Here is an 82,512-nt window from a genome sequence, read left to right as displayed (position 1 = left end):
AATGAACACTACGGCCTGCAACCAGTACTTGTCGGCGGGACATCACCGCGCGAGGTCGCGGCTGCCGACTCGATTCGTGAACTCGCCATCCACCCACCGGTTTCGGCGCTCGGCAGCGGGCTGCGCAATCTCGTCGGCATCCTCGAGGCCTCCGCGCTGGTCCTGTCACCCGACACGGGCCCCCTGCACATGGCCGTCGCCCTCGGCCGGCCCGTCATATCTCTGATCGGCTACACCGACCCGCGACGAACCGGCCCCTACCGTGCGTTCCACGACTTGATCGTGGACGGCTACCACGACGAAGGTGCGGCCGGTCCGGTGACGATGAAGACTCGGGCCGGCCGGATGTCGGGTATCAGTGTGACGGACGTGCTCGAAAAGATAGAGACCTGGTCCGAGCGCTACCGCCCAAAATCGTAGGCGACCCCCACCCTGCCCAGAAGCGTAACGAGTCGCAGCAGTGGCAGTCCCATCACGGCGAAGTAGTCGCCCTCGACGCGCCGCACGATCGTTGCGCCAAATCCCTGAATTCCGTATGCGCCCGCCTTGTCCATCGGCTCGCCGGTCGAGATATAACTGGCGATCTCGATACTGTTGAGATCGCGAAATGTGACGCTCACGACTTCCATGTCCGACACAATCTCATCGCCCCGCGCGACAGCAACCGCCGTTATCACGAGATGTGTCCGCCCGCTGAGCATGGCCAGCATACGCGCTGCATCAGTCTGGTCTCGCGGCTTCCCCAGCACCGTGTCGTCCACTACAACAATCGTGTCCGCGCCAATTACAACCGAGTCGCGTTCGAGGCTTGCGACCTTTGCAGCCTTCGCCCGCGCCAGGCGCTCAGCGTGTTCACGCGGCAACTCGCCCTCGAGATATGTCTCGTCGACATTGGCAGGGTACACCGAATGAGGAATGCCGATGAGTGCCAGCAGCTCGCGCCTGCGGGGCGAGGAAGACGCCAGCACCACCGGCGGCATCGTCATCGCTCGAGCCAGAGCGTTACCGGTCCGTCATTCACCAGCTCGACGTCCATCATCGCACCGAACTCTCCGGTCTCGACGGTCAATCGGCGGCGCGTGAGGGCTTCGATGAACGCTTCGTATACAGGAATTGCCGTCTCGGGCCTGGCCGCGTCTATGAAGCTCGGGCGCCGTCCCTTCGTGGCATCGCCGTAGAGCGTGAACTGCGATACGACCAGCACAGCACCGCCGACATCACCGATGGCCAGATTCATTTTCCCTTCGGAGTCCGCAAACAACCGGAGGCCCGTGACCTTCTCCGCCATCCAGTCAGCCTCTTCGCGCGTGTCGCCGTGGGTGATCCCGACGAGCAGCAGAAACCCGTGCGCAATCCCGCCCGTCGCGCGCCCCGCTACGCGGACCTCGGCGCGCGAGACACGCTGCAGCAGAACGCGCAGACGCTACTCCACCGTGACCGACTTCGCGAGGTTGCGCGGCTGGTCGACGTTCGATCCTCGTTTTACGGCGATGTAGTACGCGAGGAGCTGCAGCGGTATGCACGCGAGTACAGGTGTGAGCATATCGATCGTCTCGGGAATTCTGAATTCGTAGTCCACTTTCCCTGCGAGCGCCGGCTCGTCGCGGCTGGTAATTGCGATGACACGGCCCTTGCGCGCCGACACCTCATGCACATTCGAAACGACTTTGTCGAACACCGCATCGTGCGGGGCAATGAAGACCACCGGCATCATTTCGTCGATGAGTGCAATCGGCCCGTGTTTCATCTCAGCGGCAGGATAGCCTTCGGCGTGGATGTAGCTGATCTCCTTGAGCTTGAGCGCGCCCTCGAGGGCGGTTGGAAAATTGTAGCCGCGGCCGAGGTAGAGAAAATTCTGCGCGCGTTTGAATTCCTCGGCAATTGCTTCAATTTCTGCAGCGCGCTCGAGAATCTGACGCACCTGCCCGGGAAGCGCATAAAGCGCCTCGATGATCTCCTTGCCGCGGACGACGGATACATCCTTGAGCCGCCCGATTTTGAGAGTGAGCAGCGCCAGCGCGACTACCTGACTGGTGAACGCTTTCGTGGATGCAACTCCGATTTCAGGGCCAGCGTGCACGTAGATGCCGCCGCCTGATTCACGCGCTATCGTCGAACCAACGACGTTGACGACACCATACGTACGTGCGCCGCGGTTCTTTGCTTCACGCATGGCCGCCAGGGTGTCCGCCGTTTCGCCTGACTGTGAGATCACAATACAGAGAGTGCGATCGTTGACAATCGGATTGCGGTACCGGAACTCGGATGCGTACTCGACCTCGACCGGAATCCGGGTAAGCTCCTCCATCATGTGTTCGCCGATAAGCGCCGAGTGCCAGCTCGTCCCGCAGGCAGTGATCACGACGTTGTCGAATCGCAGAAGTTCTTCGTCCGTCATGTTCAGGCCGCCCAGCTTCGCGGTTCCTTCTTCACCGAGCAGACGACCGCGCATGCAGTTCTCGATCGTCTCCGGCTGCTCGAAGATCTCCTTCAGCATGAAGTGGTCGAACCCTCCACGCTCTATCTGATGCAGGTCCCAGTCGATCTTGCTGACCTTGCGGTCCAGCACTTTCGCTCTCAGGTCAATCACCCGATATCCGTCGCGGCTGAGAACGGCAAGATCGCCATCGTCGAGGTACACGACTTCCCGGGTATGAGCGAGAATGGCTGAAGCATCGCTGGCCACGTAGTACTCGCCATCGCCCAGTCCTACCAGGAGCGGACTTCCCTTTCGCGCCGCGACAATCTTGTCTTTGTCTTCACTCGAGACGACAGCGATGCCGTACGTCCCTTCTACCTGCCACAAGGCTTCGATGACGGCATCCTCGAGGTTGCCATCAAAGGCCTCTTCAATCAGGTGGGCGATGACTTCGGTATCCGTCTCGGATACGAATTTGTGGCCGAGCTCGACAAGCCGCGCCTTGAGAATAGTGGAATTCTCGATGATGCCATTATGAACGACGGCGATTTGACCTTTGCAATCGACGTGCGGATGCGCGTTGCATTCATTCGGCGCACCATGCGTCGCCCAGCGGGTGTGGGCGATGCCCAAGTTGCCGTTTACCGGCGCGGCAATGAGGGCAGCCTCGAGACGCGAGATCTTTCCCGCGGCCTTCCTGGTTTCAACGCCGCTGCCGTTCATCACCGCGACGCCGGCGGAGTCGTATCCCCGGTATTCCAGGCGCTTCAACCCGTCGAGAAGAACCGGGGTCGCACTTCTCTCTCCGATGTAGCCGACAATACCGCACATAGAAAACCGTATCCCCTTAAGGCGCCTGACAACTGCCACTTCACAACATAAGTGGCAAGGACGAGGCCCGGATAGAAGCGGGCGCTAAGCGCTGAGCGCTTCGAGCGGTGCCCTGCTTTCCCGGACCAGTTTTTCCGCGTCTTCCCTTGAAGGTGCCTCGGCTATTACCCTCACTATTGGCTCGGTTCCCGACGGACGCACGTGCACCCACCGGTCATCCCAGGTAAGCCGCAATCCGTCCTGCATGTCGGCATGTGCATCCGGAAATGCTTTTCGTAGTGACGTGTAAACCGACTCCAGGGGCGCCGGGGGCAGATCGAGCTTTTCCTTGACGATGGAGTAGCGCGGATAGCCCGCAACGATTGCCGCCAGCAACCGGCCTTCCTCGTGGAGGAGCTGCAGGATAAGAGCCGCACCAACGGGAGCATCGCGTCCAAGGTGAAGCTCAGGAAGAATGACACCGCCGTTGCCTTCACCCCCTATCGCCGCGCTCTCCGACCGCATGCGGGTGGCGACGTTCACCTCGCCCACCGGCGCACGTATTACAGAGCGGTTGGCTTCCCTCGCGATATCGTCGACAATCCGGCTGGTGGAAAGGTTCGTCACCACCCCTCCCTGTCGATGTCGCAGCACAATCTTGGCGGCGAGAGCCAGAGTGTAATCCTCGCCAATCGCTTTCCCTTCATCGGAAACAAGCGCAAGCCGGTCAACATCGGGATCCACCGCAAACCCGACGTCAGCTTTCGATTCGAGAACAAGCCGCTCCAGATCACCCAGGTTTTCAGCAATAGGTTCCGGGGAGTGCGGGAACCTTCCGGTCGTTTCAAGATTGATCGCTGAAACGCGACAGCCAAGCTGCCTCAGCAGCTCCGGCATGAAAATGCCGCCGGCGCCGCAGACGCAATCGAGTGCGACGTGATAGCCACGCCGCTGAATTCCAGCGACGTCGAGAAAGGGAATTGCGAGCACAGCCTTGATATGACGGGCGATCGCGCTGGTGTCTGTCTCGATGATCCCGATTTCATCCCACGTTGCGCGACGGATATCACCGTCAACGACCGCACGCATCTCCATCGACTCGGCAGGGTCGAGAAAGAGTCCTGAGGAACTGATGAACTTGAGAGCATTCCACTCGATCGGGTTGTGGCTGGCTGTGATGGCAAGTCCGCCTGCAGCGTGGTGATGCTCGACCGCGAGCTGAATCGTGGGTGTCGGCGCCATTCCGACATCGATCACGCCGCAACCAACGGATTGAAGGGCGGAAATTACGACCGGGTGAAACATCGGTCCCGACACCCGGCTGTCCCGTCCCACGACGACCTTTGCGGGCACACCCCCGGCGCGCTGCCTTGCCCAGGCCCCGAACCCGGCCGCGAACTTCGCCATGACCTCGGGCGTGAGTGCCTCGCCGACGCGACCGCGGACACCCGAGACACTCACCATCAGGCCTTCATACGCCATTCAGTATCTCCGCTGCGGTGGACAAGCCGCGAAATCTAGCAACCGCGTATCACCGCTACGTGCCGCAGAAGTCCAGCTCTGTGTTGCGTGCTCATGTCCGGTCGCGTGAACGAGCAACGGTCTCAATCTCGTAGAGCACCGGAAGATGATCGGACGCCTGACTCTCGATGACTCTCGCCGTCCGGCAGCGGACTTCCAGCGGCAGCAGCAGATAATCGATCCGCTTGACAGGCAGTTTCGCCGGGTAGCTAAAACCGTTCCCGTTGCCACACCGCCATCCGTCTTTCCATCCGGATGCAGCAAAAATCGCCATCACTGCACTCTCCGGCTCGGAGTTCAGGTCACCGCCGAGAAGGACGGTACTGCCGTCGGCCTGAAGTGCACGGCCGATGCGCACCAGCTCGCGGGCTTCCTGGAGCCTGTAGAAATCTTCGCGCGATGGATCGATGTGGGTGTTCAGTACGCGCACCTCGCCAAGCGACGTCAGGATGGTTGCCCGAAGCGCGCCGCGGGGTTCGTAGCCCGCGCCGGACCGTTCCTGCGGCGGGTTTACGGGAAGACGCAGCAGAGTATCAGACCGGATACTTCGCCGCGACAATATGGCGATCCCGTATTCCCCGCCCTGGTAATCGAGCGTCTTTCCAAATGCTGCGCGGAACCCGGTCAGCGACGCGAGACGCGCCACCTGATCGACATTTCCGGATCGCCTGGTTCGACGATCCACTTCCTGCAACATCGCCACGTCGGCACCACTCTCGCGGACGACCTCCGCTACCCGCTCGAGATTGTCGACCCCGCTCGCATCCTTTCCGGCGTGGATGTTGTAAACGAGCACGCGGATGGACGGCAAAGCGGCGTTGCTGGCAGGCGGTGCACATCCGGCAAGCAAGAGCAACAACACATGCCACCGGCCCTGCCGCATGACATCCGTCAGTCTCACCTGATTTCGACGTATCTCTCGAGACGCGCAACTTCCGCGGCATCGACGTACTTGCCGATTTCCCGCCTGAACCTGGCCATGTCGGTGTATGGGCGGTACTCCTCGAACTCATGCTCCATCTTCGGGCCGACGCCGGGGATCAATTGCATTTCTTCCCCCGTTGCCTTGTTCAGATCGATCGGCATCCAGAGGCGCGTGTACGCCGAGTCGCGCTGCTTTTCACTCATGGTTTTCGCGAGCACCGCGTTGACCTTCGTCATGCTTGTGTAGGGCCGCCCAGCGATGAGCGCGTCAGCTACCGGCTGCGTCATGCCGGCAATCGTCATCAACTCGGTCGCGGGAGCGGAATTCGGATTGATCCACGCCCCGGTGGCCGCGGCGCCCATCATGGTTGGCGGCGTTTCAGGCGGAGTTGCAATCTGGGCATCAGCCGCCACCGTCGCGGTACCGGTGTCGCTAACGACCGCCGCATCGTCCGTATCTGCACTGCAGGCGGTAAAGCCAACAACGAGGGCCGCGGTTCCGAGGAGCCTGAAGTAGTTCGAGTGCTGGTTCATGTTTTTCCTGGGTCAGGGTGGGGGCGCGTTCTCCCCGCGTTCCGATTGTGCGCCGTGGTGAATCTGACGACAATTTCCGATCACCGCCAATTGCCGGCTCTGCCTGTGTGTGCAGAGCGGCGCCAGGATGCGGCAGGGGGGCTTATCTTTTCACGACCCAATACCCTAACTGTACAGAGCATGACCCGAATTTTCGACGAAGACGCGCTGGCGTCGTTTGGCACCCGCGCCATCCATGCCGGTCAGCGACCGGACCCGCTGTCGGGCGCGATCATGACGCCTATCTACACCACCTCGACCTATGTCCAGGATGCGCTTGGCGAGAACAAGGGCTACGAATACGCCCGGGGCAAGAATCCCACTCGCGAAGCTCTCGAGCGCAACGTCGCGGCGCTTGAAGGCGGTGTGCACGGCTTCGCCTTTAGCAGCGGAATGGGATGTCTCGACTCGCTGATGAAACTTTTTCGATCGGGCGATCACATCGTATGCGGAGAGAATGTTTACGGGGGCACGTTCCGGCTGTTCGACCGGATTCTCGCCAACTTCGGCCTGACGTTCACGTTTGTGGACAGCCGAGACCCGCAGCGCATTGCCGACGCCTGTTCGGCTGACACGCGAGCGGTGCTCATCGAGACGCCGACGAATCCTCTCATGCGCCTTACCGACCTTGGTGCCGCCGGCGAAATAGCCAAACGCGCCGATGCATTGTTCATCGTCGACAACACATTCGCGACTCCATTTTTTCAGCGGCCGTTCGAGCATGGTGCAGATATCGTGTATCATTCCACCACCAAATACCTCAACGGCCACAGCGACATGATCGGCGGGATGGCAGTTGTCCGCGATGACGGAATTGCGGAGAAATTACAGTTTATCCAGAATGCAGCGGGCGCCGTTCCCGGGCCGTTCGATTCGTGGCTTGCCCTGCGCGGCACGAAGACCCTTCACCTGCGAATGCCGCGTCATGACGCAAACGGCCGCCGCATTGCTTCGTGCCTGGTTGACATGCTGGGCGCGGAAAACGTGATCTATCCCGGGCTGGATTCGCATCCCCAGCACGATCTGGCCCGACGGCAGATGACGGGATTCGGAGGCATGATATCGGTCGAGCTGGGGACCAAGGCGCGGGCCGCCGAGGTGCTCGGCAAGGTGCGCGTTTTTGCTCTCGCCGAGTCGCTCGGTGGGGTGGAGAGTCTCATCAGCCATCCGGCGTCGATGACACACGCATCCGTGCCTGCCGAGCGTCGCGCCACGCTGGGGATCACCGAAGGCCTGGTGCGGCTTTCCTGCGGTGTCGAGGATGTCGAGGATCTGCTTGCGGATGTGGAGCACGCATTCGCCTAGGCAGGCGTAACGCGCAATGAAAGTGCTCCTCGTTGGGAGTGGCGCGCGCGAACATGCGATCGCGGCCAAACTCCTGCGGGACGAGCCGTTACTCGACCTCATAGCCGCCCCTGGCAACGCCGGGCTCGCGGAGATCGTCGAGTGTATTCCGGTACAGCCTGGTGATATCCGTGGCCTGCTGGGCTTCGCCGCCCGGGCGCGCGTTGATATGACCGTCGTTGGGCCTGAAGGGCCACTTGCAGACGGCATCGCCGACGTATTTACCGGGGCCAGCGCTCCCATCTTCGGGCCCCTCAGGGCAGCGGCGGAGATCGAGACATCGAAGCGATTTGCGAAACTGCTGATGGCCGAGGCCGGCGTTCCGACAGCGTCGGCCACGTATCATACGGTGGCGCTCGACGCACGTGCGGCAGTACATCGGCTTGGATCACCGGTGGTGATCAAGGCGTCCGGTCTGGCGGCAGGCAAAGGGGTGATTGTTGCGCGGAGCAACGAGGAGGCGGAACGCGCCATCGACATGATGCTGCGCGACCGGGAGTTTGGCGACGCAGGTGCCGAAATTCTCGTGGAGGAGTTCATGGATGGAGAGGAGTTGTCGGTGTTTGGAATCACCGACGGCACTCATGTGATACCGATGCTGCCTGCCCAGGACCACAAACGCCTGCTCGACGGCGATGCCGGGCCCAACACTGGCGGAATGGGGGCCTACGCGCCGGTCTCCGTCGCCACACCGCAGGTGATCGAGGAAATCGTCACCCGCGTCTTCGAGCCGACACTCAGGGCGCTTCGCGGTTGTGGGCGGCCTTTCCATGGCCTGCTTTACGCCGGCCTGATGCTCACGCGCGACGGACCCAGAGTGGTCGAATTCAACTGCCGGTTCGGCGATCCGGAAACGCAGGCAATCCTGCCGCTCATGCGAAGCTCACTGCTGGACCTGATGTACTCAGTCGCGACTGGCGGATCGCTGGCCGAATATGGAAATATTGTATGGGAGCCCATGTATTCGGTGGCAACGGTTCTCGCGGCACATGGTTATCCGGACGCTCCGCGAGTTGGCGATTCAGTTCGGCTTCCGGCAGTTCCGCCTGCGGTAGATGTGTTTCATGCGGGGACTCGCCGTATCATGGAGTCCGGAGAGCTTGTGACTTCCGGCGGCCGGATCCTCACCGTTACGGGAATCGGACCTTCTATTACTGAAGCAGCGGCCTGCTCGCGAACCCACGCCGGCAAGGTCTCTTTTGCCGGGAAACAGTTCAGGCGGGACATCGCATGGCGGGAGCTCGAGCGCAGTGCCCGAGCTTCCTGAGACAGAGACGATCGCGAGGGATCTCGACCGCACGCTGTCGGGCCGAACGATCATGGCGGCCACGGTCACTCGGCCCGATGTCCTGCGGGAGGTCAGCGTCGCAGAGCTTGTAAAACGCGTTTGCGGTGCCACGATCGAGCGGAGCTGGAGACGCGCGAAACTGATCGTTCTCGATCTTTCGACCAGCGACCGGATCGTAGTTCAGCCCCGGTTCACGGGCGCGCTGATCGTGGATGATGGAACGCTCGACGCCGGGCTGCTCGCCTACTCGACCATTCGCCTCGATCTCGATGACGGGCGATCGGTTCACTATCGCGACATTCGACGCCTTGGCACCTTTTCGCTCATGGATGCGGAGAGATTCGCAGTCTGCACCGCTCGCATCGGAAAGGAACCTCTTGACCGGTCGTTCACAGTGCAGCATTTATCGGTGCTTGTTCGGGAATCGATTCAGCCGGTAAAGAAGGTGTTGATGGACCAGCGCAGGATAGCGGGCATCGGGAATATCTACGCCAACGAAGCACTTTGGCGGGCCGGGATTGACCCGTCGCGCCGCGGAAAAACCATTCGAACTGCCGAGTTCGAGCGCCTGCACCATGCGATCGTGTCGGTGCTTGAAGAATCGATTGCTCTTCGCGGCACTACCTTCCGGGACTACGTCGACTCGCGCGGCCAGCGCGGTGGCTTCGCCGCACAGCTTCAGGCTTATGGCAGGGATGGCAAGCCCTGTAACCGCTGCGGTGCAAAGCTTATTGGAACCCACGCGGTAGACGGCCGGGCAACCGTTTTCTGCGCGCGTTGTCAGTCGTGATGCGCGACAGCGGTGCAGCTACTCTGATTGACTGTGCGCCTCTGCAGAAAAAGGCTGTCGCAGCGGGCCGCCGGGAGCGAACCAGCGATGCGCAGCTGGCGACAATGCGCAACCTTGTGACAGCCGGCACTGCCGACCGGCCGGGCATTTACAGAATGCTGTCGTCGACCGGTGAGGTAGTCTATGTCGGCAAGTCAAAGCGCATTCGCAGCCGGCTGCTGAGCTATTTCCGTTGTGCGTACCCTGGAGACAAGGGCGCGCGCATACTGCGTGAAGCCGAGACCATAGACTGGGAGTACACCCCAAGCGAGTTTGCCGCGTTGTTGCAGGAGTTGCGGCTGATAAAGCGTTTTCGCCCGCGTCTCAACGTCGCCATGAAACGCGATGCCCTGCACTATTCGTTCATCAGGATCACACGTGGCGCTGCACCGAAGCTGGCGGTGGTTCGCGGGGCGTCTGCAGACGACGGGTCGATCTACTATGGGCCTTTCGTTGGAGCTCGCCGCATCGGCGACGCCATTCGTGAGTTGAGCGACGCGCTCATGCTGCGGGACTGCAGGGCAGACCTGAAGATGCACTTCAGCGATCAACAGGAGCTTTTTCAGCTGATGCCCCGAACGCCGGGCTGCATCCGCCACGAAATCGCGAAGTGCCTTGGCCCGTGTGTCGGTGGGTGCAGCGTTGGAGAGTATGACGAGCGTGTTTCCCTGGCAAGGGCGTTTCTCGACGGATCGAGCGACGGACCGATCGAGACGCTCCGGGGAAAAATGGAGCAGGCGAGTATGATGCTGGAGTTTGAACGGGCTGGATCCTATCGCGACAAGCTTGCCCGGCTCGATGCGCTGCGGGCGCAATTCAATCGGCTCAGGTTTGCTGTGGAGACCCTTTCGTTTGTGTACACCGTGCCGGGCCACCAGGGAGACGACCGCGTCTATCTTGTCAAGCGCGGAGTCGTGCGGGCGGAATTGGAGAAACCCAGGTCAACGTGGCAGCGGGCAAAAATGAAGCGCCTGGTCGATGACATTTTTTCCACGGTTGAGAAATCGACCACGCGCATCCCCACTCATGAAATCGATGAATTGCTTCTCCTTTCATCCTGGTTCCGGCGCTTCCCCGGTGAAATGGGACACACGCGGCAGGTGATGTAGCTACTCTGCCTTCGCCCCATCCCATCGCTTGCCCAGGCCGTGGGGAACGTCCAGCTGGTCGAGTATGCGAGCAACGATGAAATCGACCATGTCTTCAATCGTCGACGGACGGGTGTAAAAAGCGGGTGCCGCCGGGAGGACAACCGCCCCGGCGCGCGTTACCCGCAGCATGTTGGCCAGATGTATCGCGCTGAGTGGTGTCTCACGGGGCACGAGAACGAGCTTGCGATGTTCCTTGAGCGCGACGTCAGCAGCCCTTTCAATGAGCGATCTTGACGCACCAGCGCTGATCGCCGACAGCGTTCCCATGGAGCAGGGGCAGATCACCATCCCGGAGCTAAGCGCCGAACCCGAGGCTGGAGGCGCGCCCCGGTCATCGTTGCTGTATACCGTGACGAATTCCTTCCAGGGGTCATCACCGACGGCGCGCTGGAGATCGTCAATCGATCGTATCTCCGTCTCCGTTTCGAAAAGCCGCATCCCGTGGGACGATACAATCAGCGACACATGAATTTCTGCCGCTGCGAGTTGTTGCAACAGCCGGACAGCGTACGGTGCACCGGACGCGCCCGTGACTCCAAAAACCAGCGGCGCACGCTGATTCATCCGACCAGCCGCTCGGCGATGACGAAAGCGAAAAAGGTGATGCTGATGATGCCATTCATGGTAAAGAACGCAGCATCGAGGCGCGACAGATCGTTCGGCTTGACGAGTGAATGTTCGTAGAGGAGCATACATGCGGCGATCGCTACACCCGCCGCATACACCCAGCCTGCCTTTGCTGCGACACCCACGGAAGCAAGCATCGCGACTGTCATCACATGCAAGACGCGCGCATACAGGAGTGCCTTTCGTTCACCAACTGCGGCCGGCAGGGAATGAAGTTCATGCGATCGATCGAAGCCGACATCCTGAAGCGCGTAGAGAATGTCGAATCCGCCCACCCAGGTTGCCACCGCCAGTGCCAGTGCGATCAACAGCCACCAGGGTTCGCTCCACTGTCCCGAAATCGCCAGATAGCCGCCTACGGGCGCAATCGACAGTCCAATGCCGAGGACGATGTGACACCAGCCTGTGAACCGCTTGGTGAAGCTGTAGAACAGAACCCACGCGAGCGCAATCGGAGAAAGCAACAGGCAGACCGGGCTGAGCTGCCAGGCAGCGGCGATGAAAACCGCGGAAGCAATCGTCACTGCGGTCGCTGCGGCACCCACACTCAGCGTTCCTGAGGGAATCTCGCGGGATCGTGTGCGTGGATTCAGTGCATCGACGTCTCGATCAACGATCCGGTTGAATCCCATTGCGGCGAACCGGGCGGCGGTAAATGCAATGATCACCCAGACGACCGAGCGAACTGTTACCGGCGCACGGTAGCTTGCGAGTGTCACTCCGACCAGGGCGAACGGAAGGGCGAATACCGTGTGCGGCAGTTTTACCAGATTGACGTAGTGCGCCAACGACGAAGCGCCCGCGACGGTCTGCCCTTCACCCGGGGTCACAGCAGTTTTCACGCTGTGCCCAGCCCGAGCCGTGACCACATTCCGTCGACCGCCTTTTTAGTTGCCGTGTCCATCTCGATGACCTTTGGCCAGTTCCGGGTAAACCCCTCCTCTGGCCACTTGCGCGTGGCATCGATTCCCATCTTCGATCCATAGGTGAACGCGCGGCTCGAATGATCGAGGACGTCCATCGGGCCCATCGAAAATTGCGTATCCCTCTGGGGATCGATGTTGTTCAGGGCAACCCACCACGCTTCCTGGACGTTGCGCACGTTCACTTCCTTATCCACGATCACCAGCACTTTGGCCAGTGCCATCAGCCCCTGGCCCCACATTGCGTGCATGACTTTGTACGCCTGACCGGGATACTGCTTGTCGATTGAAACGAATACGAGGTTGTGAAAGATTCCTTCCGCCGGCATGTGGTAGTCGACGATCTCGGGTATGGTGAGACGGAGCAGCGGCAGAAAAATCCGCTCGGTTGCGTGACCAAGGTAGTAATCCTCCATTGGCGGGCGTCCGACGATTGTCGTTGCATAAACCGGGGAGTTGCGCATGGTCACGGCAGTCACGTGCACCTTCGGATATAGATCGGCCTCGGAGTAAAAACCGGTGTGGTCGCCGAATGGCCCTTCGACCACCAGTTCATCGGCAGGGTCGATGTAGCCCTCGATCACGATTTCGGATTCGACCGGCACTTCGAGGTCGCAGGTGATGGCCCTGGTGAGTGACACCGGACTCTTGCGCAGGAAGCCGGCGAAGATGAACTCGTCAACTGTCGGGGGGAGAGGGGCCGATGCGGAATAGACGGACGCCGGGTCGGCTCCAATCACAATACATACCGGCATCGTCTTTCCAGCCGCGGCCATCTCGCGCCAGTGTGCAGCGCCTACCTTATGACGCTGCCAGTGCATCGCCAGCGTGGTCGGCCCCAGTACCTGTACTCTGTACATGCCAACGTTCCGGATACCACGCTTCGGGTCGCGCGAGATCACCATGGGGAGCGTGATATATGGCCCCCCATCCTCCGGCCAGCAGGTGATGATCGGGAGCTTCCGCAGGTCGATGTCGGTGCCCTGGAGTACAATCTCATGGCAAGCCGCCTTACCCCCCCGCATTCGCGGGGGAAATTTTGCTACCTCCATCAGCCTGGGAAGCATCGACAGCTTGCCCCGGATTCCGTCGGGCACCTTCAGCTCCAGAAGCTGCGCAATCCGCGCTCCGATGTCATCCAGATTCTCAACACCCAGCGAAATACACATCCGGCGCATTGATCCGAAGAGATTAATTGCGACTGGATAAGCGGACCGTGTCCCATCATCGAGAGTGACATTCTCGAAGAGGAGCGCCTTTCCGCCACCTGGTTGTTTCATGATGCGATCGGCGATCTCACACAGCTCAAGCTTTGCGGCCACTGGATGAGTCACGCGTGCCAGTTCACCTGCACCGTCGATTGCCTTGATGAAATCCGAAAGTGTGTCGAGGCTCAATGTGGTTACGTAATGTTGGAGCGCTCGCCGGTGTGGATCGCGGCGATGCCGAAGGTGAGCGAATTCCAGCCGACGTTTTCAAAACCGGCAATGGTCATGCGGTGGGCCAGCTCTTCCTGCCCCGGAAAGTTTGCCACCGACCGGGGAAGATAACGATACGCAGTACGGTGGCCGCTGATCAGACCACCTACGGCAGGCAATATCTCATTGAAATAGAATTGATATCCCGCGTTGACCATTCGTACGCGGGGAGTCGAAAACTCCAGAATCACGAAACGCGCGCCGGGTGCAAGCACACGATGCACCTCGCGAAGCCCGGCATCCAGATCAGCCACGTTTCTGATTCCGAACGCGACCACTGCACCGGCCAGCGACCCAGCCGCGAACGGAAGTGCCAGCGCGTCCGCGGCAATTGGGTCGACAGGCTGCCCCGCGACCTTCCTCCGACCAAAGCGGAGCATTGGCTCGGCGAAATCAGCGGCAACTATCGATCCGCGGAAACCCCGCTTCCGGGAAAGAGCGGCGCTGACATCGAGCGTGCCAGCGCACAGATCCAGATACCGGCCCGATGGATCATTCTCGACGCTCAACATTGCAATTGCCTTCCGGCGCCACACCCGGTCGATGTTCAGACTGAGGATGTGATTCAGCAAATCATAGCGGGGCGCGATGTCGGAGAAGATCTGGCGCACGTACCTGCTTTTTTCGGCGCCACCAGCAGCTGCTTCAAGGGCAGCGGCGTCCTCTGATGCAATCGGCATCCGATGAAGTTGACGGGCGCATACCCGCCCTGCAAGCTAACTTTGTCGCTGCCAATGCCAGTTGTTCGCGCCACCCCGCCACTGTCGAGCCTCACAGATCCCGCCGTTGTCGCGCTTGCGCAGTCGGGATCAGAGGCGGCGTATCGCGAGCTGGTTACGCGCTACGAACGACCCGTGTTTTCGCTCGTTTTCCGTATGGTTCGCGACCGTGAGACTGCCGAGGATCTCTCCCAGGAAACCTTTATCAAGGTTCTGAACAACCTCGATCGGTACAGCCCGGAGTTCAAGTTCTCGAGCTGGTTGTTCAAGATCGCCAACAACCTCACCATCGATCATCTGCGCCGCAGGCGCGTGGACACCATAAGTATAGAAGGCGCGCCCGACGCGGTTACTGTGGAGAGTGCGCGCGCAACGTCGATCGCTGTGGTATCGCAGGATCAGTCGCCGCTCGAGGAGCTCGAGTCGCGAGAGCTCGGTACAGCGATCGAAGCTGCCATTGCCCAGCTACGGCCTGAATATCGCGCGTGCATCCTTCTTCGCCACGTCGAGGACCGGTCGTACGAGGAGATCGCCGAGATCGTGAAGCTGCCCCTTGGAACCGTAAAGACCTATATCCACCGCGCCCGTCACGAGCTTCGGGCCGCGCTGGACGAGGTTCGATGATCGTGGCCGGTGAATTTCATCGCCATTCCCGTGAAACCCTGGGTAGAGGGCTTGCGTAAGCCACTTGTGAGGATCTTTTGACCGACGACCAATCAGACGAAGAATTCGCGCCGATCGCGGCGGCGATGATGGAGCTGCCCAGCTTTGAACCGTCTCCGGGATTTGCGGACATGGTCATGGCCCGCGTCAACATTGCCCAGTCCGTTCGCATTCCGGCCGTCGTCGAGCCGCGGCCTGTTCGGCAGCGGTCGGAACGCTTGCCTAGTCCCGCAATTTACGAAGCACCGCGGCCCGCTCACTACTTTCCCCGTTCCCTTCCCGCGCGGATTGCTGCTGTAGCGTTGCTCGGATCGCTTAGCGTCACAATGTCTGTCGTCGCCTTGATTGCGATGTTTCAGGTCGATTTGCTGGTGTTCGTGGCGCGGCTGTTCGGGGAAGGCACGATCGGATTCCTGGCGTCGCTCGGCGCTGATGCTACCAGCGCGGTGGTGGGCACGGCAGCCAGTTCAGCGACCGCAGTCGGCACGGGTTCCGGGCTGGCTATCGCTGGCTCTTTCGTGGCGGGGGTGGTAGTCGCTGCCGCGGGTCTCAAGGCCGCTGCAACAACCAGCAGGAAGGCAGCGTGAACCGTATTCGTTACATCGCCCTCTGGGTTCTTGTCGTCACAGCCGCGCTGATACCCATTCGCACTCGCGCGCAGGACGGCCGCGTGATCCGTCAGAATGTCACGACACGGGGATCCGTCGTGATAGTCGATGGAAACCTTGACGTCTATGGCACTGTTCGCGGTAACGCCACAGCTATCAAAGGCGACGTGATCGTTCATCGCGGCGGACGTGTCACCGGCGACGCAATTGCCGTTATGGGGCGGGTTCGGCAGCAGGGCGGCACCATTGGTGGTCGAATCCGGACTCATGAGCGGAACGCTTACCGCGGCCGGACCAGTACACGTGCCGGCGGCAGCCATTCGCCGTTGCGGTCGGTGGGGCTCGCCGCAAGCTGGCTGCTTCTTGTGGCTCTCGCCGGTTTTGCGCTGCTTGCCTTCGGCGCCGACAAACTCACCATTGTCATCGATACGATGAGGCAGGGTGTAGGCAAATCCCTGGGTAGTGGCCTGCTCGGGCAGCTGGCAATCGTTCCCGGCGCCGTTGCGGTGGTGGTGCTGCTCACCGCGAGTCTGATCGGAATACTGCTGATTCCGCTGGGGCTGATTGCATTCATGTTTATGGTCGCGGGCATCGCGATGGTGGGATTTGTTGCCGCCGCGACGATGGCTGGCGCCGCCATAACGGGCGGCAAGAGCCGCGACGACACGCCAAACGGAGCAATGCTTCGCGCATTCGTGACAGGCACCGCCGTCTATCTGGCAATGTGGCTCGTGACGGCTGCGCTAAGCGGCATTCCGCTCATTGGTGCGATTGCGGGCTCGTTCTCATCGGCGGTCACCTTCGTCACCATTACGACGGGCTTTGGAGCGGTATTGCTATCATGGTGGCGTGGGCACTTCAAGCAGAACGGTCATACCGGAATGTGATCCCGGTGTTGGGCGACAGGGAATCAGATTTGCGGATGTCCCATGGATGACGATTAAAGGCCGTAGAATCGGCGAACTATTGAAAAAAACGGGGAGCGAGGTCCTGAGTGACAACGTCCCGGGTCTCGCCGCTCAATCGGCGTACAGCTTTTTCTTCTCGCTGTTTCCGATACTGCTCTTCCTCGCGCCCCTTTTCAGTATCGTGGGCGACGAGCAGAAGCTCGTTAACGGGATTCTGACCCGCCTTGCAGCCTCGCTGCCCCCCGAGGCCTACCTCCTTCTGCAAAACGTCGTACGGGATGTAGTCTTCGCCGAGAACGCACCGGGCCTGATGTCGGTTGGCATTTTGCTCGCCCTGTTCTCCGGGTCTGCAGTGGTCGGAACGGTAATGGGCGCGTTGAACGAGGCCTATGACGTGAAGGACGATCGCCCCTGGTGGAAGAAACGCCTCCTGGCAGTAGTGTTCATGCTTGGTGCGGGTTTTGTGATTGGATTCGCCATGATCGTAATGTTCGCAGGAGAAACGGTAATCGGTTTTCTGTCGAATAGCTTTGGCTGGGGCACTGGCACGGCGCGCGTGTGGACCGTCATTCAGTACCCTCTTGCCCTCTCCCTTTTTATCGGCTTCATGTGGCTCACTTATTATTTCCTGCCACATGTCGAACAGGAAAAAAGCCACATTCTCGTCGGTTCGGTTTGCGCCGTTATCCTCTGGGTTCTGATTACCGTCGGGTTCAGGTATTACGTCGTCAATTTCGGGGCGTACAACAAGACCTACGGTACAATTGGCGGCGTCATCATACTGCTCACCTGGATGTATCTGACGATGTTCGTGGTGCTCGTGTGCGGCGAGCTCAACTCTGAGCTCCATTGCGGAACCGGGCGCGTCGATGGTCCAAGCCCGGCGAAATCGTCCGCGCGTCTGGAGCAAGCCGCTATCGCCGAACGCGGCCGGTTTTAGGGCCGAGCAGGTTCGTGAAAGCCCGCGCCGGCACCAACGCGCACCGCGGCCGTAATGAGAGCTTTGGACGCGGGCGATTCAGGGTGTCCGAGCACAATCGGTGTACCTGAATCTCCTCCTTCGAGAACCGGCGCGTATAGCGGGATCTGTCCGAGCAGTGGAACCCCGAGCTCCGTAGCAAGCCGCTCGCCGCCTCCCGATCCGAACAGTGCGACAGGCTTGCCGCAATGGGGGCATTCGTAGAAGCTCATATTCTCGATGACTCCAATAACGGGAACGTCTACCCGCTGAAACATCTTTGCACCGCGCAATGCGTCGCCCGCCGCGACGTCCTGCGGCGTCGTCACTATGACAGCGCCGCTCACCCGCGTTGCCTGCACCAGGGAAAGCTGAGCATCCCCGGTGCCGGGCGGCATATCTACGAGAAGAAAATCGAGCTGCCCCCAGGAGACGTCCCTCAGGAACTGCGTAATTACTTTCATTATGATCGGTCCGCGCCAGATAGCTGGCTGGTCCCGTTCGATGAGAAAGCCGATGCTTACCAGCTTGATGCCATGAGCTTCGAGAGGAATTATGCGCCCCTCCGCATCCACCTGCAGCGGCTCGTTGACTCCCATCATCCGCGGTATGTTCGGGCCATAAATGTCGGCGTCCATGAGGCCTACGCGCGCTCCCTGGCCGGCAAGCGAGACTGCAAGGTTCACAGCGACAGTCGATTTGCCTACACCTCCCTTCCCGCTCGATATCGCGATCACCGTTCCGAGGTTCGGATAAGTGACTGGCGTCGGTGCAGGTACGGCTGCCCGCTGGGATTGCGGGTCCTGGCCCATCACCGGCAGCGCACGTGGCCGCGCCGCCCGGGGGGCAGGAAGCGCATCGTTCGTCGCGGATGATTTCACGTCTCCTCCGCCCGCGGCCTGAGCCGCGTCCTTCACGTCAACCCGAACATCGACGACCCCGGGAATCTGTTGCAACGCCTGACGAACATCACGGACGATGGTTGCATCGTCGGCCGCCGAGATGAGCAGCGTCAGCCGAACTTTGCCATCGAGCGTAGTGGCTACGTCCCGCGCCATACCGCTTTCAAGCACGTTGAGGCCGAGCCGGTTATTGCGCACGCTCGCGAGAGCAGCGTTGACGGTTTCCTGAAGATTGATGGTCATTGCGGCAAGTGAGATGCGGGCGCTAGAGACTGAGGCATGCCTAAAACTAAGCCAACTTGTCGAGGCCGCTCGTGTCGAAGCGCAGCTGGCAGGTGTCGATGCGTGTTGTCGGAGTGATCGTGGATTTGCTTGCTCGGAGGCGGTTTTGATGCGAGCTTGCAGTCAGTCTTACCCTTGCGATGCATACATGAAATACGCTGAAGTTCGCAACTATGTAGGAGGCGATTTCGTCGACACGGATCAGGAGTACATCGACGTCCATGATCCGAGCAACGGAACAGTCATCTCGCGAGTTCCTTTGTCGTCGCGTGATGATCTCGACAAAGCTGTAGCGATAGCTCAGAGAGCGTTCCCCGGTTGGTCGGCGCTTCCAATCAAGGAGCGCGTCCAGATTTTCTACCGGTATCGCGCATTGCTGGAGCGCGACATCGAGGAATTGACGGCGCTCGTGACCGAAGAGAACGGCAAGATCTACAGCGAGGCCAGGGCAGAGATCCTGAAGGCGATGGAGCTGACGGAGTTTGCCTGCTCGTTGCCGCAGCTCACGGGAGGAGAAGTTCTGGAGGTGAGCCGCGGAGTGGAGTGCAGGATCGAGCGATTCCCCCTGGGGGTGGTGGCGTCGATTACTCCATTCAATTTCCCCAGCATGGTGCCGAACTGGACCATACCCAATGCAATCGCGCTCGGAAACTGCCTGATTCTCAAGCCGTCGGAGATGGTACCTCTCAGCGCCAACCGCATTGCGGAACTACTCGCTGAGGCGGGTTTGCCACAGGGCGTGTTTCAGGTGGTTCACGGTGGGAGGGAGGTGGTCGAGGCAATCTGCGACCATTCGGGGATCGAGGCGATCAGTTTCGTAGGCTCGACGAAGATTGCCAAGCTGGTTTATCGCCGGGGAAGCGCAAATCTCAAGCGCGTACTCGCGCTTGGTGGCGCAAAGAATCATCTCATCGTGATGCCGGACGCAAACCAGGAGATGACGGCGTCGAATGTGGTTGCATCGATGTCGGGTTGCGCGGGCCAGCGGTGCATGGCGGCGTCAGTGATGGTCGCGGTTTCGGGCACTGATCATATTATTGACAGCATGGTTGCACTCGCTCGCGCGGTAGTGCCGGGCGCCAACCTTGGACCGGTGATTTCGGCCGAGGCGCGGGACCGCATCGAGCGTTACATCACCGAGGCAGAAGACGCGGGAGCCACGGTGCTGGTCGATGGCCGAAATGCGGTCGTTGCTGGCAGGGAGGGAGGGTTTTTTGTCGGCCCGACCATCATCGACCATGTTACTCCCGACATGCGGATTGCACAGGAGGAGGTTTTCGGGCCGGTGATCGCGATCGTGCGTGCCAGGACTCTCGACCAGGCGCTGGAGGTGGAGAACGCATCGCCGTATGGCAACGCTGCATCGGTGTTCACCGAGAGCGGCGCAACGGCCAGGCATGTCATGGAACGCGCAAACGCGGGGATGATTGGAGTCAATGTGGGCGTGCCTGTTCCACGCGAGCCGTTTTCGTTCGGGGGGTGGAATGAGTCACGGTTCGGGGTTGGCGATATCACCGGACGGGGATCGATCGAGTTCTGGACGAAGTCGAAGAAGCTGACTACCAAGTGGAATAGTGAGCATGGGACGAATTGGATGTCCTGACGTCTGCTGCGGACTGCGGACGAATGTGCGGACTGCGAACTGATTGCGGGCTGCGGACCTATTGCGGACTGCGGACTAATTAAAGGAGGAGCAAAATGGCTGTAAACTGCGGAGTCAATTTCACTGGAATTCAGTTCGAGAATCCGTTCCTGCTCTCGTCGGCGCCGCCGACGGAATCCGAAAGCAACATCATGAGAGCGTTCGAGGCGGGATGGGGGGGCGTCGTCACAAAGACAATCGGACTCCACCCCGTGGTGAATGTCTACGGTGCAAAGGCCAAATTCATGCGGACTTCCCCGGAGACGGCCGCCGTGTCCATGAAGAAGGCGCCGAATTCAGCCCTTCATTCTTCATGGAACTGGGAGTTGATATCAGACAAGCCAATCGACTGGTGGGAGCCCCGCATCCGGCGCATCAAGGATGCATTTCCGAACCGCGTCCTCATCGCGTCGATCATGGCCGGATCGGGCAATGACAAGGAGCTGCACCACTGGCAGCAGCTCGCCGAGGCCTGTCAGAATGCGGGCGCCGATGGTTTGGAGCTCAACTTTTCCTGCCCCCATATGGACCGGAAAGACATGGGGTCGAACATTGGCAAGGACCAGGTCCTTTGCTCGGTGGTAACCGAAGCAGTCAAGGAAGTTTCGCGGATCCCCGTCTGGTGCAAGCTCACCCCTGCGACAGCGAATATCGTGCTCGAGGCAGGCGCCTGCTTCCGCGGTGGCGCGGACGCGATCGTCTCGTCGAACACATTTCCTTCTCTGCCGCTGATCGATCTCGAGACGCTCGATTTCGAGATCAATGTAGACGGATTCGTTTCCAGCGGCGGCCTTGGAGGCCCGGCGATTCTGCCGATGGCACTGGCAAAGATGGCGCAACTCACGCAAGCGTTTCCCGACAATAGTTTCTCCGGCATCGGCGGAATCTCCGACATGTCACAGGCCCTCAGCTACTTCATGCTCGGCTGTGGCACGGTGCAGGTGTGCACGTCGGCGATGCTCGACCAAGCCGTGGGACCGAACGTCATCAAGCGACTGAACGAGCAATACAAGGCTTTCCTCGAAAAACACGAGGCGAGCGGCTGGAATTCGCTCGAAGATTTCCGCGGAAGCAGGCGAGACAGGGTGGTTTTGCAGTCGCAGATCAGACGGCCGGGCACGTCGGACTACAATGCTGGATACGAAATGGTGGAGGGGTACGCGACTCCGGCAGCCGAAGAGGCGGCTCGATAACGATCGTGCAGGAGTCGCACGCTGAGTCCCCATTGGCGTTGGTTGTAGTTTCGTACTACTGAGCACCAGAGGCGATCTTGGAATTCGAAAGTATCGTTCGAGGCGGGAATGTGGTCACGCCATCCGGCACCCGAGTCACAGATATCGGAATCATTGGCGGGTCGATCGCGGCCATTGGGTCAAATCTCGTCCCGTCTGCGACGACCCGCATCATCGACGCCTCTGGCCACCACGTTCTGCCTGGTGCCCTGGACGTCCACGTCCACCTGGAGCTTCCGTTCTGCGGCACAGTGTCCTCGGACGACTACCGCACTGGGACGCGCGCCGCCGCCCGCGGCGGCGTGACAACACTCATCGACTTCGCCATTCCCTATGCGGGCGACTCGCTCAGTCAGGCCGCGGACAACTGGATGGCCAAAGCCGATGGAAAAGCGCTGATCGACTACACGTTCCATATCTGCATCACGCGTTATGACGAGCACAAGGACCAGATAAGGGGAATGGTTGATCGTGGCTTTACCACCTTCAAGGAATTCATGATCTACGAGTCCGAAGGCTGGCAATCGGATGACAGAGCGCTCTTCGGCACGCTCGAGAAAATGAAGGAGTACGGCACGATGCTGCTCGTGCACGCAGAATCGTCCCGAGTGCTCGATGAGCTGATTGCGCGCAATCATACTCCCGAGCTGATGAAGGAGTACGGCGCGCGGCTGCACCGCATGACGAGGCCAAATTTCATCGAGTCGGAAGCAGTCCAGCGGGTCGTCACATGGTGCGAGGCAACTGGTGGCCAGCTTTATATCGTTCACATGTCGACCGGGGAGGGCGCTGATATAGTGAAGGCAGCGCAATCCCGTGGAGTGCCTGTGGTGGCCGAAACCTGCGCACAGTACCTCGTACTTGACGACAGTGTATTCGACAGAGAGGATGGCCATTTGTTCGCGTGCTGCCCTCAGCTGAAGAAACCAGAGGACGTGGCTCGTCTGTGGGAAGGTTTGAAAGACGGCGAGGTTTCCGTGATTTCCACCGACACCTGCACATTTACACGCGAACAGAAATCGATGTGGGCAGGGGACTGGACGAAGATCCCGATGGGGATGCCTGGACTGGAGACGCTGTTACCGGTGACGTATACTCACGGCGTCCTGAAGAACCGGATCTCGCTGGACGAGATGTGCATGAAGCTGAGCACGAACCCCGCGAAGATCATGGGGCTCTATCCGCGCAAGGGCTCAATAGCAGTGGGCAGCGACGCAGACCTGGCGATCATCCATCCGGAGCGGACGATGAAAGTCGATTGCGAGACAATGGAGACCAACGCTGACTGGTCGCCCTTCGAGGGATGGGAGCTGGCTGGATTCGCGCGAACAACTCTGTCGCGCGGAGAGGTAATTGTTGACGACTATGCGGTGGTCGGCACGGAGGGACGCGGTAAGTGGCTGTCGAGAACGAAAGCCGGATTGCGATAGAACCTCCCACGTCAAGCAGCGGCCATAAATTCAGTAAGTTCATCCGTCCAAGGACGGCCATGCATTCAGTTACATCTCTTTGACGGAGCTACCATGCACATGATCCCTCTCATTCGCACGCGAATGAAATTCGCCCTGGCTGCGGTGGCTTTCGCAGTATTCTCAGCGGCATGCAGCGATTCAACGGGGCCAGAGCCCGTTACCGGCACCTACACACTGCGCACAGTTAACGGGATGCCGCTTCCTTTCCTGGTTGCAGGCGGAACATCGAACGGGATTACGTCGAAAATTGAAGTTGCTGGCGGTAACGCAGTGCTGCGTGCCGATAACAGCTTCACGAGCCTGATTACACTGCGGGAGACAACTGGGTCGACGGTAACCGACAGTCCGCTGACCTCTGTCGGCACGTACACCGTTACCGGCTCAATGATTACGTTCGTACCGATCGGTGATGCCCCCACTACCGCTACTATTGCCAACGGCACGATCACGGGTACGACGCTCGGGCTGACCCTGGTATTCTCGAAGTGACCTTCGAGGCATCGCCAAAGATCGATGCCATCGATGACCTGAACAAGGAACTGAACGGCAGTCCATTATGGAATGCCGATCTGGCCCCGACCCCGCTATCCCGCAGAACGTGGTCAACATATAACATCGCGGCGCTGTGGATTGGAATGAGCGTTGTGATCACGACATACACGCTCGCGTCAGGCCTGATGCAACAGGGCATGACCTGGTTTCAGGCGCTATTCACTATTCTGCTGGGCAACGTCATCGTCCTCCTGCCAATGGTGTTGAACGCGCACGCAGGTACCAAATACGGCATCTCCTTTCCTGTTCTGTGCCGGGCAAGCTTCGGAGTGCGTGGCGCGAACGTAGCGGCAATGCTGCGGGCCATTGTCGCTTGCGGCTGGTTCGGGATACAGACCTGGATCGGAGGACTCGCGCTGAACGCACTGATGACCGCGGCGTGGCCCGGCTGGGCAGCGTTGCCGGGTGCCCTCTGGATTGCGTTCGGGTTTTTCTGGGCGATTCAGGTCGTGATCATTCTCAAGGGAACCGAGGGAATCAAGATCCTCGAAAGTTGGTCGGCGCCACTTCTGCTTGGGGGCGGCGCTCTGTTGTTGTGGTGGGGTGTGAGCAATGGCGGCGGGCTGGAGAACGTGCTGCGCGGGTCGGTGAAGCTGCAACAGGGAAGCACTCCATTCTGGACGCTGTTTCCAGCCGCGCTTACCGCCAACGTCGGTTACTGGGCGACGCTCAGCCTGAACATTCCCGACTTCACACGCTATGCGAAAAGCCAGCGGTCGCAGATGCTCGGCCAGGCGATGGGGTTGCCGGCAACGATGACAGCATTCGCTTTCATCGGCGTGGCTGTCACCAGCGCGACGATCGTGATCTACGGGAATGCAATCTGGGATCCGGTCGAGTTGATCAGCCGCATTGGCAGCCCTGGTGTCATAATCCTTGGCGCGCTCGTGATACTCGCGGCCCAGCTCACCACGAACATGGCCGCCAACGTAGTTTCGCCGGCGAATGATTTTTCCAATCTCAGCCCCCGGCGTATCTCGTACGTGACCGGCGGTCTCATCACCGCAGTGATCGGAATTGCAATGATGCCGTGGCGACTTTACTCCGACGCGGCGGCGTACATCTTCACCTGGCTCATCGGCTACTCGAGTCTCATGGGTGCGCTGGGCGGCATTCTCATCGCCGATTACTGGATCGTGAAAAAGCAGGAATTGTCACTGCGCGATCTGTTCCGGATGGACGGTCTGTATACCTACAGCGATGGCGTGAACTGGCGCGCGATCGCTGCGCTGGTACTGGCAGTGCTTCCGGTGATTCCCGGCTTTATAAACGCGGCTACAACGCCCGGCGGTCGAATTGCAGACCCCGGCATCTTCGACCGCATCTACACGTACGCGTGGTTTGTGACGTTCACGCTGAGCTTTTTGTTCTATCTGATTCTGATGAGGGGCACACCGCACGTTTCGCCCGCCGGGGCGCGTGCGCCGAATGACCCAACCACCGAAAGCTGAGAAGGGAACGCCATGGCCAAAGTCGTGAAATGTGGTTTGATCCAGGCTTCGCATGCGTGCGCCACTACCGAGCCGCTCGAGACCATCCGGCAGGCAAATATCGAGAAACACATCCCGCTTATCGATCAGGCCGCGAGCGAAGGCGTCCAGATTCTCTGCATGCAGGAGATCTTTACCGGTCCATACTTTTGCGCCGAACAGACCACCAGATGGTATGACTCCGTCGAAGGAATTCCCGACGGGCCAACGACGAAACTGATGCAGGAGATGGCGAAGCGGCACAGCATGGTGATCGTCGTGCCTATCTACGAAGAAGACTCTCCGGGCGTCTACTACAACACTGCCGCGGTGATTGATGCCGACGGCACGTACCTTGGCAAATACCGCAAGAATCACATTCCACATTGCGCTCCCGGGTTCTGGGAAAAGTTCTACTTCAAGCCGGGGAATCTGGGTTATCCCGTTTTCAAGACAGCGTACGCTGATGTCGGCGTCTACATCTGTTACGACCGACATTTTCCCGAGGGCGCACGCGAGCTTGGTTTGAATGGCGCTGAAATCGTCTTCAATCCGTCGGCTACGGTGGCCGGACTGTCCGAATATTTATGGAAGCTCGAACAGCCGGCGCATGCGGTGGCAAACGCATATTTCGTTGGGGCGATAAACCGCGTTGGCCGCGAGCAGCCATGGGATATTGGCGAGTTTTACGGGCAAAGCTATTTCTGCGATCCGAGGGGACAGATGCTCGCGACTGGTAGCCGCGATCAGACGGAGCTTGTGACTGCCGAGCTCGATCTCGAGCAGGTGCGAGAGGTTCGGAACGTGTGGCAGTTCTACAGGGACCGCCGGCCCGAGACGTACGGGGGGCTCGTCGAGCTATGAAAGTTGCCACTACAATCGTGTTTGCTGCACTTATTGCCGTCGGATGCAGTAAGTCGGAACCGCGGGCCAATCACGGTGGAAGTGAAGTGGAAATCGGAGGGGCTGACTACGCGTTTCAGGTGCCCGCCAGCCTGCCAGCGGGACGAACTGCATTTCGTTTCAACAACAAGGGCAAAGTCCGCCACGAGCTGAACATTGCGCTGCTCAAGCCAGGCGTTCAGGTGGAACGCGTCCTCGAGACACGACGTGCGGGGAAGCCAGTTCAGGCTCTGATCGAAGGTCCCGTCGGAGTGCTCTTTGCCGACGCCGGAGAGCGGTCGTCAGGCACCATCTCAACAGACCTCGTCGCCGGCCGCGAGTACGCGGTCATCTGCATTTTTCGCGACTCGGCTGGCGCAAAGGCCCACTTCGACATGGGGATGTATTCGGTGATCCAGGTCGGGACCGCACTGGCTAAGACAGTGCCTGCGCCACCGCCCACGGATACGATCATCGGCACCGACTATGCTTTCCAGTACCGACGCACGCTCGCGCCGGGCAGACATTCGTTCGTGTTTCGGAATGATGGCAAGATGACGCACCAGGTCACCATCGCGCAGCTCGCGGAAGGTGTCACGCTGGAAAAAGTCCTGGCGGTTGAGAAGGCTGGGGGCAACGTCGACTCCCTGTTCGACGGGGATTTCGGGCTTCTTCAGGTACGCGGGGGCGGGACGCCCCTTGGAGCGCTGGACGTCGACATGAAGCCCGGGCGCGTGTACGTGATAGCGTGCTTCGTCAAGGATGATCCGAAGTCGCCGGAGCATGTTGCGCTCGGCATGTACGGAGAGATTCGTGTCTCGGGTGGCCGACAACAGTCAGGCAGGCGATCGCCTGATAAACCTCCGCCCGCCGGAAGCGGTTAGATGAAGGATTTCGACACATATCAGGACCTTGCGCTTCGAACCGCGTCGGCAGAAAGCACGGCGACGTCACTCTCGCTCTTGAACAGCGCTGCGCTTGGGCTATCCGGTGAATCGGGCGAGATTGCCGATCACGTGAAGAAAGTGATGTTTCACGGGCACCCGCTCGACGACGCAACGCGCGACAAGATTGCGAAAGAGATCGGCGACATTCTCTGGTATTGCGCGATCGGCGCGACGGGAATAGGAATCGGGCTGGGGGACATTGCGCAGATGAATGTCGACAAGCTGCGGAAACGCTATCCTGGGGGGTTCAGCGAGGAGCGCAGTATCAGCCGGCCTGGCGAGGAGTGAGTGCCCCGGTCGCAATTACTTTAGGCTTCAAGCAGTGTTGGGTTGGCGGCGCGGTCTGATGAACCGATGCACACTCCGGATCATGGCGCGCGGACGCCTACTGGCGGTTTCAGTTCTGTACTTGGCTGCAGCTTTGACCTCGGCATGTCGAACGCCTCTAGTAACTGCGGCTACCGCTCACCCGAAACCGGATATCGCGGGCGATACCGCGATGTTTGCGACGGTTGTGCGCGCGGCGGCCCGGGCCGCATCACGGGAGCCGACGCGTGTAGATCCGAGGCCGATGCGGGCGGACACCGCGTTGTATATTCCCGACGTCTGGCAGCCCGCACCTGGGGGAGCCGTGCGCGAACCCGACCCGATGTACCCGACATCGGCGGAGATGCTCGAACAGCGACGCAAGGTGCTCCAGCGTCTGCGGATCGAGGAGACGGATGCTGCGGCAGATATGAAATGCCCAGGAGTATTGACTCCGCCGTCGAGCGTTCGGGACCGGTCGCGCTGTCCGACTGCTGGGGGCTTTAACAGCGTTATCCTCAGCGTACCCCGGCGCCCTGTCGCAGGCGATCAAATTCGAATGGACTCAGTCGGTCTCCGACCTGAAAACACGTGGATCGTAAGAGTGAGCGCCCGCTCGATGGGCGCGGACGGCGCCAGCACTCTGGCCTCCGACTATTTCGTAACCCGCAAGTCGCGGACGGAGCCCTGGTCAGTTGCCAAGGTTATCGGTTTGATGTGGGTCGAGTAGCGGCGAGCGATCACATCGACCTGTCTCCGTAACGTTCAACGCCCCGACGAACTCACGAACGGCGGCAATGACCTTGTAACAACGCACTTCCTTTAGCGTTCCAGTTATGAAAGCTTCAGACGCCTTGGCGTGTCCGCCCCGGCGAACTACCGCGCGAATGCGTTCACATCCACTGCACCCGTACTCCTGAACGACACCTTAATCTTGCCATGGCCCAGATCCCGGAAGAACACAGCCATGCGCGTCCTGAAACTCCCGCGAACCCGTCGTGATACATCGGAACATCCGCCACCTGTCCCCTCCGCCTGGCGCTGCATCATGACATTATTGCGTGGCCGCCCCCCGTCAAGCGCCAGCCAGAGGACTCCGCCAAACAGGCTCGTCAGAAGCCTCACGATGAAATACACGTTGAAATACCCGGCTCCGCCCGCAATGCCCGCGGCGGCAAACAGATACTCGAACGCGAGATGAGCCGTTCCAAAGCCACCCGGCGTGAACGGCAGCGACTCGGCGAGAAATCCAATCGGCGCCACTTCAAAGATCCGCGAAAGTCGCTGGGCATCGGGCACCAATGCATGCCCAATCAGCCATATAGTAACAACCTTCAGGATTAGAGCTACCGCCGTAATCGCGACGCTGGTCGCCGCCACCCACTTCATTGACCTGGCTGCGCTGAATCCGGACCAGACCCGATCGGCCGCGGCCTGTGCAAAGCGATGGTGCCGGAGCCGCCAGAGAAGCAGGCCGGCTCCCAGCAAGCTCAGCGCCGCCCAGATCAAAGCCGATCTCATTGGAGCGTCGAAGACGACGGGAATCATGCGGACGCCGAGAACCACCGCGACCAGCAACGAACCGGCAACCCCGCACAGTCGGTCGACCACAAGCGATTTCGCCGCGACACCGGCCGGGCAACCGTCGCGGCGGAGGTATGCGAAGCGCGTTGCATCCGTTGCCACGGCGGAGGGAGCAACCGTGCCAAAGAACTGCCCAATCCAGTTCCATGCGAGCAGACTGCCGTAGGAATGCTGGTGTCCGAGCGCTGCGAGTATCAACCGCCAGCGATACACACCGACCAACAGAATGAGTATCTGCAAGCCGATCAGGGAGGCGCATGTCACTGGATCGGACAGCACCCGATATGCGGTTTCGAGCGACAGCCGTCCATTGATGGCAAGCATGCCGAAAAGTCCCCCGGCAATTCCGAGCTTTACTATGAACCATCTGCGCCCGGTCACGCCGCAACGGCCGACAAAAACTGGTTGAAGGCCGATCGCATCTCGTTTCCTGCGTGGGCGTCGTCGCTATCCAGATTTACATGCCGGCGAAATTCACAAATCCACTCTGGTGCTCCGTAAAATCGGAGCACGTCGTCGGCACGCATCGAGCCGGCAACGTCAGCCTCGAAGACGAGACCCTCGGCGAGAAGCGAAAGACCTCCGGCGGAATGATCAAGGTCTCTGGAGTACACCGAGTGAACACCCGCGGTCAGCGTATCAATGTGCACCGACGAATTCCCGGCAATCACCAGGTCGCATCGCCGAAGGTCATCGTCTGCCGAAGCGCTGGAGAGGTTGACACGATCGCGGGGGAATTCTCTCATGGCAGCGTCGATGCCCGTCCACAGGTTCGCGGGATGCGGTCTGAGCCGGATGGATTCGACCCCCTCGGTGCAGAGCAGGCCGCGTATCCAGGCGATCACGCATTCCTTGCGAGGCTGCTTCGAAAGAAACAGCCCCACTGTCATATTTCGCTGCGGCAATGCGAGAGGCAACGGCCGGTAGCGCGCACCAGCACTCCTGACGATTACCCGGTCGATTCTGCAGCCCGCCCGGCACAGCAGCTCGTACGACGCCTGGTTGTTTACGATCGCCAGATCGTAGTCGAGCCGTGGAAGCGGCCACACCGGCTCGCCGTGCATGACGTGAACTACCGGGATGCCGCGGCGCCTCGCTGCGAGGTTCATTGCGATTCCCCAGGGGTTCGAGTACGACGACATGACGGCGACGCGGTAGCCACCACGATCGAGTATCTGTCCAATCCGGTCGTAGTAGAACACCAGCTCGAGCGCACGAAGAACGTGGAACATGTCGTGCCTGCGGCGAAGCCCTTTGGCGAGTCGTGCTGCCCGGGTGAGGTGGCGGATGCCTTTCGTCATCGAGCCGAGCGGGACGAGTGCGCCCCTGTAACCGAACTCGATGTCGGTCCATGGCAGATCGCCCAGCGATTCACGCAGATCCTTTACGGCGCGGAGTTCATTCTCCCGTCTTGCGCAGGTCAGAACGCCACCGGCGGTTCCCACCGGCCGCATGCTGGCAAAGCACCTCATGCCATTCGCAACCGCGAAGTAGTCCGGCAGTGGAGTTGCGGCGGTTGATCGCAGGCCGGCGTCGAGCCACCTCACCGCGCGACGTTCCGCCAGCACATACTTCACGATCTCCGAGACCATCGGCGAGCTGTCGTTTCGGATCTGCGTCCTGATGCCACGCCGAAGCGAGCTGGGAGGAGCAGCGTTCATCGGCGGGCCTCGAGCGCCATTATCGCTTCAACGCGCGCGACATCCGACGGCACGTCCACGGCCACCGACGCGCCGGCCACATCGACCATCTGCACGCCGATGCCCATGTCGAGAAACCTCAGGATCTCAATGTCCTCAGGCAGTTCGAGCCAGGACTGGCGGCCAAACGCAGCGAAAGCCTGGAGCTCGACTCGCGAGAAAGCATAGATGCAGACCTGTCGACGGAAACGCTGCTCCGACCCGGCGCGCTTTACGAACGGGACAGGCGACCTCGACATGTAGACAAGACGGCCGTCATCTGTCGCAACGACCTTTGGGACATTCTCACTCTCGATTTCAGCAGGCAACCCGATCGAACACATCGCGTTGATAACCTTGTCCGGATGCCTGCGCTTTGCCCGAATGACAGCGATGATGTCGTCGGCCGCGACCAACGGTTCATCTCCCTGAACGTTGACAATGAGTTCGCATTCGGCTTCGCGAGGGAGGTCGCGCACCGCCTCCCATACACGGTCGGTACCGGTGACACATCCGGAGAAGGTCATGACGACCCGCACGCCAGCCGCTTCGCAAACGCGTCTTATTCGATCGTCATCAGTGGCGACGATGATTTGCCCGCTGGGAACCGCGCGCGCCACGCGCTCATGTACGCGGAGCACGAGCGGCATGCCACAGATCGGGACCAGCGGTTTACCCGGAAAGCGCGAAGAACCGTACCGCGCCGGGATGACCACCATCACGCCCTTCACGTCATCGAGCAGCTCAGCCACGGCGGTCACGCGGATCCAACGCGGCGGCCTGCGGCGCTTCGGTGATTCGTCGCCGCCTCGAGTGTCGCGGCGTTGAACGTCGTCCGATCGGGATTGTGGCTCAGCGATTCCAGGGTTCGGACCGAATCCACCGCTCCTGCTCGTGGATCGCGAAGCAGCGTTTGCGCGTAAGTCGGATGAATGTCGTGGATGCCCGTCACCAGGTACGGCAGCGACGGGCCCCACTCACATTGCGAGTGCAGCGCGGCGAAATCCGTCGCCAGTAGCTCAAACAGCGGGGCAGCGGCGATATCGGAGCGACCCGTCTTCTCGAGATACGCGAGCAGTTGCTCTGTCCGAAGATTCCCCGCTCCCCTGCCCATGCCGAGCACCGACGAGTCGACGATCGTAGCTCCGGCGCCCATTGCCGCAAGAGTGTTCGCGAAAGCGAGGCCCATGTTGTCGTGGGCGTGAAAGCCTACGCGTCCCCGAAATGAGGATGCAAGAGTGGCGATCTTCGTGATCGTGGCATCAGGCGTGAGGCCGCCGAAAGAATCGGCGAGATACACGAAGTCTGCGCCGGACCGATCGAGTGTCGCGGCCGCCTGTCGGATAGACTGTGGCTCGAGCATGCTGGCCTGCATGAGATTGATCGCCACGACGTAACCACGGTCCTTCAGCCACCCGCATATCGTCGACACGGGCCCGGCCATCTCCACAGTCGCCGCGATGCGGACCATGTGGACGGGGCTGTGATCCCGCCGGCAGAATAGCGTCTCGAGGCGGGCCAGATCGGGCATTCCCGAGGCGTTGCACATCGTCTTTCCGTCGATCATCACCGCCACTTTGAGGCGCAGACCCGCGCTATGGCTGCGCAGCAGATGGTCAGGAGAGTATCGATAACGGCCGGCAAGACTGTCAGTGGCGCATGCACGATATCCCATCTCGGCGTACCGGCACCCTGTCTTGTCGAGTGCGCGAAGGTATCGAGTTACCAGTGGTCCGGAAAAATTCCACGCGTTCTGGTATCCTCCGTCGCGAAGCGTGCAGTCGAGAATATCAATGTTCATTTTCGTGCTCCCGTTTCGGCGTATGCATGGAACGCGGAAACGGGAGGGAAATCGGCTCAACCGAAGGAGAAGTATTCGCGGTGCTTGCCGTCATCTGGCCGGCAACGTCTCGTTTTTGAAACGCGCTCGGCGTGAATGCGAAGTACCCATGCCGGATGGCCGAGTCAGCTGAACGGTCGTGATACGAGGTAGAAGGTGGTTAGTTTACCACTTATCTAGCGAGGCGGAGATGGCTCCTAGCATCAAGAACACTGAAACTGACCGGCTCGCCCATGAACTGGCGCGCGCAACGGGAGAGAGCGTGACCAGGGCGGCCACCAACGCGATCAAGCTTCGCCTGGAGATGGTCAAACCCCGCTCCGACGCCACGAGATTGACTCAAGATGTCCGGCAAATCCAGCAACTCGTGGCGTCCCTACCCGATCGGGACCTGCGAAGCGCCGATGAAATCATCGGTTACGATGAGTTCGGAATGCCCGCCTGAAGATGGTCATCGCTCGCGCGCTTGGTGAACCGCTGCTCTTCACGGGCAACGATTTCGCCGGAACTGATGTGGCCAAAGTGGAATACTGAAGGGCCGCGATTCTCCGACATCTGGGGTTGTGCGTCAGCTGCCTCGGAAAGTCTCGGCCGAAATGCGTTCCGCATGGATGCGCAGTGCGAGACCCGAGCGATCAGTCGAAGCGCTATCCATGAAAGCGAAAAACCCCTGACGCACTCGATATTATCGAACTGTCGTAACGGCCTCCTGCGCCCCTACGAATTCACGCGCGGCGGCAATCACTTTGTAGCGCACTTCCTCGAGCGTTCCGGGAATCAACGCCCCTGAAGCCTTCGCATGCCCCCCTCCTCCAAACTGCCGCGCAAATGCATTGACGTCCACCGCACCAGTGCTCCGGAACGATACCTTGATCTTCCCATGCCCGAGATCACGAAAGAAAACAGCCATCCGCGTTCCTCCCACAGAGCGCGGATGCTCGGCGATACCCTCGAGGTCCTCCGACTTCAGCCCATACTCTTCAGCGGCACCAGCCGCAACCGAGATCCACGAAATTCCGTAGGCCGGATCCACTTCCAGCGTTGCCAATGCATCACGCAACAGATGCAGGCGACCAACTGGATGTGATGCGTACAGGCGCCTGTACATCTCCTCCGGCTCCACCCCAGCGGCCAGCAGCTGGCCAGCTACCGACAGACACCGCGCGCTGGTATTGCTGAATCTGAAACCGCCGGTATCAGTCAGCATCGCCACGTAGAGTGCAAGAGCGATCTGCGGAGTTATCTCGACGCCGAGCGTGACGGCCACGTCGTAAATCAGTTCGCCCGTCGCACACGCTGTAGTGTCGGCGAGCATGTTATCGCTCGGCGGTTCGTCACTCGGGATGTGATGGTCGATGACGACTTTGGGAATTCTGAGTGATCTCACGGTGTCCGCGAGAACACCAAGCCGCTTTACGTCACTGATGTCGAGCACGACGAGGAGATCCGCCTTGCTCAGCGCTCCCGCGCCCTGAGACGATGCGTCGACCACCTCGACCCCGAGAAGAAAATCAAAAGTCTCCGGCCAAGGCGTTGGATTGACGATCTGCACGGTCATTCCCAGCGACGTGAGAATTCGCGCCAGTGCCGCTTCCGACCCGCAGCCGTCGCCGTCGGCGTTGATGTGGGTGGAGATTGCAACAGAGCGCCCCGCGCGGAACTCCCGCGCGAGACGCTCGATCGCTTCTTTTCTGCGTTCCGGGACTGTTAGTAGATCAACCACTCGCTTCCGAACGTCCGATGCGCGAGTGCGCCTTTCCATACAGGAAGTAGATCAACAGGCCGATTGCGAGCCACACGCCAAGCCGGATCCAGGTGTCGGCCGGGAGACTCGCCATCATGTAACCGCAGATGAGAATGGCCAGAATCGGAACAATCGGGACGAGCGGGGTGCGGAACGGCCGCGGAATCTCGGGACTCTTGCGTCGCAACACGATGATGCCGGCCGATACGATCACGAAGGCGAGCAGCGTGCCAATCGACACCAGCTCACCGAGGAGACCAATCGGGAACAGTCCGGCGATCACCGCGCAGACCGCACCGGTCATGATCGTGGTGATGTAAGGCGTCTGGAACTTCGGGTGAATTTTTCCGAACACCGGCGGCAACAGACCGTCGCGCGACATCGAATAGAAAATGCGCGGCTGCGCCATCAACATCACAAGCACCACCGACGCGAGACCGGCGATCGCTCCGATGTTGATGATCGGCCGGAGCCACGCCAGTGCCGGGCCAGCGGCCGCGATCGCTACGAACACGGGATGCGGAACGTCGAGGTTCGTGTACTTGGTAAGCCCGGTCATGACGAGCGCCATCAGAATGTAAAGAACCGTACAGATGGCCAGAGAACCGAGAATTCCGATTGGCATGTCCCGCTGTGGATTCTTTGCCTCCTGAGCGGCAGTCGACACAGCATCAAACCCGATGTACGCGAAGAACACCACCGCCGCGCCGCGCACGACACCTGTCCACCCGAACTGACCGAATGTGCCGGTATTCTCGGGCATGAACGGACGCCAGTTGTCCGAGTTCACGTACATGAACCCGAAGCCGATCACGAGAATAACGATGAGCATCTTCACGATCACAATCACGTTGTTGAACCGCGCGGACTCCTTGATGCCGATCACCAGCAGCGCCGTCATCAGGCCGACGAGGATCATCGCGGGGAGATTGATGACGCCCTGTGCAACCGAATACCGACTGGTGTCGCAAACGGTCTCAGCCGCAACCCTGATAGTCTGATTGGTCGCCGGATCGAAGCAAATGCTGTTTCTCACGAAGGAGTGAGTGCCCTCGATTCCCAGGGGGGATGATGTATACGCTATCGGCAGCCGGAATCCCAGCTCGTTCATAAACGCAGTGAAGTACCCCGACCAACCCACGGCAACGGTCGCCGCACCGAAGAGGTATTCGAGGATGAGATCCCACCCGATGATCCAGGCAGTCAACTCGCCAAGCGTCGCGTATCCATAGGTGTACGCGCTGCCGGCAATGGGAATCATCGCCGCAAACTCCGCGTAGCATAGACCGGCGAACAGGCAGCCGAGCCCGGCAAAGATGAACGAGTACACGATTGCCGGACCGGCGTACTGCGCTGCGGCGGTACCTGTCAGCACGAAAATGCCAGCGCCAATGATGGCACCAATGCCAAGCGTCGTCAGATTCAGCGCGCCGAGCGCGCGCTTGAGGGTGTGAGTTCCTTCCTCACCCGCCGCTTCGGTTTGCAGCCCCACAATGCTCTTTTTAGACCAAATACCCATGCGAGTTCTCCGGAAACCGTCGGATATGGTAAGGTGCTACGTCCGACCGGACAGGCGCGCAGACCGGTGGCAGCGATCGATCAGATTGGAAATCCGAATGCGGTGCCAAGTTGCTGCCACACATTAAGCGTTGTCAAGGAAGTTCTGCGTTTTCGTGCCGACACATCCCGCTTACATGTCACCCCGAGTTTGCAATCACACAGAATAATTAGGTGCTTCCCTGGTGATGACGACATCGTGCGGGTGCGATTCGCGAAGGCCGGCCGCCGTGATCCTCAAAAATTCAGCGTCGTGTCTCAGCTGTTCGATGTTGCCGCATCCAACGTACCCCATGCCTGCTCTCAGGCCGCCGACCATCTGATACAGCACGTCGCTGACAGGACCCTTGTACGGCACCCTTCCTTCGATTCCTTCGGGCACGAGCTTGCGTGGTGACATCTCCCCCTCCTGGAAATACCGGTCAGCGCTGCCGTCCTGCATGGCTGACATGCTTCCCATTCCGCGAATCATCTTGAAGCGCCTTCCCTCGAGGAGTATCGATTCGCCGGGACTCTCTTCGGTACCCGCGAGCATGGAACCCATCATCACGCTCGAGGCACCTGCGGCAATGGCTTTCACTATATCACCGTAGTATTTGATGCCTCCGTCAGCAATGACCGGGATGTCGCCCGCACCCTCGACGGCGTCGAACACGGCAGTGAGCTGAGGTACGCCGACTCCGGTGACGACCCGGGTGGTGCAGATCGATCCAGGGCCCACACCGACTTTGACCGCGTCTACACCCCGTTCAACCAGGGCTGCCGCGCCCGCGCGCGTCGCGATATTCCCGGCTATCAGCTGGACGTCCGGGAATGCCTCACGAACCTCGGCGGCCGCTTGGAGCACACCCTCGCTGTGACCGTGCGCGGTGTCGATGACCAGCACATCGACACCCGCATCAACCAGGGCGGCGGCGCGGTCGTGGAAATTCGAGGCACCGATTGCCGCTGCCACTCTGAGACGACCGTGCTCGTCCTTGTTGGCATTCGGGAATTCCCGCCGCTGATGAATATCGCGCACAGTGATCAGACCGCGGAGCACACCGGCCTCGTCCACGACCGGAAGTTTCTCGATGCGATGTTTACCAAGGATGCGCTCGGCTTCGTCCAGCGTCGTGCCCACCGGCGCTGTGACGAGGCCGGTGGATGTCATCGCCTTTTGCAGCGGCTGATCCAGATTGCGCTCGAACTGCAGATCCCGGTTGGTGATGATCCCGAGGAGGTGTCCGTCGCGGTCAACGATCGGGACACCTGAAATCTTGAACCGCGTCATCAGCGCGACAGCCTCGCGCAGAGTCGCATCGGGCGAAAGCGTGATGGGGTTGAGAATTATCCCACTCTCCGAACGCTTGACGCGGTCAACCTCGGCAGCCTGGCGGTCGATCGACATGTTCTTGTGCAGCACGCCGATTCCTCCGGCGCGTGCCATTGCCATCGCCATCTCTGATTCTGTCACCGTGTCCATCGCCGCTGACGCAAATGGCACGTTCAGGGTGATCATTCTGGTGAACCGGGAGCTGGTGTTCACGTCCCGGGGATGAACCAGTGAGTGCCGGGGAGCGAGCAGCACATCGTCGAAAGTCAGCACGACGTTTTCGCGTACCCGGCTGAGCCCGTTCGCCCCATCGGCAGCTGAGCTCCGGAAACGTGAAAGCCCGCCGCCGGTGTCTTCCGGTTGAGCGGGCTTCGTCGACGGACGAGTCGTGGTTGCCATGGATGAATGTATGGCAGGGCGCATTTGCAGTCCAGAGGGAGGCGGACCGCGATCCGCTATCATTTTTTTCTGCGCCTTGGGGGGCCGGGATTTCTGCGGCCTGCGGGATAGAGATGTTTTCTGAGGAAGGCAAGCGACTCGCTCCAGCTTTCCCTGCCCTCCTTCGTATCGACCCGGCTGAATGCATGGCCACCCGGCGGATCCTGCCATTCGCGATATGTGTAGAGTCCCTCTCTGTCCTTGCCCGCTGCAACCATCGAGTCACGCAGGTTGTGATTCTCGATGATGAACACGTCGTCGTCATTGCTGGCGGCATGCACCAGCAGTGGCGTCTTCAGCTTGCGCACATGAGCAATTGGTGATCGGTTGATATACGCCTGCGGTTTTTCCGCGAGCGTGCCACCAAAGCCCGGTTGATCTGAAAAAATCTTCTGATATCCAGCCGAATGGGTGCGTATTCGTGTCGGGAGGTCCGCGACCGGAACATGCGCAACCGCCACGGTGAACAGTTCGGGGCGACGGAAAATCGAGTGCAGTGTTATGAATCCGCCGTGGCTCCAGCCGATCATCGCCAGCCGCCTGACGTCGGCGTTCGGAACGAGATCAGCGAGATACTGGCGAGCGGCAATAGCGTCCTCGACTTCCTTCCCTCCGTAGTCGATGGCATCGTAATGCTCACGTCCGTACCCGGTACTTCCGCGATACTCCGGTGCCACTACGATGTATCCATCACTCACCAGCGAGCGGATGTGGGGCACGTAGAGATCGGAAAGATCTCCATGAACACCGCCGTGGACCAGAATGACGACCGGATGCTTTGTCACGGTGTCGTTCGGTGCGAAGAAGTACGCCGGTATCGTCATCTTGTCAGCGCCGCTGTATTCGATCTTTCGGACGATCATCTCATCGCCGAGCTGGGTCATGAACGACAGGTCCGTGAGCCGCTTGAACAGCTGTTGCTGCGCAAAGCGGTCAAGGCCGGGCGCCGGCGCGGGAACAACTGCCTCAACCGTCGACCTGGATGCCGGAGCTGGTGCAGTGGGCGGGGCCGCCGGGCGGGACGATGCGCATCCGGCGGACAGCGGGATGACAAACAACAGCTGACTGAGAATTTTCAAGATTCTTGCCTCCATGCGTGGTTTCGGGTAACGGCAAACAGCTGAATTCACCGGGCTGGTCCGAGTCTCACAACCCGTCCGGCAACCGGATCGAAGGTACTGCCACCGGGAAGAACGTGCACGCGAAGTCCGGATGCACCAAGCACCGAGCCTGCGGGCGTAATAGCGCTCGAGCGGGCGACCGAGCTGGCCATCGGCAATACAGCGATCCGCGCTCGCCACTTGCCGCCGGCAAGGTCGACGAAGCGCTGCGTGACTTCGTGTGGAGCGGGCCCGCCACCAACGATCATTAAATGGCCTCGCTGTCGATCCCATCGTTGCCGAATGAGTCGCGGGTAGGGGTCCCGCCGCCGCGCCCGGTGACGCACGCAGCTCTACTCAACACCAGCAACGCGCAACACAAAGTGCGCGCCACACGAATAGAGCTGGGAGGGCGTTTCAGCAGCGCGCGCGCTATGTCGAGCCCAGACAGTCCCACCCGTGGGAGCAGTACAAAGAATCTCATAATCCCATCATGCCCGCTCGCGCTGAGTAGCGCAATCGGAGTCGTCGTCCTTCGTCGCTTGACGGTAGCGGTGCGTCCTGACATACTGGAAAAGTGATTGCTGCGTCACCCTTCGGAGGCCCGATGTCAAAGAACCGCTTCGCCGTAACGCTCATGCGTTCCGGTAAAAATTTGCTTGCCCCCGCGCATACCGGGCTTCTCGATGTGCTCCGTCGGTCTGGTGCCATGCTTGCGGCGTGGCTGCTCCTCGCGGCCGCACCGCCTCTAGCCACAGAAGTTGCCGCACAAACTCCGGCGACGGGCCGGATTACCGGCCTCGCCGTAGACTCAGCCAACAATCGCCCCCTGGTCGGTGTCCAGGTCACTGTCGGTGGTACCAGGCTTGGCGCGGTAACCGGCGATGACGGGCGTTACACCATCAACGGGGTCCCTGCGGGCCGGTACGTACTAGGCGCACGACGGCTTGGCTTTCGTGTTTTGTCGGCCGCCGGAATAATCGTCACCGGCGGTGCCACCGCGAGCGCCGATTTTCGGCTCGACGCTGTCGGTCTTACCCTGGAAGCGGTCGTGACCACCGGAGTGGTGGATCCCACGAGCGGCACCCGCGTCCCCTTCACCGTTGGACGCGTGGATGCCGAGAATGCGCCGGTGCCCGCCACGAACGCGGTCGAGACCATCCAGGGCAAAGTTGCCGGGGTGACCGTGGTGCCGAGTGGCCAGCCGGGCAGCGGAACGAACATTCTATTGCGCTCGCCGACCAGCATCAACAAGTCGACATCGCCGCTGATCGTTGTTGACGGCGTGATTCTCAGCCAGTCATTCTCTGGATCGACTGCTGATCTCGAGTCGATGGATATCGAGAGCATGGAAGTGATCAAAGGCGCTGCAGCGGCCTCGCTTTACGGATCGCGCGCTGCGGCCGGCGTCATCCAGATTCGTACCAAGCGGGGTTCCGCGCTGGCTGAGGGAACCACGCGCGTAATCGCCCGTTCCGAAATCGGCAGCAACAGTCTCGCCGGGAAGATAGACTGGGCACAGTATCACTATTACCTGACGAATACCCAGGGGCAGTATGTCAACGCCGCAGGGGCGGTCGTCCCGCGCGCGCAACGCGTTCCCAAGCCGATTACGGCACGCTTCCAGGACGCGGCTTATGCGGACCCTATCTATGATCAGGTTGACCGGTTCTTCGATCCCGGACAGTTCTTCAAGAACTCTGTCAGCATTTCGCAGAACGGTGGCAAGACGAATTGGCTGCTTTCGCTCGTCAACGCCCGTGAAGATGGTGTGGTGCTCAACAGCGGAAAATACGAACAGAACAATGTCAGGCTGAATCTCGATCACCGGCCGATAGAGAATCTGCAGCTTTCGTTCAGCGGATATCACAGTCGATCGGATCGTCAGGAGCTATATGGAGACACTTTCTTAGACCTCATCAATCAAGCCCCCGACATCGACCTCCGTGTGCCCGATCCGGATGGAACCCCATACATTTTTCAGGGCGATCCGAATGAAGGACGCGAGGAAAACCCGCTTTACGTTCTTGCCACTGAAGAAAACAACCGCAAGCGCGCGCGAACCCAGGGGAGCATCTCCGGCCGCTATTCGCCGCTCAGCTGGTTCAATGTCGACGCGAATGTCAGTTACGACCGCTCGGACCGGCGCACGGATTTCTTTCTGGACCAGGGCGTAAAAACCGAGGGATTCGGGACGGGCGGGCCCGGCGAGATCCGGCAGTTCAATGGAACCACGGATGCACTCAACGCCGCCGCGAGCGCGAATCTGCTCGGCCGAGCCGGCCCGTTGACGCTTCGGACCACTTTCCGCGCTCTCATGGAGCGCGAAACTGACCAGACGACGAACGCCGGAGGTAGCTTCTTTTCGGCCGCGGGTGTTCGCAGTCTCAGCAATGCTCAGCAGCGCTCGGTGTCATCTCTGCTTCAGGAGATTCGCTCGAACAGCTTTGCCGTCGCCTCCGGTGCCGATTACCTGGGCCGGTATATCGTCGACGGCCTCGTTCGCCGCGACGGCAGCTCCCTGTTTGGCCCCGAGGAGAGGGAGAACACGTACTACCGTGTGAGCGGTGCCTACCGGATTTCGCAGGAAGACTGGTGGCCCATCAAATCTCTGGACGAATTCAAATTGCGCGCATCGCGCGGCACCGCCGGGACGCGTCCGGAGTTCACAGACCAGTATGAGACGTTCTCATTCAGCGAAGGCGGCGGTCTGTCGAAGCAGACTCTCGGCAACAAATCTCTGAGGCCGGAGACAGCCACCGAGACTGAAGTGGGTGTCGACGCAATATTCCGCCAGCGTTACTCGCTGCAGTTATCCTACGCTAAAAACCGCGTCGTCGATCAGCTCATTCAGATCCCTCTCGCTGGATTGTTTGGTTACACCTCACAATGGCAGAACGCCGGAACCGTTGAGGGCAACACTGTGGAGGGAACGCTCGAGGCACAACTCGTCCGGCGTCCGAACTTCACGTGGCGCCTTGGAGTTGTAGCAGACCGCTCGCGGAATCGGGTCACCGAGTTCGAACGCAGCTGTTTCACCACGCAGACCATCGCGTTCCGGTGCGCAGGCGAGACGCTCGGCGCGATGTATGGATTCCGTTTCATCAAAGGCGCCGGCGAGCTGCCATCGAATGTGGGAGCGCGCAGCTCGGAGTTCCAGCTGAACGACGAGGGTCTCCTTGTGTGGGTAGGTGCGGGCAACAACTTCACTGACGGAGAAACGAAAAGCCTCTGGGGCACCACGACAACGATCGGCACGACGAACTTCGGATGGGGAATGCCGATTGTCCTGCGCGATTCAACCGGTAATACGGCGCTCGTAAAGATCGGCGACGGTAATCCGGATTTTCATTACGGCGTATCGAACAACATCAGCTGGCGTAATCTGACGGTCTTCGGACTTGTTGACGCAGCGGTGGGTGGACAGTTGTACAATCGAACCAATCAGCGAATGTACCAGTATGGGCGCAGCGCGGATGTCGATCAGGCCGGAAAGGCGCAGGAGCTCAAGAAGCCGATCGAGTATTACGTCAACCTATACGCTGCGAACGGACCAACTGATTACTTCGTCGAAGAGGCCGGCTTCGTCAAGCTGCGCGAGGTGTCACTCAGGTACCGACTTGGATCGAATCTTCTCGGCCCGCTGGCACGGCTCGGCGTCAGCGGTGCGTCGGTATCCCTCATTGGTCGCAACCTGGTGACATGGACCAATTACAAGGGATACGATCCAGAAGCGGGTGGAACAGTTGTACGATTTGACAGCTTCGACTATCCCCGATACCGCACGTTCACCGGCAGCATAGAAATCACCTACTGAGCCTCGAAGGCAGCGCATACTTTGGAGATAAGATGAACCGACTGAAGTTTTTTGCTGTCACCGGGGCGGTGGCAATTGCCGGATGCCAGGATCTGGCGATCAAAAACCCGAACGCACCCGATCGTGAACGCGCTACCCAGCAGCCCACGACGGCGGAGTCTTTCGTGGCAACATCTTTCCGGACATGGTGGCCGGTGTCCGGACACGACGATTACCCATCGTGGGCGTTGTCGACGTCGGCACGGGAGGCCTCCTCGAGCTTTGCCGATTTCGGTCAGCTCGAGGTTTCCACCGAGCCCAGATCAGCCTGGAACAACAGTCCCGTCAATGCCCGAGCCGATGTAAACCAGAGGCCGTGGTTTGATCTTTACCGCACGATCTCGTCCGTAAACGATGCGCTGATTGCCATCGACTCCGGCCTCATCATCGTTGACGCCACTCGAACCGCCCGGGCTCGGGCGGTTGGAAAGTTCATGCAGGGTATTTCCCATGGACAGCTTGGCCTTTATTACGACAAGGCGTTCATCGTCGACGAAAAGCTTGCAGTCGATACGGTCAAGATCCCCGTCTTCCATCCATACCCCACTGTCATTCAGACTTCGATTGCGCAGATAGATGCGGGCATTGCCGTTGCGAGAACCGCCAACTTCACACTCCCGGTAGACTCATGGCTGTTCCAGGCAATGAGCCGGGATGATTTCATCAGGCTTTCGAATTCATTTGCCGCGCGATATCTCGCATACTCTCCAAGAACGCGCACCGAGCGCGCGGCAGTAAACTGGACCGAAGTGATTCGAAGAGTGGATGCGGGCATCACGACTGACTTCGCGCCGGTCGCTCAGGTCGACATCCTCTGGGATGACTGGAAGCGGCTGCTAGCGCGCGTTCGGGCGGGGCCGCCCAGCGATTTCGGGCGTCCCAGCTACTGGCTGCTTGGACCTGCCGATTCGGCCAGCGGCTTCATCAACTGGTCGAACCTGCCGGGGGCCAGCCGCACGGCTTTCCAGATCAGAACCCGGGATCGTCGCATTCAAGGCGCCGGCGGGCCGGCGACGCTTGGCAAGTACTTTGGTTATACAGCCACGAATATCGGTGCGGCTAGTCGCGGAACCTTCCGGTATTCGCACTACGCCTACCAGCGTTTCGGCAGGGGCACGTCGTGGCAGGAAGGTCCGCAGACTGCCATGACCGTCACCGAGATGGACCTCCTCAAGGCCGAGGGGCTCATTCGTCTCAATCGTGCTTCCGAGGCGGTTGCGCTCATCAACAAAACGCGCATCGCAAACGGCCAGCTCCCCGCAGTGACGATTGCCGGACCGCCGGATGAGCCAGGGTGCGTGCCGCGAAAGCGGAATGGCCAATGCGGTTCATTGTGGGATGCGCTGCGTTATGAAAAGGGGATCGAGATGTTCGGCGTCGATGGAGTAATTGCATTCTTCGATGCACGAGGATGGCAGACGCTTCTCGAGAACAGTTTTACGCAGCTACCAGTCCCGGGTCGTGAGTTGGGCACGCTGCGCCTTCCCTCTTACACCTTTGGCGGCCCCGCAGGTGCCTCGTCCGCACCGTTGCCAGATCCCGAGCGTTGTCCGGTGGCGACGTTACCGCGGTGCAGTTAGCGTCCGACTGACCCACCTGCCACTCGTTTAAAACCGCCGAAGGCCGCAGCTATCCGCTGCGGCCTTCTTGCGCTCAACCTTGAAGCGTGCACCGCCGACGGTTAGACCCGGCCGATGGTTCTCAGCCGACGTCTCATCCGTCGCGGCAGGAAGAAAGCGCACGCCGCCAGTATGCGCTCCAGATTGAGCGACGCCAGCTCTGCCGCATCCCCCATCCAGTGCTGTTGCACGACGGTTCGGCCGGCGTTGGTTATGAGCCTTTGAATTGCGAGAATAAGCAGAAATACGTCGTCAACTTCGCCGATGAACGGTATGAAATCGGGCACCAGGTCGAGCGGCAGCAGAATGTAGGCGATTGCCCCAGCGACCACCATCTTGTCGATGCTCGGAACACGCGTATCCGTCAACAGGCCATAAAGGAGTCGCAGAAAGTTGGGCAACTCCTTAACGGTTCCCATGACCGTGCGCTTGGCTCCCGTACGCGGCTTCTGGCCGACATCGACATCCGGCGGCACTTTGCGCGTGCGTCTGCCCGTCGCGGACTCACCGCGTCCTTTTACTGTAGTCACTTGCCTTCTTCTCCTAGGGAATGAGGTAGCTGGCTGCCCAGCTCATGGGGCCCCGCTCGCGTAACTGGAGGCGGTGCCGGCGTCGGCTGAGACGAACTGGGGGCAACTGGCGATGCAGCGCCCATTATGCCTGTTGCAACAGACTTGCCAGCGGCCGCAACCTCATTGATCGCACCCACCGCCCTGCTCATGATACTCATGGTCCCAGCAACTGCCCCGGCGGACATTTTGCCGGCACGCAACGTATCCTCCACGCCCTGAGCGAAGCTTCTCATCGGGTTCGAAGGAGCTGCCATTACCGGCGCGTACTTGGACTCCAGGAAATCAATGTAGTCGAGTATCTGGCCGAGCCTTTCGTCGGGCATGAGATTGAGTTTGCGAATGAGCCGGTCCCGCAGCATGTCGTTCATAGTTGATTCCTCATCCGCCCCACCGCGCCCGCTTGCCGCGAGCATCGATGTGCACGTAGGTAGTCCGTGAGTGCCCACTGGTGTATATCCCGAGGCCCCCTACGAGCTCAGGATGCTTGAGTTCCACGATCTCGACGGCGAGCCCGATCATCCTGCTATCCATTGCGCTGTACTTGCCGTCGCCGTTAGCGTCGATCGCAACGTCTGCTGCATCGCCATACTGATGCTGGCTGTCCCGGGCGGCCCGCTTTACCCGGGCGTTGTGGTCGGGTGCGCGGAAACCGGATTTCACGTCGATCGAAAGCCTGGTGCGACCGCCCGCCCCGTGCCAGCGTGTGATCTCGGACACCACCAGCTCGATCTTGTCGAGCAGCTTCGGGTTGATCGCGGCATACCGCGGCCACATTTTCTGGTCATCGTGGTTGAGGAAATCGCTCACCTTCAGATGCTTGCTGATCGGGAGGTTGACGTCCCTCTCCCTTATCTCGAGAAATCCTTCGGGAGGGTCCTGCCGCCCGGCGATCTGCTCTCCAATATACGTGCCTATCCGATAGCCTCTGAGCATCGTGCCATGCTTCTCCTCGAACGGTACCAGCACAGCCAGTGTCAGCCCTTCGATGACCCTGTGCTCATCCCCTCTCACAAGCGCAAACCGGTAAAACCCGGGAGTCAGAGGCGCCTGAACACGCGCACCTTTCAACAATCGGGGAGCCTGTGCCGACGTCGAGTCTCCCACCCTGACCCAGTTGTATGACAGCAGTGCCGGATCGCCGTGCACGTCGAGTGGATACTCGACATTTTCGCCAGGCATCGCGAAACGAAGCAGCACTCCTCCGCTGGATCCGAACGCAGTCGCGGATGGAGTTGCGGCCGGGAGGCTCTTCTTGAGGAAAGTACCGAAGGGTCGCATCGCAAAAGATGAAACGGGCGAGCGAAACTGCATTACCCCGGCGCTGGCCGCAACGAACAGGGCCAGCGTAACAAGCATTGCCGGCTTTCGTCTGCGGAAAACTGTTTGATCCGGCGCGATTTCGCGCCGTTCTGAGACGGCTACATCCATTGTCAGAAACTAGCGCGGGCGACTGCTGGCGGCGAACTCCGCATTACGCACCGCATCGCCCGCGCATCGCTCAATAGATGTAAACGGGCGTACCAACGGGGACCATTTCGTACAACTTTTCAATGTCTTCGTTCCGCAAGCGTACACAGCCGTGACTGACCGCCTGGCCAATCGATTCCGGCTTGTTCGTTCCGTGCAATGCATAACCATCACCAAGGACGAGCCGGCGCGTGCCAAGGACACCTTTATAACGCCGCTGGTTCGTGCCGAATGGCGGAACGATGATGTTGCCGTTGACGACGATCTCCCGGCCGTCGGTTGCTTCCAGGGCAACCTCGTTGCCGTCCGCATATCGCTTGACGATTTCGGAACCGCTCACCCTTACCACCGACCCATCGGAGGACGGAATCGTCATTCCGCGACTCATCTTTACCAGCCCGAGACCGCGCTTGTTTGCCTGTTCCAGAAAATGCCAGTCGGGCGGTACCCATGCCGGATCGACTTCCTTGGCCTGAACCTTCAGCCGTCCGCGCGGTGTTTCGAATTTCCACTGCCCTCCACCGCCGCCCTTGCCTACCAGCGTCTTTCCGCTGCCGGTCGCAACCTGTGTATGGAAAAGCAGCTGATCGCCACGCTTGAACCAGAGCTCCCGTTCTTCGATGCTGACCACGATATACGGCTGATCGGCCGGTACCGCCGGATTCCCTGCCACGAGTTGATTGAGGCTGTCTTCGGACGTACCGAGCCTGGCTTTCACTTCCTCGAGTACACCGAGATTGTCGTTGAAGACCATGCGGTTTACGTCGCGCTGATAGCGCACCTCGGCGGTTTGCGTCAACAGCATTGCGGTACCCGCCGCTACCGCCGTGAACGCCAGAAGCGTTCCCCATACCCACTTCCCGCCATGCGTTATCGTGTTGGCAATTCCCATCAGGTAGCCCCTGTCGTCGGTAGTGTGCGGTGCGTCAATAGAAGTATACCCGCATGCCCGGGCTGAGGTTCGGCACTATCGCCTTCATGTCAGCGAGGCCGATTCGTACATTGCCGGGCGCGATCGTAGAAGAGTCGGTTGCTAGCGGACCACTCGCGGCAGAGATCACAGTGCCACCGTCCAGCGTGATCGCGTTCCCAGAGACGCCGGCGATGGTCTTTTGACCCCGTGGAATCACTACGGGAGGCGAATCGCCCCCGGATCCGGCGGCAGTCTCGGCACCGAAGGCAGCCTGCATTTCCCGGAGCACCGCGCCATCTCTCTCCAGAAAAATCTTGCCGCTATCGATGGCCACGGAGAGGTGCAGATTCTTTTCAATCTTCGCCTGTCTGCGTGCCAGCTCGAGCGCGATGCGCGCCTTGTTCTCCTCCGCGGCGACGATCGCGTCCGTGCGCGCCCGTTCATTATCGGTCATGCCTGCGCGCAATCGCACAACTTCGGCCTCGTATACGCCCCGCTTGTAGAACAGAAACCCACTTACACTGAGCAGCGCGACGAGAGCGAATACGAGAGTCAGGACGAATCCGGGGTAACTTCTCCGAAAATCGCGCCACCCGCCGCGGCGGCGATCACCCCGCTCCCCTTTGGACGGGTCACGGCGCCCAGCGTCACTGTCGGAAGGCGGAGTCGAACCTGGCTGCTTGTCGGAACGGATTTCCATTTATCGTCGGGTTAGGCTTTGAAGATCGAGTATCGGTACGCCGGCTGGCTCGCTGCGACCGTTTCGCACGCGTGCCGTGACAGTAACCGGCGACATCGGTGCGAGGCTGCGTGCCGCCGCAAGCAGCGAAGGCGGCACTGCCATGTAGACAAGGGTCTTCTCTGCGCCCGGCCCCAGCGCAAGGATATAGTGCTCCCCGGCAACCAGACCAGACCTCAGCGGATCTGCTGTCTGAAGTGACACTGCTTCAATCTCCCATCGAACCAGCTTGCCGCGTGCAGCCGCGGGATTATTCCGTATGTCAGCCCCGCTGAGCGGCCGCACACTGCTGTCGGCTATAATGACATCCCCTTCGCGCACCCAGCCTTCGAGGCGAATTCTCACCCAGTCACGCTCGCGCGCAAGCACTTCAACCTGAGTGCCTTTGGCAATCTGACCCAGCAACCCTCCGGGCGAGGAGCCTGCCGGCGGAGCCGGACGAACGACGGTGGCGCGGGTCGCTGTGTGCAACACGTTCTCCTGTGCAGACATGGGGAACGCCAGCAACACCGGAACGGCAGCAAGAAAAAGGCGCAACGCTGGTCGGGGTATTTGGTGGGGCTACATTTGGTTCGACGGTTCCTAACGTACACTCTTACACGCAGTGAGCAACAATGGTTTACGACACGTCCCGCCCCGTCGCGCTGATAGTCCTCGACGGATGGGGACACCGTGAGGCAGTCGACGGCAACGCCATTGCGCTCGCTGATACGCCGACATGGGACTCCCTGTGGAAGAGCCCGGCGAGGACGCTGCTCGATGCCTCCGGGCTCCGTGTGGGACTTCCGGAGGGCCAGATGGGCAACAGCGAGGTTGGTCATCTCAACCTCGGCTCCGGGCGTATTGTAATGCAGGATCTGGTCAGAATATCGGCATCCATCGCCGATAGATCTTTTTTCAGAAATGCCGCTCTTGTCGAAGCCTGTCGCGTTGCGAGAGCGTCCGGCGGCACGCTTCATCTGACAGGGCTCATCGGCGATGGCGGCGTCCATGCCATCGACAGCCACTTGTTCGCTCTGATAGATCTCGCGGTTCAGGAAAGCGTCCCCCGCATTGCGATCCATGCTTTTACTGACGGTCGCGATACTTTGCCCAAGTCCGGCCTCGGGTACGTCGGAGACTTGCTCGCGTACATCGGCGACAACAGTAATGCCTCGCGGGGTCGCGGCATCGCCCATATCGCAAGCGTGTCGGGACGCTACTACGCCATGGATCGTGACCGCCGCTGGTCGCGCACCGAGCTCGCGTACCGCACGATCGTCGAGGGCGCGGGAATGCGCGCGGCGAGTGCCCCTGCCATGGTTCGCGCGGCATACGATGCCCGCATCACCGACGAGTTCATCCAGCCGGTTTGCATCGCGGGCATGGATGGTTCGAGCACCCGGATGAGGGACGGTGACTCGATGATCTGCTTCAACTATCGCTCGGACCGGATGCGTCAGCTGGTCCGCGCCCTGGTCGATCCCGACTTCGCGGGCTTCAGCATCACGAACCGTCCCAGGGTCAGCGTCACAACGCTCACGTCATACGACGACACACTCGGACTGCCAGTGGCGTTCGCCCCGCAATCCATGGCGCGCATCTTAGCCGAGGTGTTAGCCGATCGCGGGCGGTCGATGTTGCGAACAGCGGAAACGGAGAAGTATCCGCATGTGACTTATTTCTTCAACGGCGGCGAAGAGACCCCTTATGCGGGTGAAGAGCGGATCCTGGTCGCCAGTCAGAAGGTTGCTACCTACGATCTCATGCCGGAGATGAGCGCCGCGGGCGTAACCGACGTGCTCTGCAACGCTATCGCCGGAAAAACTCACGACTTCATGCTTTGCAACTATGCGAACGCTGATATGGTTGGACACAGCGGATCACTACCCGCCACGCTCAAAGCGGTCGAGACTGTCGACCGAAGCCTCGCACGCGTGCTGAAGGCAGCCGAGGCGGCGGGTGTGCGGTTGCTGATTACTGCCGATCATGGTAACGCCGAGATGATGATCGACCCCGGCACCGGCGGTCCGCATACAGCGCACACTACCAACCCTGTGCCATTCGTCGTTGTGAATGATGAACGTCTGTCGGCCATGCGCAGCGGTGGAGCTTTGTGTGATGTAGGGCCAACTATATTAACAATGCTTGGCATCGAGCAGCCGCCGGAAATGACCGGCATCCAACTTGGAGAGGTTCCATGAAGAAGATGTTGTTGGTGTTCCTGCTTTCGTTATCTGCTGCACCCCTCGCGGCACAGGTGGACGTCGGTTATCCACCCCCGCGCAGCCCGTTCAGAGATCTGGAATTCAAGCACGAGGCAACCGTTTTCGGCGGATATCTCGCCACCGGTGACGACCCGGCGGGCGTTGCGCCGCGTGGGGGGCCTATCGCCGGAATTCGATATGAAGTGGTGGTTGGCGGCCCGGCCCAGCTGGTGGTCCGCGTCGCGCAGGCGATGACCGACCGGACGGCGGTTGATCCAACCCTGCCACTTGCCACTCGCAATCTGGGAACACGCAGCTGGCCCATCTATCTCGCCGATGCCGGGATCTCCCTGAATGTCACGGGCCAGCGAACATTCCATGGAATAGTGCCGGTGTTGTACGGCGGTCTTGGGGTGGCGAGTGACGCTGGCAAGAAAGTGGTGGAAGATCCCTACAGGCTCGGCACCACATTTGCCATTTCCGCCGTCGGTGGATTGCGGTACGTGCCGGGCGGCCGGTTCCAGATGCGCGCCGATGTAGGAACCTATTTCTACCAGATCAAGTATCCGACCGCTTACTACGTACAATCATCGGACAACACTGCGGTCCTCGAAGATTCGCAGGCTCGGAATTTCTGGAAGAGCAACCCGGCATTGACGCTGGGTGTATCCTACCTTCTCTTCCGCTGACTCGGCGCACCGCGCCATCGACCGCCTGCGGGGGCAATTGTGGCTGACGACTTCGACAACACCGACGATCTCGAGAACATGACTGATGACGAGCTGCTGCAGCACGTCCGGGCACAGCTCGAATCCCAGAATGGCTTCGATGCTGATGACATCATCGTGGAGATAAGGAATGGTGGCGTCACCTTGTCCGGGAGAGTCGGAACTGATTCGGAGCTGAGGATCGTCGATCACGTTCTCACCGATGTGATCGGCATCGGCGATGTCGACAATCAGATTGTGGTCGATGAGTTGCGCCGTGCTGTCAGCCCCGAAGACATCGATGAGCATCTCGCCGACGAAAATGGGCACTCAGGTCTGCTGCTTGGGGATTCGTCGAGTCAGTACACGGCTGAATCCGCACACCTGGCCGACGACGAGGATGAGGAATCGACCGGGACGTACGATATCACCGAGGCGATCGAAGGCGCGGTGCCGTGGATACCGCCGGAGAGCCCTACCCCTGAGGGTATCGGCAGTCAGGACACCGGGAATTCTGGAAGAGACGGCGGGCCCTAGCCCCGAGGCATTGCCTTGACTGGAGTTCGGGTTAATGCAGATGTACACCCGGCAACGCACATTACCTCCATGCCAAATGCATATCTCACCCGCCGTGTTTCTTTTGCGGCGGCGCACCGGTATCGACGTCCCGAGTGGAGCGATGAGACGAACGAGGCCACCTTCGGGCCCTGTGCGTGGCCCAGCTTCCACGGCCACAGCTACACCTGCGATGTCACAGTGCAGGGGGCGATTGACGGAACCACCGGGTTCATTGTCGATCTCGGACTACTCGACCGCATTCTCGATAAAGAGGTTGGAAAGCGATTCGATCACCGGAATATCAATCTCGATGTGCCGGAATTTGCAGATGGTGCGCTCGTCCCGACTGGCGAAAATCTCGCAAAGTTCATATTCGAGCGGGTCGAAGCGGCGCTGCCTGGCGGAATCAGAATAACCAGCGTGACAATTGCGGAAGACGAAACGTTGAGCGCAACATGGCGCCAGGATTGATGCTGCATTGCAACGGAAGGCGGCCTTTGGGACGGGTGGCCGGCGTCGCGTTTGCTCTGCTGGCGACAGCGTGCGCTCCCCCAGCTTCAACTGCACGCGCGCCGGTGCCGGTGCCGATCGTGGTGATCAATGCGCGGGAGGGTCTTCGGCTTTCGATCGACTCGCTCCTTCGCGATCCGAATCTCAGAAACGCATTCCTCGGCGTGCTCATCGTCAATCCTCGAACGAGCGACACACTTTATTCACTGAACGCCGGCAAGCTGTTCATGCCTGCGTCGAACCAGAAGATTCTTACCGGGGCAGTAGCCCTTACCCACCTCGGCCCTGAGTACCGCTATCGAACCACGATTGCAAAACGAGGATCGCTGGTGAATGGCGTTGTCAACGGTGACCTGCTTGTGATCGGCAACGGGGATCCGACGATCAGCGACCGAGCGCGGGGCAAGGCGATGACGGCTCTGCTGGACGTTGCCGATTCGCTCGCGGCGAGAGGTATCCGCCGGGTAACGGGAAAGCTCATGAGTGGCGGCAACGTATTTACGGACGGCATTTATGGGTATGGCTGGGAAGCTGACGATTTCACCAGTTCCAGCGGCGCTCCGGTTGATGAGCTTTTCTATAATGAAGGGCTCGTTGACAGCACGATCACGATTGGCGGGCGGGACACTGTCGTCTCGGTTGTAACCCGAAATCCGTCCCGCTCGTATCTCGCTGCGTTGGACACTGCCCTCTCGCGCCGCGGCATTGTGGTTTCGGGTGGGATCTCCGACAGTGTTGCTGCCCCGGTGGCGATAGATACGGTGTATTCGTTTCAGTCATCGACACTTCGCGACATTTTACGCCACTTTGAGAAACCGTCGCAAAACCAGATTGGAGAACTGCTGCTGAAAACCATGGGGTTGCGACAGACTGGCGTTGGGGTAGCTGACAGCGGCGCAGCGGTGGTTTCGCGCCAGTTGTTGAACTGGGGCGCCGAGCCAACTGGCTTCAAGGTCTATGATGGGAGCGGCCTGTCGCGCCACAATCTCGTGTCACCTGAAACACTGGTTCGCGTACTGGTAGCCATTCGGCGCGACACTGCCTTTTCGGCGTTCTATAATTCCCTGCCAATTGCCGGTATCGATGGCACGCTGCGGTCACGCATGAAAGGCTCACCCGCGGAAAACAACATGCACGCCAAGACGGGCACGCTGGAATTTGTCCGGTCGCTGTCAGGATACATCACCTCTGCCGATGGCGAGCAACTCGTGTTCAGTTTGCTGAGCAACCACTTCACCGTACCGGTTGCCGTAGTGACACGGTTTCAGGACGCAGTCGGGGCGATGATGGCCGGCTACAGGGCTTCGCCGACAAGTTGATTTCCGTCGCTGAGGCGAGTGCGCGTATTCTCGAGCGCATTCACCGGTTGCCATCTGAAAACATCGAGCTGGCCGCAGGTGCGAGACGCGTTCTTGCGGCACCGGTCGTCGCTCCGATTACCTCCCCCCCCTGGGACAACGCATCGATGGATGGCTACGCGGTGCGTAGCGTTGACCTCTCTGCCATCGGCCCCACGGGAACCGCGGCTCCGGAAGTAACGCGCCTGCAGGTTGTCGCGACGATAGCCGCGGGTGAGTTCGCGCCACGGGCACTCCAGAACGGTGAAGCGATGCGCATCATGACGGGTGCGCCGCTTCCGCTGGAAGCAGATACGGTGATTCGGCATGAAGACACGGACAACGGCCGTCGGATAGTCGTTATCCGTGATCAGCGTGACAGAGGCCGCAACGTCCGGAAGGCTGGCGAGGATTTCCACGCCGGAGACCTGTTGTTTGACACGGGTGAAGAGCTCCGTGTCGCTCACCTGGGCGTTCTCGCGTCGGCTGGAGTAAGGAACATCGAAGTTTTCCGCCGGCCCCGCGTGGCCCTCATCAGCTCGGGCGACGAGTTGGTCGAGCTGGCGGACTTCGCTCCAGCGCTGGTGGGAGAAAAGATCGTGTCGTCCAATTCCGTTACGCTCGCCGCACTCGTGCGCGACGCCGGTGCCACGCCAGTCGACCTCGGTATTGCCAATGACTCGCCAGCGTCGCTTCGATCGAAGTTCGAACGGGCGAAAAGCAGCGATCTGATCGTGACATCGGCGGGGGTGTCAGTTGGCGATCACGATCACTTGCGACGCGCTTTCGACGAGCTCGGTGGCGAACTCCTGTTCTGGAAAGTCAGAATGCGACCCGGGGCGCCGCTCGCGTTTGGCATACTGGACGGCACTCCCTGGCTTGGGTTGTCGGGCAACCCGGTGTCTGCAATGGTTTCGTTCGAGGTCTTCGTGCGTCCGGTGCTCCGCAAGATGCTCGGGTTGACACATTTCTTCAGGCGGACCATTCCCGTGGTGGTCGCTGACCCGACTCAGCTCGCTGCACCCCTCATGCATTTCCTCCGTGTGATTGTCGAGCGGACGACGGATGGCGGCTTCATCGCGCGCTCCGCAGGCTCGCAGAGCTCCGCGGTCGTGACGGCAATGGCGCGTGCGAACGCGCTGCTCATTCTGCCGGGTGACAATCTGGACATTCAACCGGGAGAGGTGCACCGCGCGCTGCCACTCGGCGACAGTCTGGAGATGTCGTCGCAACTCAATCTCCAGTGATCTCAGCCGACGAACTTTCCACGCTCGATGGTCAGGACCTGGTCAGCGCGCTGGAGCGTCGTTTCGACACCGTCACTGGCGACATCGACGTGGGGGATCGGACATTTTCCATGTTGCGGCCGCGAAACTCCGACGATTTGATACGCGAGGAAGACTTCGTAAAGGATGAACGGCTTCCATATTGGGCCGATGTGTGGCCCTCGTCCACGATTCTGGCGCAGCATCTGCTGGGCTTCGCGAAAAAAACAGACCGCGGTGAAGCAGCCCGCCGTGGCCTGGAGCTTGGTTGCGGCGTCGGACTTGTAACGACCGCGGCAATGATTGCCGGTTACGCCATGACGGCCTCGGACTATTACACGGATGCGCTCGCTTTTACCCGGGCGAATGCTTTCCGGATCACTGGCAAATCCCCGGTCGCTCGCATGATCGACTGGAGACACTTTCCACGCGACGTCAACTCGCTCGATCTCATCCTCGCGTCTGACGTTCTGTACGAGAAAGAATATGCGCGGTTGTTACCGGGAATCTTCAAGCGTTCGCTCGCCCCGGGAGGCATGGCCATCGTTGCCGACCCCGGACGGATTGGAGTGCCTGACTTCATGGAGGAGTGCCGCGATGCGCGACTCGCAATCAGGTCAAAAGTCAGCCACGCATTCAGCGTTGGGGAGATCAATCAGACGATCGATCTCTATGAGATTGCCGACGAGGCGAGCTGACGGGAGCCGAGGCGTTTACATCAGCCGGTAACGGGGCCCGCTCTCTCCTTCGCGTGGCGTCCATCGGGGGCCGATCACATCCGTCGCTTTGCAGTCGATGCAGTTCGCGGCGCTCACCACCAGCCGTTCGCCGTCCCTTTCGTACACACCGGCGGGACACATGTGTTCATACAACTCTGCAACTGCGGCTGACACATCCTTGCCGACGATGAGGTGCGATGGAATGTCGTCGCGCGTCGCATTGCCGGACTTGAAATTTGCATCGAGCTTGCTGAAAGTCAGCTTGCCATCGGGCGTGAACGTTTCGGAGGCGACGACTTCGCGTTCCACCTCAGCGTCCGTTTCGGAGTCTATTTTGCCGCCGGGAAACGCGCCCTTTGTGAGGGTCATCAGCGCTGCCTTGAAGCCGCCAACGTAAAAGCCTGACCCCTGGAACGCGAGCCGCATGTTCCGGCGGGCACGCAAGTCGGAAACGATGTAGCTCGTATCCACCAGTGCATCGTACCTGGCCATCGTGTTTGACGACGTATCGTCCTTCTTCAACGCATCGAAGATTGCCCGGGCCGCGTACATCCCCGACTGCATCGCGTAATGGATTCCCTTGAGCGACGCCACTTCGACGTAACCGGCCGAGTCTCCAATGATCATTACTCCGTCCCCGTAGCGGCGTTTGGGGATCGCGTGATAGCCGCCCTCGGGAATGGTCTTCGCACCCCACTCCAACATCTCCCCGCCGTCCAGATACTCCCGGATGACAGGGTTGGTCTTGAGCTTCTGGAGCAGCACGTGGACGTCGAGTGTTGTCTGCCGGTAATCCATCCCGACGACGATTCCCAGTGCAACCAGATTCGGCGCCAGCGGATACATGAAGCTTCCGCCAAAGGCATCGGTGGGCAGCGGCCAGCCAAGTGTGTGAACGACTGCGTCGAGAGGTTTTTTTGTCTCCCATACCTCTTTCACGCCGAGCGCAAAAATCTGCGGGTTATCTGAGGTTATTCCGGACTCCTGGAAGAACGCCTGAGCCAGCGAACCGCGCGTTCCTTCGGAAAGAACTGTGACGCGCGCCGAGATGTCGGTGGGCGGGGCGAAGCCGCTGCCGGGCGTTCCGTCGCGCGACAGGCCAGTGGGTGTGGTGCGCACTCCGACAACCTTGTCTCCATCCATCATCAGCGACGCGGCCGGAAAACCGGTAAATATATTGACTCCCATACTTTCCGCACGCTCGCCAAGCCATCGCACGATTTCGGAAATCGAGCCGATAAAATTGCCCTGGTTGTGCATGGTGGGCGGCGTTGGAATCCGTAACCCCCGCCCCTCAGTCAACAGGTACACCCGCTCTTTCGTAACCGGCAGTCGAAACGGGAAATCACCGTCCTTGATATCCGGAAACAGCTCGCGGAAGGGGGCCGGATTAACGACCGCACCCGACAGACAATGCTCGCCGAGCGCAGCCGACTTCTCGAGCACGGCAATCTGAACTTCGCCAAGCGAGCCGCCCGCCTCTGTATCCTGTTTCACCAGCTTTGCCAGCTCGATCGCTCCGGCGAGGCCGGCAGGGCCGCCACCGACAAAGACGACATCCATCGGCACCGCTTCTGAGTCGAGCGGTTCGCGAAGAATGAGAGAGTTAACCGGCAGCGGCGGCTGGTGATCGCTCGGCAAAACGCGCAACGCAGTCGCCACCCTAGTGCCCCTTGCGAGCTTCGCGCACGGCTGCGGTCAGTGCCGGCACGATCTCGAGTACGTCGCCCACAATTCCATAGTCGGCGACCTTGAAGATCGGCGCATCCTTGTCCTTGTTGATGGCGACGATTGTTTTGGACGTGCGCATGCCCGCCAGGTGTTGCACTGCACCTGAAATTCCAACGGCGATGTAAAGATCGGGACTCACGAGCCGGCCAGTCTGTCCGATCTGGTCACTGTGCGGTCTCCATCCGTCATCGGTCACAGCGCGGGTCGCTCCTACAGCAGCGTTGCCGAACGCAGCAGCAAGATCTTCGACAATACTGAAGTTCTCCGCGGACTTGAGCCCACGACCGCCAGCGATAATGACGGGTGCCTCTGCCAGATCGAGCTTGCCCTTGCCGCCTTCAATCATCTCCGTTACCACAACGCGAGAGGCCGAGGGATCTGCCACTGGCGACACGTTCTCGACGCGACCCGCTTTCGGATTGGCCACGGGTGAGTAGGTATTGGGCCGAATCGAAACCAGCGCCGGAGTGCTCGCGATCGCCACAGTTGCGATGACCTTGCCAATGTTCATCGGGTGCCTGGCAAGTAGCACATCGTTGTTCATCTCCACCGAAATCGAATCGGTCACCAGACCAACCTGAAGCTTGGCTGCGATTCGTGGGGCGAGATCCCGCCCTTGCGCGGAGGTTGAGAAAACCGCTGCTTTGAATCCACCCTTCCCGATCTGTTCCGCGGCCAGTGCGGCCGCCGCTTCGGGGTTGTAATGTGTAAAGCCTTCATGCTCGCAGACCATCACCACATCGGCGCCGTGCTCCGCGAGCAGCGTCGCCTTGGCGGTGATCCCTGCTGCACCTACCAGGAGAGCATGTACTTCGCCGCCCGTTGCGTCCGCAAGTTTGCGGGCCGCGGTTACTGTTTCGAGCGCGACTTTACGCAGCTCACCGCCGCGTGCTTCAGCGTAGGCAAAAATGTTCGCCATCAGAGTACCTTGGCCTCAGTCTGGAGAAGCCGGATGAGCTCCGGCACTGCTGCGGCACCCTCACCGACGATGCGTCCGCCGGCCCGGTCCGGCGGCAGCTCGAGTTTTTCGATTTTGACTTTCGGATCTCCAAGCGACGCCGGTTTCGATTCGAGCGGTTTTTTCTTGGCGGCCATGATGCCCTTGAGCGATGGATAACGCGCCTTGTTGAGACCTTCATCAATGGTAAGGACCGCTGGAAGCGGAAACTCCATCATCTCCTGAGCACCCTCGAGTTCGCGCTTGGCTGTGCCGCGGCCATTAGAAACTTCCAGCCCGGAAACGGCGGTGACACAGGGGAGATCGAGTAGTTCCGCCACCATCGGGCCGGTGATTCCGTTGGAGGAATCGGGCGAAAGTTTTCCGAAGAGGATGAGATCGTAGCCGCCGTCCCTCAGCTCCGCGGCGAGCGCAGTAGCGATCGCGAAACCATCGAAAGGAATTCTGTCCGTCTGGAGATGTATTCCGCGGTCGGCGCCCATGCTAAGGGTCTTGCGGATCGTCTCCTGGGCCTGGGTTGGCCCGAGGGAAATGACGACGACTTCCCCATCCCCCGCTTTCTCCTTCAGTTGCAGCGCGGCCTCGACGGCCCACGCATCGAAATCATTGAGATCGAACTTGATGCCGGTTTCGTCGAGCGACGCCCCGTCTCCGGCAATTCTGAAACGCACGTCCATGTCTGGAACGCGCTTCACGCACACGGCGATTTTCAAGCCGCTTCTCCCCATGTGAAAGATTTCACACAAAGATACCAGAAGCGGGCCACAGGGTGCAGAGTACTCAGCCAGATCATCAGTCGCTGTTCAGCGCGCTGTGCCCACCCCCGGAGAATACAGCGAGAGGATTCGCTGCGCACGAAAGACATAACCGGCATTGCCGTCGATTCGCCAGGTGACGCGGCCCGTCTCGTCGTACTCCTCCACCCGGCCAGCCGTGCCGAACGATACCAGGGTGCGCCCGCCTGGCAGGGTCTGCACGCTGCCCCCGATTTGCGTTACCACACCGGGGGCCGAGCCATACGAATGATCGAGGCGAACCGTCCGAGCGACCTCGTCAAGCGCGTAACGCTCGGCTCGGGATTCAGCCGGGTTGCCCACGTTATCCAGGAGAAGGAGCCTGCCGGGTGACGATATTCGTGCACTGTGCTGATGGGTGAACGCCGGTAACGGTGTGCCCGCAAACGTGAACTGATTCCGGCGTCCGCCCATGCGCCACATCACAGCGCCAGTACCTGCATGGATCTTGGTGATCTCATCGAGATTACGGAACGACACGATGAGATTCCCGTCAGTGTCGAATTCGAGCGCATTCCCGTGAGTCCAGTTTACGTTCGGCCCTGTGCGTTCGGCTGGCGCAACGTCAGTGATCGCGAAATGGTCGAACGGACTCCATCGAAACAGGAGCGCCCCGTCTGCACTCACGTGCTGCACGCTCGTGCCGGTGACCCTTGCGGCCGCGACGCCGCCGTCCGCTCTGAGGTCCATCGTGCGGGATTCGTCGCACATGAGCCAGTAGCTGCCATCGGTTTCGGCGATCAGATCGTGGGGGCGCGGCTGAAGACCGAGCGCACAGCCCAGCGTTCGGGCACTGTTGCCGAGCGGGTCGATCTCAACCCATGAATCGATATCCGTAGGATCCGGAGTCATGGGCCGCGCGACGTACCGGCCGTTGGGCTCCGCCATGAAGCTGAGCCCCGGACCGTTGCCGGCGAAGCGTCGGTACCAGACGACGCGTCCCGTGTTGTCGATTACCACGCCATACATTCCGGCCGCGAACACAGCGTAGCCACGGGAAGGATCGACCCCGCTTGCGGCATACCGGGGAAGATCGGCAGGCAATGCGCCAGTGGTAAATTCGATCGGGTTGCCGCTTACGGTGCCCCCTGGCCCGAATGCGACCGCACGCAGGACATAGCGGCGTTCAGGCAGCAAACCAAGCACGGGAATGACCGCCGAATCCGCGATTGTCATGACAGCAGGTGTGACGCTGTCACCGGGTGCGGCTTCAGCGAGATTGAACTGTACCCGAACGCTGTCGGCCTGCGATACACGGACGGACATGACAGCGCTCAACACGTTCCACGGATTCTCTGCTACAAGCGAGACGACAATTATTGGAGCGTCGGGCCGCCGAGGAGCTGAGGGCTCGCCCACGCAGGCTGCAGTGAGGAGTGCCGCGAGGGGAATTCGTCTCGCCCACACGGCGATCTTCACGGTTGCCACACCGGATTGGACACTGGCTGCAGGGATGTCACCCGGCTGAACGGTGTACCCTGAAGATTGATGACGTCGAGCTCGCGCCCGTAATAGAATGAATTTGTCGAGATTGCTATCTTCCGGCCGTTCGGGGCCCAGGAGGGATCTTCTTCTTCTTCGGCAAGCGACCGAGGCGATATCAGGCCTGAACCATCGGCGTTCATGATGACGATGCCACCACCGCGTGAGAATGCGATCCTGGTTCCATCGGGGGACCACGCCGGCTGACGGTCGTCCACGCTAATAGGCGACGTGATGCGCATAGGGCGGGAGCCGTCCTCATCCATGAGCCAGATCGCCCTTATCCCCTCGCGTTGGCTGCGGAACGCTATTCTGCGGCCGTCGGGCGACCACGTGGGGTCGCCGTCGAATGCATCGTTGCTGGTAAGCCGCACCGGGTTCGTGCCGTCGGCGTTCATCACATAGATCTCGGAGTTTCCGTCGCGCATGGTCGCGAACGTGACCCTGGTGCCATCGGGCGACCAGGACGGGCGGGAGTCGGAGGCCGGTACGTTGGTGAGGCGCGCCGGGCTCGTGCCGTCCGCATTCATTATGTAGATCTCGTGGTTGCCGTCGCGCGCGCTGGTAAAGGCAATGCGGCGGCCATCGGGCGACCAGGCGGGATCCAGGTCCTCAACCCCGTTGACGGTGAGCTGCCTGCCACCTATTCCGTTGGAATTTACTACATGGATTTCTGCATTGAGACCTTCGCCATGCACGAACGCCAGCAGCCTGGGTGCCTCACACACGATGTCGACGGCGACCGCAAGAGGATCAGCTTCGCTTATCGTAAACGTACGCGGGTTCGGCATGACGACGTCACAATTTGCCGCGACGTCATAAAATATCAGTTCCCAGCTTCCAAGAGCTAACGCGGAAAATGTGACCGGACCTTTCGTCCGGTGACTGCTTAAGACCTTGCCAGTCCGGCGCAGAAACACGTGATAGCCGTTCGGATCGAGATCGACGCCAGTCGTCGTAATCGTGATCCGCATACTCCCTGACCTCGGAATGCACGTTACAGAGAACGACACGGATACGGTCGAGCGCCCTTCCCGGCCGGCGATGACATCCACGGAACGCGGGTTGCTGCCCTGGATCGAGCAGTTTGGTGCGAGGCCATCGAGCCTTACGAGATGATTGCCCGGTGGCAAGTCAGCCAGCGTTACCGCACTGTTGACCGCAACGGCCTGACCTGTCCCGCCGTCGATGCTCAGCGAGTAGCCATCAGGATCCAGGTCGACGGCCGCACCCGTAGTTGATACAGAAACTGCAACGGCTCCAGTAGCCGGGCCCGTTGAGTCACCGCAGCCGAGGCTCAGAACCGCGGCGGACAGCAGCAGGGCAGCAAATTTGTAATCGATACCGCGAGTGATGGCTCTCGTCAGCGAATTCGGGCGGGACGGGTCACATGCCGGGCCGAGGAAGGCGTGGGCGAGCGAATTGCGGGTCTTTGCGTACATGATACCCTTCCTCGGTCACGGTGATTGAGCAGGAGAGGATTCTCCTGCCCTGCTGCTAGAACGGGCAGTTTCCGGGTTTGGGAGCGTCGATACGGAGCGCCGCGCCAACCGGAGTGAAGTAAGTCACGATGTTCCGTGCCGGGTGCAGGGTCTCGTTCCGCGCGAGATGGGCGTGGTCCCCGACGTCCAGATAACCCTCTCCTGCTCTCTTTATTATCGGAGTGCAAGTCGGATCGTCAGATTCGTAGAACGCAATCTCCCCCTCAACGACCATGATGAAAACCGGGCCGGGGTGCGTGTGCCACCCGCTCTGTGAGCCGGCATTGAAAACGATGGTCTGAACAGCTACATCCAACGGATCCGAATCGATTTTCATTTTCCAGTCGCCGGTTTCCCGTTCAATGCTGAACGGGCCGTCGAAGGTCGCACGGGCACGCAGCATCGACGCCGTTCCCGAACTCGGGGTGAAGCGGGGAGTGAGTGACTCCGTGGCCGACGAAGGTGCGACTGGCTGCTCACGCTCGCTGCAACCCGCTATTGGAAGCGCGAGGGCGAGGGCGACCGACAGCTTGGCCACGGCGGGGCGAACGGGCGAACACAGGCTGGTTCTGCCGACCGAAGTGAATCTGGTGCGGATCATTGGTCCTTGTCCTTTAATAAGGGGTTTGAGGGCAACCGTCATACTCTTGCCCTGGAGTAACACGCGTATACTCGGCGTCGCCCCTCATTTCCAACTCATTCCAGCATCATCCCTGGCTCAGCTTTGGCTCAGACTTCGGTTGCACCACACGCGAAATGCCGTTGACTCATCCCGGCATTGCTCCTACCATAGAACCCAATCCACAGCCCGATCTCCCTTTCCAGTGAGAGCCCCCGATGAACAATCGTCTGTTCCTCATTTGCGCTGCAGTGCTGATAGCGGCACTCGTAACTCCCTTCTCGGCAGCCTTCTCGCAAACTACAATTCAACTGGAAGGCACGCTGAAGGCGTCAAATGGTGAGGTCATTCCCAACGCTCAGGTGTCTGTAACGGAGCCTTCCACAAACACACTCCGAAATACACGCTCGAATGCACTCGGCGGATTCCGCGTTCTCGGCCTGTCCCCCGGACGATATACAGTCACCATTCGTGCGCTCGGCTTCGCGCCGGAAAGTCAGAATGTCGAGTTGCTGATCGGGCAACGCGCGAATCTGGTTTTTTCTCTTGATCGGGCTGCGACGGAGCTCGGCTCAGTGATGGTCAAGAGCGAGCACATGACCAACGTTGAAGTGCAAAAAACGTCCGTGTCCGCTCCAGTGGTGCGCGAGCAGATTCAGAATCTGCCGACAATCGACCGCAATATCATGACCCTCGCGGCCATCACACCGGGGATCAAGGCGTTCGCGCCGCAGGCGGGCCGCGCACTTCCGTCAGCAGGGGCGGTGCCCGATCTGCGGTTCATCAACTTCTACATGGACGGGATCGAGCTGAAGTCGCTGTTCAATGGAAACCTGGTTGGCATTCCGCAGACGGGCGCGCCGCTGCCGCAGGAATCGGTTCAGGAGTTTCGCGTATTCCTAAACCCGTACGACACCGAGTACTCACACGCCGGTGCCTACGTGATAAGCGCGGTGTCGAATCGCGGTACCAACGACACCAAGGGTTCCGTATTCGGCTACATGCAGAACAAGGACATGATTGCACGAACAATATTTCAGAAGGCAACGCCGAACTTCAGCAGGCAGCAGTTCGGAGCAAACGTTTCAGGAGCACTGAGGCCGGATCGCCTTTTCTACGCGTTGAACTACGAAGTCACCAACACCAACAACTTCATCGACGTTGTTCCCGGCAGACCAGCGTTCAACCCGGCGATCTGGGATTCGTACCGGGGTGCGAAGAAAGCTCCGAACCTGAATCACACCGGATTCGGGCGACTCACCTACGAACAGAGTCCCAAAAGCACGTTCGATGCGGAGTGGGCAATTCGCAAGATGGCTGGTGAGTCGAACTTCGGGGGTACAACGTCGCAGGAGGCAGGAATCGATCAGGCGTATCTCGTCAACGTGGCGCAGATCAGACACCGATACCTTCCGACTTCGAACTCCCTGAACGAGTTGAGCCTGCAGCTCGTAAACTGGAACCACACCGAAGGGCAGCTCGTTCCGGGACCGCAGCTCAACTACCCGAGCCTGGTCATCGGTACCGCCACGTTTCCACTCAAGCTGAATGAGCGGCACCTGCGCTTCATCGACCGCGCAAGCTTCACGCGTGACAACTGGCGTGGGAGCCATCTCTTCAAGGCCGGGGTGGAGCTGAGCCACATCGCAGCCGATCAGTTTTCGCCGAATTTCAAGGACGGCTCATTCAGATTTGGAGTGGATTCGAGCACTGTTCCAAACCAGGCGACGGTCGGTGTCGGCTTTCCAACCACTGAAGGCACGGCCGACGCGCTGGCCGAGGCGTCGGGGTGGGTGACGGGAGTGTACCTCAACGATGAGTGGCGCCTCAAGCCGACGTTTACACTCAACCTCGGCGTGCGTTACGACGCAGAGCTCAACACACTCAACAACGATTTCACAGTGCCGTGGGCGAGTGATACCGCTATTACCAACAGGACAGTACTAGCGAATTACATCAACCGCGGCGACCGCAAGAACGATCTCAACAATTTCTCGCCCCGCGTTTCGTTCTCGTGGGATCCGACAGGTATGAACCGCACGTTCATCCGCGGCGGAGCGGGGATTATCTACGATCGTGTTCCCAGCTTCATCGGCTTCCAGGAGAAGCTCGCTTCATCGTGGCGAACCTACACAATCAGCAACCCGGGCACACGCGACGTTGCCGCACTTCGCGCCCGAGTGGTCTCGGGCCAGATCGCTACGACTCCGAATATCGTATTGGTCAAGAACAAGATGCAGGCTCCCGAGAACCGTCAGCTTTCGCTCGGAATCGGTCATCAGATGTCCCCTGATCTCGCGCTCAACGCTGACTACATACATCAGGATGTGCGGCACCTTTACACGCGGCTCAACCCGAACTATCGCGATGTTACCCGCAACGCCCGCAATCTCACGCCAAAGTACGGTGACATCATTCTCTGGGATGACTTCGGACGCGCAAAGTTTGACGCACTGGTGATGTCACTCGGGTATCGCCGCGCAGCGGTGCTCACCAATCTCTCCTATACGCTCGGTTTCTATAACGCAGAGTACGATGCTGTGACTGCGCCGGCATATCCGTTCCGCGAAACGTACAACATGCAGCGCACGGCGGGTGATGAGCGACACCGCTTCGTGTTGTCCGAAGTCGCGACACTGAAGTGGGGTTTCGAGCTAGCAAGTATCATCACGCTCGCCAGTCCGCGTCCGTACGCGGTAACGCTTGGAGTAGATGTAAACAAGGATGATAATTTCGCCGACGACTTTCTGCCGGACGGGAGCGTTACGGGCGAGCGCACTGCACGCCCGGATGGCTCGTGGGAGAACTGGTATCGCAACCTGGATATACGCGTCGGGAAGAAATTCTTCGACGGACGCGGAATGACGATCAGGTTGACCGGCGAAGTGTTCAACGTCTTCAATACCAACAACGTCGCCGGATTCTTTGGACGGCAGAAAGACGCGGCGGGCAATGCGCTTTCAACCTTCGGTGTTGCAAATGCAGCGTTTGGCGCGCGCCGCGCTCAGGTCGGAACGAAAGTGGAGTTCTAGGACGAGGGTGTTCTACTTGTAGATAAGGAACGGCCGCGCTTCGACCTCGAAGGCGGCCGATTCTTTTTTCCACTGTGCGAGCAGCCGTTCTACTCCTCCCTCTTTTTCGACTGCCTTCCGCAACTGGTCGGTTCCGGCCAGCCGGTCGATCTTCGGCACGAGCCAGTTGAATTCACGAGGGTGTCGCTTGTAGATCGCCCGCAGCATGTGAACGCCCACTTCGATACCGTCCACCTTGTCACGATCTGTTACAACAACCTCAATCATCGGGATCGTTTCGCCGGCGAACTTCCGCGCAGTCGGGGTCAGTTTCCGGGTTGTAGCGGTGAACCTGACACCGGCAAGGCGTTTTGCGTTCAACTCGCTGGCAATAGCGGCTGCGTCCATCATCCAGCTTGCTCCGACAAACCGGAATGGATCCTCGGTTCCGCGCCCTTCGGCAACGTTCGTGCCTTCGAACATGACTGTTCCAGGGTACAAAATCGTTGCGTCCATCGTCCGCAGATTGGGTGAGGGGTTGATCCATGGAATGCCTGTGGCTTCCCACCACATCGAGCGCCGGTACCCAGCCATCGGCACCACCGTAATATCGGCGTTAACCAGTTTTTTTCCCACGAGGTAGCGAAGCAGCTCACCCTGAGTGAAACCATACCGCAACGGCACAGGTTGGTAACCGACAAACGACGCGAACTTCGGGTCGAGCACATTGCCCTGAAACTTGTCGGCGCGAATCGGATTGGGTCTGTCGAGAACGATGAAACGCTTGCCAGCTTTCTTTGCCGCAGCAGCAGCTATTACCATTGTCCACTGATAAGTGTACACTCTCGCGCCAACATCCTGGATATCGTACACGAGGACATCCAACGGCTCCAGCATTGCTGCAGACGGCGTGTATGTCGAACCATAGAGCGAGTGTATTGTAACGCCAGTCACCGAATCGACTGCACTTGCTATCGGGACCCCAGCTTCGGCTGCACTGCGGAGGCCATGCTCCGGGCCGAACAGTGCAACGAGTTTCACTCCGGGCGCACGGTGAAGGAGGTCGACGGTGCTCGTGCCTTTACGATCGCGTCCGGAGGCATTGGTGATCAGCCCGACCCGCTTGCCTCTAAGCAAGTGAAGCGAATCGCGGAGCAGTACCTCGACCCCCGGCATAACTCTGCCTGGTTGCTGTTGCAATGCCGCCGCTGGAACAGCCAGCGTGCCCAGCATCAGGACAACGAGAGAAATTAGAAGCGGCATCGGTACCTCGTGGTTGAGTCGACGGACGAAATCAAGCTTGAGACTGCGCGGTCGAAGAATGACCAGACATCAATATGAAGACAATTGGTGCAACCGCTATGGCGGATGCGCCCAGCGAGAGCGCGGCCACGCCGTAGTCATCCAGAACGAAGCCGCCGAGCAGTACGAGTACAGATGCGCTGAGCCCGGCAAGCAGGTCATTGAAGCCGAGGAGCTTGCCACGCTCCGTCGCCGAGGCGAGATCGGCGAGCTGGCTGGTTGCAGCCACAAATGACAAATTCCATCCCAGTCCGAGACCGAAGAGAAGTATTGCTACTGGAACGACAGACTCGGACCACGTGAGCCCGGCAGTGGACACGGCGAGTATCGCGAGGCCCGCTGCAAGGGTGCGTGTGCGCCCCGCACGGTCAACGACCCATCCGACTGCCGGCATGAATAGATACATGCCGAGGACGTGCGCGCCAATAATTGGAAACACCATATGCTGCGGATGATGCAGATGCTGCACGACGACGTATCCGGTGAGATTCATGACAGCGCCCATGATCGCGAAGCTCACCACTCCCGCTATGAGGGCGACTGCAACGCCCGGGCGCCGGAGAATTGCTGCAAGTGGCGACGCGGCCAACGCAGGGGATGGTGGTATTGAATCGCCTTTCTCGATCGATTCTGCGATACGCTTTGGATCGGGCCGGATATTTATCACGATCAGGAAAGCGATCAGCATCATCGCGCTTGCCGCGAGCCATGGAAGCACGAGTGTCTGTGCGGATAACTCACGGCCCCTGAAGATCGGTGCAAATACCAGCGGGCCCAGTATCGCCCCGAACACCGATCCGAACAGCACGTAGGCGATTCCGCGGGCGCGGCGTGACGCGGGGTACATGTCACCTGCCGCGGCACGGGCTAGCTGCCCGGTTGCTCCAGCAGCGCCGAGCAGAATGAAGCCGGGAATGGCGGCGAGGGCAGAGTGGGTGTGCGCACCGAGGCTCAGGAGCGCAGTGCCTGACGCTCCGGCGAGAAATCCGCCCGCGAGCACCGGTATGCGACCGACGCGGTCCATGAGACGGCCAGCGGGCAGGGCGGTGAGAGCGGCGGCGACCATTGTCAGAGCTGGCCCGAGACCGAGCAGACTGGTGGTTCCGGTGACCAGGACGAACGTGATCGACGACATGGCCGCGCTGAGTTGGAACGTTGCAGACTGCATGGCCATCGCGGCCGCGAGAAGTGCTGTATTCCGCCTGACGGGGAAGTCATTCATCGCGGTGCAATGTATGTTAGCTGGACATGCGAAGTAGTCTGCTGAAGATTCTCTAAATGCCAATCCCCGATTTTCAAACCGTCATGCTCCCCCTGCTACGTCATCTTGAACGGGGAGAACAGAACGGTCCTGCGTCTGTCGAGGCGCTAGCGGCTCATGTCGGCCTCACCTCTGAGGAGGTTGCGATGAGGATTCCTAGCGGCTTGGCGCCTAAGTTCGCGAACCGAATCGGGTGGGCCAAATCACATCTTAAGATGGCCGGTCTGATCGAGTCTCCTCGACGCGGCGTCTATCGTCTTACAACTCGCGGACGGCAGATGCTCGATTCTAGTCCATCGGCCGTCACACTTTCTGTTTTGAATCAGTTTCCCGAATACGTTGCGTTCCGAAGCGGGAAACGAGATTCGGAAACAGCCGCGGTTCCAGGTAACGGAACTGTTGAGGGTGAACCAGCGACTCGAGACACCAGAACCCCAGATGACCTGATCGGCGAGGGCTACGATCAACTGCGAAAGGCTCTCGCTGCGGACTTACGGGAACGCATCGCCGCTATGTTGCCCGCGAGTTTTGAGAAGTTAGTAGTCGACCTCCTCAAGGCAATGGGATATGGTGGGCCCCAGGACGACGCCGGTATCGTTGTCGGTCGCGGAGGCGATGAGGGTATTGACGGAGTGATCAAGGAAGACCGCCTCGGTCTTGAGACGATCTACATCCAGGCAAAGCGTTGGCAGAACACAGTCGGCCGCCCCGACATTCAGCGTTTTGCTGGAGCTCTTCAGGGACAACGTGCAAGAAAAGGAGTCTTCATCACGTCATCGACCTTCAGCTCGGAGGCCCGCGCATATTCCGCATCGATTCCGACGACGATAGTTCTGATCGACGGGGCTCAGCTGGCGGAGTTGATGATTGATCACGATATCGGAGTGACCACAGCAAAGCGTCTGGACATCAAGCGGGTCGATTCAGATTACTTCGAAATCGAGTGAGGTTTTTGGGCCAGCGGACACTCCATGATCTTCGACAGGCGAGTTAAGGTTGCTTGCTCCGCTCGCGATTGTATGATTTGCTTGCGACATAGCTGAAGGCGTTGAGCAACATGTACAAGCTGATGTTGCTGGCAGTAGTCGTTCTGTGCGAACCGGCGGTTGCGAGAGCACAGGCGTGGGATACGGCTACCCTCGAGCTGGTTGGACCCGGGGTGGTTCACCGCAGACTCGTAGTGAACAGCGGTCCATGGCGCATGCCCGTTCTCGAGGTCGATCTGCGCACGCCCGGGATTTCCCTGAGAGGGGTGCGCTCGAATAACAAGTTCCGCGGGCGCGAGAAAGTCACATCAATGGTGACGCGCTACACTGGCCCCGGAGCTGCCGTCGCGGGGGTCAACGGCGACTTCTTCAACGTGAAGATTGGAACCGGAGAAAGCGAGAACAACGTAATGGTGGAAGGAGTGCTGTGGAAGGGTGTGCGCACGACCGATTCACCGTATGACACTTACGACAACCTGCACTCGCAGTTCGGCATGGACTGGAAGAACAGGCCGTTCATCGACCGCATCGGTCTCGACGCGAAGATTTTGGAGCGTGGCCGGCGCGCAGCACGGCTGGACGGCATCAACTTCAGGCAGGACACAAACGCCGTTGTGCTCTACACTCCCTCGATCGGCGATTCAATCCCAGTCGACTCTGCAACGACCAGCATGTTGTCAGTCGCCCTGAAGTTGACGGCAATGCGTGGGGACACCATGGTTCTTAGCGTTGCAGGACGACCCCTCGAGGGGCGGTCGGCGCGCCTCTACGGCGAATATGCAATTGCTGCCGGAGGGCAAGGCCGCGCATTCGTGACTGCATTGGCGAGGCGGAGCGGAACCGTGAGAATCGTCGCCCGGCTGACGCCGGACCGGGGAAGTCTGAGAACAGTTGTAGGCGGCTGGCCGCGTCTGATACGGCACGGGAACAGTGTCGCCGAATACGCCGATATCGCGGAAGGCACGTTTCCGCGATTCTCCGCAGGCCGACATCCGCGAACTGCAATCGGGTTCTCCCGAGACAGCACAAAACTTTTTCTTTTCACGGTTGATGGTCGCCGAAGGTCCGACGCCGGCATGTCGCTCACAGAGGTGGCGAGCATGATGCTCAAGCTTGGAGCGTACGAAGCAATGGCATTCGATGGGGGCGGATCGACGACAATGGTGATCCATGGCAAGGTAGTCAATCGGCCTTCTGATGAAGCCGGAGAGCGGGGCGTTGGGAGCGGTCTGCTCGTGGTGCTCAAAAGCCGATAATTTACGCGCTAGTTCCGCCGCTCCGCGGTGCAAAGCGGGGCCTGGCAGATTCCTGCCCAGGCCCCGTCCTGTCTTCGCTCCGCTCGGAAGGTGCTGCCTCCGTCATTTGGCGAAAGCTAAGAACCATGCGTCAGCAGAGCGTCAGCACCGAGGGAAAGCCATTCCGGCCAGCGCCTCCCGACTCGTATGCGTCGAGCACCACCAGCTACTCAAACGCGGCCAGTCCCGTCACCGCCTGGCCGACGATCAGCGTATGAATGTCATGGGTCCCCTCATACGTATATACGCTCTCGAGGTTTGCCATATGCCGCATCGCGCCGTACTCGGCGAGGATTCCATTCGCGCCAAGCAGGCGCCGTGCCTCGCGCGCGATGTCCGTTGCGATGTTGACGTTGTTGCGCTTGGCCAGCGATACCTGTTGGGGCGTGAAGGTCCCTGCATCCTTCAGCCGACCAAGGTGAAGCGCGAGCAGCTGCCCCTTCACAATCTCGGTGATCATGTTGGCGAGACGTTCCTGCTGAAGCTGGAAACCCCCAATCGGACGGCCGAACATTATCCGGTTACCGGCGTACGCCAGCGCTTCTTCATAGCAGGCGATCGCCGCGCCGATCGCACCCCATGAAATTCCGTATCGCGCCTGCGTGAGGCACATCAGCGGGCTCTTGAGTCCGCCGGACTTCGGAAGAATGGCGTCGGCTGGCAGGCGAACATCCTGAAATACCAGCTCGCTGGTGTCGGACGCGCGGAGCGAGAGCTTGCCCTTCTGATCCTTCGATGAAAAGCCCGGCGTATCGGTGGGCACGATGAATCCGCGAATGGCCGAGTCGTCCTTCGATTCGCCGACTTTCGCCCAGACGATCGCGACCTGCGACGACGAGCCGTTCGTGATCCACATCTTTGCGCCATTTAACACCCAGCTTCCGTCGGCCTGCTCGCGGGCACGCGTGATCATCCCGGACGGATTCGATCCAAAGTCCGGCTCGGTAAGGCCGAAGCATCCGATGATGTCGCCGCTTGCCATCTTCGGCAGGTAGTGCTTCTTCTGCTCCTCGCTTCCGAACGCATAAATGGGATACATCACCAGTGCGCCCTGCACCGACGCGAAAGATCTTACCCCCGAGTCCCCGCGCTCGAGCTCCTGCATGATGAGGCCATACGCGACATTGTTGAGCCCCGCACAACCGTACTCCTCCGGCAAATTCGCGCCGAACATACCGAGCTCCGCCATCTGCGGGATGATTTCCTTCGGGAATCGCCCTTCCACATAGCACTTGCCGATGACCGGGAGAACCTGATCGTCAACGAACTGGCGGACGCTGTCACGAACCGCGCGCTCCTCCTCGGAAAGAGCGGAGTCGATATTGAAAATGTCGGATGTTGGCATGATCGAAAGATAGCGGAGGCGAGCCCGCCCCCACGTCCCGCTCCTCCCTTTATGCGACCTCCCGACAAGCCTTCGGAGCAATGCCGACAGCCCTTGCCTTTGCGCGAAATCCCCGTCCGTGATCGACGCGCTGCCCCTGCTCATCCTGCCACTGGTGAACCATCTCATGCAGCAGGGTATGCAGCACTTCCTCCCGCCGATGAAGTCCGATGTGTCTGCGACTGATGACGATTTCGGCTCCCCGCCCCCTTGGCCCGCTCCATGTATAATGCCCGAGCCGGCTCTTCATCCTCCGCGAGATCCTGATCGGGATTGACCTGAGCTCGCCGCTGAACTTCGCGTCGTTGAAAGCAGCGTGATGGTGAGCCATGTCGATTGACCACCGTTCATCGTCCCGATGCGTTCGTTCGCGGGCGCGCCGTTTCCGGGGATTGAGATGGTGCTCGTGCGACAGCTCATGCGAAAGCAGAACGCGACGCGCAGCCGCCCGATCGGCCTTCGTGCGGCCCTGTACGAACACAACGATCGCCCGAAGAATGTTGTCAGGCGCATTCAGATATCCGCTGTGAACGCGAAGCACGCGGTTGCGGAAGCTGACGACCACTGTCCTGTTGTTCGTCAACTGACACTGATATCCGTCGTTCAGCCCCAGCGCCATCAGACGCAACTGAAGTTCTCTTCCGTTACGCGGCGGCGCTTCCAGCTCGAGCGAGAGCTGTTCCTGGACTCTCCGAAATCCTAGGAAACGGCCTAACGCTCGAAGCAGCGGTGGGGCCCCGCGACGAAGGTCATGCTTTCGCTCGACCAGATTCGTGTCGTGACATCGATGGTATCAGCTCCGATATCGATCACATTCACTGACGAAGGCCGGCCCCCGCGTGATCTGCTGGACACTGTTCCGGCCGTTGAAATCACAGTGCCTTTTTTTGTGTGCTCGACGTAGTGCACCGACTCCTGGTGGTCATGACCGCACAGTATGAGGTCCACCCCCATCGCGGCGAACGCGCCCAGAATTTTTCTTGTGTTCTTGAGCCCGTGGCGCTTCGATAGCTCACCTTTCACGGGGTTGTGATGCATTACGATTACCCGCGCATTACCCGGCTCTCCCGTCGCGAAGGCAGCCTCTGCGATATCAAACTGCTCGCGCCGGATATCGCCGATGATCGAGATGTCCCGCATGTTCCAAGTCAGCGTCCGTGAAGTAACCCCATGCGATGTATTTATCCCCACCAGGGTCACGTCCGGGACCCGAAGCACCGGCTCCAGGTCGGCCGAGATGAATCGAACGTAGTTGTCGTACATCTTCCGAACGCCGCCAACCCCCATCGGGGCTCGCCACCATTTCACGTCGTGATTCCCGGGCACGGTGATCGTGCGACTCACTCGCTCTGCATCGCGGATGAACACTGCCGCGCGCTGAAACTCGCCCGCCCGCGCCCGTTGCGACAGATCACCGGAGATGGCGACGACGTCGAACTTCTCGGTCTGAATCAGCGCCTCGATCGCCTCGATCTGGGCGGGGACAGCGGGCCGGCCGAAATGGAGATCGGATACGTGAAACACTGTCGTCATCCCTTCGTCACCGAGCCACTGCGAGATCCGCCAGCGCTGTCGCGATGGCGTCTGCCACACCGGGCCGCAACGAGGCCTTACCGTCTGCGGTAATGTCGCCAGACCACACCACACGTGATGTCCGAGTGTCAATCAGATAGGTTCGCAACGTGCCCTGCCGGAGCCCGCCACGGTTTCCCACCCGAAGCTCGACAGGCAGCAGTACGTAGCGCGCATCTCTGAAAGCGGCCATCGATCGAATTTGGGATGCGAGCGGCTGGCCAAGTGGGTCGTCCGACGGTTTTATGAGACGGCGCAGGCCGGCCGACGAAATCGCCCGGGGGTCGCCGACAATTCCGCCGCTTCGTCCGGCCGCTTCGACGATCGCCGGCGCGAAGGTCCACGTTTTCTCCAGACCCCGCTCGGTGAGCTCGGCCGCGATTCGCTCATCCACCGAAACCAGGAACGCGGCGCGCCGCGTAGGGTCTCTCAGCTCCTCGTACTCGCCCCGTCGCGCCAGGTCGACGGCCCAGGCGGCGCTGTCCTGAACCGACACATGCTGCACGGGAAGAATCACCAGCGGGCGCCCCGCCATGAATGCGAGCGGCTGCACCGGCAGTGGATTGGCAGCCCCACTTTCTGCCGGCCGCGGGCCGCCGCAACCCTGCATGACGACGGCGGAAAAAAGCAGCGCTGAGAAGACGTTCGTCAGGGAGGACATGATGTGATTGCGGGAAACATAACCGTTGAGCATTTTCACCGCCTCACTCCAGCCTTCCATCCTCATGCGCAAGATAACAGAGCCGATTCTGCTCGTGCTGACGGCCCTGCTCGGCGCAGCCAGTTTCGCATGGCTCGCGCTTTCCCGGGGCGAGTCGGTGAACGCCGCGTGGTTGCTGACGGCCGCCGTGTGCACGTACATCATTGCGTACCGCATCTACAGTCGTTTCATCAGCGCAAAGGTGTTTGAGCTCGACGACCAGCGCGCCACTCCGGCGGTCCGGCTGAACGACGGCCGGGATTACACACCCACCAACAAGTGGATTGTCTACGGGCATCACTTCGCCGCGATTGCCGGCCCGGGGCCCTTGGTTGGCCCCACCCTCGCGGCGCAGTTCGGTTTTCTGCCGGGCGCGCTCTGGATCATCGTCGGAGTGGCGGTGGGCGGAGCAGTGCAGGATTTCGTTATCCTCTGTTCATCTCTTCGCCGCGACGGCAAGTCGCTCGGCCAGATGGCAAAGGACGAGATCGGCCCCGTTGCGGGATACACCGCGCTTGTCGCTGTTCTCGGCATCATGATTGTTCTGATCTCCGTGCTGGCGCTGGTCGTCGTCAACGCTCTTAAATCGAGCCCGTGGGGAGTCGTGACCATCGGCTTGACTATACCGATCGCGATGCTGATGGGCGGCTACATGCGCTGGCTCCGTCCGCACCGCGTACTCGAGGCATCCGCAATCGGAGTTGTCCTGCTGATCCTTGCGCTATATGCCGGCCGCTGGGTGGCGGAGAATCCGGTGCTGGCGCCGATCTTCACGTTGAGCGGGCCCACCATCGCTCTGCTTATCATGGGGTACGGTTTTGCGGCGTCGGTGCTGCCGGTTTGGTTGCTGCTCGCGCCGCGCGATTACCTCTCGGCGTTTGTGAAAATCGGCGTCGTCATCGCGCTCGCGCTTGGGATTCTCATCGTCCTGCCACCGCTCCAAATGCCCGCAGTGACGCAGTTCACTGACGGGACGGGCCCCGTTTTCGCCGGCAAGGTTTTTCCTTTTGTGTTCATCACCATCGCGTGCGGTGCGATTTCCGGGTTCCACGCGCTCGTCGCTTCCGGAACGACTCCCAAGCTCATCGCACGGGAGACCGACGCACGGATGATCGGCTATGGGGCGATGCTCACCGAATCACTCGTTGCTGTGATGGCGCTGATTGCGGCGTGCGTGCTGACACCCGGAGTCTATTTTGCCATAAACGCTCCGGTTGCGGCGCTGGGCACGACCGCGGTGAGCGCAGCGGCGGCTATTCAGACGTGGGGATTCAGCATTGCACCGGGCGAGATGGAATCACTCGCGCGCCAGGTGGGAGAAACATCACTGCTCTCACGAACGGGCGGCGCTCCGAGCCTGGCGGTCGGCATGGCCAGCCTCTTCTCGTCGGTGTTCGGCGGCAGCGGTGCGATGGCACTCTGGTATCACTTCGCCATCATGTTCGAGGCCTTGTTCATTCTCACGACGCTCGACGCGGGGACGCGGGTCGGCAGGTTCATGCTGCAGGATCTGGGCAAACATATATGGGCTCCCATAGGTCGCGTTTCGTGGTATCCCGCAGTCGTCGGTTCGAGCGCCGTTTTCGTGGCAATGTGGGGATACTTTCTCTATCAGGGCGTGATGGATCCGCTGGGAGGAATCAATTCTCTCTGGCCACTGTTCGGGCTCTCCAATCAGCTGCTCGCCGCTGTCGCGCTCTGTGTGGGCACGACTGTTATCATCAAAATGGGCAAGGCACGTTACGCGTGGACGACGATCCTTCCGTTATCATGGCTCACGGTCATCACGCTGACCGGTGGCTGGCTCAAGATTTTCTCAGACAATCCAAGGCTGGGCTTCCTTTCACATGCCAGAATGCTCGAAGGCTTCATTGCGGCCGGCAATCTTCCGCCCGGCGTTCAAACCATCGAAGCCGCGCGCAGAATGATTTTCAACGATCGTCTCGACGCCGCGGTCGCCGGCTTCTTCATGGTTTCGGTACTGGTGATTCTCGTTGCTTCGGCAGTTGAATGGGCCCGGATTCTGAGTGGACGGAAGCGGCCGGTCAGCACCGAAGTGCAATTCAGCCACCTGCGTGATTTCGCCATCGATGCGACGGCCGGCGGGTAAATGCGGCCCTTTTGTGCCTGTGCAAAAGTCCATTCGAATTCCACCGAGCCCCCTCGGCGTTAGCGCAGAAGTCTATATGCGTCGGGCCTGACGGGATCCCTCTCACCTCAATCCATTTCATAAATGCGCAAAGCTCTGTTCGCGATTCTTTTTGCCGCTCCGCTCGCCGCACAACAGCCGGCGGCGTTCGATTTTTCCATCAGAAATATCATGCGGGGTCCCGAGCTGTACGGCCGGCCTCCCGGCGACGTTCGGTGGAGCGCTGATAACCGCTGGATATACTTCACCTGGGTTGCTCCGGGCAGTGACTGGCGTGAAACGCCAAAACGGTATCGCGTGCGGGCCGCGGCCGGCTCAAAACCGGAGCGAGTGTCGCCGGCGCAATTCGATTCAGTGGGCGGAATGGTCACTCGCGGTGACCGATCGCGAGACAACCGAATGGCAGTAGTGGAATACGATGGTGACCTCTACCTGACGGATCTGCGGAAAGGCACCACCCGTCGGTTGACCCAGACCATCGCGCGGGAGCGCAGTCCCGAATTTTCTGTCGATGCAGGCAAGGTTTTCTTTGTCCGCGACAACAACGTGTTTTCACTGGAGATGCAGGGCGGGGTAATCCGGCAGGTCACGGACCTTCGAAGCGGACCCGAGCCGGTGGATTCCGCGCGCCCCACCGGACAGCGCGGACGCCTCGAGCAACAGCAGCGTGAGTTGTTCGAGGCCATCCGCGACCGCGTACGTTTGGACAGCATCCAGAAGGCCGAGCGGCTGGAGCGGGAAGGTCGCGGCCTCAAGGCATACTACACGATGCGGGGAGAGGAAATCGCCTCGCTGTCGGTCTCGCCGGCGGGAACGGGACTGCTGATCTCGACGCGAATTCCCGTGCAGGGTAACCGGGTCACCGACGTACCGCGCTACGTTACCGAGAGCGGTTTCACAGAGGATATCCGAAGCCGAACGAAAGTGGGTGACGCCGAAGGCAAGGGACGTGTGGGACTTGTCTCATTGTCAGCTGGATCGATCCAGTGGCTGAAACCATTTCCTTCCGATACGGCAAATGGATTCGTGCAACTGCTCGGATGGAACGACGCGGGAACGCGGGCCGCGTTCTATGCGTTCACCGGCGACAGCAAGGTGCGGCTGCTCCAGTCAATCGATGCGTCCACCGGCAGGATAGTCACTCTGGAGACTCTTCGAGACTCTGCGTGGGTGAGCGGCCCATGCGGCGGATGCGGCGGATGGTATGACGCAGGACGAAGGTTCTGGTACGTGTCCGAAGCCGATGGCTTCGCGCATGTGTACACAGTAGCCGCGGATGGAACCGATCGCCGCCAGCTGACCCGCGGAAAGTGGGAGGTGAGGGGTGCAGAACTTTCTCCGGATGGAAAGTCGTTCTACCTGCACACCAGCGAAGTGTCGCCATTCGAGGTGCAGCTCTATCGGATGTCCGTAGCGGGCGGCGCCCGCGAGCGCATCACGACGCGGTCGGGGGGTCACGCAGCAGTCTTATCGCCCAACGGCGAATGGATAGCCGATGTCTACTCTTTCGTGAACCGTCCGCCCGACCTGTTCCTCATGCGTAACCGGCCGGGTGCGGCGATGTCACAGCTTACGGTGTCGCCGAGTTCGGAGTGGCTGTCGTTCAAGTGGATCGAGCCGGAGATCGTGATGATTCCGGCCTCCGATGGCGCAATGGTGCCGGCTCACATTTATCGTCCCAGGGACATGGGCGCTCAGCCGAACGGTGCCGGCGTGATCTTCGTCCATGGCGCGGGCTACCTGCATAATGTCGGCAATTTCTGGTCGTCGTATCCGCGCGAGTACATGTTCAATCAGTATCTCGCGTCAAAAGGTTACGTGGTGCTCGATCTCGACTACCGGGCATCGGACGGTTATGGGCGAGACTGGCGGACGGCGATCTTCCGGCACATGGGCGGCCGCGATTTGCAGGACCAGGTCGATGCGTCGCGATACCTTCGGAAGGAGTATTCGATAGATCCCGAGCGGGTGGGTATCTACGGCGGCAGCTACGGCGGATTCATCACGATGATGGCACTGTTCACGCACCCGAAGGATTTTGGCGCGGGTGCTGCGCTACGCAGTGTCACTGACTGGGCGCATTACAACAACGGCTACACCTCGGCGATTCTCAATTTCCCGCAGACGGACACGCTCGCGTATCGCCGGTCGTCACCGATCTACTTTGCCGAGGGTCTGGAGGATCCGCTGTTGATCGCGCATGGCATGGTCGATACGAACGTGCATTTTCAGGATGTCGTTCGGCTGAGCCAGCGTCTGATCGAGCTTGGCAAGAAGGATTGGGAGCTTGCGGTGTATCCGGTCGAGGACCATGGGTTTGTGCGACCGTCGTCGTGGACGGATGAGTACCGGCGGATCTTCGAGATCTTCGAGAGGTACCTGCCGTCGCGGGTGCCGGCGAGGAGCGCGGCCCGGTGATGGACCGACTCGCGCAAACCCTCGCCAGTATCGCGCGGTCGGTCCGCACGATATTGGGTGCCCCTGACTACGATCGGTATCTGGCGCACATGGGTGAGTATCACGGAGGCAGTTCCGTGCTTACGCGCGATGAGTTCGCCCGGGATCGGGCCGATACCCGCTACAACCGTCCCGGTTCACGATGCTGCTGACGTAAGGTGGCAGCGCGGTCCGGGGGGGAAACGTGAAGACAGGTTCGCGCTCCTTTGGCTGGATCCCCCCGTTTATGGTGCCGAGTCTCGCTGCGCTGTGACGCTTCCAATCGTGCGCGCCTGCCGGAGCCTCGCTTCTTCCGTTTCCATTGGTGGTTTCCAATTGTCACCCACGCAGCTGACCTTTTGCGTCACGTGACTCGTCGCACCAATGCTCATCGCGCCGCAGGGGAGCAGCCCGTTCGCCATTCGTAAAGGTGTTTCCGCGTCGTGAATGGCTTGGGCGAGGACGAAATAGCCCACGTCGTCGGACGACATCTCCGGCGCGGGAACGCATCCATATCCGCCCATCACCGACGGCCACGAGCAAGTGTGCGAAAATCCGAGAGCGTGGAGGAACTCGTGCTGGACGAGCGACCGTGACACGACGCCGGCACTTCTGAACGAGACCGAAGCGCCGGTTATCTGGTCGGACGTATTGAACTGCCAACGGGCGTAGCCAGCGAACCCGTAGGTATTGCCAATCCGCACGGTGATGCGATTCGCCGGATCGTGTTCGCTGACGGGTACGAACAACTGACGTCCAACTGCGCTTTCCATCGCCTTGAGCGCACTCCAGATCGTCGCGGAGTCGGCCGGGTCGAAGCCGGTAACAGCAACCGGTACGGGAAATGAGGGCCACGCTTCAACGCCGGTGCGAAATGTCTCGGGATAGAATCCGTTCACGCACTGATCGCCGGGTCTGCCACAGCGATAGAGTGCGTCCGACATGTCTGTCCTGATCACGCTGCCTGCGAACGCTCCAGACGTGAGAGAAACCGTCTTCGGAATGAAGACAACTGACACTGAAGCGGGCAAGTCGGCCCGGTTTGCAATCATTGCGCTCGGCCAACTGGCGTCCGAGCCGGTCGTGTCTCCGCGCGCAATGTATTGCACGGTATCAGCCAACAGCATCGAGCCCGAAAAGGTCCACGACGAGAGCTTTGTCGATCCAAGGGTCAGCGAATCATCGTCGCTCCGGAGAGTCAGAGTGTAACCGTTCAACTTCAGGAAACCAACCGGGATCGCTGCGCGCACGACGGCAGAGATGGGTGTTCGGGAAACGACGTTGACTGCAAGTGAGCTGGTTTTTCCATCTACAGTAGCGGTAACGATCGCCTTGCCAACGCCCTTCGCGGCCCTGGCCCAATCATTTGCGTCTACTTTTGTGACGGCGCCTGTAGTTGCTCCACGACCACCGCCGCCGGATGACGTTCCGCCTGCAGTGACCGCTTCGACCCCGGCGAATGGCAGCGAGAACGTGCCGGCGACGTCGCCGGTCAATGTCGCGTTCAGCGAAGCGATGAATGCGTCAACGATCAACGGCGCGACATTCTTCCTTTCTTCCGGCGGACCTTCGTCTCAAATTGCGGGTCAGTTACGTACGACGCCGGCACTCGCATTGCGACCTTTACGCCCAACGGGCCACTAGCCGCTAATCGGAGTTAAACCGCGACGGTTACGACGGGGGTCAAAGATGCTGGCGGCAAGGCACTTGGGGCAATGACAGCTTCAGCTTTACTACTGGTTTTTTACGACCGCTCCCGCGATGGCTTTCCTTTGGGGGATGGTGGTTGATGGTTCTGGCGTGTGCATTGAGGGTGCGACTGTTCGACAGGTGCGAGGGCGGGCCGTCGGCCAGAAGTATCGCACAGACGACGCCGTGCGACGCGTGGGGCTACGACGGTGGCTTCATTTTCGAGAATCTGACTCCTGGTGCGGAGATGACTTTGGAAGTATCAGCACCCGGTTATTCGGTGTACGAAAAGACGGTCGTTCCGTCGTCGGGGCCACAGATGTCGGTCCTGTTCACCCCAGCCCGGGATCAGCTCGAAAAGTTGCAGATCTCCTGACCCAGGAAAGGGGTGAGAACCAAGATCAGGATTCACACCCTACGAAATGGCTCCTCTCTCGGGGAGGAGGTCAACTATAGCAATACGTTTCACTTTGTACATTCTATAGCAACAGCGTTTTCAAATCTGCCGGCTTCTTCCACATGTTTGAATATTTCATCCGCACTGTCATTAAAACAGCAAGGCCTGCAACTTTTGAAACCTGCTTGTTGAAGTTCAAAAATTAACGACTTTTGATCCCACATCCATAAGTGTTCTGAATTGCCCATAGAATATTTGATTAGGCCCCGCAAGCTTGTGTCTCTATGCCGTTTGCCCAGCATGGTTGCCTTCAAAAACTCTGATGCCGGATTTGGGTATTGCTCAAAACTTTCGAGGTAATTTTCCGCTGCACTTTTAAGGTCGGGTACTACACACCGAAACAGCCCCCCAGGCTTTAACAGCTTATATGTATTTGCCAGAGCCTTGTTGAAATCATCATAAGACAGGTGCTCCAAAATGTGCGAACAATACAGGCCGTCACAGCTATCTTCATTCTCGGGCAATCCTGCTATGATGTCTCCGTATCGTACATTGGTCGGAAAACGCTGAATGTTTTTTTTATACAATTGACCCAAAAAAGGGATTTTTTCAATGCGTAAGGTGGGAGATGCATCGTAATTTACCCAGCCAGCCGGAGCGCTGAATCCACAGCCGTATTGCACATAATGTTTCATAGGGGCAGAGCAATTAACTGTGCTGACAATACGCCAGCATGATAAGAAAATGGAATGAGTCCTTTTCTGGTGATCTCCATAATTTTATAATCTAAGGCTGGTGATCTCAACCGGTGTGACCTCCTCCCCGTGCGGAGTCACTCAGGCTGTGAGTCGTTGGGGTGAGTTGTTGTTGTCCCTGCTCTTGCTTCTAAGTTCTCTTGCATACTCCTCGGGGTTTGGAAAGCGAGGCCGCTGTGTGGCCGAGTTTCGTTGTAATCCTTCCTCCAAGGCTCGAGCGCGTCGCTCAAGCGTAAACCACTCGGTGTTCAGGCACTCTTCCCGAAACCTCCCATAAAAGCTTTGGACGAACGCGTTCTCGACGGGCTTTCCTGGCCGAATGAACTGAAGCATCACGCCGTGTCGATGCGCTCATAGATCTGACGCTCGTCCCGAGAACTCAGGACACCAGGTATCGAGATAGGGATGCAAAAACGCCCCCCTCAGTGCAGTAACACCAAGCGGGGCGCGAGCTTACGAAAGCGAGCTATGGACTACCAGCGATAATGCGCGAACGCCTTGTTCGCTTCGGCCATGCGGTGTGTGTCTTCTTTCTTCTTGATCGCATTGCCTTCGCCTTTAGACGCGGCAATAACTTCGGCGGCGAGTTTCTCTGCCATCGACTTTTCCCCACGACCGCGCGAGAAAGTAATGAGCCAGCGCATCGCCAGCGCGGTGCGGCGATCGGGGCGGACTTCGACGGGAACCTGGTAGGTCGCTCCACCGACGCGGCGGCTCTTGACTTCGACGGCCGGCTTCAAGTTGGTGAGTGCCTGCTTGAAAATCGTCACGCCGCTCTGAGCAGTTCGAGTCTCTACGAGATCCATCGCGCCGTAAAAGATCCGCTCGGCGGTGGATTTCTTGCCCTGATACATGATGGCGTTGATAAACTTCGAAACCGTCTGGCTCTCGTACCGCGAATCAGGCAGAATCGGGCGTTTTACCGACTTCTTGCGACGGCTCATTTCTTCTTTCCTGCGGCAGCTGGTGCGCCGGGCTTGGGCTTTTTGGTGCCGTACTTGGAGCGGCTCTTGTTGCGTCCATTGACGCCGGAGGCGTCGAGCGAACCCCGCACGATGTGATACCGAACTCCAGGAAGATCCTTCACGCGACCACCACGGATCAGCACGATCGAGTGCTCCTGCAGATTGTGGCCTTCGCCCGGGATGTACGCGGTGACTTCGAAGCCATTGGTGAGGCGGACACGGGCAACTTTTCGGAGCGCCGAGTTGGGCTTCTTCGGGGTTGTCGTATATACTCGGGTGCAGACGCCGCGCTTTTGCGGGTTGGACTTGAGCGCGGGCGCTTTTTCTTTCTTCGGTACGTCGCGGCGACTTTGCCGGACGAGCTGATTGATAGTTGGCATTAAAGCTTGTGGGGTGTAAAAAATCCCCCGC

General features: G+C 59.9%; 77 protein-coding genes and 1 pseudogene. 35 read left to right on the top strand and 43 right to left on the bottom strand.

The window, feature by feature from the left end; translation table 11 throughout:
• Window positions 1–420 (top strand): glycosyltransferase family 9 protein (locus WKF55_12365; protein ID MEJ7760370.1); only part of this gene is annotated, 420 nt, incomplete at its 5' end.
• On the opposite strand, the gene WKF55_12360 is transcribed toward WKF55_12365, so the two are convergent.
• The 6 genes from WKF55_12360 to WKF55_12335 all read right to left on the bottom strand — a co-directional run bounded on the left by WKF55_12360 (window position 402) and on the right by WKF55_12335 (window position 6,208).
• Entirely contained in the window at window positions 402–986 is a 585-nt protein-coding gene (locus WKF55_12360) for a Maf family protein (GenBank protein ID MEJ7760369.1), read from the bottom strand. The two genes, WKF55_12365 and WKF55_12360, sit on opposite strands and share 19 nt — an antisense overlap.
• The gene (gene dtd, locus WKF55_12355; protein ID MEJ7760368.1) at window positions 983–1,408 is read right to left on the bottom strand and encodes a D-aminoacyl-tRNA deacylase; all 426 of its coding nucleotides are present in this window, start codon (window positions 1,406–1,408) and stop codon (window positions 983–985) included. The genes WKF55_12360 and dtd overlap by 4 nt, the downstream gene beginning before the upstream one ends.
• A gap of 15 nt (window positions 1,409–1,423) precedes the next feature.
• A complete protein-coding gene (glmS, locus tag WKF55_12350) occupies window positions 1,424–3,250 on the bottom strand; it encodes a glutamine--fructose-6-phosphate transaminase (isomerizing) (protein MEJ7760367.1) in 1,827 nt (608 codons plus the stop codon).
• Between the two features lie 84 nt (window positions 3,251–3,334).
• Window positions 3,335–4,711, bottom strand: coding sequence for a phosphoglucosamine mutase (gene glmM, locus WKF55_12345; protein MEJ7760366.1), 1,377 nt, complete (start codon window positions 4,709–4,711; stop codon window positions 3,335–3,337).
• Between the two features lie 91 nt (window positions 4,712–4,802).
• Window positions 4,803–5,651, bottom strand: a complete 849-nt coding sequence (locus WKF55_12340) for an endonuclease/exonuclease/phosphatase family protein (GenBank protein MEJ7760365.1) — start codon at window positions 5,649–5,651, stop codon at window positions 4,803–4,805.
• The gene (locus WKF55_12335) at window positions 5,648–6,208 is read right to left on the bottom strand and encodes a hypothetical protein (GenBank protein MEJ7760364.1); all 561 of its coding nucleotides are present in this window, start codon (window positions 6,206–6,208) and stop codon (window positions 5,648–5,650) included. Before WKF55_12335 ends, WKF55_12340 begins: the two co-directional genes overlap by 4 nt.
• A gap of 180 nt (window positions 6,209–6,388) precedes the next feature.
• On the opposite strand from WKF55_12335, the gene WKF55_12330 reads away from it, so the two are divergent.
• Genes WKF55_12330 through WKF55_12315 form a run of 4 tightly spaced genes read left to right on the top strand, consistent with a single transcriptional unit; the run spans window position 6,389 to window position 10,817 of the window.
• Window positions 6,389–7,552 carry a PLP-dependent aspartate aminotransferase family protein gene (locus WKF55_12330; protein MEJ7760363.1) on the top strand — a complete coding sequence of 388 codons (1,164 nt, stop codon included), beginning with the start codon at window positions 6,389–6,391 and terminating at the stop codon, window positions 7,550–7,552.
• Window positions 7,553–7,568: 16 nt separating this feature from the next.
• A complete protein-coding gene (purD, locus tag WKF55_12325) occupies window positions 7,569–8,858 on the top strand; it encodes a phosphoribosylamine--glycine ligase (GenBank protein MEJ7760362.1) in 1,290 nt (429 codons plus the stop codon).
• Window positions 8,842–9,669, top strand: a complete 828-nt coding sequence (gene mutM, locus WKF55_12320) for a bifunctional DNA-formamidopyrimidine glycosylase/DNA-(apurinic or apyrimidinic site) lyase (GenBank protein ID MEJ7760361.1) — start codon at window positions 8,842–8,844, stop codon at window positions 9,667–9,669. Before purD ends, mutM begins: the two co-directional genes overlap by 17 nt.
• Window positions 9,669–10,817: a GIY-YIG nuclease family protein gene (locus WKF55_12315; protein MEJ7760360.1), complete on the top strand. Its 1,149-nt coding sequence runs from the start codon at window positions 9,669–9,671 to the stop codon at window positions 10,815–10,817. Before mutM ends, WKF55_12315 begins: the two co-directional genes overlap by 1 nt.
• Here WKF55_12315 and WKF55_12310 read toward each other — a convergent pair whose 3' ends face one another.
• Genes WKF55_12310 through ubiE form a run of 4 tightly spaced genes read right to left on the bottom strand, consistent with a single transcriptional unit; the run spans window position 10,818 to window position 14,567 of the window.
• Window positions 10,818–11,423, bottom strand: a complete 606-nt coding sequence (locus WKF55_12310; protein ID MEJ7760359.1) for a flavin prenyltransferase UbiX — start codon at window positions 11,421–11,423, stop codon at window positions 10,818–10,820. It lies immediately after the preceding gene.
• Complete coding sequence (locus WKF55_12305; GenBank protein ID MEJ7760358.1) at window positions 11,420–12,328, bottom strand: UbiA-like polyprenyltransferase; 909 nt, start codon at window positions 12,326–12,328, stop codon at window positions 11,420–11,422. The genes WKF55_12310 and WKF55_12305 overlap by 4 nt, the downstream gene beginning before the upstream one ends.
• Complete coding sequence (locus WKF55_12300; protein MEJ7760357.1) at window positions 12,325–13,806, bottom strand: menaquinone biosynthesis decarboxylase; 1,482 nt, start codon at window positions 13,804–13,806, stop codon at window positions 12,325–12,327. Before WKF55_12300 ends, WKF55_12305 begins: the two co-directional genes overlap by 4 nt.
• A 5-nt stretch (window positions 13,807–13,811) precedes the next feature.
• The gene (ubiE, locus tag WKF55_12295; protein ID MEJ7760356.1) at window positions 13,812–14,567 is read right to left on the bottom strand and encodes a bifunctional demethylmenaquinone methyltransferase/2-methoxy-6-polyprenyl-1,4-benzoquinol methylase UbiE; all 756 of its coding nucleotides are present in this window, start codon (window positions 14,565–14,567) and stop codon (window positions 13,812–13,814) included.
• A gap of 54 nt (window positions 14,568–14,621) precedes the next feature.
• Between ubiE and WKF55_12290 the strand changes: the two genes are divergently transcribed.
• The 4 genes from WKF55_12290 (at window position 14,622) to WKF55_12275 (ending at window position 17,725) form a co-directional block, all read left to right on the top strand.
• The gene (locus WKF55_12290; GenBank protein MEJ7760355.1) at window positions 14,622–15,230 is read left to right on the top strand and encodes a sigma-70 family RNA polymerase sigma factor; all 609 of its coding nucleotides are present in this window, start codon (window positions 14,622–14,624) and stop codon (window positions 15,228–15,230) included.
• Window positions 15,231–15,307: 77 nt separating this feature from the next.
• Complete coding sequence (locus tag WKF55_12285) at window positions 15,308–15,856, top strand: hypothetical protein (GenBank protein MEJ7760354.1); 549 nt, start codon at window positions 15,308–15,310, stop codon at window positions 15,854–15,856.
• Entirely contained in the window at window positions 15,853–16,764 is a 912-nt protein-coding gene (locus tag WKF55_12280; protein MEJ7760353.1) for a hypothetical protein, read from the top strand. The genes WKF55_12285 and WKF55_12280 overlap by 4 nt, the downstream gene beginning before the upstream one ends.
• 46 nt (window positions 16,765–16,810) lie before the next feature.
• Window positions 16,811–17,725 (top strand): YihY/virulence factor BrkB family protein, encoded by a 915-nt coding sequence (locus WKF55_12275; protein ID MEJ7760352.1) that lies wholly within the window; start codon window positions 16,811–16,813, stop codon window positions 17,723–17,725.
• On the opposite strand, the gene WKF55_12270 is transcribed toward WKF55_12275, so the two are convergent.
• Window positions 17,722–18,888, bottom strand: a complete 1,167-nt coding sequence (locus WKF55_12270) for an Mrp/NBP35 family ATP-binding protein (protein MEJ7760351.1) — start codon at window positions 18,886–18,888, stop codon at window positions 17,722–17,724. The two genes, WKF55_12275 and WKF55_12270, sit on opposite strands and share 4 nt — an antisense overlap.
• A gap of 187 nt (window positions 18,889–19,075) precedes the next feature.
• Between WKF55_12270 and WKF55_12265 the strand changes: the two genes are divergently transcribed.
• The 9 genes from WKF55_12265 to WKF55_12225 all read left to right on the top strand — a co-directional run bounded on the left by WKF55_12265 (window position 19,076) and on the right by WKF55_12225 (window position 28,159).
• Complete coding sequence (locus WKF55_12265; protein ID MEJ7760350.1) at window positions 19,076–20,530, top strand: CoA-acylating methylmalonate-semialdehyde dehydrogenase; 1,455 nt, start codon at window positions 19,076–19,078, stop codon at window positions 20,528–20,530.
• Between the two features lie 95 nt (window positions 20,531–20,625).
• Window positions 20,626–21,762 carry a hypothetical protein gene (locus tag WKF55_12260; protein MEJ7760349.1) on the top strand — a complete coding sequence of 379 codons (1,137 nt, stop codon included), beginning with the start codon at window positions 20,626–20,628 and terminating at the stop codon, window positions 21,760–21,762.
• 77 nt (window positions 21,763–21,839) lie between these two features.
• Window positions 21,840–23,231: a dihydropyrimidinase gene (hydA, locus tag WKF55_12255; GenBank protein MEJ7760348.1), complete on the top strand. Its 1,392-nt coding sequence runs from the start codon at window positions 21,840–21,842 to the stop codon at window positions 23,229–23,231.
• A gap of 93 nt (window positions 23,232–23,324) precedes the next feature.
• Complete coding sequence (locus WKF55_12250; GenBank protein MEJ7760347.1) at window positions 23,325–23,762, top strand: hypothetical protein; 438 nt, start codon at window positions 23,325–23,327, stop codon at window positions 23,760–23,762.
• Window positions 23,759–25,276, top strand: a complete 1,518-nt coding sequence (locus WKF55_12245; GenBank protein MEJ7760346.1) for an NCS1 family nucleobase:cation symporter-1 — start codon at window positions 23,759–23,761, stop codon at window positions 25,274–25,276. The genes WKF55_12250 and WKF55_12245 overlap by 4 nt, the downstream gene beginning before the upstream one ends.
• A 12-nt stretch (window positions 25,277–25,288) precedes the next feature.
• On the top strand, window positions 25,289–26,158 hold the full coding sequence (locus WKF55_12240; GenBank protein ID MEJ7760345.1) for a nitrilase-related carbon-nitrogen hydrolase: 870 nt from the start codon (window positions 25,289–25,291) through the stop codon (window positions 26,156–26,158).
• Window positions 26,155–27,060: a hypothetical protein gene (locus WKF55_12235; GenBank protein MEJ7760344.1), complete on the top strand. Its 906-nt coding sequence runs from the start codon at window positions 26,155–26,157 to the stop codon at window positions 27,058–27,060. Before WKF55_12240 ends, WKF55_12235 begins: the two co-directional genes overlap by 4 nt.
• On the top strand, window positions 27,061–27,411 hold the full coding sequence (locus tag WKF55_12230; GenBank protein ID MEJ7760343.1) for a nucleoside triphosphate pyrophosphohydrolase family protein: 351 nt from the start codon (window positions 27,061–27,063) through the stop codon (window positions 27,409–27,411).
• Between the two features lie 121 nt (window positions 27,412–27,532).
• Window positions 27,533–28,159, top strand: coding sequence for a hypothetical protein (locus WKF55_12225; GenBank protein MEJ7760342.1), 627 nt, complete (start codon window positions 27,533–27,535; stop codon window positions 28,157–28,159).
• Between the two features lie 146 nt (window positions 28,160–28,305).
• On the opposite strand, the gene WKF55_12220 is transcribed toward WKF55_12225, so the two are convergent.
• The 4 genes from WKF55_12220 to WKF55_12205 are packed head-to-tail and all read right to left on the bottom strand — an operon-like array spanning window position 28,306 to window position 32,493.
• Window positions 28,306–29,394 (bottom strand): lysylphosphatidylglycerol synthase transmembrane domain-containing protein, encoded by a 1,089-nt coding sequence (locus WKF55_12220; GenBank protein ID MEJ7760341.1) that lies wholly within the window; start codon window positions 29,392–29,394, stop codon window positions 28,306–28,308.
• Window positions 29,391–30,674 carry a hypothetical protein gene (locus WKF55_12215; GenBank protein MEJ7760340.1) on the bottom strand — a complete coding sequence of 428 codons (1,284 nt, stop codon included), beginning with the start codon at window positions 30,672–30,674 and terminating at the stop codon, window positions 29,391–29,393. Before WKF55_12215 ends, WKF55_12220 begins: the two co-directional genes overlap by 4 nt.
• Window positions 30,671–31,453 carry a 3-deoxy-manno-octulosonate cytidylyltransferase gene (locus WKF55_12210; GenBank protein MEJ7760339.1) on the bottom strand — a complete coding sequence of 261 codons (783 nt, stop codon included), beginning with the start codon at window positions 31,451–31,453 and terminating at the stop codon, window positions 30,671–30,673. Before WKF55_12210 ends, WKF55_12215 begins: the two co-directional genes overlap by 4 nt.
• On the bottom strand, window positions 31,450–32,493 hold the full coding sequence (locus WKF55_12205; protein MEJ7760338.1) for a hypothetical protein: 1,044 nt from the start codon (window positions 32,491–32,493) through the stop codon (window positions 31,450–31,452). The genes WKF55_12210 and WKF55_12205 overlap by 4 nt, the downstream gene beginning before the upstream one ends.
• Window positions 32,494–32,722: 229 nt before the next feature.
• Here WKF55_12205 and WKF55_12200 point away from each other — a divergent pair, with 229 nt between their 5' ends.
• Window positions 32,723–32,977, top strand: coding sequence for a type II toxin-antitoxin system VapB family antitoxin (locus WKF55_12200; protein MEJ7760337.1), 255 nt, complete (start codon window positions 32,723–32,725; stop codon window positions 32,975–32,977).
• 240 nt (window positions 32,978–33,217) lie between these two features.
• Here WKF55_12200 and WKF55_12195 read toward each other — a convergent pair whose 3' ends face one another.
• The 5 genes from WKF55_12195 to WKF55_12175 all read right to left on the bottom strand — a co-directional run bounded on the left by WKF55_12195 (window position 33,218) and on the right by WKF55_12175 (window position 38,955).
• Complete coding sequence (locus WKF55_12195; protein MEJ7760336.1) at window positions 33,218–34,255, bottom strand: bifunctional oligoribonuclease/PAP phosphatase NrnA; 1,038 nt, start codon at window positions 34,253–34,255, stop codon at window positions 33,218–33,220.
• The gene (locus WKF55_12190) at window positions 34,248–35,795 is read right to left on the bottom strand and encodes an amino acid permease (protein MEJ7760335.1); all 1,548 of its coding nucleotides are present in this window, start codon (window positions 35,793–35,795) and stop codon (window positions 34,248–34,250) included. The genes WKF55_12195 and WKF55_12190 overlap by 8 nt, the downstream gene beginning before the upstream one ends.
• Window positions 35,796–35,990: 195 nt before the next feature.
• Window positions 35,991–37,547 carry an IMP dehydrogenase gene (gene guaB, locus WKF55_12185; protein ID MEJ7760334.1) on the bottom strand — a complete coding sequence of 519 codons (1,557 nt, stop codon included), beginning with the start codon at window positions 37,545–37,547 and terminating at the stop codon, window positions 35,991–35,993.
• A gap of 59 nt (window positions 37,548–37,606) precedes the next feature.
• A complete protein-coding gene (locus WKF55_12180; GenBank protein ID MEJ7760333.1) occupies window positions 37,607–38,665 on the bottom strand; it encodes an alpha/beta fold hydrolase in 1,059 nt (352 codons plus the stop codon).
• A gap of 47 nt (window positions 38,666–38,712) precedes the next feature.
• The gene (locus WKF55_12175) at window positions 38,713–38,955 is read right to left on the bottom strand and encodes a hypothetical protein (protein ID MEJ7760332.1); all 243 of its coding nucleotides are present in this window, start codon (window positions 38,953–38,955) and stop codon (window positions 38,713–38,715) included.
• A gap of 338 nt (window positions 38,956–39,293) precedes the next feature.
• On the opposite strand from WKF55_12175, the gene WKF55_12170 reads away from it, so the two are divergent.
• The gene (locus tag WKF55_12170) at window positions 39,294–42,503 is read left to right on the top strand and encodes a SusC/RagA family TonB-linked outer membrane protein (protein MEJ7760331.1); all 3,210 of its coding nucleotides are present in this window, start codon (window positions 39,294–39,296) and stop codon (window positions 42,501–42,503) included.
• A gap of 32 nt (window positions 42,504–42,535) precedes the next feature.
• Window positions 42,536–44,122, top strand: coding sequence for a hypothetical protein (locus WKF55_12165; GenBank protein ID MEJ7760330.1), 1,587 nt, complete (start codon window positions 42,536–42,538; stop codon window positions 44,120–44,122).
• 101 nt (window positions 44,123–44,223) lie between these two features.
• On the opposite strand, the gene WKF55_12160 is transcribed toward WKF55_12165, so the two are convergent.
• The 6 genes from WKF55_12160 to WKF55_12135 form a co-directional block, all read right to left on the bottom strand.
• Window positions 44,224–44,691 (bottom strand): DUF1232 domain-containing protein, encoded by a 468-nt coding sequence (locus WKF55_12160; GenBank protein ID MEJ7760329.1) that lies wholly within the window; start codon window positions 44,689–44,691, stop codon window positions 44,224–44,226.
• Window positions 44,688–45,101 carry a hypothetical protein gene (locus WKF55_12155; protein MEJ7760328.1) on the bottom strand — a complete coding sequence of 138 codons (414 nt, stop codon included), beginning with the start codon at window positions 45,099–45,101 and terminating at the stop codon, window positions 44,688–44,690. The genes WKF55_12160 and WKF55_12155 overlap by 4 nt, the downstream gene beginning before the upstream one ends.
• A gap of 10 nt (window positions 45,102–45,111) precedes the next feature.
• On the bottom strand, window positions 45,112–46,161 hold the full coding sequence (locus tag WKF55_12150; GenBank protein MEJ7760327.1) for a D-Ala-D-Ala carboxypeptidase family metallohydrolase: 1,050 nt from the start codon (window positions 46,159–46,161) through the stop codon (window positions 45,112–45,114).
• Window positions 46,162–46,231: 70 nt separating this feature from the next.
• Window positions 46,232–47,092: a L,D-transpeptidase gene (locus WKF55_12145; GenBank protein MEJ7760326.1), complete on the bottom strand. Its 861-nt coding sequence runs from the start codon at window positions 47,090–47,092 to the stop codon at window positions 46,232–46,234.
• Window positions 47,093–47,126: 34 nt separating this feature from the next.
• Complete coding sequence (locus WKF55_12140; protein MEJ7760325.1) at window positions 47,127–47,813, bottom strand: hypothetical protein; 687 nt, start codon at window positions 47,811–47,813, stop codon at window positions 47,127–47,129.
• On the bottom strand, window positions 47,814–48,389 hold the full coding sequence (locus WKF55_12135) for an SH3 domain-containing protein (protein MEJ7760324.1): 576 nt from the start codon (window positions 48,387–48,389) through the stop codon (window positions 47,814–47,816).
• Window positions 48,390–48,466: 77 nt separating this feature from the next.
• Here WKF55_12135 and gpmI point away from each other — a divergent pair, with 77 nt between their 5' ends.
• From gpmI to WKF55_12100, 7 genes are all read left to right on the top strand, one after another.
• A complete protein-coding gene (gene gpmI / locus WKF55_12130; protein MEJ7760323.1) occupies window positions 48,467–50,035 on the top strand; it encodes a 2,3-bisphosphoglycerate-independent phosphoglycerate mutase in 1,569 nt (522 codons plus the stop codon).
• Window positions 50,032–50,727 carry a hypothetical protein gene (locus WKF55_12125; GenBank protein MEJ7760322.1) on the top strand — a complete coding sequence of 232 codons (696 nt, stop codon included), beginning with the start codon at window positions 50,032–50,034 and terminating at the stop codon, window positions 50,725–50,727. The genes gpmI and WKF55_12125 overlap by 4 nt, the downstream gene beginning before the upstream one ends.
• A gap of 39 nt (window positions 50,728–50,766) precedes the next feature.
• On the top strand, window positions 50,767–51,282 hold the full coding sequence (locus WKF55_12120; GenBank protein MEJ7760321.1) for a BON domain-containing protein: 516 nt from the start codon (window positions 50,767–50,769) through the stop codon (window positions 51,280–51,282).
• Between the two features lie 69 nt (window positions 51,283–51,351).
• The gene (locus WKF55_12115) at window positions 51,352–51,774 is read left to right on the top strand and encodes a 6-carboxytetrahydropterin synthase (protein MEJ7760320.1); all 423 of its coding nucleotides are present in this window, start codon (window positions 51,352–51,354) and stop codon (window positions 51,772–51,774) included.
• Window positions 51,759–53,132, top strand: a complete 1,374-nt coding sequence (dacB, locus tag WKF55_12110; GenBank protein ID MEJ7760319.1) for a D-alanyl-D-alanine carboxypeptidase/D-alanyl-D-alanine-endopeptidase — start codon at window positions 51,759–51,761, stop codon at window positions 53,130–53,132. The genes WKF55_12115 and dacB overlap by 16 nt, the downstream gene beginning before the upstream one ends.
• On the top strand, window positions 53,129–54,397 hold the full coding sequence (gene glp, locus WKF55_12105) for a gephyrin-like molybdotransferase Glp (GenBank protein MEJ7760318.1): 1,269 nt from the start codon (window positions 53,129–53,131) through the stop codon (window positions 54,395–54,397). Before dacB ends, glp begins: the two co-directional genes overlap by 4 nt.
• Window positions 54,394–55,113, top strand: a complete 720-nt coding sequence (locus WKF55_12100) for a methyltransferase domain-containing protein (protein MEJ7760317.1) — start codon at window positions 54,394–54,396, stop codon at window positions 55,111–55,113. The genes glp and WKF55_12100 overlap by 4 nt, the downstream gene beginning before the upstream one ends.
• A 15-nt stretch (window positions 55,114–55,128) precedes the next feature.
• Here WKF55_12100 and WKF55_12095 read toward each other — a convergent pair whose 3' ends face one another.
• From WKF55_12095 to WKF55_12070, 6 genes are all read right to left on the bottom strand, one after another.
• Entirely contained in the window at window positions 55,129–56,796 is a 1,668-nt protein-coding gene (locus tag WKF55_12095) for an electron-transfer flavoprotein:ubiquinone oxidoreductase (protein ID MEJ7760316.1), read from the bottom strand.
• A 1-nt stretch (window position 56,797) separates the two neighbouring features.
• A complete protein-coding gene (locus WKF55_12090) occupies window positions 56,798–57,784 on the bottom strand; it encodes an electron transfer flavoprotein subunit alpha/FixB family protein (protein ID MEJ7760315.1) in 987 nt (328 codons plus the stop codon).
• Entirely contained in the window at window positions 57,784–58,536 is a 753-nt protein-coding gene (locus WKF55_12085) for an electron transfer flavoprotein subunit beta/FixA family protein (GenBank protein ID MEJ7760314.1), read from the bottom strand. The genes WKF55_12090 and WKF55_12085 overlap by 1 nt, the downstream gene beginning before the upstream one ends.
• A gap of 90 nt (window positions 58,537–58,626) precedes the next feature.
• Window positions 58,627–60,036 carry an arylsulfotransferase family protein gene (locus tag WKF55_12080; GenBank protein ID MEJ7760313.1) on the bottom strand — a complete coding sequence of 470 codons (1,410 nt, stop codon included), beginning with the start codon at window positions 60,034–60,036 and terminating at the stop codon, window positions 58,627–58,629.
• Entirely contained in the window at window positions 60,033–61,541 is a 1,509-nt protein-coding gene (locus tag WKF55_12075; GenBank protein ID MEJ7760312.1) for a hypothetical protein, read from the bottom strand. Before WKF55_12075 ends, WKF55_12080 begins: the two co-directional genes overlap by 4 nt.
• 55 nt (window positions 61,542–61,596) lie before the next feature.
• A complete protein-coding gene (locus WKF55_12070; protein MEJ7760311.1) occupies window positions 61,597–62,181 on the bottom strand; it encodes a hypothetical protein in 585 nt (194 codons plus the stop codon).
• Window positions 62,182–62,417: 236 nt separating this feature from the next.
• Between WKF55_12070 and WKF55_12065 the strand changes: the two genes are divergently transcribed.
• On the top strand, window positions 62,418–65,231 hold the full coding sequence (locus WKF55_12065) for a carboxypeptidase regulatory-like domain-containing protein (GenBank protein ID MEJ7760310.1): 2,814 nt from the start codon (window positions 62,418–62,420) through the stop codon (window positions 65,229–65,231).
• A 12-nt stretch (window positions 65,232–65,243) separates the two neighbouring features.
• Here the strand turns inward: WKF55_12065 and WKF55_12060 are convergent, their stop codons facing one another.
• Both WKF55_12060 and WKF55_12055 read right to left on the bottom strand, forming a co-directional pair.
• Window positions 65,244–66,473, bottom strand: coding sequence for a DUF1343 domain-containing protein (locus WKF55_12060; GenBank protein MEJ7760309.1), 1,230 nt, complete (start codon window positions 66,471–66,473; stop codon window positions 65,244–65,246).
• A 31-nt stretch (window positions 66,474–66,504) separates the two neighbouring features.
• Window positions 66,505–67,734 (bottom strand): MFS transporter, encoded by a 1,230-nt coding sequence (locus WKF55_12055; GenBank protein ID MEJ7760308.1) that lies wholly within the window; start codon window positions 67,732–67,734, stop codon window positions 66,505–66,507.
• Window positions 67,735–67,790: 56 nt separating this feature from the next.
• On the opposite strand from WKF55_12055, the gene WKF55_12050 reads away from it, so the two are divergent.
• Both WKF55_12050 and WKF55_12045 read left to right on the top strand, forming a co-directional pair.
• Window positions 67,791–68,720 (top strand): restriction endonuclease, encoded by a 930-nt coding sequence (locus WKF55_12050; GenBank protein ID MEJ7760307.1) that lies wholly within the window; start codon window positions 67,791–67,793, stop codon window positions 68,718–68,720.
• Between the two features lie 110 nt (window positions 68,721–68,830).
• Window positions 68,831–70,015 (top strand): phosphodiester glycosidase family protein, encoded by a 1,185-nt coding sequence (locus tag WKF55_12045; protein ID MEJ7760306.1) that lies wholly within the window; start codon window positions 68,831–68,833, stop codon window positions 70,013–70,015.
• Window positions 70,016–70,220: 205 nt separating this feature from the next.
• Here the strand turns inward: WKF55_12045 and WKF55_12040 are convergent, their stop codons facing one another.
• The 4 genes from WKF55_12040 to WKF55_12025 all read right to left on the bottom strand — a co-directional run bounded on the left by WKF55_12040 (window position 70,221) and on the right by WKF55_12025 (window position 73,710).
• Window positions 70,221–71,399: an acyl-CoA dehydrogenase family protein gene (locus WKF55_12040; protein MEJ7760305.1), complete on the bottom strand. Its 1,179-nt coding sequence runs from the start codon at window positions 71,397–71,399 to the stop codon at window positions 70,221–70,223.
• A 49-nt stretch (window positions 71,400–71,448) separates the two neighbouring features.
• Complete coding sequence (locus WKF55_12035) at window positions 71,449–72,057, bottom strand: SprT-like domain-containing protein (protein ID MEJ7760304.1); 609 nt, start codon at window positions 72,055–72,057, stop codon at window positions 71,449–71,451.
• A 92-nt stretch (window positions 72,058–72,149) separates the two neighbouring features.
• Complete coding sequence (locus WKF55_12030; protein ID MEJ7760303.1) at window positions 72,150–72,971, bottom strand: metallophosphoesterase; 822 nt, start codon at window positions 72,969–72,971, stop codon at window positions 72,150–72,152.
• A 7-nt stretch (window positions 72,972–72,978) separates the two neighbouring features.
• Complete coding sequence (locus WKF55_12025) at window positions 72,979–73,710, bottom strand: hypothetical protein (GenBank protein MEJ7760302.1); 732 nt, start codon at window positions 73,708–73,710, stop codon at window positions 72,979–72,981.
• A 25-nt stretch (window positions 73,711–73,735) separates the two neighbouring features.
• Between WKF55_12025 and WKF55_12020 the strand changes: the two genes are divergently transcribed.
• From WKF55_12020 to WKF55_12010, 3 genes are all read left to right on the top strand, one after another.
• Window positions 73,736–75,820 carry a carbon starvation CstA family protein gene (locus WKF55_12020; GenBank protein ID MEJ7760301.1) on the top strand — a complete coding sequence of 695 codons (2,085 nt, stop codon included), beginning with the start codon at window positions 73,736–73,738 and terminating at the stop codon, window positions 75,818–75,820.
• A gap of 123 nt (window positions 75,821–75,943) precedes the next feature.
• Complete coding sequence (locus tag WKF55_12015) at window positions 75,944–78,277, top strand: prolyl oligopeptidase family serine peptidase (GenBank protein MEJ7760300.1); 2,334 nt, start codon at window positions 75,944–75,946, stop codon at window positions 78,275–78,277.
• On the top strand, window positions 78,277–78,468 hold the full coding sequence (locus WKF55_12010; GenBank protein MEJ7760299.1) for a YbdD/YjiX family protein: 192 nt from the start codon (window positions 78,277–78,279) through the stop codon (window positions 78,466–78,468). Before WKF55_12015 ends, WKF55_12010 begins: the two co-directional genes overlap by 1 nt.
• Before the next feature lie 72 nt (window positions 78,469–78,540).
• Here WKF55_12010 and WKF55_12005 read toward each other — a convergent pair whose 3' ends face one another.
• Window positions 78,541–79,830 carry a hypothetical protein gene (locus tag WKF55_12005; GenBank protein ID MEJ7760298.1) on the bottom strand — a complete coding sequence of 430 codons (1,290 nt, stop codon included), beginning with the start codon at window positions 79,828–79,830 and terminating at the stop codon, window positions 78,541–78,543.
• Window positions 79,831–80,084: 254 nt separating this feature from the next.
• Between WKF55_12005 and WKF55_12000 the strand changes: the two genes are divergently transcribed.
• Window positions 80,085–80,360 (top strand): hypothetical protein, encoded by a 276-nt coding sequence (locus tag WKF55_12000; protein MEJ7760297.1) that lies wholly within the window; start codon window positions 80,085–80,087, stop codon window positions 80,358–80,360.
• An 89-nt stretch (window positions 80,361–80,449) separates the two neighbouring features.
• On the opposite strand, the gene WKF55_11995 is transcribed toward WKF55_12000, so the two are convergent.
• The 4 genes and pseudogenes from WKF55_11995 to rpsL form a co-directional block, all read right to left on the bottom strand.
• Window positions 80,450–81,076 carry a methyltransferase domain-containing protein gene (locus WKF55_11995; GenBank protein ID MEJ7760296.1) on the bottom strand — a complete coding sequence of 209 codons (627 nt, stop codon included), beginning with the start codon at window positions 81,074–81,076 and terminating at the stop codon, window positions 80,450–80,452.
• A 137-nt stretch (window positions 81,077–81,213) separates the two neighbouring features.
• Window positions 81,214–81,517: pseudogene (locus WKF55_11990) on the bottom strand (transposase).
• 92 nt (window positions 81,518–81,609) lie between these two features.
• On the bottom strand, window positions 81,610–82,080 hold the full coding sequence (gene rpsG / locus WKF55_11985; GenBank protein MEJ7760295.1) for a 30S ribosomal protein S7: 471 nt from the start codon (window positions 82,078–82,080) through the stop codon (window positions 81,610–81,612).
• Window positions 82,077–82,481, bottom strand: coding sequence for a 30S ribosomal protein S12 (gene rpsL, locus WKF55_11980; protein MEJ7760294.1), 405 nt, complete (start codon window positions 82,479–82,481; stop codon window positions 82,077–82,079). Before rpsL ends, rpsG begins: the two co-directional genes overlap by 4 nt.
• Window positions 82,482–82,512: the final 31 nt, after the last annotated feature.

This window comes from Gemmatimonadaceae bacterium, from assembly GCA_037721215.1.
GTDB lineage: Bacteria > Gemmatimonadota > Gemmatimonadetes > Gemmatimonadales > Gemmatimonadaceae > UBA4720.
Note: the sequence above shows the minus strand (reverse complement) of the source record. Positions and strands in the feature narration are given on the sequence as shown.

Bases quoted from the DNA above. Each gene is read 5' to 3' on its own strand.
- WKF55_12360 (MEJ7760369.1), bottom strand. From the start codon at position 986: ATGACGATGCCGCCGGTGGTGCTGGCGTCTTCCTCGCCCCGCAGGCGC.
- glmS (MEJ7760367.1), bottom strand. From the start codon at position 3,250: ATGTGCGGTATTGTCGGCTACATCGGAGAGAGAAGTGCGACCCCGGTT.
- glmM (MEJ7760366.1), bottom strand. From the start codon at position 4,711: ATGGCGTATGAAGGCCTGATGGTGAGTGTCTCGGGTGTCCGCGGTCGC.
- WKF55_12335 (MEJ7760364.1), bottom strand. From the start codon at position 6,208: ATGAACCAGCACTCGAACTACTTCAGGCTCCTCGGAACCGCGGCCCTC.
- WKF55_12330 (MEJ7760363.1), top strand. From the start codon at position 6,389: ATGACCCGAATTTTCGACGAAGACGCGCTGGCGTCGTTTGGCACCCGC.
- purD (MEJ7760362.1), top strand. From the start codon at position 7,569: ATGAAAGTGCTCCTCGTTGGGAGTGGCGCGCGCGAACATGCGATCGCG.
- WKF55_12315 (MEJ7760360.1), top strand. From the start codon at position 9,669: ATGCGCGACAGCGGTGCAGCTACTCTGATTGACTGTGCGCCTCTGCAG.
- WKF55_12310 (MEJ7760359.1), bottom strand. From the start codon at position 11,423: ATGAATCAGCGTGCGCCGCTGGTTTTTGGAGTCACGGGCGCGTCCGGT.
- ubiE (MEJ7760356.1), bottom strand. From the start codon at position 14,567: ATGCCGATTGCATCAGAGGACGCCGCTGCCCTTGAAGCAGCTGCTGGT.
- WKF55_12290 (MEJ7760355.1), top strand. From the start codon at position 14,622: ATGCCAGTTGTTCGCGCCACCCCGCCACTGTCGAGCCTCACAGATCCC.
- WKF55_12275 (MEJ7760352.1), top strand. From the start codon at position 16,811: ATGACGATTAAAGGCCGTAGAATCGGCGAACTATTGAAAAAAACGGGG.
- WKF55_12270 (MEJ7760351.1), bottom strand. From the start codon at position 18,888: ATGACCATCAATCTTCAGGAAACCGTCAACGCTGCTCTCGCGAGCGTG.
- WKF55_12265 (MEJ7760350.1), top strand. From the start codon at position 19,076: ATGAAATACGCTGAAGTTCGCAACTATGTAGGAGGCGATTTCGTCGAC.
- WKF55_12260 (MEJ7760349.1), top strand. From the start codon at position 20,626: ATGGCTGTAAACTGCGGAGTCAATTTCACTGGAATTCAGTTCGAGAAT.
- WKF55_12250 (MEJ7760347.1), top strand. From the start codon at position 23,325: ATGCACATGATCCCTCTCATTCGCACGCGAATGAAATTCGCCCTGGCT.
- WKF55_12240 (MEJ7760345.1), top strand. From the start codon at position 25,289: ATGGCCAAAGTCGTGAAATGTGGTTTGATCCAGGCTTCGCATGCGTGC.
- WKF55_12235 (MEJ7760344.1), top strand. From the start codon at position 26,155: ATGAAAGTTGCCACTACAATCGTGTTTGCTGCACTTATTGCCGTCGGA.
- WKF55_12230 (MEJ7760343.1), top strand. From the start codon at position 27,061: ATGAAGGATTTCGACACATATCAGGACCTTGCGCTTCGAACCGCGTCG.
- WKF55_12215 (MEJ7760340.1), bottom strand. From the start codon at position 30,674: ATGAACGCTGCTCCTCCCAGCTCGCTTCGGCGTGGCATCAGGACGCAG.
- WKF55_12205 (MEJ7760338.1), bottom strand. From the start codon at position 32,493: ATGAACATTGATATTCTCGACTGCACGCTTCGCGACGGAGGATACCAG.
- WKF55_12200 (MEJ7760337.1), top strand. From the start codon at position 32,723: ATGGCTCCTAGCATCAAGAACACTGAAACTGACCGGCTCGCCCATGAA.
- WKF55_12190 (MEJ7760335.1), bottom strand. From the start codon at position 35,795: ATGGGTATTTGGTCTAAAAAGAGCATTGTGGGGCTGCAAACCGAAGCG.
- guaB (MEJ7760334.1), bottom strand. From the start codon at position 37,547: ATGGCAACCACGACTCGTCCGTCGACGAAGCCCGCTCAACCGGAAGAC.
- WKF55_12175 (MEJ7760332.1), bottom strand. From the start codon at position 38,955: ATGATCGTTGGTGGCGGGCCCGCTCCACACGAAGTCACGCAGCGCTTC.
- WKF55_12170 (MEJ7760331.1), top strand. From the start codon at position 39,294: ATGTCAAAGAACCGCTTCGCCGTAACGCTCATGCGTTCCGGTAAAAAT.
- WKF55_12165 (MEJ7760330.1), top strand. From the start codon at position 42,536: ATGAACCGACTGAAGTTTTTTGCTGTCACCGGGGCGGTGGCAATTGCC.
- WKF55_12155 (MEJ7760328.1), bottom strand. From the start codon at position 45,101: ATGAACGACATGCTGCGGGACCGGCTCATTCGCAAACTCAATCTCATG.
- WKF55_12150 (MEJ7760327.1), bottom strand. From the start codon at position 46,161: ATGGATGTAGCCGTCTCAGAACGGCGCGAAATCGCGCCGGATCAAACA.
- WKF55_12145 (MEJ7760326.1), bottom strand. From the start codon at position 47,092: ATGGGAATTGCCAACACGATAACGCATGGCGGGAAGTGGGTATGGGGA.
- WKF55_12140 (MEJ7760325.1), bottom strand. From the start codon at position 47,813: ATGGAAATCCGTTCCGACAAGCAGCCAGGTTCGACTCCGCCTTCCGAC.
- gpmI (MEJ7760323.1), top strand. From the start codon at position 48,467: ATGGTTTACGACACGTCCCGCCCCGTCGCGCTGATAGTCCTCGACGGA.
- WKF55_12125 (MEJ7760322.1), top strand. From the start codon at position 50,032: ATGAAGAAGATGTTGTTGGTGTTCCTGCTTTCGTTATCTGCTGCACCC.
- WKF55_12115 (MEJ7760320.1), top strand. From the start codon at position 51,352: ATGCCAAATGCATATCTCACCCGCCGTGTTTCTTTTGCGGCGGCGCAC.
- dacB (MEJ7760319.1), top strand. From the start codon at position 51,759: ATGGCGCCAGGATTGATGCTGCATTGCAACGGAAGGCGGCCTTTGGGA.
- WKF55_12090 (MEJ7760315.1), bottom strand. From the start codon at position 57,784: ATGGCGAACATTTTTGCCTACGCTGAAGCACGCGGCGGTGAGCTGCGT.
- WKF55_12075 (MEJ7760312.1), bottom strand. From the start codon at position 61,541: ATGTACGCAAAGACCCGCAATTCGCTCGCCCACGCCTTCCTCGGCCCG.
- WKF55_12070 (MEJ7760311.1), bottom strand. From the start codon at position 62,181: ATGATCCGCACCAGATTCACTTCGGTCGGCAGAACCAGCCTGTGTTCG.
- WKF55_12065 (MEJ7760310.1), top strand. From the start codon at position 62,418: ATGAACAATCGTCTGTTCCTCATTTGCGCTGCAGTGCTGATAGCGGCA.
- WKF55_12060 (MEJ7760309.1), bottom strand. From the start codon at position 66,473: ATGCCGCTTCTAATTTCTCTCGTTGTCCTGATGCTGGGCACGCTGGCT.
- WKF55_12055 (MEJ7760308.1), bottom strand. From the start codon at position 67,734: ATGAATGACTTCCCCGTCAGGCGGAATACAGCACTTCTCGCGGCCGCG.
- WKF55_12050 (MEJ7760307.1), top strand. From the start codon at position 67,791: ATGCCAATCCCCGATTTTCAAACCGTCATGCTCCCCCTGCTACGTCAT.
- WKF55_12045 (MEJ7760306.1), top strand. From the start codon at position 68,831: ATGTACAAGCTGATGTTGCTGGCAGTAGTCGTTCTGTGCGAACCGGCG.
- WKF55_12040 (MEJ7760305.1), bottom strand. From the start codon at position 71,399: ATGCCAACATCCGACATTTTCAATATCGACTCCGCTCTTTCCGAGGAG.
- WKF55_12035 (MEJ7760304.1), bottom strand. From the start codon at position 72,057: ATGGCGCTGGGGCTGAACGACGGATATCAGTGTCAGTTGACGAACAAC.
- WKF55_12030 (MEJ7760303.1), bottom strand. From the start codon at position 72,971: ATGACGACAGTGTTTCACGTATCCGATCTCCATTTCGGCCGGCCCGCT.
- WKF55_12020 (MEJ7760301.1), top strand. From the start codon at position 73,736: ATGCGCAAGATAACAGAGCCGATTCTGCTCGTGCTGACGGCCCTGCTC.
- WKF55_12015 (MEJ7760300.1), top strand. From the start codon at position 75,944: ATGCGCAAAGCTCTGTTCGCGATTCTTTTTGCCGCTCCGCTCGCCGCA.
- WKF55_12010 (MEJ7760299.1), top strand. From the start codon at position 78,277: ATGGACCGACTCGCGCAAACCCTCGCCAGTATCGCGCGGTCGGTCCGC.
- WKF55_12000 (MEJ7760297.1), top strand. From the start codon at position 80,085: ATGGTTCTGGCGTGTGCATTGAGGGTGCGACTGTTCGACAGGTGCGAG.
- WKF55_11995 (MEJ7760296.1), bottom strand. From the start codon at position 81,076: ATGAAACATTATGTGCAATACGGCTGTGGATTCAGCGCTCCGGCTGGC.
- rpsG (MEJ7760295.1), bottom strand. From the start codon at position 82,080: ATGAGCCGTCGCAAGAAGTCGGTAAAACGCCCGATTCTGCCTGATTCG.
- rpsL (MEJ7760294.1), bottom strand. From the start codon at position 82,481: ATGCCAACTATCAATCAGCTCGTCCGGCAAAGTCGCCGCGACGTACCG.